Source organism: Streptomyces sp. NPDC059740 (genome assembly GCF_042733155.1).
GTDB lineage: Bacteria > Actinomycetota > Actinomycetes > Streptomycetales > Streptomycetaceae > Streptomyces.
Genome location: NZ_JBHWGP010000003.1, coordinates 73,874 through 184,333 on the forward strand (window position 1 = coordinate 73,874; position 110,460 = coordinate 184,333).

Here is a 110,460-nt window from a genome sequence, read left to right on the forward strand (position 1 = left end):
GCAGAGTCCTCGTAGCGGAGCTACCAGGACTTTTCGGCAACGCCGCGAGGTGCGGTGCCAGACCACGCGGCCCGGGCGGGCATCTTGCATGGACCGCTAAGGGGTCCTTGCAAGATGAGCGTCCGATGAGGTCGCGTGGTCTGGTGCCGTGCATCGCAAGGCGCCGCAGAGTCCTCGTAGCGGAGCTACCAGGACTTTTCGGCAACGCCGCGAGGTGCGGTGCCAGACCACGCGGCCCGGGCGGGCATCTTGCATGGACCCCTCAGGCACCTTCCGGATCGCCGGGCGGTCTCACCGCGGGTGGGCGTTGCTCACAGGTCGAGGCCGGTGAGGACCATCACCCGCTCGTAGGTGTAGTCCTCCATCGCGAAGCGCACGCCCTCGCGGCCGACGCCGGACTGCTTGGTGCCGCCGTAGGGCATCTGGTCGGCGCGGTAGGAGGGGACGTCGCCGACGATCACGCCACCGACCTCCAGAGACCGGTGGGCGCGGAAGGCGGCCTGCACGTCGTGGGTGAACACCCCTGCCTGGAGGCCGTACTTGGAGTCGTTGACGAGGGCGAACGCGGCCTCCTCGTTGTCGACCCGGTGGACGGTGAGCACCGGCCCGAAGACCTCCTCGCAGGACAGGGTCGCCTCGGCGGGGACCTCGGCCAGGACGGTCGGGGCGTAGGAGGCGCCCTCCCGGGTGCCGCCGGTGAGGAGCTTCGCGCCCGCCCCCACCGCCTCGTCGACCCAGGACTCCACGCGGCGGGCGGCGTCCTCGTTGACGAGCGGGCCGACGTCGGTGGCGTCGTCGGCGGGGTCGCCGGTGACCTGCGCCTCGACGGCCGCCACGATGCGCGGTACCAGCCGGTCGTAGACGGTGGCGTCGGCGACGACCCGCTGCACGGACACGCAGGACTGGCCGCCCTGGTAGTTGGCGAAGGTGGCGATGCGGCCGGCGGCCCAGTCCAGGTCGGCGTCGCTCGCGTAGTCGGCGAGGACCACCGCCGCTCCGTTGCCGCCCAGTTCGAGGGTGCAGTGCTTGCGGGGCACCGAGTCCAGGATGTCGAAGCCGACCTTCTCCGAGCCGGTGAAGGAGACCACCGGCAGCCGCTCGTCGGCGACGAGGGCCGCCATGCGGTCGTTGGGGACCGGGAGGATGGACCAGGAACCCGCCGGCAGGTCGGTCTCGGCGAGGAACTCGCCGATCAGCAGGCCGGAGAGCGGGGTGGCCGGCGCCGGCTTGAGGATGATCGGGACACCCGCGGCGATCGCCGGTGCGATCTTGTGCGCGCACAGGTTGAGCGGGAAGTTGAAGGGCGCGATGCCCAGCACCGGGCCGCGCGGGAAGCGGCGGGTGAAGGCGAGGCGGCCCGTGCCGCCGGCGTCGGTGTCCAGCCGCTGCGCCTCACCGCTGTTGAAGCGGCGGGCCTCCTCGGCGGCGAAACGGAAGACGGAGATGGCGCGGCCGACCTCGCCCCGGGCCCACTTCATCGGCTTGCCGTTCTCGGCGGAGATCAGCCGGGCGATCTCCTCGACGCCGTCCTCCAGCCGACGGCGGACGTGCTCCAGGGCCGCGGCGCGCACGTGCGCCGGGGTGGCGGAGAACTCCTCCCCGACCGCGACGGCGGCGGCGACGGCCTCCTCGACCTGCTGCTCGGTGGGGAGGCTCACGCTGCCGACGAGACGTCCGTCCCAGGGCGAGGTGACGTCGAGGGTGGCTTCGCCGGTGGCCTCACGGCCGGCGAGCCAGAAGGCGTGGGTGCTGGCGTCCTGGGTGACTGGCACGTCGAATCCCGGCCCTTCGGTGGGTGGCTGGCGGGGCGACCGGACGGCCGCCCGCTGTGGACTGCGCCGGGCCGGTGCGCGACCGGCTCCCGGGCTCCTCTCACCGTAGGGGCATCCCGGTGGCCCGGCGCTTGTCCGCGACGGAGTGGTGCCGGGTCCGGTTGCGCCGATCCGGACAGCGCCACGGCACCGCCACGACGGTCACGGCCTCCCGGACGGGTGGGACCCGGCTTCCGGCCACCTCCCGGCGGGCGGCGGCGCGGCGTCAGCCCCGTGAGGACGGACGGGGCGGGCCGTTCAGCCCCGTGGGGCGGACGGCGGCGTGGAGCCCGCCTTCAGGGCGAGCCACAACTCCATGCGCACGTCCGGGTCGTCCAGGGAGCGGCCCAGGATCTCCTCCACGCGCCGCATCCGGTAGCGCAGGGTGTGGCGGTGGACGCCGAGTTCGGCGGCGGCCGCGTCCCACTGGCCGTGGCGCGAGAGCCAGGCCCGCAGCGAGGCCACCAGGTCCCCGCGTCCGGTGGCGTCGTGCTCGTGCAGCGCCCGCAGCATGCCGTCGGCGAAGGCGCGGACGGCGTCGTCGGCGAGCAGCGGCACGATCGAGCCGGTGGCCAGGTCCTCGTGCTCCACCAGGGCCCGGCCGCGGCGGCGGGCTATGGACAGCGCCTGTTCGGCCTGCCGGTAGGCGGCGGGAGCGCCCTTGAGGCCGGCCGGTGCGGAGAGCCCGACGGCGAGGTGGCCGACCGGGGCGGCCCCCTTCCCCTTCGCGGGGCGGCGCCCCCGGCCGCGGCCCTGCGCGTGCGTGGCCCAGCCGGCCTCCACCTCGGCCGCGCGCGCGGCGCAGGCCGCCACGACCGCTCCCCCGTCGGCGGCGACCACCACCAGCCGCCCGCCGTCCGGGACCGCCAGCAGCGTCTCCCCGGCGCGCGCGGCGGCGGTCTCCAGGACGTCGGCGAGCGACTCCAGGGCCGCGGGCTGCCCGTCCTGGTCTACGTCGCAGCCCGTCACCTCGGCCACCAGGACGCGGAAGGGGTCGTCCAGGAGCGTGCCGAAGAGGCGGCCCGCCACCACCCGGGCGTGGTCGGGCTCGCCCGCCAGCATCATCCGCAGCACGGCCGTGCCCAGGCGCTGTTCGGCCTCCTGGAGGGAACGGGTGCGCTCCAGGGTGAGGGTGAGGAGGGCGACGGCCGAGTGGACGGCGTAGCGTTCGGCGGTGCCCAGCGGGGCGCCGGTGCCGACGGCGAGGACGGCCCGGGCGCGGCGGCCGGTGCCCAGCGACTGCAGCTCGATCCGGTCGTCGGCGCCGGAACCGCCGACCACGACGCTGGCCGGGACCGGCCCCTCACGCAGCCGCGCCACGTCGGTGGTCAGCCGGGCGGCGCGGCGGGCGGCCCACTCGGGGGCGACCGCCGTCAGCGTCCCCGTCGCGTCGAAGAGCCCGGCCCAGCCTCCCAGGTGTGCGGCGAGCCGGGCCAGCAGGGCCTGCTGGCCGTCCGGGCCGAGAGCCGCCCGGGTCAGGTCGCGTTGGGCCTCGAACCCGTCGGTCACCGCCCGGTACTGGTCGGCGGCGACGGCGGCGGAGACGGCCTTGCTGATGGCGAGGAAGGGGGTCCTGCGGGGGACGCCGAGCAGCGGCAGCCGGTGCGCGCGGGCCGCCTCCACAAGAGCCTCGGGCGGCTCCTCGTAGTTGACGCCGAGGGCGAAGCCGAGCCCGACGACCCCCGCCTCGGCGATGCGGCCGACGTAGTGGCGTGCCGCCTCGGGGTCCGCCGCGTCCAGCTTGAGTGCCGTGATCAGCAGCAGCTCGCCGCCGTCCATGTACGGAACGGGGTCGATCAGTTCGCTGGCGTGCACCCAACGCACGGGCTGGTCCAGCCGGTCCTCGCCCGCGAGCACGCTCAGCTTCAGCGAGGAGTGGTGGACCAGCGAGGCGAGCGTGATCGGCATGGGACCCCTCGTCGGGCTGTTTCGGTGCACCGGGAGGGCGGGACGGGGGTGTCCGAGGCCTTCCGGCGCGGTAACGGGCGGGACCGGCACCGTTCGCTTGCGCACAGGCGCCGCTGCCGGGACCTGTGACGGGCACCACGCGGCCTCTACGCCGTCCCGTACGAACAGGTGCCCCCGATTGTGCCTCACCGGAGGAAATCCGGTGAAGGCTCCGTCCACCTTTCCGCGTCACACCCGCCCCCGTCTCCACACTCCGCCCCGCCCACCTCACACGGTGCGCACGCAGGGCGACGCAGGGCCCGACGCGCCTAGGCACCCCGCGCCCGCGACGGGGACGCCGCGCGGGGTTCGCGGGCGCCACGCCACCGGGGCGGCGGGCGCCCCGGTCAGCCGTCGAGGGAGACCAGCACCGGCGGGGAGTGGGCGCCGTCACGGGAGCGCACGGAGAGCACGGCGTGGCCGGGCGGGACCGCGTTGGCCAGGTCCGAGGCCGACCACCGCTCCCGCTCCACGGTGCGCACCGTCACGGCCTTCGCGGTGACCGCCTTGCCCGTCACCAGGCGCCGGAAGACGTGCACCGTCTTCATCAGCGCGCCCTCGGCGATGATCTGCCGGTCGGTGACGTCGCGGGTCTCCACCCACTCCTTGCCCCACACCTCGGCGAACCGGGCGCCGTCCCAGGTGGTCACCCCGGCGAACGCCACCCGGCAGCCGACCGCCCCCAGCAGCGAGGACCGCAGCGCCTCCGGCACGTCGTCCAGGCCGTGCAGGGTGAGGACGACACCCGCATGGGCCCCGCGCAGCCGGTGCAGCGCCCGCAGCGACTCGGGCGTCACGGTGTGGGAGGCGTCGTCCATGACGAGGCAGGCGAAGACGGAGTCGGCGGGCCGGGCGGCGACGCAGGCCGTGAACTGCGCCAGCACCAGGCGCGCGATGATCCGCGAGGCGTCGGGGTGGCCGCTCTGCGGGAGGTCGACGCGGATGCGCACCGGGTGGTCCAGGGAGCGCAGCGAGACCTGCCGGGTGTGGCCGGCGGTGTCGAAGAAGCGCGCGAAGGCCGGCCGGTCCAGCAGGGCCAGGCGGTCGGCGAGCAGCGCGGCGACGTCGCCCGGCCGCTCGGACTGCCGCTGCCGGGCGTCCAGTTCACGCAGCAGGGCGTGGGCCGCCGCGCCCTCCAGGAGGCCGCGCAGCTCCGCGAGCCGGCCGGGCACGCCGTCCAGGAGGTCGCGCAGCTCGCTGACGGCCGGGAAGCGGTCGTGGGCCCCCCGGAAGGGGCCGAGCAGCTGCGCCAGGGCCGTCGCGGCGCGCCTGCTGTCGCCGCCGGGGAGCTGCCCGGAGAGGTCGCCGACGAGCGCCTCCGCCAGCACGGCGGCGGCCTCGTCGGGGTCGGTGGTGCCGCCGTAGAGGTCCAGGTCGCAGTCGCTGCGCTCGGCGCCGGGGCGGACCACCACGTCGAACGCCTCGTCGGGGGCGAGCGGTGCCCCCGCCGCCCCCACCGCGACCACCGCGCAGTCGCCTGCCAGTGCCTGGAGGCAGAGCGACTCGGTGACCGGGCGGGTGAGCCGGTGGGACAGGCCCGCGGGGTCGACCGCCAGCAGGGAGGTGGCCAGTTCGGCGGGGGCGAGCGCCATGCCGGCGCCGCGGTGGGAGGCGGGGTTGCGGGTGTCGCGGGTCGCCCTGCCCAGCCTGACCTGGCCGACCAGCAGGTCGTGGTGGGCGGTGCGGTGGGCGAGGTCGCGCCGGCCCGAGGGGTGGGGGTAGGCGGCGGCACCCTGCCGCAGCACGGTGTCGTTGAAGGCCGCCGGGCTCTCCCGGCCCTCCCGCACGGCGCGCCAGGCACGGGCGAGGCGGGCGGCGTCGACGTCGTTCATCGCCCCGGCGTGCGCCTCGGCCACCAGGCGGTCCGCGGCGGCGTGGGCGCCGTGGGCGCGCAACTCCGGCCACAGGGCGCCCTCACCCGCCGGCGCGGGGGCGGCTCCGGGCGTCTGCGGACCGCGTCCGCGCACCAGGGGACGCAAGAAGCGGCGCCACACCTCCGCCCAGCGGCCGATCCGGCCGAAGACGACGAGGAGGACGGCGATGATGACGGCGTAGTAGGCGTCGTAGAGGACGACGGTGCCGGTGGGGCTGCCGGAGAACCGCCAGGAGTCGGGGGTGAGGAGCTCCAGCGGCAGCACCCACCACTGGCCGAGGTAGCCGTTCCACAGCAGCGACCAGAGCAGCCAGGCGCACAGCAGCGACACCAGTGCGCCGCCCACGAGTTGACGGGAGGACACCCGCTCGGGGTCGTCGGCGGCCGGCGGGACGTAGCGGTGGCGCCACACACCGGCGGGCGCCGCGGGGCGGGGTGCCCGCAGCCAGCGCACCAGCGGCGGTTCCGAGCCGTCCGGCCGCCGCCCGTCGCCCTGCCGGGGCCCCGGCACAGCCGCCGCGGCACCCGCTGACGGCGAGCCCGGCGGCGGCGGCGGGACGGCCGGTTTCGGCGGGGCGGCGGGGCGCGGCGGGTCCACCGGCGCGCCCTGCACGGGCCAGGGGCGGCCCGCTCCGGCCACCGGGTCCCCCGGCGCCCGCGGCACGCCCCGGCCGCCGCCCTCCCCCGGCGCTCCCGCGGCGCCGGCCCGCATGTCGCCTCGCGCCTCCTGCGCCCCGGGCCTCTCGGCGGGTGGGGGCACGAAGTGGCGTGCCGCGTCGTACCTGCCCTCGCTGTCCATCAGCCTGTCCCTCGTCCCCTCAGCGGTACCGCGGCCAATCTAGTAGGGCCGCGCGTACGGGACCGCCGGCACCGCGTTGTCCGTCGCGGACAACGCGACACGCGCACTTCTCCCGAACGGAACATGCCCGCCTCCCCCGGCCGCCCCTAGCCTGCCCACACAGCCCTTTCTCTGCCCGTTCCACCTGAGGGAGAACGCCATGACCGAACTGACCGGAGGCCCCGGACTCCCCCAGGAGCGCCGCGTGGTGACCGCCGTCCCCGGGCCCGAGTCGCAGAAGCTGTGGGCCCGCAAGCAGGCCACCGTTGCCGACGGGGTCGGCGCGGTGCTGCCCGTCTTCGTCCGCCGGGCGGGCGGCGGCGTCCTGGAGGACGTCGACGGCAACTCCCTGATCGACCTCGGCTCCGGCATCGCGGTCACCTCCGTCGGCAACAGCGCCGAGGCCGTGGTGCGGCGCGCGGGGGCACAGCTCGAAGCGTTCACCCACACGTGTGCCATGGTCGCGCCCTACGAGCCGTACGTGGAGGTGTGCGAGCAGCTCGCCGCCCTCACCCCGGGCGACCACGCCAAGAAGTCCGCGCTGTTCAACTCCGGCGCCGAGGCGGTGGAGAACGCGGTGAAGATCGCCCGCGTGTACACCGGGCGGCAGGCCGTGGTGGTCTTCGACCACGGCTACCACGGCCGCACCAACCTGACCATGGCGCTGACGGCGAAGAACATGCCGTACAAGCACGGCTTCGGGCCGTTCGCCCCCGAGGTCTACCGGGTGCCGCTGGCCTACCCCTACCGCTGGCTGACCGGGCCGGAGAACTGCGCGCAGGAGGCCGCGGCGCAGGCGATCGACCAGATCACCAAGCAGATCGGTGCGGAGAACGTCGCCGCGATGATCATCGAGCCGGTGCTCGGCGAGGGCGGGTTCATCGAGCCTGCCAAGGGCTTCCTGCCGGCGATGGCCGAGTTCGCCCGCGAGAACGGCATCGTCTTCGTCGCCGACGAGATCCAGTCCGGCTTCTGCCGGACCGGCCAGTGGTTCGCCTGCGAGGACGAGGGCATCGTGCCCGACCTCATCACGACGGCGAAGGGCATCGCCGGCGGTCTGCCGCTGGCGGCGGTGACCGGGCGTGCCGAGATCATGGACGCGGCGCACAGCGGCGGACTCGGCGGCACCTACGGCGGCAACCCCGTGGCCTGCGCCGCGGCCCTGGGCGCGATCGAGACGATGAAGGAGCTCGACCTCCCGGCCAGGGCCCGGCGCATCGGCGAGGTCATGAAGTCGCGTCTGACGGCGATGGCGGAGAAGCACGAGGTCATCGGTGAGGTCCGCGGCCGTGGCGCGATGATCGCCATCGAGCTGGTCAAGCCCGGCTCGAAGGATCCGGACCCGCAGGCGACAGCGGCGCTTGCCAAGGCCTGCCACCAGGAGGGTGTGCTGGTGCTGACCACCGGCACCTACGGCAACGTGATGCGCTTCCTGCCGCCCCTGGTCATCGGCGAGGACCTGCTGAACGAGGCCCTGGACGTGCTGGAGAACGCCCTGGCCGCCCTCTGACCCGCGGACCCGGTGGGGCGCACCGTGCGCCCCGCCGGGTCCGGGCGGCGGGTGGGCCCCGGCGGCCCCGGACGGTACCCTCGGCCCTCGGGTGTCCGGAGGTTCGGCGAGGGGCGTGAAGAGGGTGTGCGAGCACGATGGCGGCCCCGTGATCCCTCTCCCGCCCCGCGCCCGGCCGGGCTACGGTCGTCACGGATGAGGCAGACACCCCGCCCGCCGCACTCAGCGGACGGTTCCCGGTGGACACCCCTGCGGTTCCTACCGGGGCGCGCCGCGGCGCACACTCCCGGAGCCGCCAGCTCCGGAACTCCTCCTCACCGATCGGATGGCCGCTCGCCCCACGCCCCCCGGGGCGCGCGGTACGCCGATCCCTCCGGCCGCCCCGGGCCCACCCCACCTCTGCCGGGGCGGTCGGGGAGCCCCTCTCCCGCGACCGGCCGGCGCCGCGTCCGCCCCCTGGTCACCAGCGGCCTGTCACTGGTCCTCTTCGCGCTCCTCGGCCTTCAGGTGGCCGGCGGCGGGCCGCTGCGTTCCGCGGACGTGCGCGTCGACGCCGCGGCACTGCGGACAGGTCCCGCGCTCCTCTCCCCCGGTGCCGCCCACTTCCTCGCCGACCTCGGCAACGCGTCGGTCGCCGTCCCGGTGGCGCTGACGGCCGTCGTCTTCGCCGTGCGGGCGGGGCTGCGTGCCCGGTCCTCCCGGTGGTGGCTGCCTCCGGTGGCCGCGGCGGCCACCTGCGCGGCGGTCCCGCTGCTCGTCGTCCCCCTGAAGGCCCTCTTCGCCCGTCCCGCCCCGCCGGGTCCGCTGGCGGGGACGAGCGGCTTCTTCCCCTCCGGGCACGCCGCGACCGCCGTCGCCGCCTACGCGGGTGCCGCCGTGCTGCTGACCGGCTTCCTCGCCCGCCGGTGGGTGCGCCGGGTGGTGGCGCTGACCGCGGTGGTGCTGAACGCCGGTGTCGCCGTGGGCCTCGTGGTGTGCGGCTACCACTGGCCGCTGGACGTGGTGGCGAGCTGGTGCCTGTGCGGGGCCCTGCTGCCGGCGCTCCGGGCCTGCACACGGGCCGCGGGCAGTCGGGCCTCGGCGCCGGAGGGCGGAACCTCGGACGCCGGCCGGGGCGGGGCGGCGGACCCCGGCCGCGGCGGGGACGTGGACGGCGGCCCGGCGACGGACGCGGGCCGCGCGGACTGACGGCGGGCGGGGCCGTGCCCGCCCCTCGCGCACGCCGGTGCGGTGCAGGTCAGGAGCCGCTTTCCCGCAGTTCCGCCGCCGCCTCGTGCAGGGCCCGGTCCAGCAGTTCCGGGTCGGTGAGGTGACCGCTGCCGTCCGGCTCGACCAGCCAGCGCACTCCGCCGGTGGCCCGCCCCGGGTAGGGAACCACAAGCCACCCCCCGGCCCCCAGGAAGCGCAGGCTCGTCCCCAGCCGGCCGGCGGCGGTGCCGGGCGGGACGAGGAAGGCGACGCGGGTGTCGCCGAAGTCCGCCAGCACCGGACCGGGGGCCCGGCCGGTGCGGCGGAGCACGGTGAGCGCGCGGGGGCCGAGGGGGCCCTCGGCGAGGGCGACGTCCCACAACCGCCCCACCGGCAACAGGGCGACGCCCAGCGGGTGCTGCTCCCAGGCCCGCCGGCACTTCTCGGGCTCCTCCTCCGCCGACACCAGCCAGGTGACGGCCCGCTCGACCGCTGCTGCGTCCATGCGCCCTCCTCGTTTCCCGTTCCGCGGGTGGTCACGAGGGAGAGGGCCGGCAGCCCGGGTCCTTACAGCGTTCCGCGCACCGATGCGCTCGACGGACCGTGACGTGCGCCACCTCGGCCCCGGGGACGGGGGCCTGCCGCCCGCCCCGCCCGGTGCGGGCAGGTCAGCGAGGGGCCGAGGAGAGCGGGAGGGCGTCGAGGTCGTCCAGCGGGAGCAGGGGGATGCCACCCGGCCGGTCCACGGCCTGCCAGAGCGCGCGGACACCGGGATCGTCCCCGGGGCCGCCCTCGTACTCCCGCAGGTAGCCGGCGAGGAAGGTGCGCACCGCCGCACCCGGGAGCCGGCCGGCGGCGTCGGTCGGCGGGCAGGGCGGGAGGACCACCAGCAGCATGTCCGGGACGCGGCGCCCGGTGTGCCGCAGGGCGGGCTGGAAGAAGGGCACGTCGAGCGCGCGACCGCCGTGCCGGGCGTAGAAGCGCAGTCGCGCGGCCGGGTCGCCGTGTTCCCGGTGGGCCCCGCGCCCGCGGGGGTTCTCCACCTCCACCAGGGTGAGCCGCGGCCGGAAGCGGGACTGTTAGGCCTGCGTGACCTCTCTCATCAACCGGCCGCCGAGCCCCGAGGACCGAACCCCGGGGCACACCGCCAGGTAGGAGAGCAGCAGGACACCGCTGTCCTCGTCCATGTCGCCCACCGCGACGGCCTGCGGCCGGTCCTCGTCGTCGACCACGGTGCTGACGACCGCCCGTCCGGCGAGGGCCGCCGCCCTGAGCGACTCCAGGCTCTCGAGCTCCTCGGCGGGAAAGGCCGGCCGGAGCACCTCCTCGTACACGGCGGACAGCAGCTCGCTCCCGCCGTCGGCCTCGGTCATGCGCATGCGGCACCTCCCGGCGGCCGGAGGGGCGAAACGACCGGTCCCCGAAGGCGGCCTCCCGCGGGCGTCCCGGACAGGGTGGAACCTGACCTCAGTGTCCGTGCCCCGGGACACAATGGCCACTGATGAGGGGCGGCGAGGGCGGTGCGGTCCCGGGGCGGAGGAGGAGGGGCCATGGGGTACGGAGCGGTGAGCACGTCACCGTCGGGCGGCGGGCCGCGGAGCGTGGCCGAACTGCTGAGCCGGTCGGCGGCGGGGCACAGGGAGAAGTTCCTCTACTTCTGGGGGCACGCACCCCGACGCGACGGACGCGTGGGGCCGGGCTGCCTGAGCCAGTGGTGGCCCGCCCCGTTCACGGTGGACGGCGTGCGCTACGCGACCGCGGAGCACTGGATGATGGCCGGCAAGGCCCGGCTGTTCGGGGACGCGGACGCCGAACAGCGCGCCCTGGCCGCAGGCCACCCACGCGACGCCAAGGAGGCCGGTCGCGGCGTGCGCGGATTCGACGAGGCGGCCTGGCGGGCCCACCGCTACGCGCTGGTCGTGACCGGCAACATCCACAAGTTCGGCCGGCACCCGGACCTCCGGGAGTACCTGCTGACCACCGGCGACCGCGTGCTGGTCGAGGCCAGTCCGACAGACCGCGTGTGGGGCATCGGCCTGGCCCGCACCGACCCGCGCAGCGAGGACGTCGCCCAGTGGCGCGGTGAGAACCTCCTGGGTTTCGCGCTCATGGCGGCCCGGGCGCACCTGAGCACGGCCTCCTGGCCCGGGCCCCCGGCCTGACCCGGTGGGCGCCGGAGCCCGGCCCGGGGCCCCGCCCGGGGAGTGTCGCGCCGAGCGGTGGTCGCCGCGCCCCGGAGTTCACCCGGGCAGGGGCCGGCCCCTACCGCTGGCGGATGCTCGCCCGCCCGAAGCCGCCCGGGACCGGAGGGTGCGGGTGGGTGGCCGTGGCGTGATAGGTGCCGGGATCCTCGTCGGGGGGCCCGGTGGGCAGGGAGGTACCGCCGGAGAGGCTGAGCGCCACGAACGCCAGAACGCCGGCGCTCAGCAGCAGTCCGGCCCCGCCCAGGGCGATACCGGCCGTGGCCGACCCCCGGTTGCTCGCCGTACCGTGGCGCACCCGCGCCCGCCCAGCCGCACCGAGACCGATCGCCAGCACCCCCAGCAGGGCGCCGAAAACGATGCTGGGGCTCAGCAGGACGGCCACCACGCCGACGACCAGCGCGGCGGTCCCGAACCCGTTGTTCGGGTACCACAGCGGCAGGGGCTGGGACGCCGCAGGGAAGCCCGCCCAGGGGCCGCCGGCCGCCGGGTGGCCCGTTGTCCCGTCGCCGGGCCACGGCCCCGGCTGCGCTCCGCCGGGTACCAAGACGGCCGGGGGCACGGAGGACGGCGGCGCCCCGGCAGCGGAGGCGCCGCCGTGGTGTCCGGCCTCGCCGAAGGTTCCGGAGAGCGCCGGACCGGGTCCGCCGCCGCGGAGCCCGACGGGCCCCGCGGGCGCGATGGGTGGGTGCCCGGTGAGGGGGACGGGAGGTGTGTGCCCGCCCGGGGCGGCGGGAGGCGCCGGGACGGCGTACCCGTGGCCCCAGCGCGGCTGTGCCTCCCCTGCGGGCGCCGGACTCTTCGCGACCGGTGCGGCGCCCACCGGAGCCTCACCTCTGCGGGTGTGCGGCGGCGCCGTGCCTGCGGAGCCGCAGGGCGCGCCCTCGCCGGTGGCGGCCGGCGGCGCCGGCGTGTCGTCGGCCGGTCGGCGCGCGGCCGCCCCGAAGAGCGCGGCCGGCGGCGGCCCCCACGGCCAGTCCGCCGTCCGCCCGCTCCCGGCGCCACCCGCGCCCCCTGCGCCGGTCGCCCCGCCCGGTCCCCCGGGCCGGTCGGACACCCCGGGGCCGCCGGACACCCCGGGGCCGCCGGACACCGCGGGCCCGGCCCGGTGGCCGTCGCCGCCGGCTTCGCCCCTCTGCGCGGTCCCGCCCTGGCCCCCGCCTCTGGTACCGGTGCTCATCCGTGCGCTCTCCCCACCCACGACGTCATGACGGGGCCCTCACCTGCGCCACCCGGCCGATCCGGGACGGCATGAAGCCCCGGGGCCCACCCCCGGCCCCGGTTCGTCATGCTACGGGCCGACCACCCGAACGGGGGACATGTCCCTCTACGATGACAGTTGCGGCACCTCGCGCCACCGGGACCTGCTTCCGGGCCGGGGCGCCCACGTCGTCGCGGGCCCGGGTCCCAGGGCCCGAAGAGCCGGGGAGAGCCCCCGCGGGAGGAGAGAGCGTGCCCCAAGCAGCCGATCCGTCGGAGTCCACCGACCGGTCCGACACTCCGGGGATGAAGGCGTTCGTCGCCGGGCTCCCCAAGGCCGAGCTGCACGTCCACCACGTCGGTTCGGCGTCCCCCCGCATCGTGGCCGAACTGGCCGCGCGCCACCCGGACTCGACGGTTCCCGCGGACCCCGCCGCTCTCGTGGACTTCTTCACCTTCCGCGACTTCGCCCACTTCATCCAGGTCTACCTCTCCGTCGTCGACCTCGTCCGCGACGCCGAGGACGTCCGCCTGCTGACCTTCGAGATCGCCCGGGACATGGCGCGGCAGAACATCCGCTACGCCGAGCTGACCGTGACGCCCTACAGCTCGGTGCGGCGCGGCATCCCCGACGTGGCGTTCGTCGAGGCCATCGAGGACGCGCGCCTGGCCGCCGAGCGCGAACTCGGCGTGGTCCTGCGCTGGTGCTTCGACATCCCCGGAGAGGCGGGCCTGGAGTCCGCCGAGGAGACCGCCCGCATCGCCTGCGAGCTGAAGCCCGAGGGGCTGGTCTCGTTCGGCCTGGGGGGACCGGAGATCGGCGTCGAACGCCCGCAGTTCAAGCCGTACTTCGACCGTGCGATCGCCGCCGGCCTCCACTCGGTGCCGCACGCCGGCGAGACCACCGGGCCGCAGACCATCTGGGACGCCCTCACGGCCCTGCGCGCCGAACGCATCGGGCACGGCACCAGCGCCACCCGCGACCCCGAGCTGCTGGGGCACCTGGCGGAGCGCCGCATCCCCCTGGAGGTGTGCCCCACCTCCAACATCGCGACGCGGGCGGTGGCCACCTTGGAGGAGCACCCGCTGCGCGAGATGGTCGAGGCGGGTGTCCTCGTCACCATCAACAGCGACGACCCCCCGATGTTCGGCACCGATCTCAACACCGAGTACGAGGTGGCCGCCCGGCTGCTCGGCCTCGACACCGACGGGGTCGCGGCCCTGGCGAAGAACGCCGTCGACGCCTCGTTCATGGCGGAGGCCGCCAAGACCCGGCTGCGCTCGGAGATCGACACCTTCGCAGCCGCCTGGCGGGGCTGACCGCCGGCCACGGGTTCCCCAAGTCGCGGCACTTCGGGATCCCGTGGCCCCGCAGCCCGCGAGGCCCCCGGCCCCTTCAGAGCTTCAGGTACATCACGTGGAGCCCCACGTAACCCGCCGTGGGGTGGTGGAAGGCCTCGGGAACCGTGCCCACCACCTCGAACCCGAGCGACCGGTAGAGGGCGACCGCGCGCGTGTTTGTCTCCACGACCGCGTTGAACTGCATGCCGCGGAAGCCCTGTGCCCGCGCCCAGGCGATGCTGTCGGCGCACAGCGCACGGCCCACCCCCCGGCCGGCGCACGCCGGGTCGACCATGTAGCTGGCGCTGGCCACATGGGCGCCGTTGCCCTCACGGTTGGGGTTCATCTTGGCCGTACCCAGCACCCGCCCCGACGCGTCGACCGCCACGACGCTGCGGGACGGCGGCTGCAGCAGCCACAGGTCCCGCCCCTCCTCGTAGCCGGTGTCGAGCCGGTAGGGGTAGGTCTCACCGGCCTTGACGATCTGCTCGAAGATCGGCCAGATCTCCGGCCACTGCTCCTCGGTGGCCTCGGTAATCCTCATGCCGCCATGCTGGGCCCCGGCCCCCGGCCGGTCCACCACATTTCGTGGTGCGCCTCCGGTGACCCGCGCCCCCGCGGCCCGTGGCCCCGGGAGGGACCGTGGCGCGGGCATCCCGAAGGGCCCCCCGTACAGAAGCCCACCGCGCAGGGGCGGACCGCCACCCCTGTCAGGGTGGCGGTCCGCCGGCCGCGTCACCGCGTCGTTCAGCCCTCCAGCGAGGTCATGACGTGCTTGACCCGGGTGTAGTCCTCGAACCCGTAGGCGGAGAGGTCCTTGCCGTAACCGGACTTCTTGAACCCGCCGTGCGGCATCTCCGCCACCAGCGGGATGTGCGTGTTGATCCACACGCAACCGAAGTCGAGCTTCTTGGACATCCGCATGGCGCGCGCGTGGTCCTTCGTCCACACCGACGAGGCCAGCCCGTACTCGATGTCGTTGGCCCAGGCCAGGGCCTCCTCCTCGTCCCGGAAGGACTGGACGGTGATGACGGGCCCGAAGACCTCGTTCTGGACGATCTCGTCGTCCTGCCGCAGCCCCGAGACGACGGTCGGGGCGAAGTAGTACCCCTTGTCGCCGACGCGCTGACCGCCGGCGAGCACCTTGGCGTGGGCGGGCAGGCGGTCGATGAAGCCCTGGACCCGGGCGAGCTGGTCGGCGTTGTTCAGCGGCCCGTACAGGACGTCCTCGTCGTCGGCCGGACCGGTCCTGGTCTCCGCGGCGGCCTTGGCCAGCGCGGCCACGAACTCGTCGTGGAGGGACTCCTGGACCAGTACGCGGGTCGCGGCGGTGCAGTCCTGACCGGCGTTGAAGTACCCGGCGACCGCGATCTCCTCGACCGCCTTGGCCAGGTCGGTGTCCTCGAACACCACGACCGGGGCCTTGCCGCCGAGCTCCAGGTGGACCCGCTTGAGGTCCTTGGAGGCCGACTCGGCGACCTGCATGCCGGCCCGCACCGAACCGGTGATGGACGCCATCGCCGGCACCTCGTGCTCGACCATCAGGCGCCCGGTCTCCCGGTCGCCGCAGATGACGTTGAACACGCCCTTGGGGTGGCCCAGTTCGTCGAGCACACCACCGATGATCTCGGCGATGAGCACGGTGGAGGCGGGGGTGGTGTCGGACGGCTTGAGCACGACCGTGTTGCCCGCCGCGAGGGCCGGCGCGAACTTCCACACCGCCATCATCATCGGGTAGTTCCAGGGCGCCACCTGCGCGCAGACGCCGATCGGCTCCCGGCGGATGATGGAGGTCAGCCCGTCCATGTACTCGCCGGCCGAGCGGCCCTCCAGCATCCGCGCCGCACCGGCGAAGAAGCGGATCTGGTCCACCATCGGCGGGACCTCTTCGGAGCGCACCAGGGCGATCGGCTTGCCGCAGTTCTCCGACTCGGCGGCGACCAGGTCCTCCGCCCGCTCCTCGAAGCGGTCGGCGATCTTCAGCAGCACCTTCTGGCGCTCGGCGGGAACGAGGTCCCGCCAGGCCGGGAAGGCGGCCTCCGCGGCGGCCATGGCCGCGTCGACGTCGGCGGCCCCGGAGAGCGGCGCGGTGGCGTAGGGCTCCCCCGTGGCCGGATCGATCACCTGCGTGGTGCGCCCGTCGGCGGCGTCCCGGAACTCTCCGGCGACGTAGTTCCGTAGCTTGCGCAGCCGTCCCTGCTCTGGGCTTGCGGCGGTCACGTGCAACCCTCCTGTCGACGTCCGGATGTGGGGTGCCCCCACCCTAGCCCCGGGGGCGACGTTTTCGACATACCTATGGGCATCGAACAACTAAATCCGTCGAGTCGCGCTCGATCTACGACTGATTTCATCGTCCAAGGGTTGCGCGACACAGGAGGCTCGTGCACAGTGAGGGTTGTGGCCACTCGTGACAGAAACGGCATTCCGCCGATCGATTCCGTCTCCCTGGCGATCATCGAGCAGCTCCAGGAGGACGGCCGCCGACCGTACGCCGCCATCGGCAAGGCCGTGGGCCTCTCCGAGGCAGCCGTGCGGCAGCGCGTGCAGAAACTGCTCGACCAGGGCGTGATGCAGATCGTCGCGGTGACGGACCCCCTCACCGTCGGCCTCCGCCGGCAGGCGATGGTCGGCATCAACGTCGAGGGGGACCTCGACCCCGTGGCCGACGCCCTGACCTCGATGGAAGAGGTCGAGTACGTGGTCATGACGGCCGGGTCCTTCGACCTGATCGTCGAGATCGTGTGCGAGGACGACGACCACCTGCTCGAGACCATCAACAAGCGGATCCGGACGCTTCCGGGCGTGCGGACCACCGAGAGCTTCGTCTACCTCAAGCTCCGGAAGCAGACCTACACCTGGGGAACGAGATAGCTATGAGCGCCGACCTCTCCAAGACGGCCTACGACCACCTGTGGATGCACTTCACCCGCATGTCGTCGTACGAGAACGCCCCCGTGCCGACGATCGTGCGGGGTGAGGGCACCCACATCTTCGACGACAAGGGCAAGCGGTACATCGACGGTCTGGCCGGCCTCTTCGTGGTCAACGCCGGTCACGGCCGGACCGAGCTGGCCGAGACCGCGTACAAGCAGGCGCAGGAACTGGCCTTCTTCCCAGTGTGGTCCTACGCCCACCCCAAGGCGGTCGAGCTCGCCGAGCGGCTCGCCGACTACGCGCCCGGCGACCTCAACAAGGTCTTCTTCACCACCGGCGGCGGAGAGGCCGTCGAGACCGCCTGGAAGCTGGCCAAGCAGTACTTCAAGCTCGTCGGCAAGCCCACCAAGCACAAGGTCATATCCCGGGCGGTCGCGTACCACGGCACGCCCCAGGGCGCCCTGTCGATCACCGGCCTGCCCGACCTGAAGGCCCCCTTCGAGCCGCTGGTCCCCGGCGCGCACAAGGTCCCCAACACCAACATCTACCGGGCCCCCCTCCACGGCGACGACCCGGAGGCCTTCGGCCGCTGGGCCGCCGACCAGATCGAGCAGCAGATCCTGTTCGAGGGCCCGGACACCGTGGCGGCCGTTTTCCTGGAGCCGGTGCAGAACGCCGGCGGCTGCTTCCCGCCCCCGCCCGGCTACTTCCAGCGCGTCCGCGAGATCTGCGACCAGTACGACGTGCTCCTCGTCTCCGACGAGGTCATCTGCGCCTTCGGCCGGCTCGGCACCGTCTTCGCCTGCGACAAGTTCGGCTACGTGCCGGACATGATCACCTGCGCCAAGGCGATGACCTCGGGCTACTCCCCCATCGGCGCCTGCATCATCTCCGACCGCCTCGCCGAGCCGTTCTACAGCGGCGACAACACCTTCCTGCACGGCTACACCTTCGGCGGGCACCCCGTCTCCGCCGCCGTGGGCCTGGCCAACCTGGAGATCTTCGAGCGCGAGCAGCTCAACCAGCACGTGCTGGACAACGAGCAGGGCTTCCGCGACACCCTCAACAAGCTGCTCGACCTGCCGATCGTCGGTGACGTCCGCGGCAACGGCTTCTTCTACGGCATCGAACTCGTCAAGGACAAGGCCACCAAGGAGTCCTTCAACGAGGAGGAGACGGAGCGGGTGCTCTACGGCTTCCTCTCCAAGGCCCTCTTCGAGGCGGGTCTCTACTGCCGCGCGGACGACCGCGGCGACCCGGTGATCCAGCTCGCCCCGCCGCTGATCGCCGACCAGTCGACCTTCGACGAGATCGAGCAGATCCTGCGCTCGGTCCTCACCGAGGCCTGGACCAAGATCTGACGGTGGCATGGGGCGGGCCCCGGGCAGCCTGACTGCCCGGGGCCCGGCCCATGCGGACACTGCGCGCGTTCCTTGCACATCGGATCGGTGCACAACGAAAACAAAGAGAGCAGGTTCGCTCAGCTCCGACCAGTTGGGTGAATCTGCGCGGTGCTACCCGCTCACCTCCAAAGGCCAGGCCCGGCAGTCCTTACCGTGCCAGTGACCGATACTCTCCATGGTCGTTCACCCGTACGGGGGAGCGACGGACGTGACGAGCAAGAGGTGCGCACATGGTGGCCCCACCTGACAACGACGTGCTGTGGGCCCGTGGCCTGCACCACTCCTACGGTCAGACCCAGGCACTGGGTGGGGTCGCCGTGGGGGTCGGGGAGGGCCGGATCCTCGCCGTGCGGGGAAGCCGGGGCGCCGGCAAGAGCACTCTTCTGCGTTGCCTGTCCGGTCAGTTGACGCCCCGGGAGGGCGAGGTCTGGTTCGACGGCACACCGCTCAGTGCCCTCTCGCGCCGCGACCGCGAACGCCTGCGCCTGGACCACTTCGGCTGGGTGGACACCGAACCCCAACTCGTCCCCGAACTCACGGCGTGGGAGAACGCGGCGCTCCCGCTGCTGCTGCGCGGCGTCGGCCACCGCGCGGCCCGCCACACCGCCCACGAGTGGCTGGAGCGCCTCGACGTCGGCCCCTGTGCGCGGCGCCGGATCGCCCAACTCGACCGGGCGGAGAGTCAACGCATCGCCATCGCCCGTGCGTTGGCCGCCCAGCCGCGGGTGCTGTTCGCGGACGATCCGACCGCCATACTGCACCGCACCCAGAGCATGCAGATCCTTCGTACGATCACCACCGCCGCACGCTCCCACCAGATCACCGTGGTGCTCGCCACCCATGAGGCGTCCGACACCCTCGCCGACCTCACGGTCACCCTGGACGACGGCCGCCTGACCGGAGCCGAGGGGTCAAACGCGGCGGACGGCACGGGAAGCAGGGCACAGTGCTCGCTCTCCGTCTGATGCGCGGGGCCCGGCCCCTGACCCTGTGCAGACGCGTCCTCCTCTGCGTCGTCTCCGCGGGCACCAGCCTTCTGCTGCTGACCACGCTGGGCTACGCCACCACGGACGCCGCCGCCGTCGGCCACGCCCGGGTCCGTCTCCTGTGGTGCCTGGTGCCGCTGGCCGCCACCGGCTGGCTGGCCGTGTCGGTGGCCCGGGCCGATCCGGCGGCCCACGCCCGCAGCGGTATGACCGCCGCGGGGCTCGGCACCGTCCGCACCACCGCGCTGGCCGCCGTCTCCACCCTGCTCACCTGCCTCCTCGGCAACCTGATCGCCCTGCTCGCCTTCCTGGCCGCGCGGGGAGACCTCGGCCTGCGTCCCGGCCTCACCGGCCCGGTGACGCGGCAACTGGGCGTCGGGCACCCGCTGCCCCTCGCGGCCGCCCTGACCCTCCTGTCCCTGGTGCCGCTCAGCGCCGCCGCAGGAGTGGCCGTCAGCCTGCGTCCCGGCCGCAACCTGCCGCCGGTTCCCGCGGCGTCGGTGCGGCAGCACGCTCCCACCCTCACCCACTCCGGCCTGCCCTGGGGCGTCGCCCTCACCGCCGCGGGGCTGATGCTGGTGGCCTACGGCAGCCACACCGACATTGCCTCGCTGCCCTCCCTGCCCCTGCCGGCCGGCATCCTCCCCGGGTCCCCGCTGGCCCTCCTCGGGTGGGCGCTCTCCGCGACCGGGCTGGCGCTCGTGGGGCCCGGCCTCACCCAACTGTGCGGGCGCGCACTGAGCGTCGGCAGCCCCGGGTTCGTCCGCCTCCTCTCCGGGCGCCTCCTCCAGGAGGAGTACCGCACGCTCGGCGGCCCCCTCGGCGTCGTCTGCGCCGTCACGGCCTGCACCTACGCAGCCGCCCTGCTGCACGGCGGGACGGCAGGCAAGCCGCTCGGCCCCTCCACCCTGCTCGGTACCGCACTGGTGCTGGCATGCGTGACCCTGAGCGGCCTCACCGCCGTGCTCCAGGTACGCGCCGCCCGGGCCTCGGCCACGACGACGCTGCGGCAGATGGGCGTGAGCGGCCTGCGCCTCCACGGTGCCGCGGCACTGCGCACGGCGGCCCTCCTGGTGGTCCTCGCCCCCGTCACCTGGGCGGTGGCCCGGCTGGCAGCCGCCCCCCTGACCCACCGCTGACCCACGGGGCACCGCTGTGAGAACCGGTCGGTCCCACCCCGCGGCCCCTCACTCCTTCGGCCTACCATGAGGCGCGTGTCTGCCTCTACGGAACATCCCGCCCCCGACGCCTACGCTCCCGGCCACGAGATCGAGACGCTCGGGGAGTTCGACCGGGTGGCGGCGACCGGCAGTCTCGCCGGCTGCCGCCTGCAGTCCCTCGACCTCACCGACCGCACCTTCGCCCTGCTGAGCGTCCGCACCACGGGCACGGTGTTCCTCGGCTGCAGGATGGAACCCGACGCCGCCGCCAAGGTGGGGGCGGACGGCGCACTGGTCTTCCCGCCGATACCCCACCTGCCTTTCGACCCCTACCGCGCCTCCCTCTACGACGCCGGCGAGCTGTACGCGGGCCTGGTGAGCGAGGGTTACCCGGCCACCCCGGACGCCCGTGCGTACCGCTGGTACCAGGAGACCCGCAAGAACGGTGACGTGTTCGCGTCCATGCTGCGGAGCGTCCACGACGACGCCGTCTCCGACGCCCTCGACGAACGACTCGTCGGTGAGCGGGTCGTGGGGTTGATGGGTGGCCACGCCCTGGAACGCGACAGTGCCGCCTTCGCGGACGCCGCCCGGCTCGGACGCCACCTCAGCCGCGCGGGCTTCACCGTCGCCACCGGTGGCGGGCCGGGCGCCATGGAGGCCGCCAACCTCGGCGCCTACGCCGCCCCCTTCGACGACACCATGCTCGACGAGGCCCTCGCGCGCCTCGCCAAGACGCCTGTCTTCGGCCCGTCCCTGACCGACTGGGCACAGGCCGGCTTCGACGTTCTGGACGCCTGGCCCGACGGGGGCTCCTCCGTCGGCATTCCCACCTGGTTCTACGGCCACGAGCCGCCGAACGTCTTCGCCACCGCCATCGCCAAGTACTTCGTCAACGCCGTCCGCGAGGACGGTCTGCTCGCCCGCTCCACCGCCGGCGTCGTCTTCCTGCCCGGCGCCGCCGGCACCGTCCAGGAGATCTTCGACTCGGCGACGCCCAACTACTACGCCACCGCGTCCCCCACCGTGCCGCTGGTGCTCGTCGACCGGACCCACTGGACCGAACGCTTCCCCGCCTGGCCACTGCTGCAGGCACTGGCCGACGGCCGGCCCATGTCCTCCCGCATCACGCTGGTCGACTCCGTCACCGAGGTGCCCGAGGCCCTGGAGCGGTTGTCCCGCACATCGGACTGAACGCCCCGCAACCGCCTCCGGAGGCCGGACCCGAGGCCCGGGGGCGGCGGGTGGACTGCGGGAGGCGCCGGCGGACGTCCGGCCTTCCGTCTCCGCGTCCGGGCGGGGCCCGGTCAGCGAGCTGCCTGGCTGTGTGCCCGCCGCGCCTGCCCCTCTGCCTACGCCGGGACGGTCCGCCCGCCGCCTCATCCCGGAAGGTGAGCGACCTCCTCCGCCGCGAACCCGACGCGGACCGCCTGGCCTTCCGCCGGGGCCTCCCGGAGCGGAACCTCCGCCTGGAGGTGGGGCCCGGAGTCGGGGGCGAGCCGGAGCAGCACGTGGTGTCCGCGGAAGGTACGTGACCGCACCACGCAGGGCAGCCCGTCACCGTCAGGGGTGAAGCGGACCCCGGTCGGCCTGACCAGCAGCCGGCAGGTGCCGTCCGGCGTGCCGGGCGGGACCGGCAGCCGCCCCCAGGGCGTGTCCGCCACCCTGCCGCGGACGGTGGCCGGCACGACGTTGTCGAACCCCAGGAAGCGGGCCACGAACTCCGTCGCCGGCCGCTGCCACACCTCCTGCGGTGTGCCGATCTGGGCGATCGTCCCCTCGTTCATGATCGCCACCCGGTCGGCGAGGGCGAAGGCCTCGTGCTGGTCGTGCGTCACGGCGAGGACCGTGGTGCCCAAGGTGTGGAAGAGCGCGCGGAGTTCGACGACGAGGCGCTCCCGCAGGCCCCGGTCCAGCTGGCCCAAGGGCTCGTCCAGCATCAGCAGGCCGGGTTCGGGCGCCAGCGCCCGGGCAAGGGCCACCCGCTGCTGTTCGCCACCGGACAGAGCCGTGACCGGGCGCGACTCCGCGCCGGGGAGCCCGACCAGTTCCAGCAGCCTGGCCACACTCTGGCGCTGCCGGGCCCGCGGTTCCCCCCTGACCCGCAGCCCGAAACCGACGTTCTGCCCGACGTCGCGGTGGGGGAAGAGCTGGTGGTCCTGGAACATCAGGCCGACGCCCCGCCGGTGCGGTGGCATGCCGTCCAGCACCCGGCCGGCCAGCAGGGTCCGTCCGGCCGTGACGGGCTGCAGGCCGGCAACCGCCCGCAACAGCGTCGACTTACCGCTGCCGCTGGGCCCCAGCAGACAGAGCGTCTCGTGCTCGAAGACCTCCAGACGGATGTCCTCAAGGGCACTGCGAGTGCCGTAGCGGACGCTGACGCCGTCGAGTCGCAGCATGGGGGCGGGCGGGTTCGGTGGTGCAGTGGACATCTAGACCTCCCCGGGACGGTGGGACGGAGGGCCCCCACCCGACTCGCGGGGGCGCAGGCGCTCCAGCACCAGGAGCGACCCGGCGCAGACCAGCATGAGCAGGGTGGAGAGCGCCATGGCCTGCCCGTAGTTGAGCGCGCCGGCCCTGCCCAGCAGGCGTGCGACGGCCACCGGGAGCGTCGGGCTGTCGGGACGGGCGATGAAGACGGTGGCGCCGAACTCACCGAGGGAGACGGCGAAGGCGAACCCCGCGGCGACGAGCACGGCCCGCCACACGGTGGGCAGGTCCACCTCCCGCCACGCCCGCCACGGCGACGCCCCCAGGACGGAGGCGACCTCCCGCATGCGCGGGTCGATCGCGCGCAGCACCGGCAGCAGGGTCCGCACCACGAACGGCACCCCGACGAGGGCCTGGGCGAGCGGCACCAGCCACCACGAGGACCGCAGGTCCAACGGCGGCCGGTCCATGGTGATCAGGAAGCCGAAGCCGACCGTCACGGCCGAGACGCCGAGCGGCAGCATGAGCAGGGCGTCGAAGGAACGCAGCACCCGCCCCCCTCGCCGGGCGAAAGCCACCGCCGCCAGCCCTCCGACGGCCACCGCGACGAGGGTGGCTGCGGCGGCGTAGGCGAGGGAGTTGCCCACGGCGTCCAGGGGCGCCACCGCGAAGGTGCTGTCCACGGAGGCGGAGTGGGCGAGGGCGCGGTAGTACTGCCAGCCGAAACCGTCGGGGCCGCGGAGTGAGCGCTCGACGAGCACGGCCAGGGGCAGCGCCAGCAGGAGGAGGATCACGGCGAGTGTGCCCGCGAGCACCGTCCACTGGCCTCCCCCCGTGGGACGGTGCGCGGTCTGTGCGGGAGCGACCAGGCGGAGCGCCGTCTGGTGGCGCCGGGCCACCCGGGCGTGGAGCGCCAGCAGTGCCAGGACGGCCAGGAACTGCACCAGCGTCAGCACGGCCGCTGTCGGCAGGTCGAGGAACTGGGCGGTCTGCCGGTAGATCTCGACTTCGAGGGTGGAGAACCGGGGGCCGCCCAGGATCTGCACCACGCCGAAGGAGGTGAAGGAGAACAGGAAGACCATGAGTGCGGCAGCGGCCACGGCCGGCCGGACGGCGGGGAGCGTCACCTGCCGCCACGCGGTGAAGGCGCCCGCCCCGAGCACCCGCGCGGCCTCCTCCTGCCGTGGATCGAGCCGCGACCAGAGTCCGCCGACGACACGTACCACGACGGCGTAGTTGAAGAAGACGTGCGCGAGGAGTATCGCCCACACCGAGGTGTCGAGCCTGACCCCCCACAGGTCGTCCAGGAGCCCGCCGCTGCCCAGGACGGCGAGGAACGCGGACCCCACCACCACCGTGGGCAGCACGAACGGGACGGTCACCAGCGCGTGCAGCAGCCGCTTGCCCGGGAAGGACAGGCGCGCGAACACGTACGCACCGGGCAGGGCCACCAGCAGCGTCAGCGCGGTGGAGGCCGCCGCCTGCCAGAGGGTGAACCACAGGACGTGCAGGACGTCGGCGTCGAGGAGGACCCGGGTGAGGCGGGCCGTCTGCCAACGGCCGTCCGCCCGCAGCCCCCGTCCCACGATGGCGGCGACGGGGTAGGCGAAGAAGAGCGCGAAGAAGACCAGCGGGCCGGCCATCAGTGCGCCCCGGACCAGCGCGGACCGCCGCGTCCCGGCGCGCGCCGCGGGCCGCTCCCGCGACGGCCGGGACGCCGGTGGCTCCGGCGCGGCCTCCCGCCCGGCCTCCGCGGTCCGCGTGGTCCCGGCCGCGCCGCTCACTTCAGTACGAGGGAGGACCACTGCTTGATCCACTGGTCGCGGTGGGCGGCGATCTGCTGCGGCTGCACGGTCTTCGGGCTCGTCACCTTCTGGCCGTACCGGGTGAACAGCTCCGGCAGCCTCGCGTCCTTCCGCACGGGGTTGACGAACATCTGGAGCGGCATGTCCTCCTGGAACTTCCTGCTCAGGAGGAAGTCCAGGAGCGCTTTCCCGCCCTTGGTGTTCTGCGCGCCGTGCAGGAGACCGGCGAACTCGACCTGGCGGAAGCAGGTGCCCGTCGCCACTCCGGTGGGTGCCTGCTCGGGCTCGGGCTTCTTGTCGAGCACCTCGGCGGGCGGGCTGGAGGCGTAGGAGACGACCAGGGGCTTGTCACCGTTCTTGTGTCCGCCGGCCGAACCGGTGAACCGTTCGTCGTACGCCTGCTCCCAGCCGTCGACGACCTCGACCCCGTTGGCCTTCAGCTTCTTCCAGTAGTCCTGCCAGCCGTCCTGCCCGAAGGCGGCGACGGTCCCCAGCTGGAAGGCGAGCCCGGGCGAGGAGGTCGCCGGGTTCTCGGTCACCAGCAGGTTCTTGTACTGCGGCTTGGTGAGGTCGGCGAAGGACGAGGGCGGCGTGAGGTGGTGCGAGGAGAAGTAGGCCCGGTCGTAGTTGACGCAGATGTCGCCGTAGTCGATCGGTGTCACACGGTGCTCGCTCGCGTCCAGCTGGTAGCCGGCGGGGACGGAGTCCAGGCCCTTGGGGGCGTAGGGCTGGAAGAGGCCCTGCTTCAGGCCTCGGGAGAGCAGCGTGTTGTCGATGCCGAAGAAGACGTCGCCCTGCGGGCTGTCCTTGGTCAGGACGGCCTGGTTGACGGCCTGGCCCGCGTCCCCGCCCTTGAGGACCTTCACCTTGTAGCCGCTCTGCTTCTCGAAGTCCTGCAGCACGGACTTGGACACGGCGAAGGAGTCGTGGCTGACGAGGGTGACGGTCCGCGCGTCCTTCTTGCCGCTGCTCCCACTGCAGGCTGCCAGCGTCGTGGCGGCCAGGGCTGCGGCTATGAGGCCTGCGAGGGTCCTCGTGGTGGTGCTCACTGGTATGTCCTCCTGGCTGACCAGGAAGAGACGCGGCCCTGCCCGGCCGCCGTGGGGCGGTCGGGCAGGGCGCAACAGCTTGAGTGGTGACCGAACTTCCTACCCGGAATGACCCGGGCGAGGTTCAAGGGTCTGCGGCCTTCGGCTCCCTACGAGCCGTGCCGCACTCTCAGCGCTGTGGCGCTCCCCTGTCGGATGTCTTCTCTTCGGTTGTTCCAGGCCGTCCTCTCCGGTTCCGGCCGTGCGCACCGGTCGGTCGCGGTGGGGGAGCAGCCTGGAGTCCTGCCTTCGCAACGGTACCAGCGCCCCTCAGCCCCCACCCGTCCCCTCAGGAGGCGGCCCGGCTCCACCGGCACGGGGGCGGGCACGGGCACCGGCGCGCCGCCCGGACCCGACCGGAACGCCGGGCCGGGCCGGCGGGATCAGCGCTCGGAGGCCGCCAGCTGCCCGCAGGCCCCGTCGATCTCCTGGCCCCGGGTGTCCCGTACGGTCACCGGCACGCCGTGGGCGGCGATCGCGTCCACGAACGCCTTCTCGTCCTCCGGGCGGGAGGCGGTCCACTTCGAGCCGGGCGTCGGGTTCAGCGGGATGAGGTTGACGTGCACGCGGCGCCCCTTGAGGAGCCGGCCCAGCAGGTCGCCTCGCCACGCCTGGTCGTTGATGTCCCGGATGAGGGCGTACTCGATGGAGATGCGCCGCCCGGACTTCTCGGCGTACTCCCAGGCCGCGTCCAGGACCTCCCGCACCTTCCAGCGCGTGTTGACGGGCACCAGCGTGTCGCGGAGCTCGTCGTCGGGGGCGTGCAGGGAGACGGCAAGCCGGCACTTGAGGCCCTCGTCGGCGAACCGGAGCATGGCGGGCACCAGCCCCACGGTCGAGACGGTGATGCCGCGCTGCGACAGGCCGAGCCCGTCCGGTTCGGGGTCGGTGAGACGGCGGATGGCGCCCACGACCCGCTTGTAGTTGGCGAGGGGTTCGCCCATGCCCATGAACACGATGTTCGACAGCCGGGCCGGGCCTCCGGGGATCTCCCCGTCCCGCAGGGCCCGCATGCCGTCGACGATCTGGTGGACGATCTCGGCCGTCGACAGGTTGCGGTCCAGCCCCGCCTGGCCGGTGGCGCAGAACGGGCAGTTCATCCCGCACCCGGCCTGGGAGGAGATGCACATGGTCACCCGGTCCGGGTAGCGCATGAGCACCGACTCGACCAGCGTCCCGTCGAAGAGCTTCCACAAAGTCTTACGCGTGGTGTCGTCGTCGCAGGAGATGTGCCGCACCACGCTCATCAGCTCGGGCAGCAGCTCGGCCGCCAGCTTCTCGCGCGAGGCCGAGGGGATGTCGGTCCACTGCTCGGGATCGTGGGCGTACCGGCTGAAGTAGTGCCGCGCGACCTGTCCGGCGCGGAACGGCTTCTCCCCGACGGCCGCAACCGCCTCACGGCGTTCGGCGGGCGTCAGGTCGGCGAGGTGCCGCGGCGGCTTCTTGGCTCCGCGGGGGGCGACGAAGGTGAGCTCTCCAGGTGCAGGCATGGTCTCTCCAGTGTCGCAGACGCGCCGAGGGGGCCTCGCCACCAGCGGTGGTGAGGCCCCCTGCGGGCAATGGGGCGCTGAACGTGCAGGTCAGCCACTTCCGACGAAGGCGACGAACAGGAGCCAGACCACTGGCGCGGTCGGCAGGAGCGAGTCGAGGCGGTCCATGATGCCGCCGTGACCGGGCAGCAGGGTGCCCATGTCCTTGATGCCGAGGTCCCGTTTGATCATCGACTCGCCGAGATCACCGAGCGTGGCGCTGGCCGCGACCGCGAGGCCCAGCAGCAGCCCCTGCCACCACTGGCCGTGGTCGACGAGGAAGTGCATGCACAGCGCCCCCGCCACCATGGCGAACAGCACGGCACCCACCAGCCCCTCGCGGGTCTTGCCGGGGCTGATCCGCGGGGCGAGCTTGTGGGTCCCGAAGCGCCAGCCGACGGCGTACGCGCCGGTGTCGCTGACGACGGTGAGGATCAGGAACGTCAGCACTCGCCAGGGCCCGTCGTCCGCGGCGAGCATCAGCGCCACGAAGGTCGCCAGGAACGGCACGTAGAAGGCGACGAAGATGCCGGCCGTCACGTCGCGGAGGTATCCGACGGGGTCCTCGGTCATGCGCCAGACGAGCACGGCGAGCGCGGTGAGCGCCATGGCCACCCAGGCGCCCTCCGGGCCCCGTACGTAGCCCGCGAGCACCATGGCGACGCCGCCGACCGCAAGGGGCACCAGGGGGGCCCGGATGTCCTTGCGTTCGGCGAGCCGTGAGGTCAGCTCCCACAGGCCCACCACCACGGCCACCGCTATCACGCCCATGAAGACGGGCTTGTAGAGGAAGAGCGAGAGCAGGATCACCACGCCCAGCCCGAGCCCGACCCCTATGGCCGCCCGCAGGTTCCGGCCGGCGCTCTTCTTGGCCTTGGCCGGCTCGGAGCGGTGCGAGCTGCCGGAGTCGTCCGTGGGGGGCGGCGTGGTGGACATCGGTACCTGTGGCTCGTCGTCACGGAACAGGGGGCCGCGAAGCCGCGCGGTCCCCTGGTGGTCCGTCTCTCCTCGGAGGTCGTCCTGGTCTCCGCCTGCGTCGGGCACGATGGGCATGGGGCGAGTCTCCGCCGCCTGGGGCCAGTCGTGCCCGGGACCCGCCGAGTTCTCCGGCGCCTGCCGGTGGGGTGACGGGGCGGGTCCCCGGTCAGGTGGGCCCCACCTTCCGGAGACGGGCGGGGCCCCCCAGGATGGCTCGTTCATCAGACCTCGAGCAGCTCGGCTTCCTTGTGCTTGAGGAGCTCGTCGACCTGCGCGACGTACTTCGCAGTGGTGTCGTCGAGCTCCTTCTCCGCACGCCGAACCTCGTCCTCGCCGGACTCCTTGTCCTTGACGAGCTTGTCGAGGGTCTCCTTGGCCTTGCGGCGGACGCTGCGGATCGCGATCTTGGCGTCCTCGGCCTTGTTCTTGGCCACCTTGATGTAGTCCCGGCGGCGCTCCTCCGTCAGCTCGGGGAACGTCACCCGGATGATGTTGCCGTCGTTGCTGGGGTTGACGCCCAGGTCGGAGTCGCGGATGGCCTGCTCGATGTTGCGCAGGGCGCTCTTGTCGAACGGCGTGACGACCGCCATCCGGGGCTCGGGAACCGAGAACGACGCCAGCTGGTTGATCGGCGTCAGGGCACCGTAGTAGTCCGCCACGATCTTGTTGAACATCGCGGGGTGCGCACGTCCCGTGCGGATCGCCGCGAAGTCCTCCTTGGCGACCACGACGGCCTTCTCCATCTTCTCCTCGGCCTCGAGGAGGATCTCTTCGATCACCACTTGCTCCTGGTCTTGTCCGTGCCAGGCCGAAAACCTCGGCCCTGCCGCGCGTGCTCACCTGCACGGTGTCCGACCGGCAGGCGGTTGTCCATCCCCGGAACGTGGTGCGCTCCCGCCCCGGGTGTTCGCCGCTTGTACGCACTCCCCCTCAGCCGTACACGGCAAGGAGAACGTCAGTCCCGGATGTTCCGGTCGCTGACGAGCGTGCCGATCTTCTCACCCTTCACCGCACGGGCGATGTTGCCCTCGGCCAGCAGCTCGAAGACGAGGATGGGGAGCTTGTTGTCACGGCACAGGGTGATGGCCGTGGCGTCGGCGACCTTCAGTTCCCGGGTGATGACCTCGCTGTACTCCAGCGCGTCGAACATGACCGCGTCGGGGTTGCGCCTCGGGTCGGAGTCGTAGACGCCGTCCACACCGTTCTTGCCCATCAGCATCGCCGAGGCGTCGATCTCCAGGGCGCGCTGTGCGGCGGTGGTGTCGGTGGAGAAGTACGGCATGCCCATACCGGCGCCGAAGATGACCACGCGTCCCTTCTCCAGGTGCCGGATGGCGCGGAGCGGGATGTACGGCTCGGCGACCTGCCCCATGGTGATGGCGGTCTGGACCCGGGAGTCGATGCCCTCCTTCTCCAGGAAGTCCTGGAGCGCCAGGCAGTTCATGACCGTGCCCAGCATGCCCATGTAGTCCGAGCGGGCCCGGTCCATGCCGCGCTGCTGGAGTTCGGCGCCGCGGAAGAAGTTGCCGCCGCCGATCACGATGGCGATCTCGTACCCGTCACGGACCACTGCGGCGACCTCGCGCGCGATGGCGTGGACGACGTCGGGGTCCACTCCGAGGCCGCCGCCGCCGGCGAACGCCTCGCCCGACAGCTTCAGCAGGTAACGCCCCTTACCGCCGTTGTGACCGTGGTCTTTGTCCGCGCCGTCGGCACCGTCGTTCATTGCGCTCTCCTCGTACACATACGAAGAAGGCCACTGCCCGGGACGGGTGTCCCTGATGCGGCAATGGCCTCCTCGTCACATCTGCGGCCGGCCGGTGAGCGGCCGACTGCGTACGACCCTAGCGGGGTCGTGGGTCATTCGCTGCCCTGTGGCGGGCTCAGGCGCCGACGCGGATGCGGGCGAAGCGCTTGATCGCGACGCCGGCCTCGTCGAGGACCTTGGCGACGCTCTTCTTGTTGTCCTTGGCGAAGGGCTGGTCGAGGAGGCAGTTCTCCTTGAAGAAGCCGTTGACGCGACCCTCGACGATCTTCGGGAGGGCGGCCTCGGGCTTGCCCTCCTCCTTGGCCGTGGCCTCGGCGACGCGACGCTCGTTCTCGACGACGTCGGCCGGGACGTCCTCACGGGAGAGGAACTTCGGCGCGAACGCGGCGATGTGCTGCGCGACGTCCTTCGCGGTCTCCGCGTTCTCCTTGTCCAGCTCGACCAGGACGCCGACCTGCGGCGGAAGGTCGGGCATGGTGCGGTGCATGTAGGCCGCGACGTAGCCGTCGGTGAACTGCGCGAAGCGGTCCAGGACGATCTTCTCGCCGAGGGTGGCGTTGGCCTCGTCGACGTAGGCCTGGACGGTCTTGCCCTCGATCTCGGAGGCGAGCAGGGCCTCCAGGTCGGCCGGCTTGGTGGCGGCGACGTGGGCGGCGAGGGTGTTGGCCACAGCCTGGAACTTGTCGCCCTTGGCGACGAAGTCCGTCTCGCACTTCAGCTCGAGGAGGACGCCCGCGGACTTGTCGTCGGCGATGAGGGAGACGACCGCGCCGTTCTCGGCCGAGCGGCTCTCGCGCTTGGCGACGCCCTTCTGTCCCTTGACACGAAGGATCTCGACGGCCTTGTCGACGTTGCCCTCGCCCTCGTCAAGGGCCTTCTTGCAGTCCATCATGCCGGCACCGGTGAGCTCGCGGAGCTTCTTGACGTCGGCGGCGGTGTAGTTCGCCATGGGTCTGTGAATCTCTTCTCGAAGTCGAACGATCTACGGGTGGACGGCGGGGCCGGCGCTTGTGGCGCCGTCCCCGCCGTCATCAACCAGTGAAGGTGTCAGGCCTGCTCGGCGTCGGCCGGCTTCTCGGCCTCGGCGGCCGGCGCCTCGGCGGCGGGGGCCTCAGCAGCCTCGGTGGCGGGAGCCTCGGCGGCCGGGGTCTCCTCGGCCTTCTTGGCGTCGCCCTCGAGCAGGTCGCGCTCCCACTCGGCCAGCGGCTCGCCGGCCTTCTCGCCCGGCTTCTGGTCGCCGGTGGCGGCGCCGGAGCGGGCGATCAGGCCCTCGGCGACGGCGTCGGCGATCACGCGGGTGAGCAGCGTGACGGAGCGGATGGCGTCGTCGTTACCCGGGATCTTGTAGTCGACCTCGTCCGGGTCACAGTTCGTGTCGAGGATGGCGACGACCGGGATGTTGAGCTTCCGGGCCTCGCCGACCGCGATGTGCTCCTTCTTGGTGTCCACGATCCAGACGGCGCTGGGCACCTTCTGCATGTCGCGGATGCCGCCGAGGGTCTTCTCCAGCTTGGCCTTCTCGCGGGAGAGGACGAGCAGCTCCTTCTTGGTGAGGCCGGAGGCGGCCACATCCTCGAAGTCGATCTGCTCGAGCTCCTTCAGGCGCTGCAGGCGCTTGTAGACGGTCGAGAAGTTGGTGAGCATGCCGCCCAGCCAGCGCTGGTTGACGTAGGGCATGCCGACGCGGGTCGCCTGCTCGGCGATGGCCTCCTGCGCCTGCTTCTTCGTGCCGACGAACATGACCGAGCCACCGTGGGCGACGGTCTCCTTGACGAACTCGTAGGCGCGGTCGATGTACGACAGCGACTGGAGCAGGTCGATGATGTAGATGCCGTTGCGCTCGGTGAAGATGAAGCGCTTCATCTTCGGGTTCCAGCGGCGGGTCTGGTGCCCGAAGTGGACGCCGCTCTCCAGCAGCTCCCGCATCGTGACGACGGCCATGGCCGTACTCCTCGTTGTTCTCGGTTTCCGTCACGGCCGGTCGGCCGTGACTCCTGACGCCCCTGCGCGCCTGCCGCGGAGGACGCCAGGCGAGTGGTGTCTTCCGAGGACCGAGGGACGCGGCCACGACGCTCCGGAGGGGGCTCCCACAGGAGTTCCGCCGGCGCCGGTGGCGGGGCGTGCGAAGTCGACCCGGGGCCCGGGTCGCCACCAGAAGTGTACGGGACCCGCGGAGCACCGGGCGACACGCATTCTCGCCGACCACACCACCGTGGTACCGGCACCTGGCCCGGTGAGCGGCAGTCCCGGCAGAAGGCCGCACTGACGTCGGAGTGGTGACTCGGGAGCGGTGACTCGGGAGCGGTGGCGGGGGCGCGGAACCCCGACCGGGCGCTGCGACCGGGAATCGTGACCACAGTCCTCCGCCCGGGCGCTGGGACCGTGGTGCCGTGGGCGCGGCGGGACATCGGCGCCCTGCGGCCTGTTTCCTGCGAGGACGAGAATCCGGCGCCTACCTGCGGGACGCTCGATACGTGAGTGACTCCTGAGGGTGACCGTCTTGTGCACAGGACGCGTTCTGTCCACAGTCTCGGAGCAAGATCCCCATGGACGACGGCCGGACCGGCAGCCTTCCCCCATGACTCACCGCCTCGCCCTCGTCCTCGCCCCGCTGTCGCCACTCGACGTACCTTCGCCGCGCAGCGCCCCTCCGCTACACGGTCCACCGTCACCGTCCGTTTCAGCTTCGCCGTCCGTTTCAGCTTCGCCACACGGTTCACCTTCGTCGCACAGCTCATCGGCCGCACCCAGGTCACCGGTACCACCCTCAGCCCGGGTGTCGCCGGTGAAGCGCCGGCCTCCCCGAGCCCTGTCCGCGTACGTGATCCCGCTTATGGGCCTGGTCCTGGGTCTGCTTCTCCCGGGCCTGTCCCTGGCCTCGCCGCCGTCGGCTGCCGCCTCGTCGGTTCCTCCACCGCCCGGCAAGGCTCCTTTCCCTGTCTCGCGCGGAGACCCGGGGCCCACCTCCGGGAAGGCCGGTCCCGGGAGCGAGCCCGGGACACCGCCGGTCGCCAGGGACTGGCCCGTGACGGGTGGCCGTGGTGCCCGTCCCCGTGTGGTGCGCGGCTGGCAACCTCCGGCCACCCGCTGGAGCCGGGGCCACCGGGGCGTCGACCTGGCGGCACCCGCCGGCGCATCGGTGCAGGCCGTACTGCCGGGCCGGGTCACCTTCAGCGGCGTCGTCGCGGGTCGCGGAGTCGTCTCCGTCGAGCTCGACCGGTCGGGGGAGCCTCCGCTGCGCACCACGTTCGAACCGGTCACCCCGCTGCTGCACCAAGGTGACCGGGTGGCCGCAGGCCGGAGTGTGGGCCGTCTGGGCCCCGGCCCCTTCCACTGTGAGACGCCCTGCCTGCACTGGGGTCTACGACGAGGCAGGGAGTACCTCGATCCACTGTCCCTGCTCGCTCCCGGACTGCTGCGGCGAGCGCCCTCCCGGCTGCTTCCGGTGACGGGCATCCCCCTGCCGGGCAGCCGGGAGAAGGCTCCACCCGTCGCCTCGACGCATGTCGCCCTCCCCTTCGGACGGAGCGTGGCCTACGGCCGGCGCGCGTCGGAAGGGCCGGTGCCGGTCGTGACGGGCGCCGTACTCGTCCTGGTGTGCTGCCTCGCTCACCGTCGGTCGCAACCCCGCGCGCCGGGGAGCCCGAAACAGGGCCACTGCGAACGACACTCCCCACGAAGACGCACCCGAGGTCGCGCTGGCCTACCCGCCACCGTCCAGTCCCTGCACTCCCGCAGCCTCGGTCCACCCTGGCCGGGCCGGGTCAGGAGACGTGGCGCCGGGCCGGAGCTGGCCGGCGCAGTGGGCAGCTCTCAGCGGGGGAAGGGAAGTGAGACGACCTGAGCAGGGCGGGGTCCGCTCGCAGGAAGCAGAGGAAGCAGAGGAAGCATGCGGAGGTGACGAGCGGAGAGCGGCCTCCACGGCGTCGCCAGTGCGCCCGGGGTGGTCATCAGGTCAGGGGTCAGCCCGTCAAGGTGGTCAGCACGTCGGGGCGAGGCGCACAGCGGTCAGCGGTCAGCGGTCAGCGGTCAGCGGCGGACGCCGTCCAGAGCCAGGGCGACGGCCGTGCGGGCGATGCTCTCGGGGTCCTCGTCACCGCCGCCCTCGATACGGCGCACCGCGGCGTCCACCACTCCCTGCAGGAGCATCGCGACCAGCCGTGGCTGCTCGTGCCCCAGCGCGGAGAGCGCCTCGACGATCATGGTCACCAGCCCGCCGTGGGCGGCACGGATGCGCTCACGGGCGCCTTCGTCGAGTTCCCCGGCGGAGATGGCGACGACGGCCCGGTGACGACGGTCGCCGACCAGCGAGAGCTGGCTGTGAACGTAGGCCTCCACCTTGGCGACCGCAGTGGGCGCGCTCTCCATCGCCGCCTCGACCTCCGCCGCCCACAGCGGGAAGTCGACCGCGCAGAGTTCCTCGACGACTGCGGCACGGGAGCGGAAGTACTCGTAGACGGAGGAGCGGGCCAGGCCCGTGCGTTCGGCGAGCGCAGGGAAGGTCAACGCCTCCGTGCCGCCCTCCGACAACAGGGAACGCGCCGCGTCCAGGAGGGCGCGACGCTGCATCGTGCGGTGCTCGGCCACAGAGGCCGCTCGGATTCTGGGCACGTCCCCACTGTACGGATCCCCCCGTGAGGGCTGACAGCAGCTCTGAGGGTCACGAGAGCCTCAGCGGCCCACATCGGCCAGTTTCGCCCGGAGCTGGAGCACGCTCTTGCTGTGGATCTGGCTCACCCGGCTCTCTGTGACCCCGAGGACCTGACCGATCTCGGCGAGCGTCATGCCCTCGTAGTAGTAGAGGGTCACCACCGTCTTCTCGCGCTGCGGCAAGGTGTTGATCGCCCCGGCCAGCAGGCGCCGGAGTTCCCGGTCCTCGGCGACCTCCACGGGGTTGTCCGCCGCGGTGTCCTCAAGGGTGTCCATGAGGCTCAGCCGGTCGTTGCCGTCGCCACCGACCCCGAGCAGGTCGTCCAGGGCGACCACGTTGGCCAACGACAACTGGCTGAAGACCCCGTGGAGTTCCTCCACGGCGATGCCCATTTCGGACGCCACCTCCGAGTCGCTGGGCGTACGCCGCAGCTGCGCCTCCAGCGTGGTGTACGCACGTTCCACCGCCCGGGCCTTCTGCCGGACCGAACGCGGGATCCAGTCCAGTGCGCGCAGTTCGTCGATCATGGCACCACGGATGCGGGTGATCGCGTAGGTCTCGAACTTGATCTCGCGGCCGGGGTCGAACTTCTCGATGGCGTCGATCAGACCGAAGACCCCGGAGGACACGAAGTCGCTCTGGTCGATGTTGGGCGGCAGCCCCACACTGACGCGGCCGGCGACGTACTTGACCAGTGGGGAGTAGTGGAGGATCAGCTGTTCACGGAGCCGGTCGTCGTCCGTCGCCTTGTAGGCACGCCACAACTCCTGGAGCGAGCGGGGAGCGCTTGGGCGCACACCGTCGCCGTCCGTGATGGCGGGCGCCACCGCGGGGTCGGACCTGGATGTGGGCTGGGGCATTGGTCGCCTTGGGTCGTTCCGCCGCCGAGGTTCCGGGCGGAGGGGGAGTGCTGCGGCAAGCGATGAGAAGTGGCTGAATCGCGTAGTGAGCGTAGCGTGACAGAGGCGTCGCACAGAGCGATGCAGGTGAGGGGGTGACGCGTGCAGATACGTTCCGCTAACCGTCCGTCCACGTCAGACGTTTCCCACGTCGCTCCGTGTGGGCGGCAGGAGGCCGCCGGGTCACCTGGAGGGGGTGTTCTCCAGCCACCGAGGCACGCGTCGTATCACGACCGAAGGGCATGCCGTGTCGGAGCGACCGAGGGACGCTGGCACTAGGACTGCTGTCATCGCCTCCACCCTTTCACCCGTTCACCGCAGGTCAAGTACCGCCTCGCCGGGAAGCCGCAGACCGTCTCACGGACTCCGACAACTCCCACCCCCGGTCTCTGCGTTGGGTGAAGCCGAGCGCCTGGAGCTCCAGCAGCTTGCCGTGGGTGGCCGACACGGGCGTGCCGGCCCGCCTCGCCACCTGCTCGACCTCGGCGCGCCCCCGGGCGGGGAGTGCCTCCAACACCCGTGCGGCCACGCCGTCCAGCAGGTCCCGCGGGTTGTCCGGACCGCGCCGCACAGGGGCCAGGTCTCCGATGCTGCCGACCAGCTCGACGATGTCGGCGGCGTCCGTGACGAGGGTTCCCTCCGTACGCAGGAGTTGGTGGACCCCGGCGGAGAGCGCGCTGGTCACCGGTCCCGGCACTCCCATGGTGAACCTGCCGAGTGCGGTTGCCCGGCGGGCGGTCACCAGCGACCCGCTGCGCAACTCCGCCTCGACCACCACCGTGCCGCGAGTGAGGGCGGCGATGACCCGGTTGCGCAGGACGAAGCGGCGCCGGGTGGGATGGTCGCCCGGTGCCAGTTCGGCCACCACCAGGCCCTGTGCCGCGATCCTGCGCAGCAGTTCGGTGTGACCACTGGGGTAGTGGCGATCCACTCCGGAGGCGACCACGGCCACGGTCGCCCCGGCCACCGACAGGGCGCCGCGGTGCGCCGCACCGTCGACGCCGTAGGCGGCGCCCGACACGACCGTCCAGCCCCGCTCCGCCAGGCCGGCTGCAAGCGTGGCGGCCTCGTGGGCCCCGTACTCGGTGCAGGCCCGGGAACCGACCACCGCAACGGAACGCAGTGCCAGGAAACGCAGGTTGGGCTCGCCTCTCACCCAGAGGCCGAGTGGCCTGCCGGCTCCCAGGTCGTCGAGTTGCCGTGGCCACTCCTCGTCGCCCGGGCACACGAAACGCCCCCCTGCGGCAGCCACGGTGGCGAGGTCGGCCCGCGGAGTGAGGTCCGTGGCTCGCAGGCGGAGTCCAGCCAGCTTCGATGCGCCGAGCCCGAGTTCGGCCACGCGCGGCGGCGGGTCACCGGAGCAGGTCAGGAGTTCCAGGAGTCGCACTGCCCCGATCGCGGAAACCACCCGTCCCACCGTCTCGTCACCGGGTTCGACGACCCGGGTGAGAGCGGCGCGCGCCAGGCGCTCCGTATCGCGGGCCTCCTCCCCTCGCTCGTCCGGCGGGACCGGACCTCCTGCTGTGAGCCGCCATCCGGCCGCGGGGAGCTCATAGCCGTTGCGTCCGGCGGTCGCCGCCCTCTCGGGATCTCGCATTCCGACGGGCACTGGCGTGCCCGTGTCCGGGTACGCGTCGGGCTCGGCGAGATCGGCGCCCTTGAGGTCGGCGGGGGCGGCAGGCATGGTGGGGCCGTCGGGAACGAGGGCTCGGTACTCGCCGGGCGGGACGGCCGGAACCGGCTCAGGCGGACGCGGGACCCTACTGCTGTTGCTGCTCGCCATGGTTTTCTCCTCGGTCTGTTGAAGTTCTGTTGAAGGGTGCGGGTGGAAGACGGACGTGCAGGAGGTGAGGCACTGCGAGGCGCTGCGAGCGCTGTGAACGCTGCGGGGCGCTGTAAACGCTGTGAGGCGCTGTGTGGGACGAAGCGGCCCGGCGCGCCGATCAAGACGAGCGGGGAACGGCCGGGGCCGAGCCTCCCGCTCGGCCCCCCGGCCGGTGCGGACCTCACCACCAGGGCCGCCCGCCGGCATCGAGCCCTGCGCCGGGGTTACCGGGCCTTCTGCCGGAGACGCGGGCCCGTCTTCGCAGCGACGTCGAGGCGTCCCGCGCGAAGCCGGTCCTTGCACCAGGGCGCCGGGCCTGGCCTCAGCAAGCTGGGGCGTGCGCCTGTGCGCCGGGCCTCACGCCGGGAGGCCGGCCAGTGGACAAGGAAGCGGGCCTCCCGCCAGGACACCGGGCACGCACAGGGCAGCCGGCGCCCTCCCGGGGAGCGGGGCAGTTCGGGGCAGGGAGCGGACGGGGCGGCTCACCGCCCGTTACCCGCCCGACCGCCCGACCGCCCGACCGCCCGACGGAGAAGACGAGTCCGCGCGCCCCGGCAGTGTCGACCACGACGCCCACTTGCGGGCGCAGCGTCGACGGTGACACCCCGCCCCAGGCATCTGCCGCTCGTCCGGAACCGGATACGTCGGGGACGGCCCCGGTACTCGGCCCCTGCCTGGCCGTGTCCGCTAGCCCGTACCGAGACCTGCTGCCAGGTCCGTGCGGGACCGCTGCCGGGGGAAGCCCGGCACCGTCGTGGTCTCCGGTACTCCTCGTCCGATCCCGGTGCGCAGTTCCAGGGCGAAGGCGATGTCCGCGGCGGTGGGACGGTCGTGGCCTGCGAGATCGGCCACGGTCCAGGCGACGCGCAGCACCCTGTCCAGGCCGCGGGCGGTGATCAGTCCCCGGTCGAGGTCCTGCTCGGCCGCGCGCAGCGCGTCCTGGTCCACTCGCCACCGGGTCCGCAGTTCGTGGCCGGGCACGTCGCTGTTGGTGTGCCAGGGCGTGCCCGCGTACCGGTCGGCGGCCCGCGCCCGAGCCTCCCGCACCCGTTCGGCGACAGCCGCCGAAGGCTCACCGCCGGCGCCCGATGCCATCAGTTCGCGCCGTGTGACGGGCTCGACCGACACCCTCACGTCGACCCGGTCCAGCAGGGGGCCGGACAGCCGAGCCCGGTAACGGCGCACGGTCGACGGCCGGCACTCGCAGTCCGCCCCCGCGACGCCGTGTCGGCCACAGGGGCAGGGGTTGGCGGCGAGCGCCAGCAGGAACCGGGCCGGCATGCGCATCACCCCGGCCGATCGGGCGACCACGACGTGGCCGGACTCCAGGGGTTGCCGTAGTGCGTCGAGTACCCGGGCACTGCACTCGGCCGCCTCGTCGATGAACAGCACGCCGTGGTGCGCCAACGAGACCGCGCCAGGGCGAGGGAGCCCCGTCCCCCCGCCGACGAGCGAGGCCATGGTGGCCGAGTGGTGGGGCGCGCAGTACGGAGGGCGGCGGACCAGTGGCTGTCCCGGTGGGAGGGTGCCGGCGACCGAGTGGACGGCGGTGGCTTCCAGCGCCTCCTTCGGCGTGAGCGGCGGAAGGATGCCCGCCAGCCGCTCGGCGAGCAGGGTCTTGCCGGCTCCGGGAGGTCCCTTGAGGAAGATGTGATGGCGTCCGGCTGCTGCGATCTCCAGGGCCCGGCGGGCACGGTGCTGGCCGGTGACCTCCACCAGGTCCGGTGGCCGTTCACCGTCCCTGGACGCTGCGCCGACGGCTGTGCCGGGCAGCGCGAGGGTGCCGGAGAGTCCTTCCGGTCCCGTCCCTTCGTCCGCCGGCTCCTCGGGGACGGGCTCGCCGTTGAGGACGGCGATGAGTTGGCGCAGGCTCCGGACGCCGAGCACGGCCATGTCCGGCACCAGTGCGGCCTCCGCGGCGGTGGACTCGGGGACGACGACCTGGCGGTATCCCGCGTCGGCTGCGGCCAGGACGGCGGGCAGGATCCCCCTGACCGGGCGGACCCTGCCGTCGAGCCCGAGTTCACCGATCATCACCAGACCGGTCAGTTCCTTCGGGTCCAGCACCTCGGCTGCGCCCAGCACTGCGCACGCCACCGCGAGGTCGAAGCCGCTTCCGCTCTTGGGCACGGAGGCCGGGCTCAGCCCGACGGTCAGCTTCCGCTGCGGCCACTCCACCCCCGAGTTGGCGAGTGCGGCACGCACCCGGTCACGGGACTCCACCAGACTCTTGTCCGGCAGCCCCACCAGGGTGAACGTGGCGACGCCCGGTTCGAGGTCGGCCTGGACCTCCACGACGACACCCTCGACCCCCACGAGCGCCACCGAACGCGTACGGGCGAACCCCATCAGGCCACCCCCTTCACATGTTCGAGCAGCGGTGCCCTGCCAGGTCGCAGCAGCACTCCCACCACGTCGATGCGCACGCCGCCCGGCGGTGGTCCGCCCCGGCGTGAGATCCACTCCTCTGCGAGGACGCGCAACCGAGCGGCCTTGGCGGGGCCGACAGCGGCCATCGGATGCTGGTAACCGCCCTCGCGCCGCGTCTTGACCTCACAGACCACGATGGCTTCGCCGTCCGAGGCGACGATGTCGACCTCGCCGCTGCGACAGCGCCAGTTGCGCGCCACGATCCGCATCCCCGAGGACACCAGCAGGCGGGCGGCGAGTTCCTCACCCAACCGTCCGGTGCTCTGGCGGGACGGCCGGGAGGTGGCGCGGAGCCGGGCGGCCACCGCGGACCCGCGGTTCGCCCGGGAGGCCTCCCCTCCCCCGGTGGGCGCCGTCGCGGTGGCTGCGCGTGCCGGCCGGGGCCGGCGCTCCCCGGGTTCCGGCCGAGGCGCCCCACCATCACGCCCCGGGCAGCGCTCGTCCCTCCCCCCGACCGCTGCCCCGGACGTGCTCCGGGAGGCCGGGAGACGGGCTCCCGCGCCCTCGTGAGGCGAGGGACTGCACTGGGGGCGGCACGGGGTGGATGCCGAGCCCCGGCATTGATCCGGTGGCCGGGTCGCTGCGGTCGGCAGTGGGTTCGGCCGGGAGGCGGTACACGCGGGCTGCTCCGTGGGCACGCCGGTTGCCCAGGGCGCTCCCCGGGCCGGGGCCGCTCTGTTCGGAGGCTGCTCCGGAGGCCGTCGTTCGGCTGGGGCGTTGGTGGGCAGTGCGCCGGCCCGGTGCCGGGCGGTCCGTTCCACGCCCTCCTGAGGGCGGGCGTCAGCCGCCGGTGGGCACAGGTCGGGTGCGGGCCGGGGTGTGGCCGCGGCGAACGGGGTGCGGTGTGGGGGCCTGGGTGGCCGGAAGCTGTGGTCGGTCATGGGTAACCACCTCCGCCACTGACTGTGACGGAGCGGCCGCACCGTTGTGGATCTTGGTGGATTACCGGCAGGTTGTGGATAACCCGATGCCCCGAAAGGGTGAGCAGAGGTCCCGGGAGCGCCTTCCGCTTCGTACGGGACCCGCCGGGGAACGACCGCCCGATCGCCGGTCAGCGAGTCGAGGCGGACCGCTCTGCCGTCACCACGAGGTCAGCTCCCGGGAAGGTCGAGGTCGCTCTTGTTGAGCTCCTCAACATTCACGTCCTTGAACGTCAGGACGCGCACCTGCTTGACGAACCTCGCCGGCCGGTACATGTCCCACACCCAGGCGTCCGCCATGGAGACCTCGAAGAACACCTCACCCTGGACCGAGTGCACCTGCATCTCGTAGTCGTTGGTCAGGTAGAAACGGCGTTCCGTCTCGATCACGTACTTGAACAGCCCGACGACGTCTCGGTACTCCCGGTAGAGCTTCAGCTCCATCTCGGTCTCGTACTTCTCGAGGTCCTCGGCGCTCATGGCAGTTCCCCTTCAGCCGTGCGTCCCCCCATTGTGCGTCAGGCGTGCTCGGTCCTGAGGACCAGCGGCGCACGCGGGGGGCCTTCGTCGATCAGTGCGCGCAGCAGTTCTGCGAGCCTGGTCGGGTACACCGTCTCACGGGTCGCCGTCAGCTCGGCCGCGGTCCACCACCTCAGGCCGCTCACGCTGCGCCGTTCCAGCTCGGTCTGGCCCGAGGCATCGGTGCGGGTCGTGCCGGTCCGCCCCAGGTAGTACCACTCGTCCTGGTACCAGCGTCGCCCGTCGAACGGGAAGGAGCACTCCCGGCGCCACAGGACGGGGCCGAGGGTGAAGTCGGTGATGCCGGTCTCCTCGGCGACCTCGCGGATCGCGGCCGCCTCCCGCGTCTCCTCCCCCTCCAGACCGCCGCCCGGCGTGAACCACCAGGTCAGGGTCGGGTCCTCCGGTTCGTAGCCGTGGAGGAGCAGTATCCGGTCCGCCGGGTCGAGGAGGACGACGCGGGAGACGCGCCGCGGCGTCACCGCGTCCCCGTCACCCGGCACGTCGGGGTGCCCGCAGCCGGCTGAGCGGACCGTACGCGGCGCCGCCCAGGATGAGGACCGCACCCGCCACCACGGCCGAGACGATCACCGGCAGCGGGCCCGGCACCGAGGTCCCGCCGGGTAGGCCGGTGAAACCGCTCGGCCTGCCCAGCATGCCCAGGCCGGCGATCGGCCAGGCGGTGGCGTCCACCCGGGCGGCGATAGCACTCCGCGGCACGGCGCCGTGGTCACCGTCGGTGAGGTGCATGCGGGAGTCGACCGAGTCGCTCCGGTGGTCGCCGAGCAGGAAGAGCTGCCCCGCGGGGACCGTCGCCCGGAAGCCGACCGGTGAGGCAGGGCCGCTGCCGGAGAGGTAGGGCTCGTCGACAGGCTTGCCGTTGACGGTCAGCCGGCCGTCCTTCGTGCAGCAGGCCACCTTGTCACCGCCGACCCCGACCACCCGCTTGACCATGGGCACGTCGCCCCAGACCGAGTCCGAGAAGACGACCACGTCCCCCCGCCGGACCTCGGAACCGCTCACCTTCTCGGCCAGCACCCGCGCCCCCGGGGAGATCGTCGGCGCCATGGAGTCGGTGGGGACCGTGTACGGCCGGTACAGCAGCGCCCCCCAGACGAAACCGCCGAGGAAGAGGACGCAGCCGAGTCCGACCGCCACCCCTGACAGGACGTTGCCGAAGCTGCGGCCACCACCGCGTTCGCTCCCGCCACCGCTCATTCCAGCGCTCCCACCTCGCGGGACGAGCCCCGCGTCGAAGATCTGGAACGGCACCCTACCCGGGGGTTCGCCAGAGCGTCAGCCGGTGCGGGAGCGGTGACGGTGCCCCCCGGCGGTGTCACGGCTGCGGGCGGGTCTCCGGCTCCCCCACCGACGTGTCCCGCGAGGGCCCGCGCAACCCGGCGGTGAGGCGGCGCCGGCGCCACAGGACGAGCGGGGCCGCGCCGGCCAGGCCCAGCACTGCGGGGGCTGCGGGCAGTGCCTTGTCGATCCCGGACTGGTCGAAGGTGTCGGGAACGCCGAGGAAGTCCCAGCGGTTGACCGGCCAGGCGACCGTGAAGGCACGGCCGACCACCTGGTCGACGTCGACGGTGCCGCCGCCCTCCATCTGGGTGTGGTAGCGCGAGTCCAGGGAGTCCTGACGGTGGTCACCCATCACCCAGATACGGCCCTGGGGGACGTGGATCGGGCCGAAGGGCCGGTCACCGCACGGGGTGTTGCCCGGGTAGAGGTAGGAGTTCTCCACCAGCGCCCGGCCGTTGACCTTCACCGGGCCGGTGCCCTTGCACTCGACCGTGTCGCCACCGACGGCGATGACCCTCTTGATCAGGTCCTTCTCCTCCGCGGACGGCATGAGCCCGACGAAGCTGAGCACCCGCTGCACGGGGTTGGGCGGAGCCACCGGCGTCTCCGGCAGCCAGCCGCCCGGGTCGTGGAAGACCACCACCTCACCGCGCTGGGGCTCGGAGCCGAACCACGGGGTGAGCTTGTCCACCAGGACCCGGTCACCGCGCTGGAGGGTGTCCTGCATCGAGTCGGAGGGGATGGAGAACGCCTGGACCAGGAAGGTCTTGATCACCAGGGCCAGCACCAGCGCGATCCCGATCAGGAGCGGCAGCTCCTTCCAGAACGGCCGCGCCTTCTTGACCTCGTCCTTGTTCCTGCCCCCGGTGCCGTCCTCCGCCGTCCCTCCGGCGGGCGAGCCGGCCGCGGGAGGCTGCTCGGGCACGCCCTGGGGCGGCTTCGACGGTGCGGGGTCCTTCGTCGTCATCGGGGAATCACCGTGTCCCCCGGGCTCTTCGGGTCCTTCGGATCCGGACCGCGCGCCGACCGCCAAGTCCCCCACATCCACTCCTCACTCCACGCTGCCGCCCTCCCGACGTACGGGACAGGCCCACCACTCCCATAACGAGCGGGAGTTCCGCAAGGATCGGGGGTTCGGTCAAAGTTTCTGAAAACCGCGGCTGCGAGGTGGTGGAAACCCGCCGTGCAGCCGGAGCGGAAGCGGAAGCCCCTGTTCCCGGAGGGTCGTGGACCGTGTCGAAGGTCGCGGGCTCCTCCAGGCGGCGCCAGTGCCCCACCGGCCAGGCGATCGCGACGGCCCGCCCCACCACGTTGTCCAGCGGGACCGTGCCGCGGTAGGCGCTGTCGAGGTGGTAGCGGGAGTCCGCCGAGTTCGACCGGTGGTCGCCCATGACGAAGATCCGTCCGATGGGCACGGTCACCGTGAACCTGAGCTGCGAGGGCGGGTTGCCCGGGTGGACGTACGGCTCGTCGAGCGGCGTTCCGTTGACGGTGACGTGGCCGCCCGTGTCGCAGCACCGGACCGTGTCGCCCCCGACCCCCACGACCCGCTTGATCAGGTCCTGCTCGTTGGCGGAGGGCAGCAGTCCGACGGCGGACAGCCCCTTCTGCACCAGGGTCGGCGGGCCACCGGTGCTCTCCCCCGCCAGCCAGCCGCCGGGGTCCCGGAAGACCACGACGTCGCCCCGGTGCGGCTCGGCCCCGAACCACGGGGTGAGTTTGTCGACCAGGACTCGGTCCCCGATGCGGATCGTGTTCTCCATGGAGCCGGAGGGGATGACGAACGCCTGCACCAGAAAGGACTTGAGCACCAGGGCGATGACCACGGCGACGCCCAGCAGGATCGGTAGCTCCTTGAGGGCGGAACGGCGGCGGCGGCGCTTGATGCGGCGCGCCTGCCGCCGGCGGTCGGCCCGGCCGCCCGCGGCCCGCCGGGTCGGCGGCGTCCCCTCGGCCACTTGCTGCGAACCGGCTTCGCGGTCCGCCGTCCCGTCCGGGGGCAGGGCCCCGCTGACGGCCTCGGCCTCCTCGGCACCCGTGCCGGCGGTCGCCTCGTGGCGGGCGGGCTCCGCGGCCGGCGGAGGCCACGGGGCACCGGGGGCCGGCACGGCGCCGCCGGGGCGTTTGGGGGGCGGCGGTGGCTGCCGGGGGCGCGCTGCGAAGGGCGGCTCGCTGCGGGGCCGGCCGCGCCTACCCACGGCCGGCCGCCGCGGGGAGCCCGTCGTCGGCCTGCGGGCGGGTCAGGTGCGTCCAGCGCGAGGGCGGCCAGACGATCAGGTCGGCTCGGCCCACGACCCGGTCGACGGGCACCATGCCGCCGCCGGGGTCCCCCAGGTGGGCCCGGGAGTCGCTGGAGCGCGCGCGGTGGTCCCCCATGACCCACAGCTTTCCCTCGGGCACCACGACGTCGAACCTGACCGAGGAGGGTACGTTGCCCGGGTACAGGTAGCGCTCCCGCAGCGGCCGGCCGTTCACCGTGATCCGTCCCCCTCTGTCACAGCAGGTGACCCGGTCGCCGCCGACGCCGACGACCCGCTTGACGAACGTGGTGTCGTCGGAGCCGAGGCCCAGCACCGCACCGACGCCGTGCACCGCCCGGGTGACGGCGTTCTCCGCCGCGCCCGCCGGCACGAAGGAGTCCGTGCCGTCGAAGACGACCACGTCGCCGCGTCGGGGGGTGCCGCCGAAGCGGTAGGACACCTTGTTCACCAGTACCCGGTCCCCGGTGCGCAGGGTGTTCTCCATGGAGGTGCTGGGAATGACGAAGGGCTGGGCGACGAAGACCGCGAGCAGCAGGACGAGCACCACGACGACGGCGAGCAGCCTCGCCGGTCGTCGCAGGAGACCGCCGAGCGCCGCCGTCGCCCGGCTCCGGCGGGGGTGGTCCTCCTGCTCCGCGGGATCGGCGGGCGAGGCCTCCCGTCCGGTGGAGGCGGCGGTCTGCGCGTCGGTGTCCATCGGCACAGGAGCCTATCCGGCGGACGCCGGGCCGCCGACGGCGCTCCCCGGGCCCGCTGTCCCGCCGGGAGCCCGGCACGGGTCCCGAACGCGCCGAAGCCTTCCGTTCGCCCGCGGACGGGGAACGGAAGGCTTCGGCAGGAGGTGGCGGGAGGCTCAGCTCTCGCGCTTCTCCTTGATCTTGGCGGCCTTGCCGCGCAGCTCGCGCAGGTAGTAGAGCTTGGCGCGACGGACGTCACCGCGGGTCACCAGCTCGATCTTCTCGACGATCGGGGTGTGGACCGGGAAGGTGCGCTCCACGCCGACGGAGAAGCTGACCTTGCGGACCGTGAAGGTCTCGCGCACGCCGGAGCCCTGGCGGCGGATGACGACGCCCTTGAACTGCTGCACACGGGAGCGGTTGCCCTCGATGACGCGGACGTGGACGTTGACGGTGTCGCCGGGGCGGAAGGCCGGGAGGTCGCTGCGGAGCGACGAGGCGTCGACGGAGTCGAGAAGGTGCATGACCTACTGCTTTCTTCGCTGATGCCACAGGTCATCAACGGAACATCGTGGATGTGTGAAGGGTGCCGCTGCGTCGGATGGACGTCGTCTCCCCCTGTGGCAGGGGCGCACACCGGACGGACGGCAGCGGCCCATTCTTCCACGGGCCACGGCCGGCGCCCAAATCGTGGTGCCGGCCGCCGTCCGGGAAGGCCTACCGGCCCGTCTCCCCGGAGCCGCCGTCCCCCGTGGACGCCTCCCCGGCGCCGTGGCGGGGCGGGGTCTCGCGCCGGTAGCGGCCCTGCTCGTCCTGGACCCAGCCGAGCGCGGCGAGCATCGACCGGTCGCCCTTGTCGAAGGCGGCGGGGTCGGTGCGGGCCAGCAGGTCGGGGCGGTTGAGGTCGGTCCTGCGCAGCGCCTCGTCCCGGCGCCAGCGGGCGATCCTGCCGTGGTGGCCGCTGAGGAGTACCTCGGGGATGTCCCGGCCGCGCCACTCGGGGGGCTTGGTGTAGACCGGGCCCTCCAGCAGGTCGGCCATGACCCCGGGGGCGAAGGAGTCGTCCTGGTGGGAGGCGGCGTTGCCGAGGACCCCGGGCAGCAGGCGGGCGACGGCCTCGACCATCACGAGCACCGGTGCCTCACCGCCGGCCAGGACGTAGTCGCCCACCGACACCTCGTGCACGGCGTCGGGCCCGAGGCGTTCGGTGTAGTCCTCGATGACGCGGCGGTCGATGCCCTCGTAGCGGGCGGGGGTGAAGACCAGCCACGGCCGGTGGGAGAGCTCGACGGCGAGCCCCTGGGTGAAGGGCCGCCCGCTGGGGGTGGGCACGACCAGGGTCGGCGTCGCCTCCGCCGGACCCGAGGCGAGGACGGTGTCGAGTGCCTCACCCCACGGCTCGGGCTTCATCACCATGCCGGGGCCGCCGCCGTAGGGGGTGTCGTCCACGGTGTTGTGGCGGTCGTGCGTGAACTCGCGCAGGTCGTGGACGCGGACGTCCAGTTGCCCGCGGGCCCGGGCCTTGCCGACCAGGGAGAGGTTCAGCGGTTCGAGGTACTCGGGGAAGATCGTGACGACGTCCAGGCGCATGTCAGGCACCACCCGTCGCGGGTCCGCGCTCGTCCCCGTCCCCGTCCCCGTCCGTGCTCGCGGCGGCCTCCTCCTCGCGGGCGGAGGCGACCTCGGCGCGGCTCTCGTCGAGCAGTCCGGGCGGCGGGTCGATCACGGCGCGCTGCTCACCGAGGTCGATCTCCGGGACGATCTCCGAGACGAACGGGACCAGCACCTCGCTCCCGTCGGGACGCCGCACGATCAGCAGGTCGTGGTAGGGCAGGTGGGAGATCTCGGCGATCCGGCCCACCTCGGTCCCGTCGCGGGTGACGACGTCGAGGTCGATGAGCTGGTGGTCGTAGAACTCCTCGGGGTCCTCCGGGACCTCCTCGGGGTCGACCTCGGCCACCAGCAGGGTGCCGCGCAGCGCCTCGGCGGCCGTGCGGTCGGCGACCCCCTCGAAGCGCAGCAGCAGCCGGCCGCTGTGGACCCGGCCGGTGGCGATGGTCAGCGGGCCGACGCCGGCCGGGTCGGTGGTGAGGACCGCGCCGGGGGCGAGCCGCAGCTCCGGCTCGTCGGTGCGGACCTCGACCGTGACCTCGCCCTTGATGCCGTGGGCGCGCCCGATGCGCGCGACTACGAGCTGCACGTGTGTGGTTCTTCCTTCCCCATACGTGGAACCGGACGGTCCACGCACGCACGGGCCGGGAGCGGCTGTGGCCGCTCCCGGCCCGTGCGGGTGCTGCGATGTGTCAGCGGACCTGGTCCACGTCGACGAGGTCGACGCGGATGCCGCGTCCGCCGATGGCGCCCACGACCGTCCGCAGGGCGCGGGCGGTGCGGCCGTTACGGCCGATCACCTTGCCGAGGTCGTCGGGGTGGACCCGGACCTCCAGCACGCGCCCGCGACGCAGGGTGCGCGAGGCAACCTGCACGTCGTCGGGGTTGTCGACGATGCCCTTCACGAGGTGCTCGAGGGCTTCCTCGAGCATGCTCAGGCCTCGGTGGACTCGGCAGCCGGGGCCTCAGCCTCGTCCGCCTTCTTGTCCGCCTTCTTCGCCTTGGGGGTGATGGCCTCGCCCTTGGGCTCGTCACCGGCCTCCTTGGCCGCGGCCTCGAAGAGGGCGCGCTTGTCGGCCTTGGGCTCGGCGACCTTCATCGGGGCCGGGGCGGGCAGACCCTTGAACTTCTGCCAGTCGCCGGTGACCTTGAGGATGGCCGTGACCGGCTCGGTCGGCTGCGCGCCGACACCCAGCCAGTACTGGACACGCTCGGAGTCGACCTCGATGCGGGAGGGGTTCTGCACCGGGTGGTACAGGCCGATCTCCTCGATGGCCCGGCCGTCACGGCGGGTACGGGAGTCGGCGACGACGATGCGGTAGTGAGGCGAACGGATCTTGCCCAGACGCTTCAGCTTGATCTTGACTGCCACGGGAGTGGTGTCTCCTGGTGTTGACGTGGTGGGCCGCGACGAGATCGCCACGTGGGGTTGTGGTACTCGAGGGCCCGACGGACGCGTCAGCCGGAGGAGAGAGGGGTCCTGTGCGACTGCCGAGTACAGCTGACCATTGTGCCACAGCCCTGCGGGGCGGTGGACCGCGGCGGCGGGACGGAGTGCTGACCCGCGCCACCGGAGCCTTCCGTCCCTGATCGCGCCGGGACCGGCACGCAGCCGTGCCGCAGCGCCGCGAGGACCTCGCTCCGCACGGGCCGCCCTCCGCCCCCTGCCGACGCGCACCGGCACCGCTCGCTGTTCCGGCCTGGTCCTGCGGAGAGGGACGCGGCGGGGCCCCTCATGGGGATCAGGCTGGGTCAGGGAGCGGTGCCAGGTGCCGAACGTCACGGGGCGGGGGTGACCACCTAACCGACCGCCGCGACCTCCGGGATGCGGAACGGCTTGCCGCAGCCGCCGCAGACGATGGGGGCCTGCGCCAGGACGGAGGGGACGACGCGGACGTTGCGGCCGCAGTCGCAGACCGCTTTGACGCGGACCCCGCCGCCGGAGGAGCCGTGGCGCGCCGCCGGGCCCCGGAAGCTGCGGCCGGTGTCGCCGGACGCCGCGGCCGAGTGTGCCTTCAGCGCCCGGCTCAGCCGCTCGATGGTGGGGCGGTAGCGCTTGCGGGCCTCGGGGTTGAGGGTGACGAGCGAGAAGCCGCTGCTGGGGTGGGGGTCCTCGACGTGGTCGAGCCCCAACTCCTCGGCGATCGCCAGGAACCGGCGGTTGTGGTAACGGCCTGCGCGTGAGGTGTCCCGGACGCCGCGGGCGGCGGCGATGCCGTGGACTGCCTCGTGCAGCAGCCTTTCGAAGGAGAGCTCCGCGCCGCAGGCGGACGAGGACTCTCCGATAAGGGACTCGGGCGCGGCCAGATCCGGCAGCTCGGGGTGGTGACGTTGGATGTCGGCCCAGGCGGCTGCCAGCTCGGCGGCGAGAACAGGCGGTGTCGTGCTCACGTCGTGACAACGAGCCGGGGTCGTCTGGTGTTCCTATTAGGGAGCATCCCAAATAATTTGCACGTACCAGTCAGTTCCCGGTCATGGGCCCCGTGGACGGCGGTGTGCGCGCATCCCGCCAGAAGACCGGCGTCGCCTCACAAGCCGGCACGTACCCCCGCGTACGCCCCAGGCGCTCGAAGCCCGGTACGAGCCCCGGCTCGACGACGTCCACCGGCGGAGCAATGCCGCCGGACATCCCGGCCCCGCGGGGCCGGTGCGGCCTCGGCCGCCCGCTCTCGGCAGGCGTCCCGAGCGCGGCGGGCGCCGGTCCGCCGAGGGGGCAACCGTACGTCACGCTCCCGGCCGCCCCGGCGGCGCCCCTTCGGCAGGGGGCGCGCGCCGTCCGTCCGGTGCCCTGGCAGGCGTCGTCCGCGCCTGTTCCCGTGACGCGAGAGGGGAGTGTGACGGGGCTTCCGACGGGGACTGCGCGAGGCCGGAATTCATGGGGCGGAGGCGGCGGCGCCCCGTGGCGCTACGGGCGGGTACATGCTCTCCTGGAGTGGTGTTCGCGGCGCGACGCCCGGCGCATTCGGGGGCGCGTGGGGGCCACCCCGGCGCAATCCCTGGACTCTCCGTCTGACGGGGAGTTGTCTTGTTCCAGGTGCGTTGCGCGCGGCGTTCACGGGGGGCGGCAGACCAACGACAGGTGGGCTCTCGGCGGATTGGGGCGCGTTTTCCATGACTCCTACCCTCGTACGGCACGACCTTCCGCGACCCGAGGTGCAGCAGGCCTCGGGCGCGCCCGCGGTGCCCGGTTCACGAGCCCGGGCCCGCGACTGGGCCGAGATACAGGAGCGCATGCTCGTTCCGCTGTACGACGCGGTGTACGACCGGCTGGACGTCGGCCCCCGTACCCGTCTGCTGGGTCTGGGGTGCGGCTCGGGCCTGGCGCTGGTGATGGCCGCGGGGCGCGGCGCGCGGGTGAGCGGTGTCGACGGTGACGAGGCGAGGCTGGAACTGGCCCGGGTCCGCCTCCAGCCGGACGGCGACCGGGGCACGGCCGGAGCCGCGGGGACGGCCCGGCTGGCCTGCGGCGGACCCGACCTGGTCGCGGGGCGCCGGGAGGTCAACCTGGTGACCGCCTTCCACCCGGCGGGCTGGACGGGGCCGGTGGCCGACCCCGCGGGTGACCTGACCCGTGCCGCCCGGCTGGCCGAGCGGGGCGCCTGCCTGGTGCTCGGCGGGTGGGGCCCGGAGGAGCGGTGCGCGGTCGCCGACGTGGTCCGGGTGGCCGACCGGATGGTCGCGGCGGCGACCGGCGGCTCCGCTGACGGGGCGGCTGACGGGACGCCGCCCGCCTGGCGGCCCGGCGCCCGGGACGAGCTGGAGGAACTGGCGGCCGGGGCGGGGCTGCTGCCGGACGGTTCGGGGCGGGTCAGTTGCCCGTTCGGTTACGCGGACCTGCCGAGTGCGGTGCGCGGCATGCTCTCCACCGGACTCTTCGACCGGGCGCTGGAGCTGGCGGGTCCCGGACAGGTGGAGAAGGAGGTGGCCGAGGCCCTCCACGTCCACCGGCGTCCGGACGGCACGGTGTGGATGTCCAACGTCTTCCGGTACCTCATCGCCCGGACGCCCTGAGGCCGGGCCGGGGCTACGTCCGGAGCCCGGCCGGGACGTGGGCGGACGCCGTGAGGACCCCGGCAGGTGCCGGGGTCCTCACGGTGTGCCGGGTGGGGCTGTTCAGCCCATGAACTTCTTGAACTCCTCGGGGAGTTCGAAGTTCTTCGCCTGGTCGTCCTGCGGCAGCTCCAGCGGGTTGCCGCCGTTCTCCCGGCGGGCGGCGGCGGCCTCTTCCTCGGCCTTCCGCTTCATCGGGTTGCCGCTGCGCTGCTTGCCCTTTGCCTTCTTGGGCTGCTTCTTGCGGCGCGCCGCGCCACCGCCCATGCCGGGGATGCCCGGCATGCCCGGCATCCCGCCGCCCTGGGCCATCCTCGACATCATCTTGCGGGCCTCGAAGAACCGCTCGACCAGGCTCTTGACCTGGCTGACCTCGACACCGGAACCGCGGGCGATACGGGCCCGGCGGGAGCCGTTGATGATCGTCGGGTCCTGGCGTTCGCCGGGGGTCATCGACTTGATGATCGCGGCGGTGCGGTCCACCTCGCGCTCGTCGAGGTTGTCGATCTGGTCCTTCATCTGGGCCATGCCGGGCAGCATGCCGAGCAGCTTGCCGATGGAGCCCATCTTGCGGACCTGCTCCATCTGGGCCAGGAAGTCGTCGAGCGTGAACTCCTTGGGGCCCTTCGCCAGCTTCTGGGCCATCTTCTCGGCCTCTTGCTGGCTGAAGGTCTGCTCGGCCTTCTCGATCAGGGAGAGCATGTCGCCCATGCCGAGGATGCGGGACGCCATGCGGTCCGGGTGGAACGCGTCGAACTCGTCCAGCTTCTCGCCGTTGGAGGCGAACATGATCTGCTTGCCGGTGACGTGCGCGATGGAGAGCGCGGCACCACCGCGGGCGTCACCGTCGAGCTTGGAGAGCACCACGCCGTCGAAGCCGACACCGTCGCGGAAGGCCTCCGCGGTGTTGACGGCGTCCTGACCGATCATGGCGTCGACGACGAAGAGGACCTCGTCGGGGCGGACCGCGTCGCGAATGTCCGCGGCCTGCTGCATCAGCTCCTGGTCGATGCCCAGGCGGCCGGCGGTGTCGACGATCACCACGTCGTGCTGCTTGGAGCGGGCGTGCTCGACGGAGTCCTGGGCGACCTTGACCGGGTCGCCGACGCCGTTGCCCGGCTCGGGCGCATAGACGGCGACCCCGGCGCGCTCGGCGACCACGGAGAGCTGGTTGACCGCGTTGGGACGCTGGAGGTCGCAGGCCACCAGCAGCGGGGCGTGGCCCTGCTGCTTGAGGTGGAGGGCGAGCTTGCCGGCCAGCGTGGTCTTACCGGCGCCCTGGAGGCCGGCGAGCATGATGACCGTCGGGGGCTGCTTGGCGAACCGCAGGCGCCGGGTCTCGCCGCCGAGGATGCCGACGAGCTCCTCGTTGACGATCTTGATGACCTGCTGGGCGGGGTTCAGGGCCTGGGAGACCTCGGCGCCCAGGGCGCGGTCCTTGACCTGCTTGATGAAGGCCCGGACCACCGGGAGGGCGACGTCCGCCTCCAGCAGGGCGATGCGGATCTCGCGCGCCGTGGCGTCGATGTCCGCCTCGGAAAGGCGGCCCTTGCCCCGGAGGTTCTTGAACGTCGCTGCGAGGCGGTCGGAAAGAGTGTCGAACACGGCGGTCGCGAATCCTCGTGTCGGGGCGGTCAGGTACGAGACCCCAGGGTATCCGTCCGGCGAAAGTACGCGGAACGGCCCGGGAGGTTTCCAGGCCGCGGAAGGCGGGCGCGGACCTGCCCCGGGGGCTGACGCGCCCTTCAAAGCCGCGTGGGCGCCCTGGGCATCGCGCCGTCCCGGGCCTGCGGCGGATGCCGCGGCGGGCGGCCCGGGCCCGGTCCACCGCAGGTCAGCGCAGCGCTCCTTCCACCGCCGCCGCCAGCTGGTGGGCCGCGGCAGCCGGCAGGGGCTCGCCGTCGGCCCCTGTGACGTAGAAGGCGTCGACGGCGTCCGCGCCGAGCGTGCTCACGTGGGCGCTGTGCACCGTGACGCCGGCCGCCTCCAGGGCGCGGGCGATGCGGTGGAGCAGGCCGTGGACGTCCCGCGCGCGGACCTCGATGACCGTGGCCCGCAGCGAGGTGCCCGGCGCGACCGTGACCCGCGGGGGCGGGGCCGGCACCGCGCGCCGGCGCGCGTAGGCCCGTTCCCGTTCGGCCAGCCGCGCCTCGATGTCGAGCGTGCCCTCCAGCGCGCGGACCAGGTCGTCGCGGAGCCGGGCGGCCTGCGGCAGCGAACCGTACTCGGCCGCCACCCGCCAGGTCAGGAGGAGGACCGGGCCTTCGCCGACCGGGTCCACGGCGCGCAGGTCGGCCGCCCGCACGGTGAGGCGGTGCACCGCGAGGACACCCGCGGCGGCCGACAGCACCCCGGTGGCGTGCGCGGTCGCGGGACGGGCGGCGGCGGCGCGGGGACCGGCGGACTTCGGCAGGGGCACGGCGATCAGCAGTTCCACACCCACCGGCTCGGGCTCGGACGGGTCGGCGGGCGTGGTGTCGCCGGCCGCCGCGGGGAGCGGGGCCCCCTCGCGTTCGGGTCGCGGGTGGAGGGCGAGCACCGGGGCACCGGTCCGGCACGCCTCGACCGCGAGGCGCTCCTGTTCCGTCGAGGGCTCCCACGGCGTACCGGCCTCCTCCTCACCGGCGAGGACGGCGGCGACGCGGCCCACCAGGTCGCGGACGAGCGAGTCGCGCCAGGCGCTCCAGGCCGCGGGCCCGGTGGCGAGGGCATCCGCCTCGGTGAGCGCGTGCAGCAGTTCGAGTGTGCCGGGGGAGCCGACGGCCTCCGCGACGGCCTTGACCGTCTCCGGGTCGTCGAGGTCGCGGCGGGTGGCGGTCTCGACGAGCAGCAGGTGGTGGCGGACGAGGGTGGCGACGGTGTCGACGTCACGCCCCGTGAAGCCGATGCGGGTGGCCGTGTCGCGGGCGATGGTCTCCCCGGCGACGGAGTGGTCCCCGGGCCAGCCCTTGCCGATGTCGTGCAGGAGGGCGGCGACCAGCAGCAGGTCGGGACGGTGCACGCGGCGGGTCAGGGCGCGGGCCCGGACGGCCGTCTCGACCAGGTGGCGGTCGACGGTCCAGCGGTGGACGGCGTTGCGCTGGGGCCGGCAGCGCACCCGTTCCCAGTCGGGCAGCAGCCGGCTGACGAGTCCTTCGGCCTCCATCGCCTCCCAGACGGCGACGGTGGGGGAACCGGCGCCGAGCAGGGTGACGAACTGCTCTCGGGCCTCGGCGGGCCAGGGTGTGGGCAGGGCTGCCGCGGTGCTCGCGAGGTGGCGCAGGGCAGGCCGGGAGAGGGGCAGGCCGGCCTGGGCGGCGGCGGCCGCGGCGCGCAGCGGCAGCACGGGGTCGCGTTCGGGGCGTGCGGTGCGGGCGAGGGAGACCTCCCCTTCGTGTTCGACGACGCCCTCGGCCAGCGGTGTCCGTTCGGTGCGCGCGGCGTTCCGGCCGGGGAGCAGGGCGCGCAGGACGGGACGGGGCGAGCGGGAGCGCAGCACCCTGCCGACCTCCCGCCAGGTGACCTCGCCGGCGTAGGCGATGGTCCGGGCCGCCTCATAGACCTGGCGCAGCAGCACGTCCGCGTCCAGGAGTCCCAGGGCCTCGGCGACCTGGTCCTGTTCCTGGAGGGCGAGCCGGTCGGTGGCACGGCCGGTGACCAGGTGCAGTGCGTCGCGGACGTCGAGGAGCCGGGCGCGGGCGTCCGCCAGGCCGTCGCGGGGGGCGTCGGCGAGCCAGGAGGCGGCGACGGCGCGCAGGGCGGTGGCGTCGCGGAGGCCGCCGCGGGCCTCCTTGAGGTCGGGTTCGAGGAGGAAGCAGAGTTCGCCCTGGCGTGCGGCGCGTTCCGTGCCGAGTTCCCGCAGTTCGGGCAGGCGTCGCAGGGCGGACTCGCGCCAGTCGGCGTAGGCGGTGGTGCGCAGGTGTTCGCCGCGTTCGCGGTCGCCGGCGAGGGGGCGGGCGTCGAGGAGGCCGAGCTGCACCCTGAGGTCCTCGCGGGCGGCCCGGCGGGCCTCGGCGGGCGTGCGGACGGAGTGGTCGAGGTCGAGACCGAGGTCCCAGATCGGGTACCAGAGGCGGTCGGCCAGCGCGGCGAGGGCGGTGGGGTCGGTGTCCCCGTCGTGGACGAGCACCAGGTCGAGGTCGCTGCGGGGGGAGAGTTCGCCGCGTCCGTAGCCGCCGACGGCGAGCAGCGTGGTGCCGGTGACGCCGGTGGCGGTGGCGGCCCGGGCGTGCAGGGCGGCGAGCCAGTCGTCGGTGAGGGCGGCGAGGGCGGCGCGGCGTTCGGTGCCGGTGCGGTGGGTGTCGTGCAGGAGGCGGAGGCGGGCCGCCGCGTAACCGTCGGGTCCGTCGGCGGGGGCCGCCTGGGACGCGACGGCCTTCGGCGGCTCGAAGGCCCTGGCGACCGGGCGACCCGGGTGGTCCGGTGGGTACGGGTCGGTCGCGGGATGCTGCGCCGGGGGCCCCGCCTGTCCGCCGGAGTCCTCGGGTTCCTTGAGGTCCTTCAGGCTCTCGGTCATGCCGCCGCTCCTTCTCCTCGTCCCCCGGTCGGCCCCCTCGGTGTCCTCGCCCCGCCGCCGGCCGGTGCCCGGCGCGGTGCCTTCGCCGGCTGCCGCGGCTGCTCCCCCACCCGGTCCGGGCGGAGGCGGCGGGCGGGCCGGTCGTGCCGGTCCGCCCGCCGGGTGTCAGAGCGCGTCCGGGCCGCGTTCCCCGGTGCGGACCCGTACGGCGTCCTCCACGGGCACGCTCCAGACCTTGCCGTCGCCGATCTTGCCGGTGCGGGCCGCCTGCACCACGACGTCCACGACCTGTTCGGCCTCGGCGTCCTCGACGAGCACCTCCACGCGGATCTTGGGGACGAGGTCGACGGTGTACTCGGCGCCGCGGTAGACCTCGGTGTGGCCGCGCTGGCGGCCGTACCCGCTGGCCTCGGTGATGGTCAGGCCGTGGACCCCGAAGGCCTGCAGGGCCTCCTTGACCTCGTCCAGCCGATGCGGCTTGATCACTGCGGTGATGAGCTTCACACGTCCACCTTCTTAGCGGTGCCCGGGGTCGTCGCCGGGGTCTCGTCTGCTGTCACGGAGGGCGAGGCGATCCCGGTCGTGCCGCGGAGGACGGCACCGCCGCCGGCTCCGGAGTGGTCGTACGCGGTCTCGGCGTGCTCTGCCCGGTCGATGCCGGAGACCTCTTCGTCCTCGCTGACCCGGAAGCCCATCACCAGGTCGATGACCTTGGCAAGGACGAACGAGACGACCATCGAGTAGAGCAGGACGCAGACCACGCCGACGGCCTGCTTGCCGAGCTGTTCCAGGCCGCCGCCGTAGAAGAGGCCCCTGGCGTCGCTCTGGACCCCTCCGGTGGCGAAGAAGCCGATGAGCAGGGAGCCGACCACACCGCCGACGAGGTGGACGCCGACGACGTCGAGGGAGTCGTCGTAGCCGAACCGGTATTTCAGCCCGACCGCCATGGCGCAGACCACGCCGGCGACGACGCCCACGGCGATCGCGCCCAACGGGCTGACCGCGCCGCAGGCCGGGGTGACGGCGACCAGGCCGGCCACGGCTCCGGAGGCGGCGCCCAGGGTGGTGAAGGCGCCGTGGCGCAGCTTCTCGTAGGCGAGCCATCCCAGCATCGCGGCGGCCGTCGCGACCTGTGTGTTGAGGAAGGCGACCGCGCCGACCCCGTCGCCGTTGCCCAGCCAGGAGCCGGCGTTGAAGCCGAACCAGCCGAACCACAGCAGGCCCGCACCGAGCATGACCAGCGGCAGGCTGTGCGGGCGCATCGGGTCCTTCTTGAAGCCGACGCGCCTGCCGATGACGAGGATGGCGCCCAGGGCCGCCGCGCCGGCGTTGATGTGGACGGCCGTGCCGCCTGCGAAGTCGATCACGCCCAGGTCGTAGAGCCAGCCGCCCTCGCCCCAGACCCAGTGGGCGACGGGGAAGTAGACCACCGAGACCCACAGCACGATGTAGAGCGCCCATGCGGTGAACTTGACGCGGTCCGCGAGGGCTCCGCTGATCAGGGCGGGCGTGATGATCGCGAACATCAGCTGGAAGACCGCGAAGACGTAGACCGGGATGTCGTAGGTGCCCCACAGCTCGGTCTTGCCGATGCCGCTGAGGCCCAGGTAGTCGCCGTTCCAGCCGAGGAACCCGCCGTGGTCGGTGCCGAAGGCCAGGCTGAAGCCGTACAGCACCCACAGGAGGGTGACCAGGCCGAGGCTGACGAAGCTCATCATCAGCATGTTGAGGACGCTCTTGACCCGGACCATGCCGCCGTAGAAGAAGGCGAGCGCCGGCGTCATGAGCATCACCAGTGCCGAGCAGATCAACATGAAGCCGGTGTCGGCCGCGCTCAGCCCGGCCTTGTCACTCGCGAGCGTCAGGATGCCTGGGGGCATCGGCGTCTCCTCGTCGTCGATGCGGCGGGTGAGACTGGGCGCCGCCGGAAGTCTGCCGTTTCGGTATGACTCCGACCTTGTCGCAGTGCGGTTTCCGCCGGTGCCCGGCGTTGTTTCGCCACCGTGACGAACGCGCCCCGCGTGTTACGCCGCCGTGAAACGCGAGTGTCGGACGACGACCCCAGCGTCAACGCCGCCCCGACCGTCACCCTCGGCGCGGAGCCGGTCACCCGGCGCGCGGGGGTGCGCACGGGTGCCGACGCGATCAGCCGTTCCACCACCCGGCGGACCCAGGGCGCCCGGGGTCCCCGGCCGTCCAGCCGGTCGGGGTCGGGCGGCGGTCCCGGACCCGGTCAGGCCGAGAGGGAGAGGTCGTCGATCCGGCGGTTCAGCTCGACCACCTGGGCGACCTCGCCGAAGGCCCGGGCAGCGCCGTCGACGGTCTTGCGCAACCGGTTGGTCAGCCGTTCGGAGCGGATCTGCTGCGCGAACGGCAGCGCCTGCTCCGCGTAGTCCACGCACGCCTCGGGTTCGCGTTGCAGGAGACGGACCGTGGCCATCCCGATGAGGTTCAGCGCGTAGGAGCGACGGTGCCCCGCCGCGGTCTCGACCTCGGCGCCGAACAGGTGGACCGCGCGGGCCATCGGTTCCTCGGCGAGCGAGGCGTACGTGGGGCTGCGGCCGGCGACGTAGGCCAGGTCGCGGTAGGAGTGGGCGTTCTCGGCGTTCAGCTCTGCCTCGGAGAAGAACCGGATCCAGTCGGGCTCGGGCTCGCCGGGGGCGATGTCGGTGAAGGTGTCCTCGGCCATCCGCACGGCCCGCTTGACCTTGCCGGGCTGGCCGACGCCGGCGTAGGCGCGCGCCTCCATCGCATACAGCATGGCCTGGGTGCGGGGCGTCGCCTCGTCCCGGCTGCCGTACTGGGCCAGGTGGATCAGTTCGAGGGCGTCCTCGCAGCGGCCGAGGTGGATCATCTGGCGGCTCATGCTGGACAGGACGTAGGAGCCCAGCGGCCTGTCGCCGGCCTCCTTGGCGGCGTGCAGCGCCAGCACGAAGTACTTCTGGGCGGTGGGGTGCAGACCGACGTCGTAGCTCATCCAGCCGGCGAGCTGTGCGAGTTCGGCGGCCACCTTGAACAACCGCCGCGTGACGGGCTCGGGGTGGGACTCCTGGAGCAGTTCGGTGACCTCGTGCAACTGGCCGAGGACCGCCTTGCGCCGCAGGCCGCCGCCGCACTGGGCGTCCCACTGGCGGAACATCGTCGTCGTCGACTCCAGCAGCTCCAGCTCCGGCCGGGAGATGCGGAGTCCCCCCCTCTCGCCGGTCGCGCAGGCGGCGGGCGGAGGGCCCCCGGCCGGTTGCGGCGCGGCACCGGGGGCCGGTGGCGGGGGGACCAGCCAGCGCTGCATCGGTTCGACCAGCGAGGGCCCGGCGGAGAGGGCGAGCGAGCTGCCGAGGAAGCCCCGCCGGGCGAGCATCAGGTCGCTGCGGGTGAACTCGCTGAGGAGGGAGACGGTCTGGGGGCCGGCCCACGGCAGGTCGACACCGGAGACCGAGGGTGAGGGGCGGGCGGAGCGCAGTCCCAGCTCCTCGACGCCCACGACCTGCCCGAAGCGTTCGGAGAACAGCTCGGAGAGGATGCGCGGGATCGGCTCCCGCGGCTGTTCGCCGTCCAGCCAGCGCCGCACCCGGGAGGTGTCGGTGCTGATGTGGTGCGCGCCCATCTCCCGGGCTCGACGGTTGACCTGGCGGGCCAGCTCGCCCTTGGACCAGCCGCTGCGCACGAACCACGAGCCCAGCTTCTCGTTGGGCTCCTTGTCGCCGCCGCCACCGTCGCTCACCTGTCCGCCTCCTGATTCCCGTCCGTGCCCTGCGCTGCGACCGGCACCCCCGTCCACCGCACCCGCGAGCGGGCCCCGCCCATCCTGCCGTGCCCCCGGCCACCCGCCCAGGCCCCTCCGGGTGAACTCCCCGGCACCCCGGTGCGGTTCGTGCCTGGGGCATACCCGCGACCGTCCGACCACCGGGCCGCGCACCGAAAGTAATCCTACGATCACCCGTACAGCGAGCCCGGTTCGGTAAACGCCACCATTCGCCACCCCTCCGAGTGAACGCAGCCGTACGCAAACGCGATTGACTTGACACCGGCCGTGAACAGCGGAGCGGAGTGAGGTGCGCGGTGCCGCCGGGCCCGCGCCGTCACCACCGCACCCGCCTCCACACGCCGTGCGGCGAGGCGCCGCACGGGGAAGGGGGCGGGAAGAGGGAACACGGACCGTGAGGGGCCGGTGCCCTTTCGTAACCGCCGACCGGCACGACCCGTTGGAGGGGGCATGGGCTTCACGATCGCTGGTAACAGGGACGGCCGCGCCGGCTCGCGCCGGGTCCGCTCGGCCGCGGGCGCCAGGGCCGCCACGACCGCTGCGGTCCGGGAGTACGCCTCGTACGGCTGGGACGTGGTGCCCGGTGCCCGGTCCGTGCGCTCCGCCGGGACGCTCACCTGTTCCTGTGCCGTCCCCACCTGCCTCCAACCGGGCGACCACCCGTTGCGGTACGCCGCCGCGGTCCCCGGGGGCGCGACCGCGCAGGAGGCCGAGGCGCTGTGGTCCCAGACCCCGGACGCCGCCGTGCTCCTCCCGGCCGGGCGCGCCTTCGACGTGCTCGACGTGCCGGAGGCCCCGGGCCGGGCGGCGCTCTGCCGGCTGGAGCGGATGGCCCTGCCGCCGGGGCCGGTCGCCCTCACCCCCACCGGCCGGGTGCGGTTCCTCGTGGCGCCCGGTGCCGTGGAGGGCCTGGCCGGCCTGCTCTACCGCATGGGCTGGGACGGCGCGGAGCTGGACCTGCGGCCGCTGGGCCGGGGCGACCACGTCATGGCCCCGCCGTCCGGGGTAGACGGGGTGGGGCCGGTCCGCTGGCTGCGGGCACCGACTCCCGCCACGGCGCACCGCCCCCCGGAGGCCCGGCTGCTGCTGGGCACGCTGGCCTACCTCTGCCACGTCGGCCCGATGGGGCGGGGCCGCTGGGCCGACGACGCCTGGCAGGCCCGGGCGCTGCCCGAGGCGGTGCGGTAGGTCGTGTCTTCACAGTAGCGTCGTTCGCCGGGCAGGCGGGACTTCGAAGACACTGCCTGGCGCGGGCCGGAACGCGGCGGGGCCGGACCACCCGGCGGTGGTCCGGCCCCTGGTGTACGTCCCGGCGGCCCGGGGTCTGCTCAGTCCAGCAGTGCGTCGACGAACGCCTCCGGCTCGAAGGGGGCCAGGTCGTCGGCGCCCTCACCGAGTCCGATGAGCTTGACCGGGACGCCCAGTTCGCGCTGGACGGCGACGATGATGCCGCCCTTGGCCGTGCCGTCGAGCTTGGTGAGCACGACACCGGTGATGTCGACGACCTCCGCGAAGACACGTGCCTGCACCAGACCGTTCTGACCGGTGGTGGCGTCCAGCACGAGCAGGACCTCACCGACCGGGCCGTGCTTCTCCACGACCCGCTTGACCTTGCCCAGCTCGTCCATGAGGCCGGTCTTGGTGTGCAGCCGTCCCGCGGTGTCGATGAGGACGACGTCCGCGGACTCGGCGATGCCCTCCTTGACGGCGTCGTAGGCCACCGAGGCGGGGTCGCCCGCCTCGGGTCCGCGCACGGTGCGGGCGCCGACGCGCTCGCCCCAGGTCTGGAGCTGGTCGACGGCGGCGGCTCGGAAGGTGTCGGCGGCGCCCAGGACCACGGACTTGCCGTCGGCCACCAGCACCCGGGCGAGCTTGCCGGTGGTGGTGGTCTTGCCGGTGCCGTTGACACCGACGACCATCACCACGCCGGGGATCTCCTGGCCGTCGGCGCCGAGGACGTTGTCCGTGGCGACGCTACGATCCAGGTCGGTCCCGATGACCCGCAGGAGCTCCTCGCGCAGCAGGGTGCGCAGCTCCTCGGGGGTGCGGGTGCCCAGGACCCGGACGCGTTCGCGCAGCCGCTCGACGAGCTCCTGGGTGGGCGTGACGCCGATGTCGGCGCTGAGCAGCGTGTCCTCGATCTCCTCCCAGGTGTCCTCGTCGAGGTTGTCCCGGGAGAGCAGGGTCAGCAGGCCCTTGCCCAGGGTGGACTGGGAGCGTGAGAGGCGGGCGCGCAGCCGCACCAGGCGGCCGGCGGTGGGCTCGGGGACCTCCACCTGGGGGGCGGGGGCCTCGGGCTCGACGGTGGTCGGTTCGGCGACGGTGGCTCCGGCGCCGGGCAGCTCGACCTCTTCGATGGTGCGGCGTTGTTCGTCGCGGGGGGTCTCGGCGTCCTCACCGACCTGGGGCTCCGCAGGCGCCGAGGTGTCGGAGGGACGGGTTTCGGTGGTCGGCGGGGGCGGCGGCAGCTTCTTGTTCCTGCGGCTGCTCACTACCAGCCCGCTGATCGCGCCGAGCGCGACCACAGCGATGACTACAGCGAGGATGACGATTTCCATAACCCCCCCAGTATCGGCCACCGGGCGTCCCGTGCACCGCAGCCGGGACACACCCCGGGCGGCAGTGGCGGCGGCCACACGAGAGCCGCCCCGGTTCGGGTGAACCGGGGCGGCTGATCGTGACGAGGAGAGGGTTGGCGGGGGGGTTAACCCATCTCCTCCAACGCCTTGCCCTTGGTCTCCTTCACGAACTTGAGCACGAAGGGAATCGAGAGCGCGGCGAAGATCATGTAGATCACGTAGGTGCCGGAGAGGTTCCAGTCCGACAGGCTCGGGAAGCTCGCGGTGATGGCCCAGTTCGCGATCCACTGGGCGGAGGCGGCCACGCCGAGGGCTGCGGCACGGATCTTGTTGGGGAACATCTCACCCAGGAAGACCCAGACCACCACGCCCCACGAGAGGGCGAAGAACAGCACGAAGCAGTGGGCGGCGATCAGTGCCACGGTGCCCTCCGCGCTGGGCAGGGTCCCCGCGGCCGTCTTGGCGGAGAAGGCCCACGCCTCCAGGGCCAGCGCGACGGTCATGCCGGCGGAGCCGATGAGCGCCAGCGGCCGGCGGCCGATGCGGTCGACGAAGATCATCGCGATGACGGTGCCGACGATGTTGATGATCGACGTGGTGAAGCTGTACAGGAAGGAGCTGCTCGGGTCGATGCCGACGGACTGCCACAGCGTCGAGGAGTAGTAGAAGGCGACGTTGATGCCGACGAGCTGCTGGAAGACCGAGAGGCCGATGCCGATCCAGACGATGGGCAGGAAGCCCGCCCTGCCGCCCAGCAGGTCCTTGAAGGTCGACTTGTGCTCGCGGCGCATGGCCTCGCGGATCTCCGCGATGCGGGTGTCGAGGTTGACGCGGTGCCCCTCGACCTCGCCGAGCACCTCCTTGGCCCGGTCGATGCGGCCCACGGAGATGAGGAAGCGGGGGGACTCGGGGATGACGAAGGAGAGCAGGCCGTAGATGAGGGCCGGCACGACCATCACGCCGAGCATCCACTGCCAGGCCTCCAGGCCGGCGAGCTGGCCCCGCTGCTTGCCGTCGGCCAGGTTCAGGATGCCCCAGTTGACGAGCTGGGAGATGGCGATGCCCAGGACGATGGCACCCTGCTGGAACGAGGCCAGCCGCCCCCGGTAGGCGGGGGGTGCGACCTCCGCGATGTAGGCGGGGCCGATGACGGAGGCCATGCCGATGCCGAGGCCGCCGATGATGCGCCAGATGGCCAGGTCCCAGATGGCGAAGGGCAGCGCGGAGCCGACGGCGCTGACGGTGAACAGCACGGCGGCGATCTGCATGACCCGGATGCGGCCGATGCGGTCGGCGATGCGCCCGGCGATGGCCGCGCCGATCGCGCTGCCGATCAGCGCGATGGCGATCACCTGGGCCAGGGCGGCCGAGCCGACCTCGTAGCGGCTCCGGATGGCCTCGACCGCGCCGTTGATCACGGAGCTGTCGTAGCCGAAGAGGAAACCGCCCATCGCCGCGGCCGCGGTGATGAAGATGACGTGGCCGAGGGAGTCCGGATGGGCCTTGCGGCCTTCGGGCCCGGCCGGCTGCGCGGTGCTGGTCAACGTGTTCTCCAGTGGCACCCGGCAACGCTGCCGGGTTTCGAGGGCTGGCCCTTCCAGTGGGGCACAGCTCGGGGAGACGCACCACTTGAAGGGTTAAAACAACATTGCCGAGAGTATTCCTTCAAGTTTCTAAGTCAATAGAGGGAGAGATTTGTGACGTGGCCCACATTCTGCGCTTACGTCATTCACTTGTTGAAGCGCAACGATGAAGGGGGGCATCAAGTCGACGGCAGCACCGGGCGCAGCCCCCGTCCATCGCGCGCCCGGCGGGAGCCCGCCTCCCACCCGTCTCGCCGACCGCGGGCAGGTCCGCGCCGGGCCCTCCGCGCCCCCCGGGGCGCACCCGTGGCGGTGCCCGCCGGGCGGGAGCAGGCCCTGCGGGACCCGTCGTCCCGCAGTCGGGGGCCGAGGGCTCAGCGCAACCGCTGGCTGATCACCTTCGAGACGCCGTCCCCCTGCATCGACACCCCGTACAGCGCGTCCGCGACCTCCATCGTCCGCTTCTGATGGGTGATCACGATGAGCTGCGAACTCTCCTGAAGCTCCTGCATGATGCGGATCAGCCGCTGGAGGTTGGTGTCGTCCAGCGCCGCCTCGACCTCGTCCATCACGTAGAACGGGCTGGGCCTGGCCTTGAAGATGGAGACCAGCAGGGCGACCGCCGTCAGCGAGCGCTCACCGCCCGAGAGCAGGGAGAGCCGCTTGACCTTCTTGCCCGGCGGGCGGGCCTCGACGTCCACGCCGGTGGTGAGCATGTTGTCGGGGTCGGTGAGGACGAGACGTCCCTCGCCACCGGGGAAGAGGCGCGAGAAGACGCCCTCGAACTCACGGGCCGTGTCGTGGTACGCCTCGGTGAAGACCTGTTCGACACGTTCGTCGACTTCCTTCACCACTTGAAGCAGGTCGGCCCGGGTCTTCTTCAGGTCCTCCAACTGCTCGCTGAGGAACTGGTGGCGCTCCTCCAGCGCGGCGAACTCCTCCAGCGCAAGGGGGTTGACCTTCCCCAGCTGCTGGTAGGCCCGTTCCGCCGCCTTCAGCCGCTTCTCCTGCTCCGCCCGGTGGAACGGGACGGGCTGGTTGCGCGGGTGCTCCGGGTCGGCCGGCAGGCTCTCCCCCTCGGCCGGCGGGGAGGGCGGTACCGGCTGGTCGGGGCCGTACTCGGCGACCAGGGCGGTCGGCTCCACGCCGAGCTCCTCCAGTGCCCGGGTCTCCAACTGCTCGATGCGCAGTCGCTTCTCCGCCCCGAGCACCTCGCCGCGGTGGACGGAGTCGGTCAGCTTGTCGAGGGTCTCCTTCAGCTCGCGCCCCCGGTTGCGCTCGGCGGCCAGCGCGGACTCGCGCTCGCCCTTCACCCGTTCGGCGGCGGACCGCTCCTCCTCTGCCCGGCCCACGGACACCTCCACGTGGGCGAGGAGCTGACGTGCCGCATCGGCCACCGCGGTCGCCACCGCCGCCTCGTGCCGCAGCCGCGCCCGGCGCTGCTCGGCCCGGGCGCGCGCCTCCCGCTCGGCCCGGGCCCCGCGGTCCAGGGCGTCGGCGCGTCCGGCCAGCCCCTTGACGCGTTCCTCATGGGTGCGGAGCTGGAGGCGGGCCTCCATCTCGGTCTGCCGGGCGTTGGCCCCGTCCGCCGCGAGCCGGTCCCGTACCGAGGTGTCGGGCTCCTCCTCGGCCGGTTCCTCCTCGGCGACCGCCAACCGCTCGGCGAGCACCTCCGCCTCCTCGGTGGCCCGCGCCAGCGCCTCCTGGGCCCGGGCGGCGGCGGCCTCCGACCGCTCGGCCTCCCCCGCCGCGGCCCGCGCGGCACCGGCCAGCCTGCCCACCGACTGGGCGACCTGCGAGCGCTCCCGGTCGGCGGCCCGGCGCCGCTCCCCCACCTCCTCCACCAGCGCGGCGCACTCGGCGCGCTGCTGCTTCGCCTCCCGCTGCTGCGCCGTGAGCCGCTCGCACTCCGCGGCCAGGCGCTCCAGCTCCGCCGCCGCCTCGTCCACCGAGGCCTGCACCTCCAGCAGACTGGGAGCGGCGGCCGAACCGCCGTGGGCGAAGAGCAGGCCGAGGACGTCGCCCTCGGCGGTGACCGCCGTCAGCTCCGGCTCGGCCGCGACCAGGGCCTCGGCGCTCTCCAGGGTGTCCACGACGACCATGTCCCGCACCAGGCGGTGGACGGCCGGCAGCAGTTCGCCGGGACCGTCGACGAGCGCGGCCACCCGGCGGGCCCCGACGGGCTGCTGCGGGACGTCGGCGGATGCGCCGGAGAGCCGGGGTGCGGCGGAAGCGGCGGCGGCCCGGGCCTCGGCGGCGGCTTCGTCGGGGGCTGCGCGCTGCGCGGGAGGGGCGGCCGGCGTCTCCGTCCGGGCCCCCGGCACGGTCGCTGCCGGCGGGGCCTGTCCGTCGCGCGCACCGGGCAGCGCGGCGCCGCCGGCCACCCGGTGATCGGCCAGCAGCATGACCGCCCGCCCCGCGTCCTGGCGGCGCAGCAGCCGGATGGCGGTGGCGGCGGCGGCAGGGTCGCGCAGGGCGACGGCGTCCGCCGCGGCCCCCAGCGCCGCGGCGACCGGGACCTCGAAGCCCGGCTCGACGTGCAGCAGTTCGGCGGCCGGCCCGAGCAGCCCGGCGAGTTGCCCGCCCGCCCCGAGCAGCGCTCCGGTGCCGTCCTTGCGCCTCAGCCCCAGCGCGAGGGCGTCGTGCCGGGCCCGGGTGGCGGCTCGGTCGCGCTCCGCCGCCGTGAGGGCGTCCCGGACCTCGCCCAACCGGGACTCCGCAGCGGCCAGTTCGCTCTTCGCCTGGTCGTGCCGGGTGGCGAGTTCGGCGTCCTCGGCGTCCTCTGAGGCCACCTCCTCCTGCAGTTGCTCGTACTCCCGCTGCGCACGCGCCGCCCGCTCCCGGGCCTCCTCGCGCGCCTCGACCAGACGGTCGATCTCAGCCTGGGCCGAGGCGGCCCGGCCGCGCGCCGCGGTGGCCTGGCCGTGCAGACGCGCCAGCCCTTCGCGCCGGTCGGCGATGGCACGAGCCGCGTCCCGCAGCCGCCTCTCCTCCTGCGCCAGTTCGGCCTCCAGCCGGGCGCGGTGCTCGGCGGTGTCCTCCAGGGCGCGTCCGGCGGCCTCCAGCGCGGCCTCGATCTCGGCCTCCTGCTCGCGGACGCGGGCGGCCTCCCGCTCCATCTCCTCCGGGTCCCGGCCGCGGCGTTCCTCCGGTGGGGCGGCTGCCGCGCTGCGGACCCGCGCCTCGGCCAACGAGACGGTGCCGCGCACCCGTTCGGCCAGCTGGGAGAGGGCGTACCAGTTCTGCTGCGCCCGCTGGAGCCGGGGCGTCAGCACCCGCACCTCCTCCTCCAGCCGGGCCTCCCGGCGCTGCGCCACCGCGAGTTCGGCCTCGGCCGCCTCCTTGCGGGTCTTGAGCGCCGCCTCGTCGGCCAGCTCCGCGCGCAGCGCCTGGCGCTGGGAGACGAGGTCGTCGGCGAGGAGGCGCAGGCGGGCGTCGCGCAGGTCGGCCTGGATGACGGCGGCCTTGCGGGCGACGGCGGCCTGGCGGCCGAGCGGTTTGAGCTGGCGGCGCAGTTCGTCGGTGAGGTCCTGGACGCGGGCCAGGTTGGCCTGCATGGCGTCCAGCTTGCGCAGCGCCTTCTCCTTGCGCTTGCGGTGCTTGAGGACGCCCGCGGCCTCCTCGATGAAGGCACGCCGGCCCATGGGGTCGGCGTGCAGCACCGAGTCCAACTGGCCCTGGCCGACGATGACGTGCATCTCCCGGCCGATGCCGGAGTCGGAGAGCAGCTCCTGGATGTCCAGCAGGCGGCAGGTGTCGCCGTTGATCTGGTACTCGCTGCCGCCGTTGCGGAACATCGTCCGCGTGATCGTGACCTCGGCGTACTCGATGGGCAGGGCGCCGTCGGCGTTGTCGATCGTGAGGGAGACCTCGGCCCGGCCGAGCGGGGGGCGCCCGGTGGTGCCGGCGAAGATGACGTCCTCCATCTTGCCGCCGCGCAGCGACTTGGCGCCCTGTTCACCCATGACCCAGGAGAGGGCGTCCACGACGTTGGACTTGCCCGAGCCGTTGGGGCCCACGACGCAGGTGATCCCCGGCTCGAAGCGGAGCGTCGTGGCGGAGGCGAAGGACTTGAATCCCCGCAGCGTCATGGTCTTGAGGTGCACGCCGTCGGACTCTACGCCTTCACCACCCGCTCACGGCCTTGGCCGGGCCGCCGCGTCGAAGGCGGGTGTGAGGGGCGTCGTAGCAGGCCGGGGCGTTGCGCAGCCGACTCAGCGGCATCCCGGAGCCCGGGTGTCCCAGGGACGTGGCGGCGACTCCGGATGCTCGGGCACCTCGTGGGTCCCGTCCGGTTTCGCGCAGACGAACGTTGGGCAATCAGACATCAAGCGAGGGAGGGCACCACACCACATGCCGAGCGGTCACCCCGTGGCGTACGGTGCGGTACATGGTGAAGGGACGCCGAAGCGTCCCTTGCAGTTCTTCATCAGGAACAGAGCGATGCCGTCAGGTGGCTGATTCGACCAGCCCCTTCGGTGGAGCTGGCTCAGGTGAGCGCAGGCTCTGCCTTGGAAACGTCGATGCTGTCGAGCAGCGAGTCGTGGTCGTGACGCGTGGCTGCGGAGAGGGCGTCGTTCTCGGCCTGCATCCGTACGAGCTCGGATTCCAGGTCCTGGACGCGCTGCTGCAGCCGTCGCATCTCGGCGAGGACTCGGGGGTCGTAGCCGCCGACGTAACCGAGAAGCGCCTTTGCCATGATGGATGGTCCTCCACAATGAGTGACCGACCGATACGGTGTGGGTCGTGAGGGAAGTGCACCTGCTTCGCCTGTCTTTTGCAGGCTGAGCTACGGACAAACGGGCAAGGTGCGGGGTGCTTCCAGAGTCTCACCAAACGGTTTGACGGTCAACACGATCACACCCCGGTACGCCGCGGCGCCTTGGCATGCACAGGACGCGACACTGTGCTTCCAGTCCGAAAGGGGCCGAAAGGGACGGCGGGGCGGTGGAGATCATCCGTCGTGGACGCAGCCTTGCACGGGACGGCGGAATTGGCAACCACCTGCCGGTTTTCCCCCTCGGACGGGACCTCGCCACCGGGAACGCGAGGGTGCGCGGGGCCCGCAGGGGGCATGGAAGCCACTCGCTCAGCGGATGTCGAAGCCCTCGTAACCACCCCTCGGTGTGTCCCAGATCTCATGCACACCGTCCACCCGTCCGGGTGTGTCGGCAGAGCGCAACCAGTCCAGCAGCGCCTCACAGGCGGGGCGCGGTCCCTCGGCCACGACCTGCACCCTGCCGTCCTCGCGGTTGGAGGCGAACCCGGTGAGCCCACCGATCCGCAGGGCGTTGGCGCGGGTGAACCACCGGAACCCCACCCCCTGGACGCGCCCCTTCACCCAGGCCGTCATGCGGACGGGTCCCGCCCCCTCCGGCCGCGGCTCCCCCGCCGGCTGCTCCTCGTCGGTCATGGGGGAACGCTAACCTCCTCCATCCCCGTGGCCGCATCCGCCCCGGTCCGCGGTCCGCGGTCCGGCTCAGGTCAGCCGGGGCGGGCGCTGGCAGCGCGGGCAGTAGTGGCTGGAGCGGTTCATCCAGGGGTTGCGGCGGATGGCGGTGCCGCACCGCGCGCACGGTTCGCCCTCCCGGCCGTAGGCGTCCAGCGCCCGGTCGAAGTAACCCGACTCCCCGTTGACGTTGACGTAGAGGCTGTCGAAGCTGGTGCCGCCGACGTCCAGCGCCGCCCGCATCACCTCCCGTACGTGGCCGAGGAGTTCGGAGGTACGAGGCCGGGTGAGGGTGGCGGTGGGGCGCTCGTAGTGGAGGCGGGAGCGCCACAGCGCCTCGTCGGCGTAGATGTTGCCGACCCCGCTGACGAGCGACTGGTCCAGGAGCGCCCGCTTGACGGTGGTGCGGCGCCGGCGCAGGGCCTGGTGGAAGGCCTCGTCGTCGAAGGCGGGGTCCAGGGGGTCGCGGGCGATGTGCGCGATGACGTCGGGGAGGCCGTCGGGGTCGAGGGGGACGCTGGGGTGGAGGGAGAGGCCGCCGAACGTCCGCTGGTCCACGAAGCGCAGCTCGGTGTCGGAGGGGGAGACCGCGTCCTCGAAGCGGATGCGGACGCGCAGGTGCCGCTCGTCGGGAGCGTCACCGGGCTGGACCAGGAGCTGTCCGCTCATGCCGAGGTGCGCGAGGACGGACAGTCCGTCGGTCAGCGGGATCCACAGGTACTTGCCACGCCGGTGCGGCACACCGACGCGGTGGCCGGCGAGGGCCGCGGCGAAGTCCTCCCCACCGGCGAGGTGACGACGCACCGCTCGGGGGTGCAGCACCTCGACCTCGCGGATGCGCCGTCCGCTGATCCAGCGTTCCAGGCCGCGCCTGACGACCTCGACCTCGGGCAGTTCGGGCACGGCTCTCCTCACGCGTCAGGCCTGGCGGCCGGTGGGGGCATGCCGCAGCGGCAGCCCCGGGAAGTCTCGCCGTCCGGGCTCCCGTCCCGGACGGGCCGGGCACGCGGCACCTCCGGGGGCGGGTGCGCCGAACGCCCCGGGCGGCCCCCTGAAGCAGGGAGCCGCCCGGGGCGTCGACGGTGCGCCGGGCCCGGGGGCCACGGCGCGGACGGTGTCAGTTGGCGGTGGGACCGCCCGCCGCCTCGGCGTCAGCCGCCTCCTGGGCGGCGTCCGCCTCGGCGCGCTCACGCACCGCTTCGGCGGTGCCGACCGCCTCGACCTCGGCGGCCTTGCGGGCCGTCGCGTCCGCCGCGGCCCGGATCGCGCGCCAGGCCGACTCGGCGGCCTGCTGCTCCGCCTCCTTCTTGCTGCGGCCGGTGCCGGTGCCGTACGAGACACCACCGACGCGGGCAGCAGCGGTGAAGGTCTTCTCGTGGTCGGGGCCGGACTCGGTGACCACGTACTCCGGCACCCCGAGGCCCTCGGTGGCGGTGAGCTCCTGGAGGCTGGTCTTCCAGTCCAGGCCGGCGCCGAGTCCCGCCGACTTCTCGATCAGCGGGTCGAAGAGCCGGTGGATCAGCTCGGACGCGGCGTCGAGCCCCTGGTCCAGGTAGACCGCGCCGATGACCGCTTCGAGGGTGTCGGCGAGGATCGAGGCCTTGTTGCGCCCCCCGGTGCCCTCCTCACCGCGCCCCAGGCGGATGAACGCGCCCAGGTCCAGACCGCGGCTGACCTCCGCGAGCGCACGCGAGTTGACCACGGCCGCCCGCAGTTTCGCGAGCTGCCCCTCCGGCAGGTCCGGGTGGGTGCGGTAGAGGGTGTCGGTGACGACCAGGCCGAGAACGGAGTCCCCGAGGAACTCCAGGCGCTCGTTGGTCGGCAGCCCACCGTTCTCGTAGGCGTAGCTGCGGTGGGTCAGCGCACGCACCAGAAGGGCGGACTCGAGCGTGTAGCCGAGCCGCCCTTCCAGCAGCGTGTGGGACGAGGCCGTCTCCGCCGACGATTTCTTCGAGTTCTTCGACGTGTCAGCGTCTGACATGAAGCCTGTCACCAGCCGCTCAGACCTCGAGGACCTGGCGCTTGTTGTAGGTGCCGCAGCTCGGGCACGCGATGTGCTGCTGCTTCGGCTCGTGGCAGCGCTCGCATGCCACCAGGGTGGGGACCGCAGCCTTCCACTGCGACCGGCGGTGGCGCGTGTTGCTGCGCGACATCTTCCGCTTCGGAACAGCCACGGCTACTTCTCCTGCTTCTCGTCGACGCCGTCGGCGCCGCTCACGTTGTCCTTCTCGCCGTCCTTGATGGTGTCGGCGAGTCCCTGCAGTGCCGCCCAACGGATGTCGGTGGCGTCGTGGTGGTGGTCCGGGTCGTCCGCCAGCCGTGCCCCACACTCGGAGCACAGGCCGGGGCAGTCCTCCCGGCACACCGGCTGCATGGGCAGTGACAGCACCACCGCGTCACGCAGCACGGATTCGAGGTCGATCATCTCGTCCTCGACGAAGAGCGTGTCCTCCTCGTCCTCGGCGTCGGCGTCCTGCTCCGCGTCACCACGGACCGAGACGTCGCCGTCGGGGTAGGAGAACATCTCCTGGAAGTCCGCTTCGAGCTCGCGCTCCAGCGGCTCCAGACACCTTACGCACTCCCCCTTGACCCTCGCACGGGCGGTACCGGTGACGAGCACCCCGTCCATGACCGACTCGAGGCGGAGGTCCAGATCGACCGGGGAGCCCTCGGGCACTCCGATCACTTCGTTGCCGAGATTGTCGGGCGCCCCGGCGGAGCGGGAGAACCGCTTCAGCGCACCGGGACGCCGGCCCAGCTCACGTGTGTCGAACACGAGAGGGGATCGGTGGTCGAGGCGGGCTTTGATGGCTTCCTGCTTTCTACGTTCTCGTGTGCCCCGCCTCACCAGCGCGTCGGCGTGTGAGGGCAGGGCAGGTCGCGGACGTACGCGCGACCGAACGCCCAGAATACGCTACCGGCCCACCCGGTCCCAAACGGGACGGTCGCCCGGTGTGCGGACCGGGAGGTCAGCCCGTGCGGTACTGGCCGTCCTCGTACCGCCGCAGCTGCTCCAGGTCGATCATGCTGGTGTCGAAGAGGCTGGTCTCGTCCAGGGCGCCGCCCTGCTGCTGGGGGACGTAGACGTCCGGGTGGTAGCCCGGTTGCGGCGGCAGGCCCGGCTCCTGCCCCATGCCGTGGTCGGGGGCGGGAGCGCCGTAGGGGTCGGCCTGCTGCTGCCACTCCTGGTAGCCGTAGCCCTCGTGCTGCTGCGGCTGGCCGGGGTAGACGGGCTGCTGCTGGTAGCCGTAGGGGTCGTGGTGCTGCTGGTAGGCGGGGTCGGCCTGGTACGCGGGCTCGGCCTGGTAACCGGGATCGGCCTGGTAGGAGGGTTCCGGCTGGTAGCCGTAGTCCTGCGCGACGGGCTCGGGTGCCGCGAGCGGCGGCCGGCCCGGGGAGGCGGGCCCCTCGGTCCCCTCCGGGTCACGGAGCGCCGCGAGGTCGGCGAGGTAGTCGGCGTCGCCGGTGTGGACGGCGGCGTCGCCCTGGGCGGCCAGGTGCGCACCGAGCTCGTCGATGGCCCGGGCCCCCTGCAGCTTCATCCGCCCGCGGCCGACGGCCTCCAGCGTCTTGGCGAGGACGGCCTCGAAGGCGCCGAACTTGGCGTCGACGTACGCGTCGGCCCGGCGGCGGAGCGTCTCGGGGTCGGCGCTGCGTTCCGGCGCCTCGGCGTCCTCGGCGTCCTCGGGGAGGTGGCCCGCGGCGCCGGGGTCCCGCCCCAGGAGCTTCTCGCGGCCGCGGTCGACCGAGCCGATCGTCTTGGTCAGCACGACCTCGAAGTTGGCGAGCTTGGAGTCGACGTAGTCGTCGGCCTGGGCGCGGATCTCCTCCGCCTCCCGGCGCGCCTCGCTGAGGATGCGGTCGGCCTCCGCCTGGGAGCGCCGGGCGACCTCGGTGTCGGAGACGAGGGAGCCGCCCTGGGCCTGGGCCGACTCGATGATGCGTTCGGCTTCGGCGCGCGCCTGCTCGACCATCTGCTCGCGGTCGGTGAGGAGTTCCTGCGCCTGGGCGAGGGAGCCGGGCAGGGCCTGGCGGACCTCGTCCAGCAGGGCGAGCAGTTCGGCGCGGTTGACCACGCAGGAGGCCGACATGGGCACGGACCTGGCGCCGGAGACGGCTGCGGCGATGTCGTCGAGCTTCTTCTGCACGTCCACCTTGGGGTCGCCACTTCCTGTACTGGGGAAACGCTGGACCACGCCGCCGGACGGCACTGCGGTGCGGTCCGCTCCCGGCGTGTCGACGCCGTCTGACGGCGTGACGTCCCCGACTGTACGACCACCGGGCCCCGTGCCGACAGCCGATGCGGCGGACGGGCAGGGGCCGGCGGGCGGGCAGGGGCCGGGCGGGGTGCCCTATCCCTTCGTCAGGCGCTCGGCGAGGACGTCCAGGACGTGCGGCGGCACCAGGTGGGAGACGTCGCCGCCCCAGGCCGCCACCTCCTTGACCAGGCTGGAGGAGAGGAAGCTGTAGGTGGGGTTGGTGGGGACGAACAGCGTCTCCACCCCGGAGAGGCCGTTGTTCATCTGGGCCATCTGGAGTTCGTAGTCGAAGTCGCTGACGGCGCGCAGACCCTTGACGATGGCCGGGATGTCGCGCTCCTTGCAGAAGTCCACCAGGAGCCCGTGGTGCGACTCCACCTGGACGTTGCCGTACTCGGCGGTGGCCCGGCGGATGAGCTCCATGCGCTCCTCGACCGTGAAGAGGCCCTTCTTGGAGGTGTTGACCATCACGGCCACGTGGACGACGTCGTACAGCTTCGAGGCTCGGGCGATGATGTCGAGATGTCCGTTGGTGACGGGGTCGAACGACCCCGGACAGACGGCACGGCGCACTTTGGTTCCCTCGCTCTCCGGTCCTGTCATGACTGGCTCGCGGTCGTCCCGGGCGCGGGGGCCGAGGACTCCGAAGCGGCGCGACCGTACCAAAGGGTGGCTTCGCCGTAACGACGGGCCCTCAGCGCGGTCATCGGCTCGGGCCAGCGGAACTCCCCGCCCCGGGTGGGCCGCTCGACGGTGACGAGCGCCGCCCCGGCCAGCCAGCCGCCCGCCCGGAGTGTGAGCAGGATCTCGCGCACGGCGTCGTCGGCCACGGCATAGGGCGGGTCGAGGAAGACGATGTCGTAGGGGTCGCCGGTGGGTGGGGCCGCCGCGACCTGTTCGGCCCTGGCGGTCCGCAGCTCGGCGCCGGGGAGGCCGACGGCGCGGATGTTCTCGCGGATGGTGCGGGCGGCGCGGGCGTCGGACTCGGCCAGCAGGACGTGGGCGGCGCCCCGGGAGAGGGCCTCCAGCCCGACGGCTCCGGACCCGCCGTAGAGGTCGAGGACGCGGGCGCCGTCCAGGGGGCCGTCGAGCGCCTCCCAGGTCGAGAAGAGGCCTTCGCGCGCCCGGTCGGAGGTGGGGCGGGTGCCCGTGCCGGGGGGCACCGCGAGGCGGCGGCCACCGGCGGCGCCGGCGATCACGCGGGTCATGGAATGTCCGTCCTTGGCTGTGCGGGGGTGGCGGTCGGGGGCCGGCGGTCGGCCGTGCCCCGGGCGGGCGGGGTCAGCCCTTGTCGAGGTAGCCCTCCCGTTCCGGGTCGAGCAGGGCGTTCAGGGCGACGCGCAGTTCGGGCAGGTGCGCCAGCTCCGGGTCCTCGGCGACGACCGCCGTGGCCTCGCCGCGGGCGGCCTCGATGATCTCCTCGTCCTCGATGACGGCGAGCATCCGCAGGGAGGACCGCATGCCGGACTGCGCCTGTCCCAGTACGTCGCCCTCACGGCGCTGTTCGAGGTCGATGCGGGAGAGCTCGAAGCCGTCGAGGGTCGAGGCGACCGCCCCGAGCCGGGCCCGGGCGGGGCTGGCCTCCGGCATCTCGGTCACCAGCAGGCACAGGCCGGGGGCGGAGCCACGGCCGACGCGGCCCCGGAGCTGGTGGAGTTGGGAGACGCCGAAGCGGTCGGCGTCCAGGATGACCATCGCGGTGGCGTTGGGGACGTTCACGCCGACCTCGATGACGGTGGTCGCGACGAGGACGTCCAGCTCGCCGGCGGCGAAGCGGCGCATCACCGCGTCCTTGTCGTCGGGGTGCATCCTGCCGTGCAGCGCCGCCACCCGCAGCCCGGCCAGCGGGCCGGCGGTCAGTTGCGCGGTGACGTCGAGGACCGCCAGGGGCGGGCGCCGCTCGGCCTCCGCTCCGGCGTCGCCGCTCTCCTCCTCGGCCGCCGCCCGGCCGCCCTTCCTGCCGGACGCGGCGGCGCCCTCCTCCTCGTCGCCGATGCGGGGGCAGACGACGTAGGCCTGGTGGCCCGACGCCACCTCCTCGCGGACGCGGTCCCAGGCGCGGGTGAGGAAGTGGGGCTTGTCGCGGGCGGGGACGACGTGGCTGGCGATGGGCGAGCGGCCGGCGGGGAGCTGGTCCAGTACGGAGGTCTCCAGGTCGCCGAAGACGGTCATGGCCACCGTCCTGGGGATGGGGGTGGCCGTCATGACCAGCAGGTGCGGTGTGCGCTTCTCGTCCAGGGTGCCGCCCTTGCCGCGCAGGGCGTCGCGCTGCTCCACGCCGAAGCGGTGCTGCTCGTCGACGACGACGAGGCCCAGGTCGTGGAAGGTGACCTTGTCCTCGATGAGGGCGTGGGTGCCGATCACCAGGCCGGCCTCCCCGGTGGCGAGGTCGAGGAGCGCCTGCCGGCGGGCCGCCGCCCCCATGGAGCCGGTGAGCAGCACGACCTTGGTGCCGTGCTCCGCGCCGCCGAGCATGCCGCCCTCGGCGAGGTCGCCCATCATCTCGGTGATCGAGCGGTGGTGCTGCTGGGCGAGGACCTCGGTGGGCGCGAGCATCGCGGCCTGCCCGCCGCTGTCCACGACGGTCAGCATGGCCCGCAGCGCCACCATGGTCTTGCCGGAGCCGACCTCGCCCTGGAGCAGGCGGTGCATGGGGTGGGAGCGGGCGAGGTCGTCGAAGATCTCGGCGCTGACCTTGCGCTGCCCCGCGGTGAGTTCGAAGGGCAGCCGGGCGTCGAAGGCGTCGAGGACGCCGCCGGCGGTGACGGGCCGGGGGACGGCGGGCAGCTGGGTCTCGGCCATGCGCCGGCGGGCGAGCGCGACCTGGAGGACGAACGCCTCGTCCCACTTGAGGCGGTCGCGGGCGGCGGCGACGTCCGCCTTGCTGCGGGGCCGGTGGATCGCGGTCAGTGCCTCGGGCAGTTCCTGCAGGCCCCTCCCCTCGCGCAGTGCGGCGGGCAGCGGGTCCACCGCCTCGGCGGCGCTGGGCAGCACCGCGTCGACGGCCTTGGCGATCTTCCAGGAGGAGATCTGCTGGCAGGCGGGGTAGATCGGCAGCAGCCGGCCGGCGAACGCGTCGACGGCCGCCGTCTGCTCCGCGTCGGCGGCCTCGGCGTCACCGTCCAGCAGTTGGTAGTCGGGGTGGGCGAGCTGGAGCTTGCGGTTGAAGACGGAGACCTTGCCGGCGAACATGCCGCGCCGCCCGGGCGTGAGGTCGTGGTGGGGCTTGTGGACGCCCTTGCCGAAGAAGACGAGTTGGAGCCGGCCGCTGCCGTCGGTGAGGTTGACCTCCAGGCGCTGGCCGCGGCCGTTGTTGAACCGGTGGACGCGGGCGTCGGCGACCTGCGCGACGACGGTGACGTGTTCGTCGAGCGGGAGTTCGGCGAGGCGGGTCAGCTCACCGCGTTCGGCGTACCGCCGGGGGTAGTGGTGCAGGAGGTCCCCGACGGTGTGCAGGCCGAGGTGGTCGGCGAGCACCTTCGCAGTGGTACCGCCGAGGGTCTTCTTCAGGGGTTCGTCGAGCGCGGCCACGGTCCCATTCCACACCACGGGGGTGACAACGGACGTCCGCAGCCCCGCCACGCGCCGCCTCCGCTGCCCCGCCGGCCCTCGTTCCCGCGGGCGGACGTCCCCTCCGCCGGCCGTCCACGCCTGGACCGCCCTGCTCGAACTGCTGCCTGAATTGTCAGAAAACGAGGGGGTACCTCCCTCCCTATGAGCGAGAAGATGAGTCCTGTGGACGTCCAGAAGGCCCTCGCGGGGGCGACGTATCCGAGCAAGGGGTCCGACCTGGCCCGTCTCGCCGAGAACAACGGCGCCGACCAGGACATGGTCAAGAAGCTGAAGTCCCACGCCGACGACCGGTACGAGAACCCGGGAGAGGTCCAGCACGACGTGTTCAAGGAGTGAGGAGCCGCCTCCCGCTGCACCCTCTTCGGTGCGTGCCGACGGGCGGGCCGGGGCCGGCAGGGCCCGGCCCGCCCGTCGTCCGTGCCGGCACCGGCCTCGTCCCCGCACCGGCGGACGGCGTCCCCCGCAGCCCGGCGCGCTCTGCGCTCCGCCGGCTACTCCACGCCGATCAGGAGCGGCGGCGCGTGCCGTCCGCCCTCGTAGACCACGGTGTCCACGGCCAGGTGGTGCGCGCGGACGTGGGCCTGGAGCTGCTCCCCCAGCCCCTGGGGGGCGCCCTCGCCCAGGACCAGGGTGACCAGTTCGCCACCGACGGAGAGCATGCGGTCCAGGACCTGCCGCGCGGCCCCGGCCAGGTCGCCGCCGATCAGCACCACGTCTCCGTCGACCAGCCCCAGCACGTCCCCGGCCTGGCAGACGCCCGCCATGGTCCACGACCTGGTCTCGGCGAGCGTCACCTCCGCGTACCGGGTGGCGCCGGCCGCCGAGGTCATGGCCACGACGTCCTCGTCGAAGCCGCGGTCGGGGGCGTGGACGGCCAGGGCGGCCAGGCTCTGCACGGCGGCGCGGGTGGGCAGGACGGCGACCCGGACCCCCAGGGTGCGGGCCTCGCGGGCGGCGACGGCGGCGGTGTGGCGCAGCGCCGGGTCGTCGAGCAGCAGGACGCCCTCACGCGCCCCGGTCTGCCGCAGGGCCGCCACGAGTTCGCCGCTGGCGGGCGGTTCGCCGGGCCGGACGGTGAGGGCGGTCGCGCCTGCCTGCCGGCACAGCTCCCCCAGCCCCTCGCCGGAGACGACGGCCACCACGGCCCGGCCGGTGCGTGCGGTGTCCGCCGCGGGGGCGGGGGGCGGGGCGGGCAGGTGGGTCACGCGCAGCCGGTGGGGGCGGCCCGCCTCGATGCCGGCCTCCACCGCGGCACCTGCGTCGGCGACGTGGACGTGGACGTTCCACAGCCCGTCGCCGCCCACGACGACCAGGGAGTCGCCGAGGGCGTCCAGCCGGGCCCGCAGCACGTCCACGGCCTCGTCGTCCGCCTCCAGCAGGTAGATGACCTCGTAGTGCGGTGCCTGGCCGGGGGCGTCCCCGGACTGGGCCGCGCCCGGGGCGGGGAGGGCGCCCGGGGACACGGGGCAGGTGGGTGCGGTGCGGTGGTGGCGCGGCCGGTCCGGCTCCGCGCCGTGGCCGGCGAGCGCGGCGGCGAGCGCCGCGAGGACGGTGACCAGGCCCTGGCCGCCGGCGTCGACGACTCCGGCCTCCCGCAGCGGCGCGAGCCGGTCCGGGGTGGCGCCGAGCGCGGTGGCGGCGCCGTCGCGGGCCACTGCGGCGACCTCGCCGGCCTGCGCGGCCCGGCCCGCGGCGTGCTCGGCGGCCGTCGCGGCGGCGGTGGCGACGGTGAGCACGGTGCCCTCGACGGGGTGGGCCACGGCCGCGTAGGCGGCGTCGGCGGCGCTGCGCAGGGCGGCGGCGAGGTGGGGGCCACCGGCGCCGGGCGGCTGCGCGGTGGTGCGGTCGGCCGGGTCCCGGGCGAGGACCTGCGCCATGCCGCGCAGCAGTTGCGCCAGGATCGTCCCGGAGTTGCCGCGGGCCCCGATGAGTGCGCCGTGCGCCATGGCCGCCGCGGCCTGGGCCAGGGTGGGCGGGGTGGGTCGGTCGGCCGTGTCGGCGCCCTCGAAGGCCGCCTCCACCGCGCGGGCCGCGGACTCGACCGTCAGGTACAGGTTGGTGCCGGTGTCGCCGTCCGCGACGGGGAAGACGTTGATGGCGTCGATGCGTTCCCGCTCACGTCCCAGCGCCTCCAGCGCGCCGGCGCACCAGTCGCGGACGGCGGCGGCGTCCAGGGGCCGGAAGTCCGTTCCCACCTGTGCCACCGCCCTTCTCACCCGGTCCGTGCCAGGCGCCGCCGGGAGGTGGGGCCGCGCCCGGGCCCCGGGCGGCGCCGTACCGCACAGTAGTCGTGCCCGGGGGCGGCCGTCGGACGGGGTGCCGGATGGGCCGTGGTAGTTTCGTTGTGCGGGAGCAGCCGTTGTATGCTGCTCCGGTTGCCCGATGAGAATCGGGCCATTCCCTCCTGACACCGCCGGTCGTCCTGACGCACGGGCGCGTCGGGAATTCACCGTTAGTGCATCTGAAGTCTTTGGAGTGACCCGTGGCTGCCAACTGCGACGTCTGCGGCAAGGGGCCGGGCTTCGGCAACAGTGTTTCGCACTCGCACCGCCGTACCCCCCGTCGTTGGAACCCCAACATCCAGACGGTCCGTGCGGTGGTCGGGCGTACGCCGAAGCGGCTCAACGTCTGCACCTCGTGCATCAAGGCCGGCAAGGTCTCGCGCTGACGCTTCGGTCGTAGCGCAGCCCCTCCGGTTGCCCCGAAAACCGGTCCATCCCCAGGGTGGACCGGTTTTTCGTGTGCGCGGAGGGCGGGCGGGCCCTCGGGGGCGGGCCGGTGCGGCCGGTCCCGCCCTTCCTGGGCGCCGTGGGTTCAGGCGTTCCACATGTGGTCCACCGGGCCGACGCCCTGGCCGATGCTGAAGCCGGCCGCGATGGCGCCGGTGACGTACTCCTTGGCGACCCGGGCGGCCTCGGGGACGCTGTCGCCCCTGGCGAGCTGCGCGGCGATCGCGGAGGCCAGGGTGCAGCCGGTGCCGTGGGTGTGGCGGTTGTCGTGGCGCTCGGCCCGCAGCCAGATCTCCTGGTCGCCGTCGGTGAGGAGGTCCACGGCGTCGACGGAGGCCTCGTCCGTGGACTCCAGGTGGCCGCCCTTGATCAGCGCCCACTGCGGCCCCAGCGCGAGCACCGCCTCGGCGGCCTGGCGCATCCCCGCCTCCTTGGCGACGTGCACGCCGGTGAGCTGCGCCACCTCGTCGAGGTTGGGGGTGGCGACGGTGGCCTGCGGCATGAGGCGGCTGCGGACGGCCTCCAGGGCTCCGGCCGCCAGCAGCGGGTCGCCGTGCTTGGAGACCCCGACGGGGTCGACCACCACCGGGATGCCGGCCGCGCGGATCTCCGCGAGCAGTTCGGCGACGGTGTCGACCAGCAGCGCGGAGGAGAGCATCCCGGTCTTGACGGCCTGGACGCCGATGTCGTCGACGACGCTGCGGAACTGGGCCCGGACGGCCTCCACCGGCAGGTCCCAGGCGCCCTGGACGCCCGTGGAGTTCTGCGCGGTGACGGCCGTCAGGACGGTCATGCCGTGCGTCCGCAGAGCGGTCATGGTCTTGAGATCGGCCTGGATCCCCGCGCCGCCGCCGGAGTCGGAGCCTGCGATGGTCAGGACGCGTGGTGGAGTGCGCATGCCGCGAATCTACCGGCCCACGCCGCTGACGTGCGCCTCAGGGGCGAGGCGCACGCCGGGGCGCAACGCTATCGGACCTCCGGGACCGCCCCGAAGTGGTCCCAGCCCGCCGCCTTCGTCCAGGGCGCCTCGTCGACCGTCACCCGCGGTGTCCCGGCGGCCGCCCGTACCTCGCCGATCACCTTCCAGCGGGCGGGCAGTTTGATCTCGGCCGGGAACGTGGCGACCAGGGCGTGGTCCTCGCCGCCGCTGAGCACCCACTGGAGCGGGTCGACGCCGACGGCCGTACCGATGTCCGACATCTGGGAGGGGATGTCGACGCTGCCGGAGTGGATGTCGACGTGGACGCCGCTCGCCTCCGCCACGTGCCCGAGGTCGGCGATGAGTCCGTCGCTGACGTCGACCATGGCGGTGGCGCCGAGTTCCGCCGCGGCCGGCCCCGCGTGGTAGGGCGGCTCGGGGCGGCGGTGAGCCTCGACGAAGGCGCGTGGGGAGCGGAACCCGCGGGAGAGCACGGCGTGGCCGGCGGCCGACCAGCCCAGCCAGCCTGTCACGGCGACGACGTCCCCGGGGCGGGCGCCGTCCCGGGTGACGGGCGCGCGGTCGCGCAGGTCGCCCAGGGCGGTGATGGAGACGGTGATGGTCTCGCCGCGCACCAGGTCCCCGCCCACCACGGCCGCGCCCGCGACGTGGCACTCGTCGCGCAGCCCGTCCATCAGCTCGGTGGCCCAGGTGGCCGGGAGTTCGGCGGGGACGACGAGGCCCAGCAGCAGGGCGGTGGGGTGCGCCCCCATGGCGGCGATGTCGGCGAGGTTCTGGGCGGCGGCCTTGCGCCCCACGTCGTAGGCGGTGGACCAGTCACGGCGGAAGTGGCGCCCCTCCAGCAGGACGTCGGTGGAGGCCACCACCCTGCCGTCGGGAGCCGCCACCACGGCGGCGTCGTCGCCGGGTCCGACGCTCACCGAAGAGGTACTGGTCAACCGGGCGGTCAACTCCCTGATCAGTCCGAACTCCCCCAGTTCGCCCACGGTGCCCTTCATGCTGCAACCCTCACAGTCCTCATGCCTCTCGTCCCGTCTGCGGTTCTCTCCCCGGGGCGGGACCCGGTGCCCGCCCGCGCCTGTGCGTGGATCTGTTCCCCCGGGCCCGGCGGCGCGATACCGTGTCGACCCCGTCTCGGGCATCGTCGCAGGCCGCGTGAGTCAGGTCCGCCTTGATCCGCGTTCTTTCCGCTCGCCCCGCGGTGCTCCGTTCTCCGTCGTAGAGCCGCCCTGGAGGTTCCGTGGTACAGGCGTACATCCTCATCCAGACCGAGGTCGGAAAGGCGTCCGCGGTCGCCGGTGTCGTGTCGGAGGTGCCCGGTGTGACGCAGGTGGACGATGTCACCGGCCCCTACGACGTCATCGCGCGCGCCGAAGCCGAGACGGTCGACGAGATCGGCCGCATGGTGGTGGCGCGGGTGCAGCAGGTGGAGGGCATCACGCGGACGTTGACCTGCCCCGTGGTCCATATCTAGCTCCCCGTATGCTCGGCCGGGTGTCGTCCTCCCGCCGCCGGTCACTGGCCCTGCCCCTGTTCGCCCTCGCACTGGCCGCGGCGGGCTGCTCCTCCTCCGACGGCGGCCCGGCCGTGGCGGTTCCCCACCCGAGCGGGGACGATCCCGCCCACTGCCGGGCCCTGGCGAAGAGGCTGCCGGACACGGTGGCCGGGGCGCACCGGCGCACCACGGACCCGGTCTCGCCCTACACCGCGGCCTGGGGCGACCCCGCCGTCCAGCTGCGCTGCGGGGTCGCGAAGCCCGAGGCGCTCCAGCCCGGAAGCGAACATTACAACCCCGATGCCGACTCGGCGGACGTCAACGGCGTCGAGTGGCTCTTCGAGAAGCAGGACGACGGGTACCTCTTCACCACGGTGCTCCGCAAGACGTACGTGGCGGTGCGGGTGCCCGGCCACTACTCCCCCGAGGTCGACGCGTTGGTCGACCTTGCCTCGGCGGTCCGCTCCACGGTGCCGGCCGGGGTGTGAGCCGGGGCGGGCGGCGTGTGCCGGGCCCCGGCCGCGTGGTCAGCGCAGGCCCGTGGAGCGGCCCAGGGCGTGGCCGATGAGCCGGTCCACCAGTTCGGGGTAGTCGACGCCGCTCTCGCGCCACATCCGCGGGTACATCGAGATCGGTGTGAACCCGGGCAGGGTGTTGATCTCGTTGATGACGAACTCGCCGTTCTCCAGCAGGAAGAAGTCGGCCCGCACCAGGCCCTCGCAGGAGACCGCCTCGAAGGCGCGCACCGCCAGCTCCTGGACCCGGGCGGTCTGTTCGGGGGTCAGCGGGGCGGGGACGACGCCGTCGGCCGCGTCGATGTACTTGGCCTCGAAGTCGTAGAACGAGCCGGTCCTGGCCGGGGGGATCTCGGCCGGCACGCTGGCCCGCGGTCCGTCCTCGAACTCCAGCACGCCGCACTCGATCTCCCGGCCGCGCAGCAGCGCCTCCACGATGATCTTCGGGTCGTGGCGGCGGGCCTCCTCGATCGCCGCGTCCAGACCGTCGGCGTCCTCGACCTTGGTGATGCCGAAGGACGAGCCGGCGCGGGCGGGCTTGACGAAGACCGGCCAGCCGTGGGCGTCGGCGAAGTCGAGGATCCGGCGGCGGGCGGCGGCACCCTTGGCGCCTTCCTCGCCCTGCTCCCACTCACGGGGGCGGATCACCTCGTAGGGGCCGACCGGCAGCCCGAAGGAGGTGAAGACCCGCTTCATGTAGTCCTTGTCCTGGCCGACGGCGGAGGCGAGGACGCCGCACCCGACGTAGGGGATGCCGGCGAGTTCCAGCATGCCCTGGAGGGTGCCGTCCTCGCCGTAGGGGCCGTGCAGGACGGGGAAGATCACGTCGACCTCGCCGAGCACCTTGGGCATGGCACCCGGCTCGGAGTAGACCAGCTCGCGGCTGGTGGGGTCGACGGGGAGGACCACTGCGCCGTCGGTCGACTCGGCGAGCTGGGTGACGTCCGGCAGCCGTCGGTCGCTGATGGCCATGCGCCCGGGGTCGTCGGCGGTCAGCGCCCAGCGTCCGTCGGCGGTGATGCCGATGGGCAGGACGTCGTACTTCTCGCGGTCGATGGCGCTCAGCACCGCCCCCGCGGTGACCACCGAGATGGCGTGTTCGGAGCTGCGGCCACCGAACACGACGGCGACGCGGGGCTTGTGGGAGGAGGTCTGGCTGCTCATATCGCGTCGACCCTACCTGCTGCCCGTCACAAACCGAACGCCCGACGCTGGGCTGGTCCCACGGTCGGGCGTGCCGGTGAGCTCCCCGGCCGGCGGGCCGGGGACACCGTCAGTGGCGTTCGGGTTTGGCGCTACGCCCCATGAGGTCCTTGAGCGCGACCAGCGGGGGTTTGCCGTCGTGGACGATCTCCACCACGGTCTCGGTGATGGGCATGTCGACGCCGTGGCGCCGGGCGAGATCCAGCACCGACTCGCACGACTTGACGCCCTCGGCGGTCTGCCGGGTGGCGGCGACGGTCTCCTCCAGCGTCATGCCGCGGCCCAGGTTGCGGCCGAAGGTGTTGTTGCGCGACAGCGGGGAGGAGCAGGTGGCCACGAGGTCGCCCATGCCGGCGAGGCCGGCGAAGGTGTGCGCGTCGGCGCCCATGGCGAGGCCGAGCCGGGTGGTCTCCGCCAGCCCCCGGGTCAGCAGCGAGGCCTTGGCGTTGTCGCCGAGCTTCATGCCGTCGGCGATGCCCACCGCCAGCGCGATGACGTTCTTGACGGCGCCGCCCAGCTCGCAGCCGACGACGTCGGTGTTGGTGTAGGGGCGGAAGTAGGGGGTGTGGCAGGCGGCCTGGAGGCGTTCGGCGACGCCGGCGTCGGTGCAGGCGACGACGGCCGCCGCGGGCTGCCGGGCCGCGATCTCCCGGGCCAGGTTGGGGCCGGTCAGCACCGCGACCCGGCTCTCGGGCACCTCGGCGACCTCGGCGACGACCTCGCTCATCCGCTTGGCGGTGCCCAGCTCGACGCCCTTCATCAGGCTGACCAGCACGGTGCCGGTGTCGAACAGGGGCGCCCAGCGGGCGAGGTTGCCGCGCAGGGTCTGCGAGGGGACGGTGAGGACCGCGAACTCGGCGCCCTCGGCCGCCTCGGCGGGGTCGGTGGTGGCGGTGACCGACTTCGGCAGGTCCACGCCCGGCAGGTAGTCGGGGTTGGTGTGGGTGGTGTTGATCGCCTCGACGAGGTCGGGGCGGCGGGCCCACAGGGTGACCTCGCACCCCGCGTCGGCGAGGACCATCGCGAAGGCGGTGCCCCAGGAACCGGTGCCGTAGACGGCGCAGCGCGTCACTCGCCCTCGTCCTTCCGCGTCCTGGCGACGGCGGGGTGCTCGTCGGGGGCGTGGGGGCGGGGCACCTCGGGCGAGGGGACGTCGGTGTCCTCGCTCTTTCCGGTCTCCTCGCCCTTCCCGGTCTCCTCGCTCTTCCCGGTCTCCTCGCCCGCCCTGTCGTCCGCCGGGCGGCTGCGGGCGGCCTTCTCCCGCAGGGCGGCCCGCGCCTTGCGGTGGTCGTAGGGCTCGGCGGGTGCCGGCTCCCCCCGCATCTCGGCGAGGAGTTCGGTGACGGCGGCCATGATGGTGTCGGTGACCGCGCGCAGCACCTCCGCGGTGGGCTCCTGGCCGTGGAAGGCGCTGAGGTCCACCGGCGGGCCGGCCTTGACCTGCAGGGTGCGGCGGGGGAAGAGCCGCAGCCGCTTCTCCTTGGCGTAGGGCGGCATGACCTCGTGGGCGCCCCACTGGGCGACGGGGATCACGGGGGCCCGGGTCATCAGCGCGACCCGGGCGGCACCGGTCTTGCCCTGCATGGGCCACAGGTCGGGGTCGCGGGTGAGGGTGCCTTCGGGGTAGAAGGCGACGCACTCGCCCTTGTTCACGGCCGCCACCGCGGCCCGGAAGGCGTTGGCCGCGTCGGTGGACTCGCGGAACACCGGGATCTGCCCCGTGCCGCGCATCAGCGCACCGACGAAGCCGCCCTTGAAGAGCCCCGACTTGGCGAGGAATCGCGGGACGCGGCCGGTGTTGTACTGGAAGTGCGCGTAGCTGAGGGGATCGAGGTAGGAGTTGTGGTTGACGACGGTCAGGAAACCGCCGTCGGCGGGAATGTTCTCGGTCCCGGACCAGTCCCGCTTGAACAACACCACGAGCGGCGGTTTGCAGAGGACCGCGGCCAGGCGGTACCAGAAGCCGATTCTGTGGCGGGACACTGGGACACTCTCCTTGTGGGGCTTGCGGAACGGGCTGAGCTGCTGCGACCCGGCAGCCGCACAAGTGTCGCCCCGGGTTCCGGGTCTGTCGAGAACACGGTAACCCCGCGTTGCGCCGGGCCCCTGGGAACGCGGGCGGATGGGAAGCGGATGCGAGGGAACGGAACGGACGTGGCCTGGAGCCTGGTGATGCCGCTGAAACCGCTGGCGTACGCCAAGAGCAGGCTGTCCGCGGCGGTCGGCGAGGGTGCCCGGCCCCTGCTGGCGCTCGCGTTCGCGCAGGACGCGGTCGCCGCCGCGCTGGCGTGCCGGCGGGTGCGGGATGTGGCGGTTGTCACGGACGACGCCCGGGCTGCGGCGGCTCTCGGCGCACTCGGCGCACGGATTCTGCCGGACGTCCCGCAGGCCGGTCTCAACGCGGCGCTGGACCACGGTGCCCGTGCGGTGGGGGGTGCGGGCCCGGTGGCGGCTCTGAATCCGGACCTTCCCGCGCTGCGCCCGGTGGAACTGGCACGGGTGCTCGAGGCGGCTGCGCAATTTCCCCGTGCATTTCTCGCGGACGCTGCCGGAATAGGGACCACGCTGCTCGCCGCGAGGGCCGGTGAGGAATTGGCACCCGCATTCGGTGGTGCTTCACGGGCCCGGCATGCGGCGTCGGGCGCCCGGGAGATCGTGGTCGCGGGGGTGGAATCGGTGCGCAGGGACGTGGACACCGGCGAGGACCTGCGGGTGGCGGTGGCTCTCGGGGTCGGTCCGCACACCGCACAAGCGCTGCGGGGGCCGGCGTTCGGGCCCTGCCCGGTCGCGGCCTCCCCGGCCGGGTCGCCCGCCGACGGCGGGACAGTGCCCCGCGGCACCTGAGGGCGCCCGCACCGGCCGCTGCGGACTGCGGGCGGCGTCCTGGCGCCGGTCGGGCGCCCCGGTGCGGCACTCCGGCCGCGCAGGCCGGGCCGGCGGGGACCGGGGGCCGGCCGGCGCGGTCCGGGGGCCGGGGCGTGCGGGGCGCTGGGCCCGGTCCTGGCGTGCCTGCTGCGGGGGCCGGCGCGAGAGGCGTCCTGGCTGCGGCCCTTGTGCTGCGCCGCGCGGGCGACCGCAGGGGGCGAGGCGGTTTCAGAAGGTGTGCAGGGTGACGAGCACGATCCGCCGGGCCTCGCCGGTGCCCTCGACGTCGACCCGGACGCGCTGCCCCGGGCGCAGCAGGCGGAGCCCGCCGGCGTCGAAGGCCGCCGCGTCGAAGGTGAGCGGGGTGCCGTCGTCGAGCAGCACACTGCCGCTGCGGGTGTGCTCGTCGTAGGTGTACGCGGTGGCCTGCATGGTTCCCAGAGTAGTCAGGCCGTCCCGGCCGGGTTCGGGCGCCCGGGGTGGTGGGAGCGGCGTGGCCCGGGGCGCGGGGGCCGGCCCGGCCTGTGCCGCCGGCCCGCGGTGCCCGCGTCCGGACACACCGCGGGCCGGGCTTCCGTGGGGGGAAGTCCGGCCCGGCGCGTGTCGTGGGGGGCGGCCGGTCACCGCTTGCGGGCGGTGGCCTTCTTCGCGGTGGTCTTGCGGGCGGTGGTCTTCTTGGCGGGGGCCTTCTTCGCCGTGGCCTTCTTCGCCGGTGCCGTGGTCTTCTTCGCCGCGGTCTTGGCGGTGGTGGCGGCCTTCTTCGCCGTGGTCTTCTTCGCGGGCGTCGCCTTCTTGGCGGTGGCCGTGGTCTTGGTGGTGGCCTTCTTCGCCGGCGTCGCCTTCTTGGCGGTGGTGGTCTTCTTCGCGGGGGTGGCCTTCTTGGCGGTGGCCTTCTTGGCCGCGGCCTTCGCCGTGGTGCGCGTGGAAGAACCGCCGCTCAGGCTGCCCTTGGGGGCCTTCTTGACGGCCACGTCGTTCTTGGGGAGCTTCTTCGAGCCGCTGACCAGGTCCTTGAAGCCCTGACCCGCACGGAAGCGGGGCACCGAGGTCTTCTTGACCCGCACCCGCTCACCCGTCTGCGGGTTGCGGGCGTAGCGGGCCGGACGGTCCACCTTTTCGAAAGAACCGAAACCGGTCACGGAGACCCGGTCACCGCCGACCGTGGCCCGGACGATCGCGTCCAGCACTGCATCAACGGCGTCCGCCGCCTGCTGACGGCCGCCGAGCTTGTCGGCAATGGCTTCTACGAGCTGCGCCTTGTTCACGTCTTCCCCTTCGGAGACATTGCTGGAACGTATGTGTTCAAGCTTTTTCGCACGTTAGGCAGATATATACCGCAAATCAAACACGAAACGGGCTAATCACCCTTGTGCCGCAACGAACTGGCCGCTCACGACGATCCGTCGACGTCCGGGCGGTCGGTGCCACCCGGACTGGCCGGGAACCGCCCCTCGTCGAGGTCGTCCATGAAGCGCTCCAGACGCCTTGCCGCACCGACCAGATCGTGTTTCGCCGCAGCCGTGATGACGAGCAGCTGCCGGGTGAGCGCCATCCGTACGCCCTCCGGGACTTGCAGTGTCCGCACGCGTGTGTGTGCGGCCTTGAGTTGGGACGCGAGTCGACCGTAGAGCTCGAGTTGGTCGTCGCGATCCATGCGCCAATTGTGCCATCTGCGGCGAGTTGTCGCTTCACGGGGCCTCAACACGGCGCTCCACACGACGATGCGCCCCTCACCAACAGGTGCGGGGCGCATCGTATGCAAGGCTCCTTTGAGCCAAAACAGCCGGGGCTGTCAAGGCTCGTGGCCCAGGTTCAGGCCACGGCGTCCGTGCGGGGCTTGAAGGCGGGCCGGCCGGCCTCGTAAGCCTGGATGGCCGACTCCTCCCGGAGGGTGATGCTGATGTCGTCCAGCCCCTCCAGCAGGCGCCACCGGGCGTTCTCGTCGAGCTCGAACGAAGCCCTGACGCCCTCGGCGCGGACCTCCCGCGCGACCAGGTCGACGGTGACCTCGGCAGCCGGGTCGGCCTCCGCCAGCTTCTGCAGCGCGTCCACCGTCTCCTGCGGCAGCACGACGGTGAGCAGGCCGTTCTTCAGCGAGTTGCCGCGGAAGATGTCGGCGTAGCGGGAGGAGATGACGGCCTTGAAGCCGTAGTTCTGCAGGGCCCACACGGCGTGCTCGCGGGAGGAGCCGGTGCCGAAGTCGGGCCCCGCGACGAGCACGGTGGCGCCCTGGTACTGCGGCTGGTTGAGGACGAAGGACGGGTCCTTGCGCCAGGCCTCGAACAGTCCGTCCTCGAACCCGTCGCGGGTGACCCGCTTGAGCCAGTGGGCCGGGATGATCTGGTCGGTGTCGACGTTGGAGCGGCGCAGCGGGACGGCGCGGCCGGTGTGGGTGGTGAAGGCTTCCATGGTTCTCAGACTCCTGCGGGCGTCAGGTCGGCTGCGTCGGACAGGTCGGCCGGGGAGGCCAGATGGCCCAGTACCGCGGTGGCGGCGGCGACCTGGGGCGAGACCAGGTGGGTACGGCCGCCCTTGCCCTGCCGGCCCTCGAAGTTCCGGTTGGAGGTGGAGGCGGAGCGCTCCCCCGGCGCGAGCTGGTCGGGGTTCATGCCCAGGCACATCGAGCAACCCGCGTGCCGCCATTCGGCTCCCGCAGCCGTGAAGACCTTGTCCAGGCCCTCCTCGACGGCCTGCAGGGCGACCCGCACGGACCCGGGGACGACCAGCATCCGCACCGACTCGGCCACCTCGCGGCCCTCCAGCACGGCTGCGGCGGAGCGCAGGTCCTCGATCCGGCCGTTGGTGCAGGAGCCGACGAAGACGGTGTCCACCGGGATCTCGCGGAGCGGCTGCCCGGCGGTCAACCCCATGTACTCCAGGGCCTTTTCGGCCGCGTAGCGGTCGGAGGGGTCGGTGTAGGAGGCCGGGTCCGGCACGCTCTCCGAAAGGGGTGCGCCCTGGCCGGGGTTGGTCCCCCAGGTGACGAACGGGGCCAGCTCGGAGGCGTTGACGACGACCTCGTGGTCGAAGACCGCGTCCTCGTCGGTGCGCAGGGTGCGCCAGTACTCGACGGCCTCGTCCCACTGCTCGCCCCGGGGGGCGCACTCGCGGTCCTTGAGGTAGGCGAACGTGGTCTCGTCGGGGGCGATCATGCCGGCCCGGGCACCCGCCTCGATCGACATGTTGCAGATGGTCATCCGGGCCTCCATCGAGAGCTTCTCGATGGCCGGGCCGCGGTACTCGATGACGTAGCCCTGGCCGCCGCCGGTGCCGATCTTCGCGATGATGGCGAGGATCAGGTCCTTGGCGGTGACGCCCTCGGGCAGTTCACCCTCGACGGTGACGGCCATGGTCCGGAACGGCGCCATCGGCAGGGTCTGGGTGGCCAGCACGTGCTCGACCTGGCTGGTGCCGATACCGAAGGCCAGCGCGCCGAAGGCACCGTGCGTGGAGGTGTGGCTGTCACCGCAGACCACGGTGGTGCCGGGCTGGGTCAGCCCGAGCTGGGGGCCCACCACGTGGACGACGCCCTGCTCGACGTCGCCCAGCGGGTGCAGGCGCACCCCGAACTCGGCGCAGTTCTTGCGCAGCGTCTCCAGCTGGGTGCGCGAGACCGGGTCCGCGATCGGCTTGTCGATGTCGAGAGTGGGGGTGTTGTGGTCCTCGGTGGCGAGGGTGAGGTCGGTGCGGCGCACCGCGCGGCCGGCCTTGCGGAGTCCGTCGAACGCCTGCGGGCTGGTGACCTCGTGGATCAGGTGGAGATCGATGAAGAGGAGGTCGGGCTCGCCTTCGGCGCGCCGGACGACGTGGTCGTCCCAGACCTTCTCCGCCAGTGTCCGTCCCATCGCTGTCCCTCCGGCCGGCTGTGACGCCGGCCTCAACTCGACTGTGCGCCGCCGCTCGCTTCCTTGCGGGGGCGGTATCGCCGGCCCTGTCCGGACCGTGACACCAGAGTGACGACTTCCACGGAAATTTGAACTTGCGTTTCATAGTGTGAGACGCAAGTATCGTTGCATGGACAACTCTAGCGGCGTCGGCGTTCTCGACAAGGCGGCTGTGGTACTCAGCGCACTGGAGTCCGGTCCGGCCACCCTTGCCGGGCTGGTCGCGGCTACCGGGCTCGCGCGCCCCACGGCCCACCGCCTCGCGGTGGCACTCGAACACCACCGGATGGTGGCCAGGGACATGCAGGGCAGGTTCATCCTGGGCCCGCGGCTCGGCGAGCTGGCCGCGGCGGCCGGCGAGGACCGCCTGCTGGCCACGGCCGGACCTGTACTCACTCACCTACGCGACGTGACGGGCGAGAGCGCCCAGCTCTACCGCCGCCAGGGCGAGATGCGCATCTGCGTGGCCGCGGCCGAGCGGTTGTCCGGGCTGCGGGACACCGTCCCGGTCGGCTCCACCCTGCCGATGAAGGCGGGCTCGGCGGCCCAGATCCTCATGGCCTGGGAGGAGCCGGAGCGGCTGCACCGCGGCCTGCAGGGGGCCCGCTTCACCGCCACCGCCCTCTCCGGCGTGCGCCGCCGCGGCTGGGCCCAGTCGATCGGCGAGCGGGAGCCCGGCGTGGCCTCGGTCTCAGCGCCGGTGCGCGGCCCCTCCAACCGCGTGGTCGCCGCGGTCTCGGTCTCCGGCCCCATCGAGCGCCTGACCCGTCACCCGGGCCGGATGCACGCCCAGGCGATCATCGATGCGGCCGGGCGGCTGAGCGAGGCGCTGCGGCGCGGGAACTGAGGCCGGTCGCCACGTCCCCGCACACCGGTCACCCCTCGCACCCCACCACCGATCCGGACGGGAAGGTCCGGGCAGCCCCACGGGCCGGAACGGCCGCCTCCGTCAGAGGTGACCGTCCCGGCCCGTCCTCTGTGCGCCCGTCTCCGCCGCCCGCGCCACCCGCTCGGCTCCCAGCGGCCGACCGTCACGCCACCCCTCAGCCCGCCAACGCCCCGCAACGACGCGGCGGATCGCGTCGCTCCCCCGGCCGGCCCGGCACCCCACGCCACGCCGGACGGCCAACTTCTCCCCCAGCGGGCCGAGTTGCCCCGCATGCCGACTCGGAAGACCTCCAACTCCCCCGCACATGGGCCCCGACCGCCCGCCGCGACCACCGCACACCCGTGTCGCCGAGTCGGACCTGCACCTCCACCCGGCCGTGCGCCTGGCCCCGGGGATGCACAGGGGAGCGTCCGGGGCAGGTGGCGACCGCCCCGGCGTGGCGCCGACGGCGCCGGGGCCGGTGCCGCACGAGCCGGTGCCGCATGAGCCGGTGCCGGGCGAGCCGTGCCGCGGGCCCGCACGGACCGGTGGAGACGCCGCCGCCGTTGCGGTGACCAGTGGCCGCCTCCTGCTCGGGAGGCGCAACGGGCCGGGCGTGAAGGGCCCGGGTACGCCTTCCGGGCCGCGCGCACGCTCCAGGCGGGTCAGGGGGCCACACGCGACGGCACCGGCGAAGTCCGCCACGGAGACGGTTGGCGGGTGCGGCCGGCATCCACGCCCGGAAAATGTGGAAGAAGATGCAGAAACCAGAAAAGGCCCCTGCCGAAGCAGGAGCCTTTTCCTCTGTACCCCCGACCGGATTCGAACCGGCGCTACCGCCTTGAGAGGGCGGCGTGCTAGGCCGCTACACAACGGGGGCAGGTCTTTCGCCGTACATGAAGTGCGACGGAGAGCTGGGCTACCAGGACTCGAACCTAGACTAAATGAACCAGAATCACTCGTGCTGCCAATTACACCATAGCCCAATGGTGGTTTAGACCAGTACCCCCGACCGGATTCGAACCGGCGCTACCGCCTTGAGAGGGCGGCGTGCTAGGCCGCTACACAACGGGGGCCCTAGCGATCCTCACTTCGTCGACTCCGGGAGCGACCCGAAAGAGACGGAATCCAAGGATCTGTACCCCCGACCGGATTCGAACCGGCGCTACCGCCTTGAGAGGGCGGCGTGCTAGGCCGCTACACAACGGGGGCTAGCTCTTTTCAAGAAACCTTCACTGCACGAATACCGCGACGATCTCTTGCTGGGCTACCAGGACTCGAACCTAGACTAACTGAACCAGAATCAGTCGTGCTGCCAATTACACCATAGCCCACCGGAACGCAACCCCCTGGGGGGATCTTGTTCGGCTTGCGTCTCCCGCCGGGCCCTTCGGGGCCCTCTCGGGCGGCGCAGGAAGAACATTACCCGAAGGTGGACGGCGCTCCAAAACGAGTAGTGCGGCCCAGGAGGGCGGGGAGTTCGGCGAGCGTGGTGATCCGCCGCAGGTCGGACACGACGGCCCCGGACCACCCGCCGCGATCGAGCCAGACCGGGAGCAGACCGGCCTCACGGGCCCCGACCGCGTCGATGTCCGGATGGTCGCCGACGTAGACCACCTCGTGGGGGGCCAGGCCGAGCGCGTCGCAGGCCGCGTGGAACGCCTCGGGCGCCGGCTTGGCGACGCCCAGCTCGGCGGCGCACAGCACCACCTCGAAGCGGTCACGCACCCCGAGCACCCGCAGTTTCCGGTCCTGGTTGTGGATGCTGGAGTTGGAGAGCACGCCGTGCCGGTAGCCGTCCGCCAGCGCGTCCAGCGCCGGGAGCACGTCGGGGAAGAGCGCCCAGGCGGCCTCGTAGTGCCGCAGGTAGCGGTCGAACCAGGCGTCGGCCTCCGCGTCGCTCATGGCCCGCTCGGCCTCGCCCGGCGCGGCCAGGAAGGCGCGCACCCGGTCCCGGCGCTGTTCCTCGAAGGTGGCCTCGCCCGCCGCGAACCGGGCCCAGCAGCGGTCGGTGTGCTCCCGCCAGACCCGCAGCGCCTCCTCGACGTCCCCGTAGCGGGCCGACGTCCCCTCGTCGGTCAGGTGGCGCCACATCCCGGTGCGGTCGGCGGTGGTGTAGTCGAAGAGGGTGTCGTCGACGTCCCAGAGAACGGCTGCGGGCGATGACTGACCGGCCATGCCGCCGAGGGTAGCCGCCCGGACGCCGAGACGGAACGTGGCGAGAGGCCCGGGGCCTGCGGATCGGCGCCTCCGCGTGCCCTGCGGCTACACCACCACCTCGGCCCACACCGTCTTCCCCGGGCCGTCCCGGCGCGGCTCGACGGCCCACCTCTCGGCCAGCCGGGAGACCAGCCACAGGCCCCTGCCGCACTCGGCGCCCTCCAGGGGCGGGACCGGGGCGGCGGGTGGCAGGCGGTCCCCGCGCGCGTCGGCAACCTCGACCCGCACCACACCCGCCCGGCGGACCAGACGCAGCCGGAAGTCGCGGCCGGGCACCAGCCCGTGGCGCACGGCGTTGGCGGCGAGCTCGGCCACCACCAGGGTCACGGTGTCGTTGACGCGCGTGCCGTAGGGATGGCCCCAGGCGTCGAGGCGGTGGGAGGCCAGGCGGCGCGCGAGGCGGGCGCCCCGGGGGGTGGCGGTGAAGGACATGGTGAAGTCGGGCTCCTGGCGGGGCGGTCCGCCGGAACACCCGGTCGTGGGGATTTCAGTCGTCATGCCGACGACAGTGGGCCACCGTGCGTAGCGTCACCAGTGACGACACCCCTACACAGCGCGACTGTCCGTGTGGGGTGGTGACCAGTGAGAGCGGGGAGAGGACGTCAGCCATGGGACGCGAGAGCGCACGGGGCGAGGGCGAGGCGGTGCGGACCGCCGATCCGGCGGACGAGTTGCTGCGGTCGTTCGGCCGGCAGATCAAGCTCTTCCGGGAGCGAGCAGGACTCACCCAGGCGGACGTTGCACGTGAACTCACCTACAGCGAGGCGCAGATCGCGGCCGTCGAGCAGGGACGCCGCATTCCCCGGCCCGACACGATCGAGGCGGTGGACCGGCTCCTGGAAGCCGGCGGGGTGCTCGTCGCGATGAAGCGGTCGGTGGCGTTGACCCGCTACCCGGCGTTCTTCCGGGACGCCGCCCGGATCGAGGAGGAGGCGGTCGAGTTCCACGCGTACGCCGCCGTGGCCGTCCCCGGACTGCTCCAGACCGAGGAGTACGCGCGCACCATGTTCACGGTGTGGCGCCCTCGCCGCACCGAGGCGGAGATCGAGCAGATGGTGGCGGCCCGGATGGCGCGCCACGCCATCCACGAGCGCAGGCCCGCGCCCACCCTCAGTTTCGTGATCGAGGAGTCGGTGCTGCAACGGCCGTTCGGCGGGCCGCAGGTGCTGCGCGGACAACTGGAGCAGCTCCTGCTGTTCGCGGCGAACCCGAACGTCGAGGTGCAGGTGATGCCGACCGTGACGGCCGACCACGCGGGCGCCGACGGACCATTCACCATGATGACCCCGCAGGGCGGTGAGCCGGTGGCGTACGTCGAGAGCCAGGGCAACGGCCGGGTGATCACCGACCGCGAAAGCGTCCGCGGCTTCGCGGTGCGGTATGGAATCCTGCGGGCCCAGGCGCTCTCTCCGGACGAGTCCCGGCGCCACATCGAGAAGTCGCTGCAAGGAGAGCTATGAACACCGAGCAGTCCCCCGCCCCGCTCCACTGGTTCAAGAGCAGCCACAGCGGCGGCGCGGGCGGCGAATGCGTCGAGGTCGCCACCACCCCCGCCACCGTCCACGTCCGCGACTCCAAGGACACCGGCCACGGCACGCTCACCGTCAGCCCGCGGGCCTGGCGGGAGTTCGTGAGCGTGGCCAGGGGGGCCTGAGACGAGGGTGGGGAGCGACGGGCGGCGCCGTCCCTCCCCACGGTTCTCAGCGCACCCAGCCCGTCAGCGGCTCGGTGTCCAACTCGATGCCGACCGGATCGGGAAGGGTCACACGCTTGCCGAACGGCACCGTCGTGGTCGACTCGTAGCGAACGCCGTCCGGGGCAGTGTGGACGGTGACCGTACCGGCGTCACGGTCGATCAGCAGGTAGACGGGGATGCCGGTCTCCGCGTAGGCGCGGGGCTTTTCCACGCGGCCACGGCGATCGGTACCCCTGTCATAAGAGGTGATCTCCACCACCATGAGCACGGGGGCACAATCCGCCCATTCCCCTGTCCGGATTGTGCCCCCGTAGGCGCACATCAGCGCGATGATCGCGACAGTGGCACGACTACGCCTGAAAGCGGCGGCTCCTCACCCGGAAGGGGACACCCGGGTGCACGACAGTGCCCGGTCGCGCCCCGCGCGGGGGTGCGACCGGGCACTGTCGTGGGGCGCAGCGGACCCTCAGCCCGCCAGCTTCGCCAGCGCCGCGTCCACGCGGGCCAGGGTGCGCTCGCGGCCCAGGACCTCCAGCGACTCGAAGAGCGGCAGGCCGACGGTGCGGCCGGTGACGGCGACGCGGACGGGGGCCTGCGCCTTGCCGAGCTTGAGGCCGTGCTCCTCGCCGGCGGCCAGGACGGCCTCCTTGAGGGCGTCGGCGTTCCACTCGGCCGCTTCGAGCTTGGCGCGGGCGGTGCGCAGCAGGGCGTCGCTGCCCTCCTTCATCGCCTTGTTCCACGACGCCTCGTCCTCGACGGGGTGGTCCAGGAAGAGGAAGTCGACGTTGGCGGTGATGTCGGAGAGCACCGTCAGCCGGGTCTGGGCGTGCGGGGCGATGGCCTCGAAGGCGGCGGGGTCGAAGTTCTCCGGCGGCCAGGGGGCGTAGGGCGCCTTCAGCCACGGCTCGCAGGCCGCGGCAAAGTCGGCCGGCGCCATCTCCCGCAGGTGGTGGGCGTTGATGGCCTCGCACTTCTTGAGGTCGAAGCGCGCCGGGTTGGCGTTGACGTCGGCGATGTCGAAGGCGGCGACCATCTCCTCGATGCTGAAGATGTCGCGGTCCTCGGAGAGCGACCAGCCCAGCAGGGAGAGGTAGTTGAGGAGTCCGGCGGGGAGGAAGCCACGCTCGCGGTAGAGGTTGAGCGAGGACTGCGGGTCGCGCTTGGAGAGCTTCTTGTTGCCCTCGCCCATGACGTACGGCAGGTGGCCGAACTCGGGCTCGGTCCCGTTGCCCACGCCGATCTCGGCGAGCGCCCGGTAGAGGGCGATCTGCCGGGGGGTGGAGGAGAGCAGGTCCTCGCCGCGCAGGACGTGGGTGATCTCCATCAGGGCGTCGTCGACCGGGTTGACCAGGGTGTACAGCGGCGCGCCGTTGGCGCGGACGATGCCGTAGTCGGTGACGTTCTCCGGGGCGAAGGTGAGGTCGCCGCGGACCAGGTCGGTGAAGGTGATGGGTTCGTCCGGCATCCGGAAGCGGATGATGTGGCTGCGCCCTTCGCCCTCGTAGGCGGCGATCTCCACCTCGCTGAGGTTGCGGCACTTCCCGTCGTACCCGGAGGGGCGGCCGGCGGCGCGGGCTGCCTCGCGGCGCTGCTCCAGCTCCTCGGTGGTGCAGTAGCAGCGGTAGGCGTGGCCGGCCTTCTGCAGGCGGGCGGCGACGTCGCGGTAGATGTCCATCCGCTGGGACTGCCGGTAGGGGGCGTGCGGGCCCTCGACCTCGGGGCCCTCGTCCCAGTCGAAGCCGAGCCAGCGCATGGCGTCCAGGAGCTGGGCGTAGGACTCCTCGGAGTCGCGGGCCGCGTCGGTGTCCTCGATGCGGAAGATCAGCTTGCCGCCGTGGTGCCGGGCGAACGCCCAGTTGAACAGGGCGGTGCGGACCAGGCCGACGTGCGGGTTGCCGGTCGGGGAGGGACAGAAGCGAACGCGGACAGGGGTCGCGTCAGTCACGCTTGACCACCTTGTTGGTGAGAGTGCCGATGCCTTCGATGGTGACGGCGACCTCGTCGCCGACTGCCAGGGGGCCGACCCCGGCCGGGGTGCCCGTGAGGACGACGTCGCCGGGGAGCAGCGTCATGGCCTCGGTGATGTGGACGATCAGGTCCTCGACGGAGCGGACCATCTGGCTGGTGCGGCCGAGCTGGCGCTGTTCCCCGTTGACGGTGCACATGATCGCGAGGTCGGACGGGTCGAGGTCGGTCTCGATCCACGGGCCCAGCGGGCAGGAGGTGTCGAAGCCCTTGGCGCGGGCCCACTGCTTCTCCCGCTGCTGCACGTCGCGGGCGGTGATGTCGTTGGCGCAGGTGTAGCCGAGGATGACGTCCCGCACCCGCTCCCGGGGGACCTCGCGGCACATCCGTCCGATGACGACCGCCAGCTCCGCCTCGTGGTGCACCTCCTGCGAGAAGGTGGGGTAGACCACCGGGTCGCCGTTGCCGACGACGGAGGTGGAGGGCTTGAAGAAGGTGAACGGGTCGGCGGGGACCTCGTTGCCCAGCTCACGGGCGTGCTCGGCGTAGTTGCGGCCGATGGCGACGACCTTGTTGGGGAGCGTCGGCGGCAGCAGCCGGACCTTGTCCAGCGGCACCTTCTGGCCCGAGCGCTCGAATTCGGCGAAGGGGTGGCCCTTGATGACGTCGATCTCCTCGTCCTCTAGGACGCCGAAACCGACGTTGCCGTCGATGGAGAATCTGGCGATGCGCACGGGTGGTCGCTGCCCCTTCGTGTTGCCGGCCGGAGTTGACGCTCCAGGCTATCGCGGGGGCGGCGGCTCGCCGGTGAGCCCTTCCGCAGGCCGGGGCGGCGGGTGGTGGCGCAGGTGAGCCGGGGCGCGTTGCGGGGCGGCGTCCGCCTTCACGGTTCGTCCACCTTCTGTCCGCGATCCTGCCCGGGGGGACTTGACGTGACGGGCCGTCAGCGTTCCGTGGCGCCTCCGCGGCCCGGACGGGGCGGCGCGGCGGCGGGCGGGGCGGGGCGCCGCCGACGCCCCGCCGGAAGAGGGGTGACGCACCGGCTCCGCCAGGGGTGCCGGAAGGGCGCATTGGGAGAGGTCGTGGCCGTTGTTCCCGCACGTCAGGTTATGGGGCGTATCCGACGGCAGATCCGGCACGCGAGGGCGATCTTGATGTGAGTTTCCTCACGGCGACGCGGACAAAAGCGACAAAAGTGCTGGCTGTGAAGGTAGAGCGAAAGGGACATCGACGGACCGAAGGGCACGTTCCGCTCCTGATCACCGCAGCAGGGACAGGGAGGCCGCCTGTGCGATTGGGGAGCTGATGTCCGCTTTCCGCCCCCTGTCCGCTCGACCCATCGTGACGCCGCGCGCACCATGCGTCACGTGTTCGACCGCCCGCACCGTCGGCCTTGTTGACGATCGGCCACTGTGCTGGAATTCCACGGACCGCCGCAGGACCCACCGGCGCGCGTAGGGCGCAGAGCAGAGCGCCGCGCGGAGGAGTCCGTAGCCCCAGCCAGGGACACGTACCCTCCGGTCACCCACCGACCACCAAGGGGGCAAGCGCCCCGACGACTCGACACCGTCCCACCGCCTGACGGGGGGACGCCTGGTCCAGAGGTTGCGACGCTAGTGCAGGGACGTTTCAAGAGGGATGGCAGCGCCGCGGCGGATCCGGAGCCGCGCGTAGACGGTGAGCGCGCCGCTGCGGCGTCGCACGCCCAGGCAGCCGACCCGGCGGACGAGCAGGCGCCCAGGGCCGAGGGTGCCGCCACCACGGCGGAGTCGCCGGTGGGCGGCAAGGGCGAGACGGCCGACACCGGTTCGCGGATGGCGCTGCGCAACTGGCGCATCAGCACGCGGCTGGTCTCCCTGCTGGCCCTGCCGGTGGCCGCGGCGACCGTCCTGGGCGGGCAGGCGATCCAGCGCTCGGTGGAGAACATCGACCAGCTGGACCAGATGCAGCTCCTGACGGAGATGACGCGCCAGGCCACCGAGCTGGCCGGCGCCCTGCAGACCGAGCGCGACCGCTCGGCGGGCCCGCTGGCCAGCGGCAGCTACCGCGCGGACGACGCCAACATCGTCGCGCCCCGCAAGGCCACCGACGAGGCGCGCAAGCAGTTCGAGAGCGCCACCGAGGACTTCAGCACCGAGGGCGGCGACCTCACCGGCGTCCACGCGACGATCGTCGACATCGACCGCCAGCTGAACAACCTCACCGAGATCCGGAACAAGGCCTACCAGGACGGGAACAACTACTCCCGGACGGTCACCGCCTACGACCAGCTCGTCACCTCGCTGCTCTCGCTCTCCCAGGACATGGCGCAGGCGACCAGCACCCCCGACATGATCCGCAGCACCCGTGCCCTGGCGGCGTTCTCCAGCGCCAAGGAGTACGCGTCGATGCAGCGCGCGATCATCACCGCGGGCCTGGCGCACAAGGGCGGAGCCCACCTGTCCACCAACGACCGCCAGCAGGGGCAGTGGGCGCTGGAGTCGGAGGACTCGGCGCGCAAGCGGTTCCAGGACACCTACGCCGACCGGGCCGAGGCGACCAAGCTCACCGCCAACCTGGACGACAACACCGACATCAGCGCCGCGGCCGGCTTCTCGCAGCGGGCGTTCCAGAGCAGCAGCGGCATCACCCGCGGCAGCATGAACTACCTCGACTGGTACGACCTGGACGACACCAAGATCCAGGAGATGTCCCGCATCGAGCAGTCGCTGCTGACGGACATGGAGCAGAAGGCCCGCCAGCTCCGCCAGGAGGCCACCGAGGACGGCATCATCAACGGTGCGCTCGTCCTTCTGGTGCTCGGCATCTCGCTGGTGGGCGCGTTCGTCGTCTCCCGGTCCATGGTGCGCTCGCTGCGCCGCCTCCAGGACACCGCGCAGCGCGTCGCGAAGGAAAGGCTGCCGCAGCTGGTGCGCCAGCTCTCCGACGCGGACCCGCACGACGTCGACACCTCGGTGGAGTCGGTGGGTCTGCACAGCCGGGACGAGATCGGCAAGGTGGCCTCGGCCTTCGACGACGTCCACCGCGAGGCCGTCCGGCTCGCCTCCGAGCAGGCGCTGCTGCGGGGCAACGTCAACGCGATGTTCACCAACCTCTCGCGCCGCAGCCAGGGCCTCATCCAGCGCCAGCTCTCGCTCATCTCCGAGCTGGAGTCCCGCGAGGCCGACCCCGACCAGCTCTCCTCGCTGTTCAAGCTCGACCACCTCGCCACCCGCATGCGCCGTAACGGTGAGAACCTCCTGGTCCTGGCGGGCGAGGAGCCGGGGCGCCGGTGGACCCGGCCCGTCCCCCTCGTCGACGTGCTGCGTGCCGCGGCCTCCGAGGTGGAGCAGTACGAGCGCATCGAGCTGAGCGCGGTGCCGGCCAACGAGGTGGCGGGCCGGGTCGTCAACGACCTCGTGCACCTGCTCGCCGAGCTGCTGGAGAACGCCACCTCCTTCTCCTCACCGCAGACCAAGGTCAAGGTCACCGGCCACGCCCTGCCCGACGGCCGCATCCTGGTGGAGATCCACGACACCGGCATCGGCCTCTCGCCGGAGGACCTCGCAGCGATCAACGAGCGGCTGGCCAGCCCGCCGACGGTGGACGTCTCCGTCTCCCGCCGCATGGGCCTGTTCGTGGTCGGCCGGCTGTCGCTGCGCCACGGCATCCGCATCCAGCTGCGCCCCTCCGAGTCCGGTGGCACCACGGCGCTGGTCATGCTGCCCGTCGAGGTCGCCCAGGGCGGTCGCAAGCCGAGCGGTCCCCCGGCCCGCCCCGAGGGCGGCGGCGCACCCGGCGGCAGCGGCAGCCGGCTGGCCGGTCTGCAGCCGCGCGGCCAGGTCGGCGGCGGCCGTCCCGCACTCCCGGCCCGCTCGGGCCCCGGCGGCGCGCCGCGTCCCCCGGAGCCCGGCCCGGCCCAGGGCCCGGGCGAGGCGGCAGCCTTCGGCGCACCGTCGCGCAACCCCCGCGACGACCGCGGTCCGAGCGTGGCACCGCCCACCGGCGCGCCCCGGCGTGAGGGCCAGCCGCAGCTCCCGAGCCGCGGCACCCCGGCCCAGCTCACCGGTGGTCCCGCCTACGACGCCCCCGGCGCGGAGGCCGCTCAGCCGCACGCCTCCGGTCAGGTCAACCTGTTCGGCGGCGAGGGGCAGGGGCCCGTCGCCCGTCCCGGGACGAGCTGGGGTGCCCGTCGCGAGCGCGACGACGACTGGCCGCTGGATTCCCGTGAGGGCCAGGACCAGCCGCGCGGCCACGACGAGCGGGAGCAGACCGGCAGCCACGCGCGGCCAGCGGCCGGCGGCCCGGGCGACACCGCACAGTTCGACCGACCGGACTTCGACGGACCGCCGCCGGGCAGCGCACCGGCCCAGCGGGGCGGCCCGGGTGACACCGCACAGTTCGACCGGCCCGACTTCGACGGACCGCCGCCCGGGACCGCACCGGCCCCGCGGTCGGCCGGCGCCTCCCGCCCGGGCTCAGGCCCGTACCCGGCGCCGGACGCCTACGGCGCTCCCGCCGGGTCCGGCTACGGCTCCGAGACCGGTTCCCACGCCGTGCCGCAGGGGTACAGCGAGCGTCCCGGATCGCCGTCCGACACCGGCCAGTACGAGCTGCCCGGCTACGACACCTCCTGGCAGGGCCGGCAGGCCGGCCGGTCCGCCGCCGGCGGTCCGCCGCGCGAGACGCCTCCGGAGCCGCAGACCACCGGCGAGTACCCCCGCCCCGGCGGTCAGCCGAGTCAGCTGGACCGCTACCAGCAGTCCGACCGTTACGAGCAGTCCGGCCGCTACGAACAGCCCGGCGTGTTCGAGGAGTCGGGGCTTGGGGGGCAGGCCCGGCCGGGCCGTGCGCCCGCCGAGGACGCCGACCCGTTCGCCGGTCCGGCGCCCGCCTCCCCCGAGGGCGGCCGCACCCCGATCTTCGACACCGTCGAGTCGCACTGGTTCCAGCAGCAGGCCCCGGACGGCTCGCCGGAGGCGTCGGGGCGGCTGCCGCGCCGCGCCGCCGGGCCGCGTCAGGACACCCCACCGGCAGGCGGCAACCCGCCGGCCGCGGGTGCCGCGGCGCCGCACGCGACCGGACGGCGCGACCAGGCCGAACAGGACCCGTGGCGCAGCTCCGCCAATGACGAGCGGTGGCGCAAGGCCGAGCAGGTCCGTCAGCCCGCTGCGGGCGGTGTGACCACCTCCGGTCTGCCGCGCCGGGTGCCGCGGGCCAACCTGGTGGCCGGCACGGCGCAGGCCCAGCCGGCACCGGAGACGTCCGGCCCCCAGGTCTCCCGGTCGCCCGACGAGGTGCGCGGGCGCCTGACCAACCTCCGCCGCGGGATCCAGCAGGGCCGGCAGGCCGGCACCTCTGCGACCGGCAACCACGGCATCGTCGATCCCCCTTACCAGCAGGAGCGTTAGTTGAGTCCGATGAGCCAGGCGGCGCAGAACCTGAACTGGTTGATCACCAACTTCGTGGACAACACCCCCGGGGTGTCCCACACGGTCGTGGTCTCCGCGGACGGTCTCCTGCTCGCCATGTCCGAAGGCTTTCCGCGTGACCGGGCCGACCAGCTGGCGGCGGTCGCCTCCGGTCTGACGTCGCTGACGTCCGGTGCCTCGCGCATCTTCGAGGGCGGCAGCGTCAACCAGACCGTCGTGGAGATGGAACGGGGCTTCCTCTTCATCATGTCCATCTCCGACGGGTCCTCGCTGGCCGTACTCGCCCACCCCGAGTGCGACATCGGCCTGGTGGGTTACGAGATGGCCCTTCTCGTCGACCGCGCCGGCACCGTCCTCACCCCCGACCTGCGCGCCGAACTCCAGGGGAGCCTCCTCAACTGACCTCCCCCGCCCGGTCGACCACAGGGTGTACGGCGCCGACTTCGCCGTACCCGGGCCCCCGAACCACCGACCCTGACCACCGTGCCGTCCCCATCGGCCCAGTCCGACGACAGTCGCGTCGTTCCGTCCGGAGGACCCATGACCCCGCCCCCCGCCTCTCCCGGCCCGTACGGCGGCTACAGCCAGACGCCGTACGGGGCCGAGGGCGACCAGCCGCTGGTGCGTCCGTACGCCATGACCGGCGGACGGACCCGGCCGCGCTACCAACTCGCCATCGAGGCGCTGGTCAGCACCACCGCCGACCCGGCGCAGCTTCCGACGCTGCTGCCGGAGCACCAGCGCATCTGCCACCTCTGCCGTGAGGTGAAGTCGGTGGCGGAGGTCTCGGCGCTGCTGCACATACCGCTCGGTGTCGCCCGCATCCTCGTCGCCGACCTGGCCGAGGCGGGCATGGTCGCCATCCACCAGCCGGGAGGCGGCGAGGCCGGCGGTACCCCCGACGTGACGCTGCTGGAGAGGGTGCTCAGTGGACTTCGCAAGCTCTAGCGGCACGGCCCGTTCCACCACCTCCGCGAAGATCGTGGTGGCGGGCGGCTTCGGTGTCGGCAAGACCACGTTCGTCGGGGCCGTCTCCGAGATCGACCCGCTGCGCACCGAGGCCGTGATGACCGCCGCCTCCGCGGGCATCGACGACCTCAGCCAGGTCCGCGGCAAGACGACGACGACCGTGGCCATGGACTTCGGCCGCATCACGCTCGACCAGGACCTCATCCTGTACCTGTTCGGCACCCCCGGGCAGGACCGGTTCTGGTTCATGTGGGACGACCTGGTCCGCGGCGCCATCGGTGCCGTCGTCCTCGTCGACACCCGCCGCCTGGCCGACTGCTTCCCGGCCGTCGACTACTTCGAGAACAGCGGCCTGCCCTTCGTCATCGCCCTCAACGGCTTCGACGGTTACCAGCCGTACACCCCCGAAGAGGTGCGCGAGGCACTGCAGATCGGTCCCGACACCCCGATCCTGACCACGGACGCCCGCACCCGCAGCGAAGCCAAGAGCGCGCTGATCACCCTGGTCGAGCACGCCCTGATGGCCCGCCTGCGCTGACACCGGGCCGGGGGCCGCTGGCCGACACTGCCGGACGCCCGGGGCCGGAGCCCGGGCGGTCCGGCGTCGCGGGATGTGCGAAGAGCCGTTTCCGGCCAGGCGGTTCCCCGGGCGGGCGGAGTGGGTTGTGGCGTTGACCACGCCTGCCCTGGGGCGACATAACGTTTCGACAGAGAATTGGCCGCCGGTTCGCACTGCGCGCGCACATGTGACTTCTCTGCGTCCATGACAGGACCTGCTTTTGCGGCTCTCTCACCCTGAACGCCCCATTTCTCACGCCGGTTCCCGGTCCTGGCCAGGCTTTACCCGGTGTTTGGAGGGGGCGGCCCTGACGTGCTGGAATTCGCTGAACTCAGCAGTCAGGGCACAAGGAACAACGGCACATGGGGCACCGCCGGTGCCCCAGCCGAGAGGTTGTTGGTCGAGTGAGGCGAAGCACGTCTGGCCCCGAGGCGCCCGAGCCGCGGCGCAGGGGCAACTTCACCCCGCCGTCGCACGGCACGTCGCCGGGTGGTGGCGAGGAGTCGGTGACTCCCCAGGGCCGCCGAGGAAGATTCTCGCCCCGCAACTGGCGGGTGGCCACCCGCCTGAACGCCATCATGCTCATCCCCGTGCTGCTGGCACTCGTCTTCGGTGGGCTGCGCGTCTACACCTCGGTGGAGACCTGGCACCAGGCTCAGGACGCGCAGAACACCGCCCGGCTGGTCAGTGCGGCGGAGACCTACGCCCAGGCACTCATCAGCGAGCGGGACGTCACCGCCCAGCCGCTGCTGGAGGGTCACCGCGACGATCCGGTCGTGACCCGGGCACGCGCGGCCACCGATCGGGCAGCGGCCCGGTTCGACGACGCCGTCAAGACCATGCCGGACACCTATGACCTCAACCGGCGGCTGAAGAAGGTCCGGGCGACCCAGCCCGAGCTGGCGAAGCTGCGGAAGGTGGCGTTCACCTCCGCGATGCCCGGCGTGCAGACCGAAGAGGCCTACGTCGAGGTGCAGCACCCGCTGATGGGCTTCGCCAACGAGCTCGGTGTCGGCACCGGCGAGCTGGCCTCCTACGGCCGCGCCGTCTACTCGGTCTCGCTGGCCAAGGCCGCCGAGTCGCTGTACCGCTCCATCGGCACGCACCTGCTGGTCAAGCCCGCCCAGCCGCTGGCCGGCAAGGAGCACAAGCTCCAGCTCACCGCGTTCAGCTCGTACCTCTACCTGGAGCGCATCGCGGTCGAGGAGTACGACACCGCCACGCCGCCCGAGGACGCGAGCCTGCTCAAGGACGGCGAGGCACGCCTGGAGCAGCAGGCCAAGCAGGAGGCGGCCCGGACCGGTCGCCGTGCCCCGGACCCGACGGCGGTCGCCACCGCCATCGGCAGCGGCGCCTCCCCCGCGCAGCTCGCCGCGCGGGGCGTCACCCCCGAACTCTGGTCGAAGATGACGACGGCCAAGTTCGACCTGTACCGCCAGGTGGAGAAGAAGCTCACCGACGACGCGTTGCAGGAGAGCACCGACCTGGTCGCCAGCAGCCGCCAGTCGGCGATCGTGGACGCCGCGATCGTGGTGGCCGCGCTGATCATCGCCTTCGTCATCGCGGGCCGGATGGCGCGCCGGATGAGCCGCAACATGCGCGAGCTGCGCACCGCCGCCTTCACCGTGGCCGAGCAGCGGCTGCCCATGCTGGTCGACCAGCTCTCGCGGTCGGCGCCGGGCAACGTGGACACCCGGGTGCGCCCGATACCCATCACCACCACCGACGAGATCGGCGAGGTGGCGCGCGCCTTCGACCAGGTGCACCGCGAGGCCGTGCGGCTCGCCTCGGAGCAGGCGCTGCTGCGGGGCAACGTCAACGCGATCTTCACCAACCTCTCGCGCCGCAGCCAGGGCCTGATCGAGCGGCAGCTGACGCTCATCACGGACCTGGAGAACAACGAGGCCGACCCGGACCAGCTGGAGAACCTCTTCCGGCTCGACCACCTGGCCACCCGTATGCGCCGCAACGGCGAGAACCTCCTCATCCTCGCCGGTGAGGACCCGGGCCGTGCCTGGAACCAGCCGGTGCCGCTGGTCGACGTGTTGCGCGCGTCGGTCTCGGAGGTCGAGTCCTACGAGCGCGTGGAGCTGACGAGCGTCCCGGAGACGGAGATCCACGGGCGGGCCGTCACCGACCTCGTCCACCTGCTGGCCGAGCTGCTGGAGAACGCCACCACCTTCTCCTCGCCGCACACCAAGGTCAGGGTCGTCTGCACCTGGCTCCCGGACGGCCGCGTGATGATCGAGATCCACGACAAGGGCATCGGGCTCACCCCCGAGGACTTCGCCGACATCAACCACAAGCTCGCCAACCCGCCCACGGTGGACGCGTCCGTCTCCAGGCGCATGGGTCTGTTCGTGGTCGGCCGGCTCGCCGAGCGGCACGGCATCCGCGTCCAGCTGCGTCCCTCGGGCGAGCAGGCGGGCACCACCTCGCTGGTGATGCTGAGCCCGGAGATCACCCACGGCGGCGGGGGCGAGGCGGGCCGGGAGGACGACTCCGACTTCACCGTCTCGCGGATCGTCCCCGAGCACCGCCAGCAGGACCTCGGCGCCCCCACCGCGGAACGTACCGCCGCCGAACTCGGTTTCGACGACTCCCGGTACGGCGCGCAGTCGCTGGACCCCGTCGAGCGGAGCCGTCAGCGCGAGGAGCGCCGGGCCGCCGTCGAGGAGCCGGCGGACTACCGCGAGAACTGGTCGCCGCGGCCGGACGGCGCGCCGGACGCTCCGGGAACGCCCGGCTTCGGGGCCCCCGCCCGCGAGGAGGGCGACGGGTACCGGGGCGGCCCCGTGGCGGACCCGTTCGGCGGCCGGGAGGACCGGATGGCCGGCCTCTTCGGCGGCCGGGAGCGCCCGGCGGACCCGACGGGGGCCGGGACGGCCGGGGACGCGGGTTACGGCGGTCCGGGCCACGGGGAGCCCGAGAGCTTCTCCAGTGGGCCGGTGCGGGCCGAACCGGGCCCGCTGGACCAGGGATTCGGGCACGGCGGCGGCCTGGCCGGACAGGTGCCCCCGCAGGGCCCGTTCGATGACGCGGGCCTCACCGACCGCGTAGCATTCGACCGTCCGGGGCCCGAGCCGCACGACGGCCACCCCGTCACGGACGCCGGTCTGCCGCGTCGAGCCGGCGGTGAACGGGAGTCCGCGCAGGGCTGGTCCGCGTTCGGGCAGCCGACCGGGCACCTGGAGGGATGGGAGCACCCGCAGGGCTCCCCCGACTCCGGTGTGGCCGACGGCGCCCCGGACGACGGCCCGTCGTGGCGCACCGCCAACGACGACCGTTGGCAGCGGGCAGAGCAGCTTCGCCAGCCGAAAGCGGGTGGCGTCACCGCCTCCGGCCTACCCCGCCGGGTGCCCCGCGCCAACCTCGTGGAAGGGACCGCCGAGGAGACTCCGCAGGGCGGGCCCCAGGTCTCGCGCGCCCCGGAGGCCGTCCGCGGCAGGTTGAGCGACCTGCGCCGCGGTGTCCAGCAGGGACGCGACTCGGGCACGGAGTCGCAACAGAATGACCAACAGGGCTTCGGCCCCGGCACCACCTACGATCAGGAGCGTTAGTGTGAGCCCGATGAGCCAGGCGGCGCAGAACCTGAACTGGTTGATCACCAACTTCGTGGACAACACCCCCGGGGTGTCCCACACAGTCGTGGTCTCCGCGGACGGCCTCCTTCTCGCCATGTCGGACGGTTTCCCCCGCGACCGGGCCGACCAGCTGGCGGCGGTCGCCTCCGGCCTGACGTCGCTGACGTCCGGCGCCTCCCGCATCTTCGAGGGCGGCAACGTCAACCAGACCGTCGTGGAGATGGAACGGGGCTTCCTCTTCATCATGTCCATCTCCGACGGGTCCTCGCTGGCCGTACTCGCCCACCCCGAGTGCGACATCGGCCTGGTGGGTTACGAGATGGCCCTTCTCGTCGACCGCGCCGGCACCGTCCTCACCCCCGACCTGCGCGCCGAACTCCAGGGGAGCCTTCTCAACTGACGCGTCGGCAATACGAACAGACAGTGCGTGGGACGTCACCACCCCATTAAGGTGCGGTGACGCGATCGGCGTCGGAAAACGGTACGTGGAGGAGGAAACGTGGCAACGCCCCCGAGCGGACACCCGTATGGATCCGGGCAGCGCCCCGAGGAACAGAGCCAGGCGCAGCACAACCGTTTCAACTTCCCCTCCACGCCCAGCCACCGGCGCCGTGCCCCGGAAGGGGACACCCGCTCCGACTCCGGTGCACCGGTCGCCGAGCCGCACCTGGCCGACGAGCACCTCGGCGGGCAGCCCGGCCCCTACGGGGGGCAGGGCGGCTCCCTGGGCGGCGGGCCGGGCCACTCGCCGCAGGCGGACCCCTACGCCCAGCAGGCCGATCCCGGCCGGCACTACCTGACCCAGGCGCAGGACCCGCCCGCGTACGGGCAGCCCGGCGCCGGCCGTCCCGCTCCGCAGGGGCAGGAGTACCCGGCGGCGCACGGGCAGCCCGGGTACCCGGCGCAGGGCTACCCGGCCCCGCAGGGGTACACCGCACAGCAGGAGTTCCCGGTGCAGCGGGAGTACCCGGTCCAGCAGGACCACTCCCCGCAGCACCGCGCCGAGCCGGTCCGTGAACCGTGGTCGCCGCGGGGCGCGGACGAGCAGGACACCGGCCGGCCCGCCCGGCGGCGGACCCCCACCGCCGCCGCACCTGCCGGGGGTGCGCACAACCCGCTGGTGCGCCCGTACGCCATGACCGGCGGACGGACCCGGCCGCGCTACCAGCTCGCCATCGAGGCACTGATCAGCACGACCGCCGACCCGGCCCGTCTCCAGGGGCAGTTGCCGGAGCACCAGCGGATCTGCCACCTGTGCCAGGAGATCAAGTCGGTGGCCGAGATCTCGGCGCTGCTCTCCATTCCCCTCGGCGTCGCCCGAATCCTCGTCGCCGACCTGGCCGAGGCCGGGCTCGTCGCCATTCATCAGCCCGGCGGCGACGAGTCCGCCGGCGGTCAGCCAGATGTGACACTGCTCGAAAGGGTGCTCAGTGGACTTCGCAAGCTCTAGCGGTGCAGCCCGCTCCACCACCTCCGCGAAGATCGTGGTGGCGGGCGGCTTCGGCGTGGGCAAGACCACGTTCGTCGGGGCCGTCTCGGAGATCAATCCGCTGCGCACCGAGGCCGTGATGACCGCCGCGTCGGCCGGTATCGACGACCTCACGCACGCGCCGGACAAGACGACGACGACCGTGGCCATGGACTTCGGCCGCATCACGCTCGACCAGGACCTCATCCTGTACCTGTTCGGCACCCCCGGGCAGGACCGGTTCTGGTTCATGTGGGACGACCTGGTCCGCGGCGCCATCGGTGCCGTCGTCCTCGTCGACACCCGCCGCCTCGCCGACTGCTTCCCGGCCGTCGACTACTTCGAGAACAGCGGCCTGCCCTTCGTCATCGCCCTCAACGGCTTCGACGGTCACCAGCCGTACGCGCCCGAGGAGGTCCGCGAGGCGCTCCAGATCGGCCCCGACACCCCGATCATCACGACGGACGCCCGCACCCGCAGCGAGGCCAAGAGCGCGCTGATCACCCTGGTCGAGCACGCCCTGATGGCCCGCCTGCGCTGACACCGGCTCCCGAAGGTCCCGTGCCCCTGTGCTCCGTGCGCCGGGGCACGCGTGTGTGCGGGGCGGGGCGGCCCGGGCCGCCCCTGGGTAGAATCGTGTGACGATGCCCCACGAAGCGGCGTTAGGGAGACAGGGACCATGAGCATCGACTACTCCGTGCTCCCCGACGGCTACCAGGTCAGTGTCTTCGACGGGGAGATCGTGTTGACGCCGCAGAGCGACACGCGGTATTGGACGATCGAGAGCATCGCCTTCGCGGCGCGGACCGGTCAGGTACCTCGCGCCCGTCGGCTCTCCGATGTTCTGATCACGTTCCCCGGCGAGAACGACGCAGCGCCGGACTTCGTGGTGCTGGCGGACGGTGCCGAACCGGTCCCGGGCCGCAAGGCCTACGACCACGCCGATGTGCTCCTCACCGTCGAGGTCGTCTCCCAACCCGGCGACCCCAAGGACTACGAACGCAACGTGGTCAAGTACGGGCGCTTCGGCGTGCCCCACTACCTCGTCGCCGACCCGTTCCGCCGTCGGGTGACGCTCTTCTCCGAGCCGTTCACCGCCGGCTACGGGCATGAAGAGACGGTCGCCTACGACGCCGGTGAGAAGGTCGTCCGCCTGGCGGACGGTACGGCTCTGCGGCTCGATCTGGCCGACTTCCCCGTCGCCGACTGAACTGAACGCGACGGCCGGTGGCCGGCACCCTCCTGGGTGCCGGCGCACCGCCCGTGAGGGGCGGGGGAGGGCGGCCCGCAGCGGCCGGCCGGGTAGCCGCGCC

97 protein-coding genes, 5 tRNA genes, 1 pseudogene and 1 riboswitch are annotated in these 110,460 nt (G+C 72.9%); of the genes and pseudogenes, 29 read left to right on the forward strand and 74 right to left on the reverse strand.

Features of this window, described 5'->3' with window-relative positions; all coding sequences use genetic code 11:
• Positions 1–311: 311 nt before the first annotated feature.
• From ACFV3R_RS05010 to ACFV3R_RS05020, 3 genes are all read right to left on the reverse strand, one after another.
• The gene (locus tag ACFV3R_RS05010) at positions 312–1,772 is read right to left on the reverse strand and encodes an aldehyde dehydrogenase family protein (protein ID WP_385575684.1); all 1,461 of its coding nucleotides are present in this window, start codon (positions 1,770–1,772) and stop codon (positions 312–314) included.
• Between the two features lie 297 nt (positions 1,773–2,069).
• Positions 2,070–3,719, reverse strand: a complete 1,650-nt coding sequence (locus tag ACFV3R_RS05015) for a PucR family transcriptional regulator (RefSeq protein WP_385575687.1) — start codon at positions 3,717–3,719, stop codon at positions 2,070–2,072.
• A gap of 386 nt (positions 3,720–4,105) precedes the next feature.
• Positions 4,106–6,430 (reverse strand): ATP-binding protein, encoded by a 2,325-nt coding sequence (locus ACFV3R_RS05020; RefSeq protein WP_385575689.1) that lies wholly within the window; start codon positions 6,428–6,430, stop codon positions 4,106–4,108.
• Positions 6,431–6,629: 199 nt separating this feature from the next.
• Between ACFV3R_RS05020 and gabT the strand changes: the two genes are divergently transcribed.
• Both gabT and ACFV3R_RS05030 read left to right on the forward strand, forming a co-directional pair.
• The gene (gene gabT, locus ACFV3R_RS05025) at positions 6,630–7,979 is read left to right on the forward strand and encodes a 4-aminobutyrate--2-oxoglutarate transaminase (RefSeq protein ID WP_385575692.1); all 1,350 of its coding nucleotides are present in this window, start codon (positions 6,630–6,632) and stop codon (positions 7,977–7,979) included.
• Between the two features lie 540 nt (positions 7,980–8,519).
• The gene (locus ACFV3R_RS05030) at positions 8,520–9,167 is read left to right on the forward strand and encodes a phosphatase PAP2 family protein (protein ID WP_385575695.1); all 648 of its coding nucleotides are present in this window, start codon (positions 8,520–8,522) and stop codon (positions 9,165–9,167) included.
• 49 nt (positions 9,168–9,216) lie between these two features.
• On the opposite strand, the gene ACFV3R_RS05035 is transcribed toward ACFV3R_RS05030, so the two are convergent.
• The 3 genes from ACFV3R_RS05035 to ACFV3R_RS05045 all read right to left on the reverse strand — a co-directional run bounded on the left by ACFV3R_RS05035 (position 9,217) and on the right by ACFV3R_RS05045 (position 10,540).
• Positions 9,217–9,672 (reverse strand): bifunctional DNA primase/polymerase, encoded by a 456-nt coding sequence (locus ACFV3R_RS05035; protein WP_385575698.1) that lies wholly within the window; start codon positions 9,670–9,672, stop codon positions 9,217–9,219.
• Between the two features lie 163 nt (positions 9,673–9,835).
• The gene (locus tag ACFV3R_RS05040; RefSeq protein ID WP_385575701.1) at positions 9,836–10,210 is read right to left on the reverse strand and encodes a hypothetical protein; all 375 of its coding nucleotides are present in this window, start codon (positions 10,208–10,210) and stop codon (positions 9,836–9,838) included.
• A gap of 36 nt (positions 10,211–10,246) precedes the next feature.
• A complete protein-coding gene (locus ACFV3R_RS05045) occupies positions 10,247–10,540 on the reverse strand; it encodes a GNAT family N-acetyltransferase (protein WP_385575703.1) in 294 nt (97 codons plus the stop codon).
• 177 nt (positions 10,541–10,717) lie between these two features.
• Between ACFV3R_RS05045 and ACFV3R_RS05050 the strand changes: the two genes are divergently transcribed.
• Positions 10,718–11,329 carry an NADAR family protein gene (locus ACFV3R_RS05050; protein ID WP_385575706.1) on the forward strand — a complete coding sequence of 204 codons (612 nt, stop codon included), beginning with the start codon at positions 10,718–10,720 and terminating at the stop codon, positions 11,327–11,329.
• Positions 11,330–11,429: 100 nt separating this feature from the next.
• Here the strand turns inward: ACFV3R_RS05050 and ACFV3R_RS05055 are convergent, their stop codons facing one another.
• Positions 11,430–11,930 carry a DUF4190 domain-containing protein gene (locus tag ACFV3R_RS05055; RefSeq protein WP_385575709.1) on the reverse strand — a complete coding sequence of 167 codons (501 nt, stop codon included), beginning with the start codon at positions 11,928–11,930 and terminating at the stop codon, positions 11,430–11,432.
• A 944-nt stretch (positions 11,931–12,874) separates the two neighbouring features.
• On the opposite strand from ACFV3R_RS05055, the gene ACFV3R_RS05060 reads away from it, so the two are divergent.
• A complete protein-coding gene (locus ACFV3R_RS05060) occupies positions 12,875–13,888 on the forward strand; it encodes an adenosine deaminase (RefSeq protein WP_385576418.1) in 1,014 nt (337 codons plus the stop codon).
• Positions 13,889–13,964: 76 nt separating this feature from the next.
• Here ACFV3R_RS05060 and ACFV3R_RS05065 read toward each other — a convergent pair whose 3' ends face one another.
• Together ACFV3R_RS05065 and ACFV3R_RS05070 are read right to left on the reverse strand one after the other, a co-directional pair.
• The gene (locus tag ACFV3R_RS05065; RefSeq protein ID WP_385575712.1) at positions 13,965–14,453 is read right to left on the reverse strand and encodes a GNAT family N-acetyltransferase; all 489 of its coding nucleotides are present in this window, start codon (positions 14,451–14,453) and stop codon (positions 13,965–13,967) included.
• A gap of 203 nt (positions 14,454–14,656) precedes the next feature.
• The gene (locus tag ACFV3R_RS05070; RefSeq protein ID WP_385575715.1) at positions 14,657–16,129 is read right to left on the reverse strand and encodes a gamma-aminobutyraldehyde dehydrogenase; all 1,473 of its coding nucleotides are present in this window, start codon (positions 16,127–16,129) and stop codon (positions 14,657–14,659) included.
• 177 nt (positions 16,130–16,306) lie between these two features.
• On the opposite strand from ACFV3R_RS05070, the gene ACFV3R_RS05075 reads away from it, so the two are divergent.
• The 5 genes from ACFV3R_RS05075 to ACFV3R_RS05095 all read left to right on the forward strand — a co-directional run bounded on the left by ACFV3R_RS05075 (position 16,307) and on the right by ACFV3R_RS05095 (position 21,526).
• Positions 16,307–16,780, forward strand: a complete 474-nt coding sequence (locus ACFV3R_RS05075; RefSeq protein WP_385575718.1) for an Lrp/AsnC family transcriptional regulator — start codon at positions 16,307–16,309, stop codon at positions 16,778–16,780.
• A gap of 2 nt (positions 16,781–16,782) precedes the next feature.
• Positions 16,783–18,144 (forward strand): aspartate aminotransferase family protein, encoded by a 1,362-nt coding sequence (locus ACFV3R_RS05080; protein ID WP_385575721.1) that lies wholly within the window; start codon positions 16,783–16,785, stop codon positions 18,142–18,144.
• Positions 18,145–18,416: 272 nt separating this feature from the next.
• On the forward strand, positions 18,417–19,151 hold the full coding sequence (locus ACFV3R_RS05085) for an ATP-binding cassette domain-containing protein (protein ID WP_385575724.1): 735 nt from the start codon (positions 18,417–18,419) through the stop codon (positions 19,149–19,151).
• Complete coding sequence (locus ACFV3R_RS05090; RefSeq protein ID WP_385575727.1) at positions 19,133–20,311, forward strand: hypothetical protein; 1,179 nt, start codon at positions 19,133–19,135, stop codon at positions 20,309–20,311. The genes ACFV3R_RS05085 and ACFV3R_RS05090 overlap by 19 nt, the downstream gene beginning before the upstream one ends.
• Positions 20,312–20,377: 66 nt before the next feature.
• Positions 20,378–21,526, forward strand: coding sequence for an LOG family protein (locus ACFV3R_RS05095; RefSeq protein ID WP_385575730.1), 1,149 nt, complete (start codon positions 20,378–20,380; stop codon positions 21,524–21,526).
• Positions 21,527–21,711: 185 nt separating this feature from the next.
• Here ACFV3R_RS05095 and ACFV3R_RS05100 read toward each other — a convergent pair whose 3' ends face one another.
• The 9 genes from ACFV3R_RS05100 to rpsB form a co-directional block, all read right to left on the reverse strand.
• Complete coding sequence (locus ACFV3R_RS05100) at positions 21,712–22,764, reverse strand: ABC transporter ATP-binding protein (protein WP_385575733.1); 1,053 nt, start codon at positions 22,762–22,764, stop codon at positions 21,712–21,714.
• Entirely contained in the window at positions 22,765–24,405 is a 1,641-nt protein-coding gene (locus ACFV3R_RS05105) for an ABC transporter permease (RefSeq protein ID WP_385575736.1), read from the reverse strand.
• Positions 24,406–24,542: 137 nt separating this feature from the next.
• A complete protein-coding gene (locus ACFV3R_RS05110; RefSeq protein ID WP_385575739.1) occupies positions 24,543–25,616 on the reverse strand; it encodes a thiamine ABC transporter substrate binding subunit in 1,074 nt (357 codons plus the stop codon).
• Positions 25,617–25,694: 78 nt separating this feature from the next.
• Positions 25,695–25,816: riboswitch (TPP riboswitch) on the reverse strand.
• A 222-nt stretch (positions 25,817–26,038) separates the two neighbouring features.
• The gene (gene rlmN / locus ACFV3R_RS05115) at positions 26,039–27,145 is read right to left on the reverse strand and encodes a 23S rRNA (adenine(2503)-C(2))-methyltransferase RlmN (protein ID WP_385575742.1); all 1,107 of its coding nucleotides are present in this window, start codon (positions 27,143–27,145) and stop codon (positions 26,039–26,041) included.
• 90 nt (positions 27,146–27,235) lie between these two features.
• Positions 27,236–28,384 carry a phosphatidate cytidylyltransferase gene (locus ACFV3R_RS05120; protein WP_385575745.1) on the reverse strand — a complete coding sequence of 383 codons (1,149 nt, stop codon included), beginning with the start codon at positions 28,382–28,384 and terminating at the stop codon, positions 27,236–27,238.
• A complete protein-coding gene (gene frr, locus ACFV3R_RS05125) occupies positions 28,384–28,941 on the reverse strand; it encodes a ribosome recycling factor (RefSeq protein ID WP_385575748.1) in 558 nt (185 codons plus the stop codon). Before frr ends, ACFV3R_RS05120 begins: the two co-directional genes overlap by 1 nt.
• A 176-nt stretch (positions 28,942–29,117) precedes the next feature.
• The gene (pyrH, locus tag ACFV3R_RS05130; RefSeq protein ID WP_385575751.1) at positions 29,118–29,888 is read right to left on the reverse strand and encodes a UMP kinase; all 771 of its coding nucleotides are present in this window, start codon (positions 29,886–29,888) and stop codon (positions 29,118–29,120) included.
• 157 nt (positions 29,889–30,045) lie between these two features.
• The gene (tsf, locus tag ACFV3R_RS05135; RefSeq protein WP_385575754.1) at positions 30,046–30,879 is read right to left on the reverse strand and encodes a translation elongation factor Ts; all 834 of its coding nucleotides are present in this window, start codon (positions 30,877–30,879) and stop codon (positions 30,046–30,048) included.
• Between the two features lie 98 nt (positions 30,880–30,977).
• Positions 30,978–31,871, reverse strand: coding sequence for a 30S ribosomal protein S2 (gene rpsB, locus ACFV3R_RS05140; protein ID WP_385575757.1), 894 nt, complete (start codon positions 31,869–31,871; stop codon positions 30,978–30,980).
• Positions 31,872–32,763: 892 nt separating this feature from the next.
• Between rpsB and ACFV3R_RS05145 the strand changes: the two genes are divergently transcribed.
• A complete protein-coding gene (locus ACFV3R_RS05145) occupies positions 32,764–33,774 on the forward strand; it encodes a murein hydrolase activator EnvC family protein (protein ID WP_385576421.1) in 1,011 nt (336 codons plus the stop codon).
• Between the two features lie 185 nt (positions 33,775–33,959).
• On the opposite strand, the gene ACFV3R_RS05150 is transcribed toward ACFV3R_RS05145, so the two are convergent.
• The 17 genes from ACFV3R_RS05150 to ACFV3R_RS05230 form a co-directional block, all read right to left on the reverse strand.
• Positions 33,960–34,517 (reverse strand): TetR/AcrR family transcriptional regulator, encoded by a 558-nt coding sequence (locus ACFV3R_RS05150; protein WP_385576424.1) that lies wholly within the window; start codon positions 34,515–34,517, stop codon positions 33,960–33,962.
• Between the two features lie 84 nt (positions 34,518–34,601).
• Positions 34,602–35,441 (reverse strand): RNA polymerase sigma factor WhiG, encoded by an 840-nt coding sequence (whiG, locus tag ACFV3R_RS05155; RefSeq protein WP_385575760.1) that lies wholly within the window; start codon positions 35,439–35,441, stop codon positions 34,602–34,604.
• Between the two features lie 361 nt (positions 35,442–35,802).
• Positions 35,803–37,077 (reverse strand): DNA-processing protein DprA, encoded by a 1,275-nt coding sequence (gene dprA / locus ACFV3R_RS05160; protein ID WP_385576427.1) that lies wholly within the window; start codon positions 37,075–37,077, stop codon positions 35,803–35,805.
• Positions 37,078–37,992: 915 nt separating this feature from the next.
• Positions 37,993–39,654 (reverse strand): YifB family Mg chelatase-like AAA ATPase, encoded by a 1,662-nt coding sequence (locus ACFV3R_RS05165; protein WP_385575763.1) that lies wholly within the window; start codon positions 39,652–39,654, stop codon positions 37,993–37,995.
• Positions 39,654–40,040 carry a YraN family protein gene (locus tag ACFV3R_RS05170; RefSeq protein ID WP_385575765.1) on the reverse strand — a complete coding sequence of 129 codons (387 nt, stop codon included), beginning with the start codon at positions 40,038–40,040 and terminating at the stop codon, positions 39,654–39,656. The genes ACFV3R_RS05165 and ACFV3R_RS05170 overlap by 1 nt, the downstream gene beginning before the upstream one ends.
• Before the next feature lie 786 nt (positions 40,041–40,826).
• On the reverse strand, positions 40,827–41,135 hold the full coding sequence (locus ACFV3R_RS05175; RefSeq protein ID WP_385575767.1) for a DUF2469 domain-containing protein: 309 nt from the start codon (positions 41,133–41,135) through the stop codon (positions 40,827–40,829).
• A 38-nt stretch (positions 41,136–41,173) separates the two neighbouring features.
• Positions 41,174–41,656: an NUDIX hydrolase gene (locus ACFV3R_RS05180; RefSeq protein WP_385575770.1), complete on the reverse strand. Its 483-nt coding sequence runs from the start codon at positions 41,654–41,656 to the stop codon at positions 41,174–41,176.
• 10 nt (positions 41,657–41,666) lie between these two features.
• Positions 41,667–42,392, reverse strand: coding sequence for a signal peptidase I (lepB, locus tag ACFV3R_RS05185; protein WP_385575773.1), 726 nt, complete (start codon positions 42,390–42,392; stop codon positions 41,667–41,669).
• Positions 42,393–42,510: 118 nt separating this feature from the next.
• The gene (gene lepB / locus ACFV3R_RS05190; RefSeq protein ID WP_385576430.1) at positions 42,511–43,509 is read right to left on the reverse strand and encodes a signal peptidase I; all 999 of its coding nucleotides are present in this window, start codon (positions 43,507–43,509) and stop codon (positions 42,511–42,513) included.
• The gene (gene lepB / locus ACFV3R_RS05195; protein WP_385575776.1) at positions 43,451–44,584 is read right to left on the reverse strand and encodes a signal peptidase I; all 1,134 of its coding nucleotides are present in this window, start codon (positions 44,582–44,584) and stop codon (positions 43,451–43,453) included. Before lepB (ACFV3R_RS05195) ends, lepB (ACFV3R_RS05190) begins: the two co-directional genes overlap by 59 nt.
• Before the next feature lie 82 nt (positions 44,585–44,666).
• Positions 44,667–45,434 (reverse strand): signal peptidase I, encoded by a 768-nt coding sequence (gene lepB / locus ACFV3R_RS05200; RefSeq protein WP_385575779.1) that lies wholly within the window; start codon positions 45,432–45,434, stop codon positions 44,667–44,669.
• 156 nt (positions 45,435–45,590) lie between these two features.
• Positions 45,591–45,938: a 50S ribosomal protein L19 gene (gene rplS, locus ACFV3R_RS05205; protein ID WP_385575782.1), complete on the reverse strand. Its 348-nt coding sequence runs from the start codon at positions 45,936–45,938 to the stop codon at positions 45,591–45,593.
• A 193-nt stretch (positions 45,939–46,131) separates the two neighbouring features.
• Complete coding sequence (gene trmD / locus ACFV3R_RS05210; protein ID WP_385575785.1) at positions 46,132–47,004, reverse strand: tRNA (guanosine(37)-N1)-methyltransferase TrmD; 873 nt, start codon at positions 47,002–47,004, stop codon at positions 46,132–46,134.
• Between the two features lies 1 nt (position 47,005).
• Positions 47,006–47,614 (reverse strand): ribosome maturation factor RimM, encoded by a 609-nt coding sequence (gene rimM / locus ACFV3R_RS05215; RefSeq protein WP_385575788.1) that lies wholly within the window; start codon positions 47,612–47,614, stop codon positions 47,006–47,008.
• A gap of 103 nt (positions 47,615–47,717) precedes the next feature.
• Positions 47,718–47,957, reverse strand: coding sequence for an RNA-binding protein (locus ACFV3R_RS05220; RefSeq protein ID WP_003980229.1), 240 nt, complete (start codon positions 47,955–47,957; stop codon positions 47,718–47,720).
• Positions 47,958–47,959: 2 nt separating this feature from the next.
• Entirely contained in the window at positions 47,960–48,397 is a 438-nt protein-coding gene (gene rpsP, locus ACFV3R_RS05225) for a 30S ribosomal protein S16 (RefSeq protein ID WP_385575791.1), read from the reverse strand.
• Between the two features lie 428 nt (positions 48,398–48,825).
• Positions 48,826–49,416 carry a hypothetical protein gene (locus ACFV3R_RS05230; protein ID WP_385575794.1) on the reverse strand — a complete coding sequence of 197 codons (591 nt, stop codon included), beginning with the start codon at positions 49,414–49,416 and terminating at the stop codon, positions 48,826–48,828.
• A 720-nt stretch (positions 49,417–50,136) separates the two neighbouring features.
• Here ACFV3R_RS05230 and ACFV3R_RS05235 point away from each other — a divergent pair.
• Positions 50,137–51,036 carry an SAM-dependent methyltransferase gene (locus ACFV3R_RS05235; RefSeq protein WP_385575797.1) on the forward strand — a complete coding sequence of 300 codons (900 nt, stop codon included), beginning with the start codon at positions 50,137–50,139 and terminating at the stop codon, positions 51,034–51,036.
• A gap of 102 nt (positions 51,037–51,138) precedes the next feature.
• On the opposite strand, the gene ffh is transcribed toward ACFV3R_RS05235, so the two are convergent.
• The 5 genes from ffh to ACFV3R_RS05260 form a co-directional block, all read right to left on the reverse strand.
• Positions 51,139–52,680, reverse strand: coding sequence for a signal recognition particle protein (gene ffh, locus ACFV3R_RS05240; RefSeq protein ID WP_385575799.1), 1,542 nt, complete (start codon positions 52,678–52,680; stop codon positions 51,139–51,141).
• Between the two features lie 229 nt (positions 52,681–52,909).
• Positions 52,910–55,570: a [protein-PII] uridylyltransferase gene (locus ACFV3R_RS05245; RefSeq protein ID WP_385575802.1), complete on the reverse strand. Its 2,661-nt coding sequence runs from the start codon at positions 55,568–55,570 to the stop codon at positions 52,910–52,912.
• 165 nt (positions 55,571–55,735) lie between these two features.
• A complete protein-coding gene (locus ACFV3R_RS05250; protein ID WP_385575805.1) occupies positions 55,736–56,074 on the reverse strand; it encodes a P-II family nitrogen regulator in 339 nt (112 codons plus the stop codon).
• On the reverse strand, positions 56,071–57,450 hold the full coding sequence (locus ACFV3R_RS05255; protein ID WP_385575808.1) for an ammonium transporter: 1,380 nt from the start codon (positions 57,448–57,450) through the stop codon (positions 56,071–56,073). The genes ACFV3R_RS05250 and ACFV3R_RS05255 overlap by 4 nt, the downstream gene beginning before the upstream one ends.
• 353 nt (positions 57,451–57,803) lie before the next feature.
• Positions 57,804–59,291: a hypothetical protein gene (locus ACFV3R_RS05260; protein WP_385575811.1), complete on the reverse strand. Its 1,488-nt coding sequence runs from the start codon at positions 59,289–59,291 to the stop codon at positions 57,804–57,806.
• A 492-nt stretch (positions 59,292–59,783) separates the two neighbouring features.
• On the opposite strand from ACFV3R_RS05260, the gene ACFV3R_RS05265 reads away from it, so the two are divergent.
• A complete protein-coding gene (locus ACFV3R_RS05265; RefSeq protein WP_385575814.1) occupies positions 59,784–60,521 on the forward strand; it encodes a bifunctional DNA primase/polymerase in 738 nt (245 codons plus the stop codon).
• Positions 60,522–60,661: 140 nt separating this feature from the next.
• Here the strand turns inward: ACFV3R_RS05265 and ftsY are convergent, their stop codons facing one another.
• The 13 genes from ftsY to recG all read right to left on the reverse strand — a co-directional run bounded on the left by ftsY (position 60,662) and on the right by recG (position 76,734).
• Positions 60,662–61,891 (reverse strand): signal recognition particle-docking protein FtsY, encoded by a 1,230-nt coding sequence (gene ftsY / locus ACFV3R_RS05270; protein ID WP_385575817.1) that lies wholly within the window; start codon positions 61,889–61,891, stop codon positions 60,662–60,664.
• A 146-nt stretch (positions 61,892–62,037) separates the two neighbouring features.
• Positions 62,038–63,456: a sugar porter family MFS transporter gene (locus tag ACFV3R_RS05275; RefSeq protein ID WP_385575820.1), complete on the reverse strand. Its 1,419-nt coding sequence runs from the start codon at positions 63,454–63,456 to the stop codon at positions 62,038–62,040.
• A 413-nt stretch (positions 63,457–63,869) separates the two neighbouring features.
• Positions 63,870–67,601 carry a chromosome segregation SMC family protein gene (locus tag ACFV3R_RS05280; RefSeq protein ID WP_385575823.1) on the reverse strand — a complete coding sequence of 1,244 codons (3,732 nt, stop codon included), beginning with the start codon at positions 67,599–67,601 and terminating at the stop codon, positions 63,870–63,872.
• 383 nt (positions 67,602–67,984) lie between these two features.
• Positions 67,985–68,194: a hypothetical protein gene (locus ACFV3R_RS05285; protein WP_385575826.1), complete on the reverse strand. Its 210-nt coding sequence runs from the start codon at positions 68,192–68,194 to the stop codon at positions 67,985–67,987.
• A 390-nt stretch (positions 68,195–68,584) separates the two neighbouring features.
• Positions 68,585–68,908 carry an acylphosphatase gene (locus ACFV3R_RS05290; RefSeq protein ID WP_385575828.1) on the reverse strand — a complete coding sequence of 108 codons (324 nt, stop codon included), beginning with the start codon at positions 68,906–68,908 and terminating at the stop codon, positions 68,585–68,587.
• Positions 68,909–68,974: 66 nt separating this feature from the next.
• On the reverse strand, positions 68,975–69,847 hold the full coding sequence (gene mutM / locus ACFV3R_RS05295; protein WP_385575831.1) for a bifunctional DNA-formamidopyrimidine glycosylase/DNA-(apurinic or apyrimidinic site) lyase: 873 nt from the start codon (positions 69,845–69,847) through the stop codon (positions 68,975–68,977).
• A 214-nt stretch (positions 69,848–70,061) separates the two neighbouring features.
• On the reverse strand, positions 70,062–70,925 hold the full coding sequence (rnc, locus tag ACFV3R_RS05300; protein ID WP_385575833.1) for a ribonuclease III: 864 nt from the start codon (positions 70,923–70,925) through the stop codon (positions 70,062–70,064).
• A gap of 19 nt (positions 70,926–70,944) precedes the next feature.
• Positions 70,945–71,118 carry a 50S ribosomal protein L32 gene (gene rpmF / locus ACFV3R_RS05305; RefSeq protein ID WP_003951102.1) on the reverse strand — a complete coding sequence of 58 codons (174 nt, stop codon included), beginning with the start codon at positions 71,116–71,118 and terminating at the stop codon, positions 70,945–70,947.
• 2 nt (positions 71,119–71,120) lie between these two features.
• A complete protein-coding gene (locus ACFV3R_RS05310; RefSeq protein ID WP_385575836.1) occupies positions 71,121–71,720 on the reverse strand; it encodes a YceD family protein in 600 nt (199 codons plus the stop codon).
• A 193-nt stretch (positions 71,721–71,913) separates the two neighbouring features.
• The gene (locus ACFV3R_RS05315) at positions 71,914–73,098 is read right to left on the reverse strand and encodes a cell division initiation protein (protein ID WP_385575839.1); all 1,185 of its coding nucleotides are present in this window, start codon (positions 73,096–73,098) and stop codon (positions 71,914–71,916) included.
• A gap of 198 nt (positions 73,099–73,296) precedes the next feature.
• Positions 73,297–73,806 carry a pantetheine-phosphate adenylyltransferase gene (gene coaD / locus ACFV3R_RS05320; RefSeq protein WP_385575841.1) on the reverse strand — a complete coding sequence of 170 codons (510 nt, stop codon included), beginning with the start codon at positions 73,804–73,806 and terminating at the stop codon, positions 73,297–73,299.
• On the reverse strand, positions 73,803–74,411 hold the full coding sequence (rsmD, locus tag ACFV3R_RS05325) for a 16S rRNA (guanine(966)-N(2))-methyltransferase RsmD (RefSeq protein WP_385575844.1): 609 nt from the start codon (positions 74,409–74,411) through the stop codon (positions 73,803–73,805). The genes coaD and rsmD overlap by 4 nt, the downstream gene beginning before the upstream one ends.
• Before the next feature lie 73 nt (positions 74,412–74,484).
• Positions 74,485–76,734, reverse strand: a complete 2,250-nt coding sequence (gene recG / locus ACFV3R_RS05330; RefSeq protein WP_385575847.1) for an ATP-dependent DNA helicase RecG — start codon at positions 76,732–76,734, stop codon at positions 74,485–74,487.
• Between the two features lie 195 nt (positions 76,735–76,929).
• On the opposite strand from recG, the gene ACFV3R_RS05335 reads away from it, so the two are divergent.
• Complete coding sequence (locus ACFV3R_RS05335) at positions 76,930–77,112, forward strand: DUF2795 domain-containing protein (protein ID WP_385575850.1); 183 nt, start codon at positions 76,930–76,932, stop codon at positions 77,110–77,112.
• A 155-nt stretch (positions 77,113–77,267) separates the two neighbouring features.
• Here ACFV3R_RS05335 and ACFV3R_RS05340 read toward each other — a convergent pair whose 3' ends face one another.
• Positions 77,268–78,980, reverse strand: coding sequence for a DAK2 domain-containing protein (locus tag ACFV3R_RS05340; RefSeq protein ID WP_385575853.1), 1,713 nt, complete (start codon positions 78,978–78,980; stop codon positions 77,268–77,270).
• Positions 78,981–79,258: 278 nt separating this feature from the next.
• Between ACFV3R_RS05340 and rpmB the strand changes: the two genes are divergently transcribed.
• Positions 79,259–79,444, forward strand: a complete 186-nt coding sequence (gene rpmB, locus ACFV3R_RS05345; RefSeq protein ID WP_385575856.1) for a 50S ribosomal protein L28 — start codon at positions 79,259–79,261, stop codon at positions 79,442–79,444.
• Positions 79,445–79,590: 146 nt separating this feature from the next.
• Here the strand turns inward: rpmB and thiD are convergent, their stop codons facing one another.
• Positions 79,591–80,403 (reverse strand): bifunctional hydroxymethylpyrimidine kinase/phosphomethylpyrimidine kinase, encoded by an 813-nt coding sequence (gene thiD / locus ACFV3R_RS05350; RefSeq protein ID WP_385575858.1) that lies wholly within the window; start codon positions 80,401–80,403, stop codon positions 79,591–79,593.
• A gap of 68 nt (positions 80,404–80,471) precedes the next feature.
• The gene (locus ACFV3R_RS05355; protein ID WP_385575861.1) at positions 80,472–81,443 is read right to left on the reverse strand and encodes a thiamine-phosphate kinase; all 972 of its coding nucleotides are present in this window, start codon (positions 81,441–81,443) and stop codon (positions 80,472–80,474) included.
• A gap of 242 nt (positions 81,444–81,685) precedes the next feature.
• Between ACFV3R_RS05355 and ACFV3R_RS05360 the strand changes: the two genes are divergently transcribed.
• Both ACFV3R_RS05360 and ACFV3R_RS05365 read left to right on the forward strand, forming a co-directional pair.
• Complete coding sequence (locus ACFV3R_RS05360; protein ID WP_385575864.1) at positions 81,686–81,919, forward strand: Lrp/AsnC ligand binding domain-containing protein; 234 nt, start codon at positions 81,686–81,688, stop codon at positions 81,917–81,919.
• Between the two features lie 8 nt (positions 81,920–81,927).
• A complete protein-coding gene (locus ACFV3R_RS05365) occupies positions 81,928–82,428 on the forward strand; it encodes a DUF3515 domain-containing protein (protein ID WP_385575867.1) in 501 nt (166 codons plus the stop codon).
• Between the two features lie 39 nt (positions 82,429–82,467).
• On the opposite strand, the gene ACFV3R_RS05370 is transcribed toward ACFV3R_RS05365, so the two are convergent.
• The 3 genes from ACFV3R_RS05370 to ACFV3R_RS05380 all read right to left on the reverse strand — a co-directional run bounded on the left by ACFV3R_RS05370 (position 82,468) and on the right by ACFV3R_RS05380 (position 85,641).
• Complete coding sequence (locus ACFV3R_RS05370; RefSeq protein WP_385575870.1) at positions 82,468–83,619, reverse strand: D-alanine--D-alanine ligase family protein; 1,152 nt, start codon at positions 83,617–83,619, stop codon at positions 82,468–82,470.
• Positions 83,620–83,728: 109 nt separating this feature from the next.
• The gene (locus ACFV3R_RS05375) at positions 83,729–84,730 is read right to left on the reverse strand and encodes an NAD(P)H-dependent glycerol-3-phosphate dehydrogenase (RefSeq protein WP_385575872.1); all 1,002 of its coding nucleotides are present in this window, start codon (positions 84,728–84,730) and stop codon (positions 83,729–83,731) included.
• Positions 84,727–85,641: a lysophospholipid acyltransferase family protein gene (locus tag ACFV3R_RS05380; RefSeq protein ID WP_385575874.1), complete on the reverse strand. Its 915-nt coding sequence runs from the start codon at positions 85,639–85,641 to the stop codon at positions 84,727–84,729. Before ACFV3R_RS05380 ends, ACFV3R_RS05375 begins: the two co-directional genes overlap by 4 nt.
• Before the next feature lie 150 nt (positions 85,642–85,791).
• Here ACFV3R_RS05380 and cofC point away from each other — a divergent pair, with 150 nt between their 5' ends.
• Positions 85,792–86,502, forward strand: a complete 711-nt coding sequence (gene cofC / locus ACFV3R_RS05385) for a 2-phospho-L-lactate guanylyltransferase (RefSeq protein ID WP_385575876.1) — start codon at positions 85,792–85,794, stop codon at positions 86,500–86,502.
• Between the two features lie 249 nt (positions 86,503–86,751).
• Here cofC and ACFV3R_RS05390 read toward each other — a convergent pair whose 3' ends face one another.
• From ACFV3R_RS05390 to leuC, 5 genes are all read right to left on the reverse strand, one after another.
• Positions 86,752–86,955 (reverse strand): hypothetical protein, encoded by a 204-nt coding sequence (locus tag ACFV3R_RS05390; RefSeq protein WP_385575878.1) that lies wholly within the window; start codon positions 86,953–86,955, stop codon positions 86,752–86,754.
• Between the two features lie 188 nt (positions 86,956–87,143).
• Positions 87,144–87,788 (reverse strand): HU family DNA-binding protein, encoded by a 645-nt coding sequence (locus tag ACFV3R_RS05395; protein WP_385575880.1) that lies wholly within the window; start codon positions 87,786–87,788, stop codon positions 87,144–87,146.
• A gap of 125 nt (positions 87,789–87,913) precedes the next feature.
• Complete coding sequence (locus ACFV3R_RS05400) at positions 87,914–88,177, reverse strand: hypothetical protein (protein ID WP_385575882.1); 264 nt, start codon at positions 88,175–88,177, stop codon at positions 87,914–87,916.
• A 158-nt stretch (positions 88,178–88,335) separates the two neighbouring features.
• Positions 88,336–88,932 carry a 3-isopropylmalate dehydratase small subunit gene (leuD, locus tag ACFV3R_RS05405; protein WP_385575885.1) on the reverse strand — a complete coding sequence of 199 codons (597 nt, stop codon included), beginning with the start codon at positions 88,930–88,932 and terminating at the stop codon, positions 88,336–88,338.
• 5 nt (positions 88,933–88,937) lie between these two features.
• The gene (gene leuC / locus ACFV3R_RS05410; protein ID WP_385575888.1) at positions 88,938–90,368 is read right to left on the reverse strand and encodes a 3-isopropylmalate dehydratase large subunit; all 1,431 of its coding nucleotides are present in this window, start codon (positions 90,366–90,368) and stop codon (positions 88,938–88,940) included.
• A 169-nt stretch (positions 90,369–90,537) separates the two neighbouring features.
• Here leuC and ndgR point away from each other — a divergent pair, with 169 nt between their 5' ends.
• Positions 90,538–91,254, forward strand: coding sequence for an IclR family transcriptional regulator NdgR (gene ndgR, locus ACFV3R_RS05415; RefSeq protein WP_385575891.1), 717 nt, complete (start codon positions 90,538–90,540; stop codon positions 91,252–91,254).
• 828 nt (positions 91,255–92,082) lie between these two features.
• Here the strand turns inward: ndgR and ACFV3R_RS05420 are convergent.
• The 7 genes from ACFV3R_RS05420 to ACFV3R_RS05450 all read right to left on the reverse strand — a co-directional run bounded on the left by ACFV3R_RS05420 (position 92,083) and on the right by ACFV3R_RS05450 (position 93,993).
• A tRNA-Glu gene (locus ACFV3R_RS05420) sits at positions 92,083–92,155 on the reverse strand.
• Positions 92,156–92,189: 34 nt separating this feature from the next.
• Positions 92,190–92,261 (reverse strand) — tRNA-Gln (locus ACFV3R_RS05425).
• 17 nt (positions 92,262–92,278) lie between these two features.
• Positions 92,279–92,351 (reverse strand) — tRNA-Glu (locus ACFV3R_RS05430).
• A 63-nt stretch (positions 92,352–92,414) separates the two neighbouring features.
• A tRNA-Glu gene (locus ACFV3R_RS05435) sits at positions 92,415–92,487 on the reverse strand.
• 50 nt (positions 92,488–92,537) lie between these two features.
• Positions 92,538–92,609, reverse strand: a tRNA-Gln gene (locus tag ACFV3R_RS05440).
• Positions 92,610–92,697: 88 nt separating this feature from the next.
• Positions 92,698–93,453: an HAD family hydrolase gene (locus ACFV3R_RS05445; RefSeq protein ID WP_385575894.1), complete on the reverse strand. Its 756-nt coding sequence runs from the start codon at positions 93,451–93,453 to the stop codon at positions 92,698–92,700.
• An 87-nt stretch (positions 93,454–93,540) separates the two neighbouring features.
• On the reverse strand, positions 93,541–93,993 hold the full coding sequence (locus ACFV3R_RS05450) for an ATP-binding protein (RefSeq protein ID WP_385575897.1): 453 nt from the start codon (positions 93,991–93,993) through the stop codon (positions 93,541–93,543).
• A 110-nt stretch (positions 93,994–94,103) separates the two neighbouring features.
• Between ACFV3R_RS05450 and ACFV3R_RS05455 the strand changes: the two genes are divergently transcribed.
• Together ACFV3R_RS05455 and ACFV3R_RS05460 are read left to right on the forward strand one after the other, a co-directional pair.
• On the forward strand, positions 94,104–94,955 hold the full coding sequence (locus ACFV3R_RS05455; RefSeq protein WP_385575900.1) for a Scr1 family TA system antitoxin-like transcriptional regulator: 852 nt from the start codon (positions 94,104–94,106) through the stop codon (positions 94,953–94,955).
• Complete coding sequence (locus tag ACFV3R_RS05460) at positions 94,952–95,149, forward strand: DUF397 domain-containing protein (protein WP_385575903.1); 198 nt, start codon at positions 94,952–94,954, stop codon at positions 95,147–95,149. Before ACFV3R_RS05455 ends, ACFV3R_RS05460 begins: the two co-directional genes overlap by 4 nt.
• Before the next feature lie 46 nt (positions 95,150–95,195).
• On the opposite strand, the pseudogene ACFV3R_RS05465 reads toward ACFV3R_RS05460, so the two are convergent.
• The 3 genes and pseudogenes from ACFV3R_RS05465 to ACFV3R_RS05475 form a co-directional block, all read right to left on the reverse strand.
• Positions 95,196–95,483 (reverse strand): annotated as a pseudogene (locus ACFV3R_RS05465) (Uma2 family endonuclease); the annotation flags it as partial.
• 174 nt (positions 95,484–95,657) lie between these two features.
• Positions 95,658–97,136 carry a glutamate--tRNA ligase gene (gene gltX / locus ACFV3R_RS05470; protein WP_385575906.1) on the reverse strand — a complete coding sequence of 493 codons (1,479 nt, stop codon included), beginning with the start codon at positions 97,134–97,136 and terminating at the stop codon, positions 95,658–95,660.
• On the reverse strand, positions 97,129–97,890 hold the full coding sequence (locus ACFV3R_RS05475) for a fumarylacetoacetate hydrolase family protein (protein WP_385575909.1): 762 nt from the start codon (positions 97,888–97,890) through the stop codon (positions 97,129–97,131). The genes gltX and ACFV3R_RS05475 overlap by 8 nt, the downstream gene beginning before the upstream one ends.
• A gap of 882 nt (positions 97,891–98,772) precedes the next feature.
• Here ACFV3R_RS05475 and ACFV3R_RS05480 point away from each other — a divergent pair.
• The 9 genes from ACFV3R_RS05480 to ACFV3R_RS05520 all read left to right on the forward strand — a co-directional run bounded on the left by ACFV3R_RS05480 (position 98,773) and on the right by ACFV3R_RS05520 (position 110,357).
• Positions 98,773–102,546, forward strand: a complete 3,774-nt coding sequence (locus ACFV3R_RS05480; protein ID WP_385575912.1) for a nitrate- and nitrite sensing domain-containing protein — start codon at positions 98,773–98,775, stop codon at positions 102,544–102,546.
• Positions 102,547–102,555: 9 nt separating this feature from the next.
• Positions 102,556–102,969: a roadblock/LC7 domain-containing protein gene (locus ACFV3R_RS05485; protein ID WP_066926963.1), complete on the forward strand. Its 414-nt coding sequence runs from the start codon at positions 102,556–102,558 to the stop codon at positions 102,967–102,969.
• Between the two features lie 138 nt (positions 102,970–103,107).
• On the forward strand, positions 103,108–103,515 hold the full coding sequence (locus ACFV3R_RS05490) for a DUF742 domain-containing protein (protein WP_385575915.1): 408 nt from the start codon (positions 103,108–103,110) through the stop codon (positions 103,513–103,515).
• Positions 103,496–104,074 (forward strand): ATP/GTP-binding protein, encoded by a 579-nt coding sequence (locus ACFV3R_RS05495; protein ID WP_385575918.1) that lies wholly within the window; start codon positions 103,496–103,498, stop codon positions 104,072–104,074. Before ACFV3R_RS05490 ends, ACFV3R_RS05495 begins: the two co-directional genes overlap by 20 nt.
• A gap of 383 nt (positions 104,075–104,457) precedes the next feature.
• Positions 104,458–107,655 (forward strand): nitrate- and nitrite sensing domain-containing protein, encoded by a 3,198-nt coding sequence (locus ACFV3R_RS05500; protein WP_385575921.1) that lies wholly within the window; start codon positions 104,458–104,460, stop codon positions 107,653–107,655.
• Positions 107,656–107,665: 10 nt separating this feature from the next.
• The gene (locus ACFV3R_RS05505) at positions 107,666–108,079 is read left to right on the forward strand and encodes a roadblock/LC7 domain-containing protein (RefSeq protein ID WP_385576433.1); all 414 of its coding nucleotides are present in this window, start codon (positions 107,666–107,668) and stop codon (positions 108,077–108,079) included.
• Positions 108,080–108,403: 324 nt separating this feature from the next.
• Positions 108,404–109,129, forward strand: a complete 726-nt coding sequence (locus ACFV3R_RS05510; protein WP_385576436.1) for a DUF742 domain-containing protein — start codon at positions 108,404–108,406, stop codon at positions 109,127–109,129.
• On the forward strand, positions 109,110–109,688 hold the full coding sequence (locus ACFV3R_RS05515; RefSeq protein WP_385575924.1) for an ATP/GTP-binding protein: 579 nt from the start codon (positions 109,110–109,112) through the stop codon (positions 109,686–109,688). Before ACFV3R_RS05510 ends, ACFV3R_RS05515 begins: the two co-directional genes overlap by 20 nt.
• A 138-nt stretch (positions 109,689–109,826) precedes the next feature.
• Positions 109,827–110,357 (forward strand): Uma2 family endonuclease, encoded by a 531-nt coding sequence (locus ACFV3R_RS05520; RefSeq protein WP_385575927.1) that lies wholly within the window; start codon positions 109,827–109,829, stop codon positions 110,355–110,357.
• Positions 110,358–110,460 lie beyond the last annotated feature (103 nt).

Excerpts from the sequence above, each read along its gene's own strand:
- ACFV3R_RS05015 (WP_385575687.1), bottom strand. The coding sequence starts at position 3,719 with ATGCCGATCACGCTCGCCTCGCTGGTCCACCACTCCTCGCTGAAGCTG.
- ACFV3R_RS05020 (WP_385575689.1), bottom strand. The coding sequence starts at position 6,430 with ATGGACAGCGAGGGCAGGTACGACGCGGCACGCCACTTCGTGCCCCCA.
- gabT (WP_385575692.1), top strand. The coding sequence starts at position 6,630 with ATGACCGAACTGACCGGAGGCCCCGGACTCCCCCAGGAGCGCCGCGTG.
- ACFV3R_RS05035 (WP_385575698.1), bottom strand. The coding sequence starts at position 9,672 with ATGGACGCAGCAGCGGTCGAGCGGGCCGTCACCTGGCTGGTGTCGGCG.
- ACFV3R_RS05045 (WP_385575703.1), bottom strand. The coding sequence starts at position 10,540 with ATGACCGAGGCCGACGGCGGGAGCGAGCTGCTGTCCGCCGTGTACGAG.
- ACFV3R_RS05050 (WP_385575706.1), top strand. The coding sequence starts at position 10,718 with ATGGGGTACGGAGCGGTGAGCACGTCACCGTCGGGCGGCGGGCCGCGG.
- ACFV3R_RS05060 (WP_385576418.1), top strand. The coding sequence starts at position 12,875 with ATGAAGGCGTTCGTCGCCGGGCTCCCCAAGGCCGAGCTGCACGTCCAC.
- ACFV3R_RS05065 (WP_385575712.1), bottom strand. The coding sequence starts at position 14,453 with ATGAGGATTACCGAGGCCACCGAGGAGCAGTGGCCGGAGATCTGGCCG.
- ACFV3R_RS05080 (WP_385575721.1), top strand. The coding sequence starts at position 16,783 with ATGAGCGCCGACCTCTCCAAGACGGCCTACGACCACCTGTGGATGCAC.
- ACFV3R_RS05085 (WP_385575724.1), top strand. The coding sequence starts at position 18,417 with ATGGTGGCCCCACCTGACAACGACGTGCTGTGGGCCCGTGGCCTGCAC.
- ACFV3R_RS05095 (WP_385575730.1), top strand. The coding sequence starts at position 20,378 with ATGAGGCGCGTGTCTGCCTCTACGGAACATCCCGCCCCCGACGCCTAC.
- ACFV3R_RS05100 (WP_385575733.1), bottom strand. The coding sequence starts at position 22,764 with ATGTCCACTGCACCACCGAACCCGCCCGCCCCCATGCTGCGACTCGAC.
- ACFV3R_RS05105 (WP_385575736.1), bottom strand. The coding sequence starts at position 24,405 with ATGGCCGGCCCGCTGGTCTTCTTCGCGCTCTTCTTCGCCTACCCCGTC.
- rlmN (WP_385575742.1), bottom strand. The coding sequence starts at position 27,145 with ATGCCTGCACCTGGAGAGCTCACCTTCGTCGCCCCCCGCGGAGCCAAG.
- ACFV3R_RS05120 (WP_385575745.1), bottom strand. The coding sequence starts at position 28,384 with ATGAACGAGCCATCCTGGGGGGCCCCGCCCGTCTCCGGAAGGTGGGGC.
- pyrH (WP_385575751.1), bottom strand. The coding sequence starts at position 29,888 with ATGAACGACGGTGCCGACGGCGCGGACAAAGACCACGGTCACAACGGC.
- tsf (WP_385575754.1), bottom strand. The coding sequence starts at position 30,879 with ATGGCGAACTACACCGCCGCCGACGTCAAGAAGCTCCGCGAGCTCACC.
- rpsB (WP_385575757.1), bottom strand. The coding sequence starts at position 31,871 with ATGGCCGTCGTCACGATGCGGGAGCTGCTGGAGAGCGGCGTCCACTTC.
- ACFV3R_RS05145 (WP_385576421.1), top strand. The coding sequence starts at position 32,764 with ATGGGCCTGGTCCTGGGTCTGCTTCTCCCGGGCCTGTCCCTGGCCTCG.
- whiG (WP_385575760.1), bottom strand. The coding sequence starts at position 35,441 with ATGCCCCAGCCCACATCCAGGTCCGACCCCGCGGTGGCGCCCGCCATC.
- dprA (WP_385576427.1), bottom strand. The coding sequence starts at position 37,077 with ATGCGAGATCCCGAGAGGGCGGCGACCGCCGGACGCAACGGCTATGAG.
- ACFV3R_RS05165 (WP_385575763.1), bottom strand. The coding sequence starts at position 39,654 with ATGGGGTTCGCCCGTACGCGTTCGGTGGCGCTCGTGGGGGTCGAGGGT.
- ACFV3R_RS05175 (WP_385575767.1), bottom strand. The coding sequence starts at position 41,135 with ATGAGCGCCGAGGACCTCGAGAAGTACGAGACCGAGATGGAGCTGAAG.
- lepB (WP_385575773.1), bottom strand. The coding sequence starts at position 42,392 with ATGAGCGGTGGCGGGAGCGAACGCGGTGGTGGCCGCAGCTTCGGCAAC.
- lepB (WP_385575779.1), bottom strand. The coding sequence starts at position 45,434 with ATGGACACCGACGCGCAGACCGCCGCCTCCACCGGACGGGAGGCCTCG.
- rplS (WP_385575782.1), bottom strand. The coding sequence starts at position 45,938 with ATGCACCTTCTCGACTCCGTCGACGCCTCGTCGCTCCGCAGCGACCTC.
- trmD (WP_385575785.1), bottom strand. The coding sequence starts at position 47,004 with ATGCGCCTGGACGTCGTCACGATCTTCCCCGAGTACCTCGAACCGCTG.
- ACFV3R_RS05220 (WP_003980229.1), bottom strand. The coding sequence starts at position 47,957 with ATGCTCGAGGAAGCCCTCGAGCACCTCGTGAAGGGCATCGTCGACAAC.
- ACFV3R_RS05235 (WP_385575797.1), top strand. The coding sequence starts at position 50,137 with ATGACTCCTACCCTCGTACGGCACGACCTTCCGCGACCCGAGGTGCAG.
- ACFV3R_RS05245 (WP_385575802.1), bottom strand. The coding sequence starts at position 55,570 with ATGACCGAGAGCCTGAAGGACCTCAAGGAACCCGAGGACTCCGGCGGA.
- ACFV3R_RS05255 (WP_385575808.1), bottom strand. The coding sequence starts at position 57,450 with ATGCCCCCAGGCATCCTGACGCTCGCGAGTGACAAGGCCGGGCTGAGC.
- ACFV3R_RS05265 (WP_385575814.1), top strand. The coding sequence starts at position 59,784 with ATGGGCTTCACGATCGCTGGTAACAGGGACGGCCGCGCCGGCTCGCGC.
- ftsY (WP_385575817.1), bottom strand. The coding sequence starts at position 61,891 with ATGGAAATCGTCATCCTCGCTGTAGTCATCGCTGTGGTCGCGCTCGGC.
- ACFV3R_RS05285 (WP_385575826.1), bottom strand. The coding sequence starts at position 68,194 with ATGGCAAAGGCGCTTCTCGGTTACGTCGGCGGCTACGACCCCCGAGTC.
- ACFV3R_RS05290 (WP_385575828.1), bottom strand. The coding sequence starts at position 68,908 with ATGACCGACGAGGAGCAGCCGGCGGGGGAGCCGCGGCCGGAGGGGGCG.
- rnc (WP_385575833.1), bottom strand. The coding sequence starts at position 70,925 with ATGTCAGACGCTGACACGTCGAAGAACTCGAAGAAATCGTCGGCGGAG.
- coaD (WP_385575841.1), bottom strand. The coding sequence starts at position 73,806 with ATGACAGGACCGGAGAGCGAGGGAACCAAAGTGCGCCGTGCCGTCTGT.
- rsmD (WP_385575844.1), bottom strand. The coding sequence starts at position 74,411 with ATGACCCGCGTGATCGCCGGCGCCGCCGGTGGCCGCCGCCTCGCGGTG.
- ACFV3R_RS05335 (WP_385575850.1), top strand. The coding sequence starts at position 76,930 with ATGAGTCCTGTGGACGTCCAGAAGGCCCTCGCGGGGGCGACGTATCCG.
- thiD (WP_385575858.1), bottom strand. The coding sequence starts at position 80,403 with ATGCGCACTCCACCACGCGTCCTGACCATCGCAGGCTCCGACTCCGGC.
- ACFV3R_RS05355 (WP_385575861.1), bottom strand. The coding sequence starts at position 81,443 with ATGAAGGGCACCGTGGGCGAACTGGGGGAGTTCGGACTGATCAGGGAG.
- ACFV3R_RS05365 (WP_385575867.1), top strand. The coding sequence starts at position 81,928 with ATGCTCGGCCGGGTGTCGTCCTCCCGCCGCCGGTCACTGGCCCTGCCC.
- ACFV3R_RS05370 (WP_385575870.1), bottom strand. The coding sequence starts at position 83,619 with ATGAGCAGCCAGACCTCCTCCCACAAGCCCCGCGTCGCCGTCGTGTTC.
- cofC (WP_385575876.1), top strand. The coding sequence starts at position 85,792 with ATGCGAGGGAACGGAACGGACGTGGCCTGGAGCCTGGTGATGCCGCTG.
- ACFV3R_RS05390 (WP_385575878.1), bottom strand. The coding sequence starts at position 86,955 with ATGCAGGCCACCGCGTACACCTACGACGAGCACACCCGCAGCGGCAGT.
- ACFV3R_RS05400 (WP_385575882.1), bottom strand. The coding sequence starts at position 88,177 with ATGGATCGCGACGACCAACTCGAGCTCTACGGTCGACTCGCGTCCCAA.
- leuD (WP_385575885.1), bottom strand. The coding sequence starts at position 88,932 with ATGGAAGCCTTCACCACCCACACCGGCCGCGCCGTCCCGCTGCGCCGC.
- leuC (WP_385575888.1), bottom strand. The coding sequence starts at position 90,368 with ATGGGACGGACACTGGCGGAGAAGGTCTGGGACGACCACGTCGTCCGG.
- ndgR (WP_385575891.1), top strand. The coding sequence starts at position 90,538 with ATGGACAACTCTAGCGGCGTCGGCGTTCTCGACAAGGCGGCTGTGGTA.
- ACFV3R_RS05445 (WP_385575894.1), bottom strand. The coding sequence starts at position 93,453 with ATGGCCGGTCAGTCATCGCCCGCAGCCGTTCTCTGGGACGTCGACGAC.
- ACFV3R_RS05450 (WP_385575897.1), bottom strand. The coding sequence starts at position 93,993 with ATGACGACTGAAATCCCCACGACCGGGTGTTCCGGCGGACCGCCCCGC.
- ACFV3R_RS05455 (WP_385575900.1), top strand. The coding sequence starts at position 94,104 with ATGGGACGCGAGAGCGCACGGGGCGAGGGCGAGGCGGTGCGGACCGCC.
- ACFV3R_RS05460 (WP_385575903.1), top strand. The coding sequence starts at position 94,952 with ATGAACACCGAGCAGTCCCCCGCCCCGCTCCACTGGTTCAAGAGCAGC.
- ACFV3R_RS05485 (WP_066926963.1), top strand. The coding sequence starts at position 102,556 with ATGAGCCAGGCGGCGCAGAACCTGAACTGGTTGATCACCAACTTCGTG.
- ACFV3R_RS05490 (WP_385575915.1), top strand. The coding sequence starts at position 103,108 with ATGACCCCGCCCCCCGCCTCTCCCGGCCCGTACGGCGGCTACAGCCAG.
- ACFV3R_RS05500 (WP_385575921.1), top strand. The coding sequence starts at position 104,458 with ATGGGGCACCGCCGGTGCCCCAGCCGAGAGGTTGTTGGTCGAGTGAGG.
- ACFV3R_RS05505 (WP_385576433.1), top strand. The coding sequence starts at position 107,666 with ATGAGCCAGGCGGCGCAGAACCTGAACTGGTTGATCACCAACTTCGTG.
- ACFV3R_RS05520 (WP_385575927.1), top strand. The coding sequence starts at position 109,827 with ATGAGCATCGACTACTCCGTGCTCCCCGACGGCTACCAGGTCAGTGTC.